General features: G+C 34.3%; 93 protein-coding genes and 2 tRNA genes (2 of these 95 only partly in view). 43 read left to right on the forward strand and 52 right to left on the reverse strand.

Going from position 1 to position 115,343, the window contains the following annotated elements; genetic code table 11:
- On the forward strand, positions 1–364 hold the final stretch of the coding sequence (locus tag AC1EU5_RS07145; RefSeq protein ID WP_480191684.1) for an energy transducer TonB. The gene continues 1,739 nt to the left of window position 1, outside the view; 364 of the gene's 2,103 nt are visible here — the last part of the coding sequence; its start codon lies beyond the left edge, outside the window; its stop codon occupies positions 362–364.
- Positions 365–659: 295 nt separating this feature from the next.
- Here the strand turns inward: AC1EU5_RS07145 and AC1EU5_RS07150 are convergent, their stop codons facing one another.
- The gene (locus AC1EU5_RS07150) at positions 660–3,158 is read right to left on the reverse strand and encodes a DUF5686 and carboxypeptidase-like regulatory domain-containing protein (protein WP_480191685.1); all 2,499 of its coding nucleotides are present in this window, start codon (positions 3,156–3,158) and stop codon (positions 660–662) included.
- A gap of 75 nt (positions 3,159–3,233) precedes the next feature.
- Positions 3,234–4,214: a pyruvate dehydrogenase complex E1 component subunit beta gene (locus AC1EU5_RS07155; protein WP_480191686.1), complete on the reverse strand. Its 981-nt coding sequence runs from the start codon at positions 4,212–4,214 to the stop codon at positions 3,234–3,236.
- A gap of 163 nt (positions 4,215–4,377) precedes the next feature.
- Here AC1EU5_RS07155 and AC1EU5_RS07160 point away from each other — a divergent pair, with 163 nt between their 5' ends.
- The 5 genes from AC1EU5_RS07160 (at position 4,378) to AC1EU5_RS07180 (ending at position 9,859) form a co-directional block, all read left to right on the forward strand.
- Positions 4,378–5,118 (forward strand): electron transfer flavoprotein subunit beta/FixA family protein, encoded by a 741-nt coding sequence (locus AC1EU5_RS07160; protein WP_480191687.1) that lies wholly within the window; start codon positions 4,378–4,380, stop codon positions 5,116–5,118.
- Positions 5,119–5,195: 77 nt separating this feature from the next.
- Positions 5,196–6,149 carry an electron transfer flavoprotein subunit alpha/FixB family protein gene (locus AC1EU5_RS07165; RefSeq protein WP_480191688.1) on the forward strand — a complete coding sequence of 318 codons (954 nt, stop codon included), beginning with the start codon at positions 5,196–5,198 and terminating at the stop codon, positions 6,147–6,149.
- A gap of 96 nt (positions 6,150–6,245) precedes the next feature.
- Complete coding sequence (locus AC1EU5_RS07170; protein WP_480191689.1) at positions 6,246–6,851, forward strand: bifunctional nuclease family protein; 606 nt, start codon at positions 6,246–6,248, stop codon at positions 6,849–6,851.
- A 725-nt stretch (positions 6,852–7,576) separates the two neighbouring features.
- Complete coding sequence (locus AC1EU5_RS07175) at positions 7,577–8,890, forward strand: NupC/NupG family nucleoside CNT transporter (protein ID WP_480191834.1); 1,314 nt, start codon at positions 7,577–7,579, stop codon at positions 8,888–8,890.
- A gap of 144 nt (positions 8,891–9,034) precedes the next feature.
- On the forward strand, positions 9,035–9,859 hold the full coding sequence (locus AC1EU5_RS07180; RefSeq protein ID WP_480191690.1) for a thymidylate synthase: 825 nt from the start codon (positions 9,035–9,037) through the stop codon (positions 9,857–9,859).
- Positions 9,860–9,916: 57 nt separating this feature from the next.
- On the opposite strand, the gene AC1EU5_RS07185 is transcribed toward AC1EU5_RS07180, so the two are convergent.
- Complete coding sequence (locus AC1EU5_RS07185; RefSeq protein WP_480191691.1) at positions 9,917–10,213, reverse strand: isoamylase early set domain-containing protein; 297 nt, start codon at positions 10,211–10,213, stop codon at positions 9,917–9,919.
- Positions 10,214–10,520: 307 nt separating this feature from the next.
- Between AC1EU5_RS07185 and AC1EU5_RS07190 the strand changes: the two genes are divergently transcribed.
- Genes AC1EU5_RS07190 through AC1EU5_RS07200 form a run of 3 tightly spaced genes read left to right on the forward strand, consistent with a single transcriptional unit; the run spans position 10,521 to position 11,640 of the window.
- Positions 10,521–10,721 carry a hypothetical protein gene (locus AC1EU5_RS07190; RefSeq protein ID WP_480191692.1) on the forward strand — a complete coding sequence of 67 codons (201 nt, stop codon included), beginning with the start codon at positions 10,521–10,523 and terminating at the stop codon, positions 10,719–10,721.
- A 53-nt stretch (positions 10,722–10,774) separates the two neighbouring features.
- A complete protein-coding gene (locus AC1EU5_RS07195) occupies positions 10,775–11,161 on the forward strand; it encodes a 2TM domain-containing protein (RefSeq protein WP_480191693.1) in 387 nt (128 codons plus the stop codon).
- Positions 11,158–11,640: a dihydrofolate reductase gene (locus tag AC1EU5_RS07200; protein WP_480191694.1), complete on the forward strand. Its 483-nt coding sequence runs from the start codon at positions 11,158–11,160 to the stop codon at positions 11,638–11,640. The genes AC1EU5_RS07195 and AC1EU5_RS07200 overlap by 4 nt, the downstream gene beginning before the upstream one ends.
- A gap of 78 nt (positions 11,641–11,718) precedes the next feature.
- On the opposite strand, the gene AC1EU5_RS07205 is transcribed toward AC1EU5_RS07200, so the two are convergent.
- The gene (locus tag AC1EU5_RS07205; RefSeq protein WP_480191695.1) at positions 11,719–12,312 is read right to left on the reverse strand and encodes a hypothetical protein; all 594 of its coding nucleotides are present in this window, start codon (positions 12,310–12,312) and stop codon (positions 11,719–11,721) included.
- Between the two features lie 201 nt (positions 12,313–12,513).
- On the opposite strand from AC1EU5_RS07205, the gene AC1EU5_RS07210 reads away from it, so the two are divergent.
- Positions 12,514–13,386, forward strand: a complete 873-nt coding sequence (locus tag AC1EU5_RS07210) for an AraC family transcriptional regulator (RefSeq protein ID WP_480191696.1) — start codon at positions 12,514–12,516, stop codon at positions 13,384–13,386.
- 5 nt (positions 13,387–13,391) lie between these two features.
- Here the strand turns inward: AC1EU5_RS07210 and sppA are convergent, their stop codons facing one another.
- Positions 13,392–15,164, reverse strand: coding sequence for a signal peptide peptidase SppA (gene sppA / locus AC1EU5_RS07215; protein ID WP_480191697.1), 1,773 nt, complete (start codon positions 15,162–15,164; stop codon positions 13,392–13,394).
- A 130-nt stretch (positions 15,165–15,294) separates the two neighbouring features.
- Here sppA and folK point away from each other — a divergent pair, with 130 nt between their 5' ends.
- Entirely contained in the window at positions 15,295–16,428 is a 1,134-nt protein-coding gene (gene folK, locus AC1EU5_RS07220) for a 2-amino-4-hydroxy-6-hydroxymethyldihydropteridine diphosphokinase (RefSeq protein ID WP_480191698.1), read from the forward strand.
- On the opposite strand, the gene AC1EU5_RS07225 is transcribed toward folK, so the two are convergent.
- The 3 genes from AC1EU5_RS07225 to gldB all read right to left on the reverse strand — a co-directional run bounded on the left by AC1EU5_RS07225 (position 16,420) and on the right by gldB (position 18,230).
- A complete protein-coding gene (locus AC1EU5_RS07225; protein ID WP_480191699.1) occupies positions 16,420–16,830 on the reverse strand; it encodes a DUF3995 domain-containing protein in 411 nt (136 codons plus the stop codon). The genes folK and AC1EU5_RS07225 overlap by 9 nt on opposite strands.
- A gap of 8 nt (positions 16,831–16,838) precedes the next feature.
- A complete protein-coding gene (gldC, locus tag AC1EU5_RS07230) occupies positions 16,839–17,198 on the reverse strand; it encodes a gliding motility protein GldC (RefSeq protein WP_480191700.1) in 360 nt (119 codons plus the stop codon).
- Positions 17,199–17,309: 111 nt separating this feature from the next.
- Complete coding sequence (gldB, locus tag AC1EU5_RS07235; RefSeq protein ID WP_480191701.1) at positions 17,310–18,230, reverse strand: gliding motility lipoprotein GldB; 921 nt, start codon at positions 18,228–18,230, stop codon at positions 17,310–17,312.
- A 107-nt stretch (positions 18,231–18,337) separates the two neighbouring features.
- Between gldB and nadE the strand changes: the two genes are divergently transcribed.
- Complete coding sequence (gene nadE, locus AC1EU5_RS07240) at positions 18,338–19,126, forward strand: NAD(+) synthase (RefSeq protein ID WP_480191702.1); 789 nt, start codon at positions 18,338–18,340, stop codon at positions 19,124–19,126.
- Here nadE and dnaG read toward each other — a convergent pair.
- The 7 genes from dnaG to AC1EU5_RS07275 all read right to left on the reverse strand — a co-directional run bounded on the left by dnaG (position 19,123) and on the right by AC1EU5_RS07275 (position 26,528).
- Entirely contained in the window at positions 19,123–21,087 is a 1,965-nt protein-coding gene (gene dnaG / locus AC1EU5_RS07245; RefSeq protein ID WP_480191703.1) for a DNA primase, read from the reverse strand. The genes nadE and dnaG overlap by 4 nt on opposite strands.
- A 6-nt stretch (positions 21,088–21,093) precedes the next feature.
- Positions 21,094–22,335, reverse strand: coding sequence for an ATP-dependent Clp protease ATP-binding subunit ClpX (clpX, locus tag AC1EU5_RS07250; RefSeq protein WP_480191704.1), 1,242 nt, complete (start codon positions 22,333–22,335; stop codon positions 21,094–21,096).
- Positions 22,336–22,382: 47 nt separating this feature from the next.
- Complete coding sequence (clpP, locus tag AC1EU5_RS07255) at positions 22,383–23,060, reverse strand: ATP-dependent Clp endopeptidase proteolytic subunit ClpP (RefSeq protein WP_480191705.1); 678 nt, start codon at positions 23,058–23,060, stop codon at positions 22,383–22,385.
- 163 nt (positions 23,061–23,223) lie between these two features.
- On the reverse strand, positions 23,224–24,546 hold the full coding sequence (gene tig, locus AC1EU5_RS07260) for a trigger factor (protein WP_480191706.1): 1,323 nt from the start codon (positions 24,544–24,546) through the stop codon (positions 23,224–23,226).
- Positions 24,547–24,632: 86 nt separating this feature from the next.
- Positions 24,633–24,983 carry a phage holin family protein gene (locus tag AC1EU5_RS07265; RefSeq protein ID WP_480191707.1) on the reverse strand — a complete coding sequence of 117 codons (351 nt, stop codon included), beginning with the start codon at positions 24,981–24,983 and terminating at the stop codon, positions 24,633–24,635.
- A 49-nt stretch (positions 24,984–25,032) separates the two neighbouring features.
- Positions 25,033–25,803, reverse strand: a complete 771-nt coding sequence (locus tag AC1EU5_RS07270; RefSeq protein ID WP_480191708.1) for an alpha/beta fold hydrolase — start codon at positions 25,801–25,803, stop codon at positions 25,033–25,035.
- Positions 25,803–26,528 carry a pyridoxine 5'-phosphate synthase gene (locus AC1EU5_RS07275; protein ID WP_480191709.1) on the reverse strand — a complete coding sequence of 242 codons (726 nt, stop codon included), beginning with the start codon at positions 26,526–26,528 and terminating at the stop codon, positions 25,803–25,805. The genes AC1EU5_RS07270 and AC1EU5_RS07275 overlap by 1 nt, the downstream gene beginning before the upstream one ends.
- A 68-nt stretch (positions 26,529–26,596) precedes the next feature.
- On the opposite strand from AC1EU5_RS07275, the gene AC1EU5_RS07280 reads away from it, so the two are divergent.
- From AC1EU5_RS07280 to murI, 8 genes are all read left to right on the forward strand, one after another.
- Positions 26,597–27,256, forward strand: coding sequence for a CBS domain-containing protein (locus AC1EU5_RS07280; protein ID WP_480191710.1), 660 nt, complete (start codon positions 26,597–26,599; stop codon positions 27,254–27,256).
- Positions 27,257–27,259: 3 nt separating this feature from the next.
- A complete protein-coding gene (locus AC1EU5_RS07285; protein ID WP_480191711.1) occupies positions 27,260–28,132 on the forward strand; it encodes an NAD kinase in 873 nt (290 codons plus the stop codon).
- 123 nt (positions 28,133–28,255) lie between these two features.
- A complete protein-coding gene (porG, locus tag AC1EU5_RS07290; protein WP_480191712.1) occupies positions 28,256–28,924 on the forward strand; it encodes a type IX secretion system protein PorG in 669 nt (222 codons plus the stop codon).
- Between the two features lie 5 nt (positions 28,925–28,929).
- On the forward strand, positions 28,930–29,694 hold the full coding sequence (locus tag AC1EU5_RS07295) for an isoprenyl transferase (RefSeq protein ID WP_480191713.1): 765 nt from the start codon (positions 28,930–28,932) through the stop codon (positions 29,692–29,694).
- Complete coding sequence (bamA, locus tag AC1EU5_RS07300; protein WP_480191714.1) at positions 29,675–32,269, forward strand: outer membrane protein assembly factor BamA; 2,595 nt, start codon at positions 29,675–29,677, stop codon at positions 32,267–32,269. The genes AC1EU5_RS07295 and bamA overlap by 20 nt, the downstream gene beginning before the upstream one ends.
- Before the next feature lie 65 nt (positions 32,270–32,334).
- Positions 32,335–33,138 carry an OmpH/Skp family outer membrane protein gene (locus AC1EU5_RS07305; RefSeq protein ID WP_480191715.1) on the forward strand — a complete coding sequence of 268 codons (804 nt, stop codon included), beginning with the start codon at positions 32,335–32,337 and terminating at the stop codon, positions 33,136–33,138.
- A gap of 35 nt (positions 33,139–33,173) precedes the next feature.
- Entirely contained in the window at positions 33,174–33,680 is a 507-nt protein-coding gene (locus tag AC1EU5_RS07310; RefSeq protein ID WP_480191716.1) for an OmpH/Skp family outer membrane protein, read from the forward strand.
- 63 nt (positions 33,681–33,743) lie between these two features.
- Positions 33,744–34,535 carry a glutamate racemase gene (murI, locus tag AC1EU5_RS07315; protein WP_480191717.1) on the forward strand — a complete coding sequence of 264 codons (792 nt, stop codon included), beginning with the start codon at positions 33,744–33,746 and terminating at the stop codon, positions 34,533–34,535.
- Positions 34,536–34,554: 19 nt separating this feature from the next.
- On the opposite strand, the gene AC1EU5_RS07320 is transcribed toward murI, so the two are convergent.
- From AC1EU5_RS07320 to AC1EU5_RS07340, 5 genes are all read right to left on the reverse strand, one after another.
- Entirely contained in the window at positions 34,555–37,797 is a 3,243-nt protein-coding gene (locus AC1EU5_RS07320) for a WD40/YVTN/BNR-like repeat-containing protein (protein WP_480191718.1), read from the reverse strand.
- A gap of 71 nt (positions 37,798–37,868) precedes the next feature.
- A complete protein-coding gene (locus AC1EU5_RS07325) occupies positions 37,869–38,933 on the reverse strand; it encodes an esterase-like activity of phytase family protein (protein WP_480191719.1) in 1,065 nt (354 codons plus the stop codon).
- A 32-nt stretch (positions 38,934–38,965) separates the two neighbouring features.
- Entirely contained in the window at positions 38,966–39,475 is a 510-nt protein-coding gene (locus tag AC1EU5_RS07330) for a gamma carbonic anhydrase family protein (RefSeq protein WP_480191720.1), read from the reverse strand.
- 44 nt (positions 39,476–39,519) lie between these two features.
- Positions 39,520–40,254: a LytR/AlgR family response regulator transcription factor gene (locus tag AC1EU5_RS07335; protein WP_480191721.1), complete on the reverse strand. Its 735-nt coding sequence runs from the start codon at positions 40,252–40,254 to the stop codon at positions 39,520–39,522.
- Positions 40,254–42,494, reverse strand: coding sequence for a histidine kinase (locus AC1EU5_RS07340; protein WP_480191722.1), 2,241 nt, complete (start codon positions 42,492–42,494; stop codon positions 40,254–40,256). The genes AC1EU5_RS07335 and AC1EU5_RS07340 overlap by 1 nt, the downstream gene beginning before the upstream one ends.
- A gap of 193 nt (positions 42,495–42,687) precedes the next feature.
- On the opposite strand from AC1EU5_RS07340, the gene AC1EU5_RS07345 reads away from it, so the two are divergent.
- The 7 genes from AC1EU5_RS07345 to AC1EU5_RS07375 all read left to right on the forward strand — a co-directional run bounded on the left by AC1EU5_RS07345 (position 42,688) and on the right by AC1EU5_RS07375 (position 48,757).
- Positions 42,688–43,800 (forward strand): vWA domain-containing protein, encoded by a 1,113-nt coding sequence (locus AC1EU5_RS07345; RefSeq protein ID WP_480191723.1) that lies wholly within the window; start codon positions 42,688–42,690, stop codon positions 43,798–43,800.
- Positions 43,790–44,203 carry a hypothetical protein gene (locus AC1EU5_RS07350; RefSeq protein WP_480191724.1) on the forward strand — a complete coding sequence of 138 codons (414 nt, stop codon included), beginning with the start codon at positions 43,790–43,792 and terminating at the stop codon, positions 44,201–44,203. The genes AC1EU5_RS07345 and AC1EU5_RS07350 overlap by 11 nt, the downstream gene beginning before the upstream one ends.
- 2 nt (positions 44,204–44,205) lie before the next feature.
- A complete protein-coding gene (locus AC1EU5_RS07355) occupies positions 44,206–45,123 on the forward strand; it encodes a NifU family protein (protein ID WP_480191725.1) in 918 nt (305 codons plus the stop codon).
- Between the two features lie 52 nt (positions 45,124–45,175).
- The gene (locus tag AC1EU5_RS07360; protein ID WP_480191726.1) at positions 45,176–45,376 is read left to right on the forward strand and encodes a dodecin family protein; all 201 of its coding nucleotides are present in this window, start codon (positions 45,176–45,178) and stop codon (positions 45,374–45,376) included.
- A gap of 152 nt (positions 45,377–45,528) precedes the next feature.
- The gene (locus AC1EU5_RS07365; protein WP_480191727.1) at positions 45,529–47,574 is read left to right on the forward strand and encodes a thioredoxin domain-containing protein; all 2,046 of its coding nucleotides are present in this window, start codon (positions 45,529–45,531) and stop codon (positions 47,572–47,574) included.
- The gene (locus AC1EU5_RS07370; protein WP_480191728.1) at positions 47,574–47,942 is read left to right on the forward strand and encodes a DUF1304 domain-containing protein; all 369 of its coding nucleotides are present in this window, start codon (positions 47,574–47,576) and stop codon (positions 47,940–47,942) included. The genes AC1EU5_RS07365 and AC1EU5_RS07370 overlap by 1 nt, the downstream gene beginning before the upstream one ends.
- 2 nt (positions 47,943–47,944) lie before the next feature.
- The gene (locus AC1EU5_RS07375) at positions 47,945–48,757 is read left to right on the forward strand and encodes a mechanosensitive ion channel family protein (RefSeq protein ID WP_480191729.1); all 813 of its coding nucleotides are present in this window, start codon (positions 47,945–47,947) and stop codon (positions 48,755–48,757) included.
- Here the strand turns inward: AC1EU5_RS07375 and tsaB are convergent.
- From tsaB to cyoE, 10 genes are all read right to left on the reverse strand, one after another.
- Positions 48,754–49,428 (reverse strand): tRNA (adenosine(37)-N6)-threonylcarbamoyltransferase complex dimerization subunit type 1 TsaB, encoded by a 675-nt coding sequence (tsaB, locus tag AC1EU5_RS07380; protein WP_480191835.1) that lies wholly within the window; start codon positions 49,426–49,428, stop codon positions 48,754–48,756. The two genes, AC1EU5_RS07375 and tsaB, sit on opposite strands and share 4 nt — an antisense overlap.
- Positions 49,429–49,507: 79 nt before the next feature.
- Positions 49,508–50,890: a TolC family protein gene (locus tag AC1EU5_RS07385; protein ID WP_480191730.1), complete on the reverse strand. Its 1,383-nt coding sequence runs from the start codon at positions 50,888–50,890 to the stop codon at positions 49,508–49,510.
- A gap of 137 nt (positions 50,891–51,027) precedes the next feature.
- Complete coding sequence (locus AC1EU5_RS07390) at positions 51,028–51,237, reverse strand: hypothetical protein (protein WP_480191731.1); 210 nt, start codon at positions 51,235–51,237, stop codon at positions 51,028–51,030.
- Between the two features lie 25 nt (positions 51,238–51,262).
- A complete protein-coding gene (locus AC1EU5_RS07395; RefSeq protein ID WP_480191732.1) occupies positions 51,263–51,793 on the reverse strand; it encodes a DUF420 domain-containing protein in 531 nt (176 codons plus the stop codon).
- Positions 51,794–52,483 (reverse strand): SCO family protein, encoded by a 690-nt coding sequence (locus AC1EU5_RS07400; RefSeq protein ID WP_480191733.1) that lies wholly within the window; start codon positions 52,481–52,483, stop codon positions 51,794–51,796.
- Positions 52,483–53,139, reverse strand: coding sequence for a hypothetical protein (locus tag AC1EU5_RS07405; RefSeq protein ID WP_480191734.1), 657 nt, complete (start codon positions 53,137–53,139; stop codon positions 52,483–52,485). The genes AC1EU5_RS07400 and AC1EU5_RS07405 overlap by 1 nt, the downstream gene beginning before the upstream one ends.
- 42 nt (positions 53,140–53,181) lie before the next feature.
- Positions 53,182–53,541 (reverse strand): cytochrome C oxidase subunit IV family protein, encoded by a 360-nt coding sequence (locus tag AC1EU5_RS07410; RefSeq protein WP_480191735.1) that lies wholly within the window; start codon positions 53,539–53,541, stop codon positions 53,182–53,184.
- Between the two features lie 12 nt (positions 53,542–53,553).
- Positions 53,554–54,534 (reverse strand): cytochrome c oxidase subunit 3, encoded by a 981-nt coding sequence (locus AC1EU5_RS07415; RefSeq protein ID WP_480191736.1) that lies wholly within the window; start codon positions 54,532–54,534, stop codon positions 53,554–53,556.
- A 140-nt stretch (positions 54,535–54,674) separates the two neighbouring features.
- The gene (locus AC1EU5_RS07420; protein WP_480191737.1) at positions 54,675–55,235 is read right to left on the reverse strand and encodes a cytochrome c oxidase subunit 3; all 561 of its coding nucleotides are present in this window, start codon (positions 55,233–55,235) and stop codon (positions 54,675–54,677) included.
- Between the two features lie 2 nt (positions 55,236–55,237).
- On the reverse strand, positions 55,238–56,143 hold the full coding sequence (gene cyoE / locus AC1EU5_RS07425) for a heme o synthase (RefSeq protein WP_480191738.1): 906 nt from the start codon (positions 56,141–56,143) through the stop codon (positions 55,238–55,240).
- A 411-nt stretch (positions 56,144–56,554) separates the two neighbouring features.
- On the opposite strand from cyoE, the gene AC1EU5_RS07430 reads away from it, so the two are divergent.
- Together AC1EU5_RS07430 and AC1EU5_RS07435 are read left to right on the forward strand one after the other, a co-directional pair.
- Positions 56,555–56,627, forward strand: a tRNA-Gly gene (locus tag AC1EU5_RS07430).
- A 16-nt stretch (positions 56,628–56,643) separates the two neighbouring features.
- Positions 56,644–56,729: transfer RNA gene (locus AC1EU5_RS07435), tRNA-Leu, on the forward strand.
- Positions 56,730–57,288: 559 nt separating this feature from the next.
- On the opposite strand, the gene AC1EU5_RS07440 is transcribed toward AC1EU5_RS07435, so the two are convergent.
- The 5 genes from AC1EU5_RS07440 to AC1EU5_RS07460 are packed head-to-tail and all read right to left on the reverse strand — an operon-like array spanning position 57,289 to position 64,981.
- Complete coding sequence (locus AC1EU5_RS07440; RefSeq protein WP_480191739.1) at positions 57,289–58,392, reverse strand: hypothetical protein; 1,104 nt, start codon at positions 58,390–58,392, stop codon at positions 57,289–57,291.
- A gap of 38 nt (positions 58,393–58,430) precedes the next feature.
- Positions 58,431–59,597: a hypothetical protein gene (locus AC1EU5_RS07445; RefSeq protein WP_480191740.1), complete on the reverse strand. Its 1,167-nt coding sequence runs from the start codon at positions 59,595–59,597 to the stop codon at positions 58,431–58,433.
- 32 nt (positions 59,598–59,629) lie between these two features.
- Positions 59,630–60,301 carry a hypothetical protein gene (locus tag AC1EU5_RS07450; RefSeq protein WP_480191741.1) on the reverse strand — a complete coding sequence of 224 codons (672 nt, stop codon included), beginning with the start codon at positions 60,299–60,301 and terminating at the stop codon, positions 59,630–59,632.
- Positions 60,302–60,304: 3 nt separating this feature from the next.
- Positions 60,305–63,277, reverse strand: a complete 2,973-nt coding sequence (locus tag AC1EU5_RS07455) for a patatin-like phospholipase family protein (protein ID WP_480191742.1) — start codon at positions 63,275–63,277, stop codon at positions 60,305–60,307.
- A 21-nt stretch (positions 63,278–63,298) separates the two neighbouring features.
- Positions 63,299–64,981: a hypothetical protein gene (locus AC1EU5_RS07460; RefSeq protein WP_480191743.1), complete on the reverse strand. Its 1,683-nt coding sequence runs from the start codon at positions 64,979–64,981 to the stop codon at positions 63,299–63,301.
- 271 nt (positions 64,982–65,252) lie between these two features.
- Here AC1EU5_RS07460 and AC1EU5_RS07465 point away from each other — a divergent pair, with 271 nt between their 5' ends.
- The 13 genes from AC1EU5_RS07465 to AC1EU5_RS07525 all read left to right on the forward strand — a co-directional run bounded on the left by AC1EU5_RS07465 (position 65,253) and on the right by AC1EU5_RS07525 (position 79,760).
- The gene (locus tag AC1EU5_RS07465) at positions 65,253–66,227 is read left to right on the forward strand and encodes an extracellular catalytic domain type 1 short-chain-length polyhydroxyalkanoate depolymerase (protein WP_480191744.1); all 975 of its coding nucleotides are present in this window, start codon (positions 65,253–65,255) and stop codon (positions 66,225–66,227) included.
- Between the two features lie 195 nt (positions 66,228–66,422).
- The gene (ppk2, locus tag AC1EU5_RS07470) at positions 66,423–67,223 is read left to right on the forward strand and encodes a polyphosphate kinase 2 (RefSeq protein WP_480191745.1); all 801 of its coding nucleotides are present in this window, start codon (positions 66,423–66,425) and stop codon (positions 67,221–67,223) included.
- Positions 67,224–67,355: 132 nt separating this feature from the next.
- A complete protein-coding gene (locus AC1EU5_RS07475) occupies positions 67,356–71,324 on the forward strand; it encodes a two-component regulator propeller domain-containing protein (protein ID WP_480191746.1) in 3,969 nt (1,322 codons plus the stop codon).
- A 107-nt stretch (positions 71,325–71,431) separates the two neighbouring features.
- Entirely contained in the window at positions 71,432–72,730 is a 1,299-nt protein-coding gene (locus AC1EU5_RS07480) for an OmpA family protein (RefSeq protein ID WP_480191747.1), read from the forward strand.
- Between the two features lie 46 nt (positions 72,731–72,776).
- Entirely contained in the window at positions 72,777–73,622 is an 846-nt protein-coding gene (locus AC1EU5_RS07485; protein ID WP_480191748.1) for a hypothetical protein, read from the forward strand.
- An 8-nt stretch (positions 73,623–73,630) separates the two neighbouring features.
- Complete coding sequence (locus AC1EU5_RS07490; RefSeq protein ID WP_480191749.1) at positions 73,631–75,304, forward strand: M12 family metallopeptidase; 1,674 nt, start codon at positions 73,631–73,633, stop codon at positions 75,302–75,304.
- A gap of 4 nt (positions 75,305–75,308) precedes the next feature.
- On the forward strand, positions 75,309–75,965 hold the full coding sequence (locus tag AC1EU5_RS07495) for a hypothetical protein (RefSeq protein WP_480191750.1): 657 nt from the start codon (positions 75,309–75,311) through the stop codon (positions 75,963–75,965).
- Positions 75,966–75,980: 15 nt separating this feature from the next.
- Positions 75,981–76,760, forward strand: coding sequence for a hypothetical protein (locus AC1EU5_RS07500; protein WP_480191751.1), 780 nt, complete (start codon positions 75,981–75,983; stop codon positions 76,758–76,760).
- A 9-nt stretch (positions 76,761–76,769) separates the two neighbouring features.
- The gene (locus AC1EU5_RS07505; RefSeq protein WP_480191752.1) at positions 76,770–77,225 is read left to right on the forward strand and encodes a hypothetical protein; all 456 of its coding nucleotides are present in this window, start codon (positions 76,770–76,772) and stop codon (positions 77,223–77,225) included.
- A 1-nt stretch (position 77,226) separates the two neighbouring features.
- Positions 77,227–77,646, forward strand: a complete 420-nt coding sequence (locus AC1EU5_RS07510; RefSeq protein ID WP_480191753.1) for a hypothetical protein — start codon at positions 77,227–77,229, stop codon at positions 77,644–77,646.
- 11 nt (positions 77,647–77,657) lie between these two features.
- Entirely contained in the window at positions 77,658–78,653 is a 996-nt protein-coding gene (locus tag AC1EU5_RS07515; protein ID WP_480191754.1) for a hypothetical protein, read from the forward strand.
- A 20-nt stretch (positions 78,654–78,673) separates the two neighbouring features.
- Positions 78,674–79,405: a hypothetical protein gene (locus AC1EU5_RS07520; protein ID WP_480191755.1), complete on the forward strand. Its 732-nt coding sequence runs from the start codon at positions 78,674–78,676 to the stop codon at positions 79,403–79,405.
- A 10-nt stretch (positions 79,406–79,415) separates the two neighbouring features.
- Positions 79,416–79,760 carry a DUF4870 domain-containing protein gene (locus AC1EU5_RS07525; RefSeq protein WP_480191756.1) on the forward strand — a complete coding sequence of 115 codons (345 nt, stop codon included), beginning with the start codon at positions 79,416–79,418 and terminating at the stop codon, positions 79,758–79,760.
- A 111-nt stretch (positions 79,761–79,871) separates the two neighbouring features.
- Here the strand turns inward: AC1EU5_RS07525 and AC1EU5_RS07530 are convergent, their stop codons facing one another.
- The 17 genes from AC1EU5_RS07530 to AC1EU5_RS07610 all read right to left on the reverse strand — a co-directional run bounded on the left by AC1EU5_RS07530 (position 79,872) and on the right by AC1EU5_RS07610 (position 113,640).
- Positions 79,872–85,805 carry an endonuclease gene (locus AC1EU5_RS07530; protein WP_480191757.1) on the reverse strand — a complete coding sequence of 1,978 codons (5,934 nt, stop codon included), beginning with the start codon at positions 85,803–85,805 and terminating at the stop codon, positions 79,872–79,874.
- Positions 85,806–86,049: 244 nt separating this feature from the next.
- Positions 86,050–86,496: a thioredoxin family protein gene (locus AC1EU5_RS07535; protein ID WP_480191758.1), complete on the reverse strand. Its 447-nt coding sequence runs from the start codon at positions 86,494–86,496 to the stop codon at positions 86,050–86,052.
- An 81-nt stretch (positions 86,497–86,577) separates the two neighbouring features.
- Entirely contained in the window at positions 86,578–87,468 is an 891-nt protein-coding gene (locus AC1EU5_RS07540) for a glycoside hydrolase family 17 protein (protein ID WP_480191759.1), read from the reverse strand.
- Positions 87,469–87,487: 19 nt separating this feature from the next.
- The gene (locus tag AC1EU5_RS07545; RefSeq protein ID WP_480191760.1) at positions 87,488–88,906 is read right to left on the reverse strand and encodes an MFS transporter; all 1,419 of its coding nucleotides are present in this window, start codon (positions 88,904–88,906) and stop codon (positions 87,488–87,490) included.
- A gap of 60 nt (positions 88,907–88,966) precedes the next feature.
- Complete coding sequence (locus AC1EU5_RS07550) at positions 88,967–89,602, reverse strand: hypothetical protein (protein WP_480191761.1); 636 nt, start codon at positions 89,600–89,602, stop codon at positions 88,967–88,969.
- Positions 89,603–89,648: 46 nt separating this feature from the next.
- Entirely contained in the window at positions 89,649–91,079 is a 1,431-nt protein-coding gene (locus AC1EU5_RS07555) for an MFS transporter (protein WP_480191762.1), read from the reverse strand.
- 35 nt (positions 91,080–91,114) lie between these two features.
- A complete protein-coding gene (locus AC1EU5_RS07560) occupies positions 91,115–92,578 on the reverse strand; it encodes a glycoside hydrolase family 30 protein (RefSeq protein ID WP_480191763.1) in 1,464 nt (487 codons plus the stop codon).
- Between the two features lie 72 nt (positions 92,579–92,650).
- Positions 92,651–93,955, reverse strand: coding sequence for a glycosyl hydrolase family 17 protein (locus AC1EU5_RS07565; RefSeq protein WP_480191764.1), 1,305 nt, complete (start codon positions 93,953–93,955; stop codon positions 92,651–92,653).
- A 2-nt stretch (positions 93,956–93,957) separates the two neighbouring features.
- Positions 93,958–95,145 carry a glycoside hydrolase family 17 protein gene (locus tag AC1EU5_RS07570; protein ID WP_480191765.1) on the reverse strand — a complete coding sequence of 396 codons (1,188 nt, stop codon included), beginning with the start codon at positions 95,143–95,145 and terminating at the stop codon, positions 93,958–93,960.
- 139 nt (positions 95,146–95,284) lie between these two features.
- Positions 95,285–96,997: a glycoside hydrolase family 3 protein gene (locus tag AC1EU5_RS07575; RefSeq protein WP_480191766.1), complete on the reverse strand. Its 1,713-nt coding sequence runs from the start codon at positions 96,995–96,997 to the stop codon at positions 95,285–95,287.
- 44 nt (positions 96,998–97,041) lie between these two features.
- Positions 97,042–100,503, reverse strand: a complete 3,462-nt coding sequence (locus AC1EU5_RS07580; protein WP_480191767.1) for a hypothetical protein — start codon at positions 100,501–100,503, stop codon at positions 97,042–97,044.
- A 158-nt stretch (positions 100,504–100,661) separates the two neighbouring features.
- Positions 100,662–103,679, reverse strand: a complete 3,018-nt coding sequence (locus AC1EU5_RS07585) for an immunoglobulin-like domain-containing protein (protein WP_480191768.1) — start codon at positions 103,677–103,679, stop codon at positions 100,662–100,664.
- Between the two features lie 35 nt (positions 103,680–103,714).
- Positions 103,715–104,566, reverse strand: coding sequence for a glycoside hydrolase family 16 protein (locus AC1EU5_RS07590; RefSeq protein WP_480191769.1), 852 nt, complete (start codon positions 104,564–104,566; stop codon positions 103,715–103,717).
- 30 nt (positions 104,567–104,596) lie between these two features.
- Positions 104,597–106,036 carry a glycosyl hydrolase family 16 gene (locus tag AC1EU5_RS07595; RefSeq protein WP_480191770.1) on the reverse strand — a complete coding sequence of 480 codons (1,440 nt, stop codon included), beginning with the start codon at positions 106,034–106,036 and terminating at the stop codon, positions 104,597–104,599.
- A gap of 11 nt (positions 106,037–106,047) precedes the next feature.
- The gene (locus tag AC1EU5_RS07600; protein WP_480191771.1) at positions 106,048–109,251 is read right to left on the reverse strand and encodes a glycoside hydrolase family 2 TIM barrel-domain containing protein; all 3,204 of its coding nucleotides are present in this window, start codon (positions 109,249–109,251) and stop codon (positions 106,048–106,050) included.
- A 366-nt stretch (positions 109,252–109,617) separates the two neighbouring features.
- Positions 109,618–112,419, reverse strand: a complete 2,802-nt coding sequence (locus tag AC1EU5_RS07605) for a helix-turn-helix and ligand-binding sensor domain-containing protein (RefSeq protein WP_480191772.1) — start codon at positions 112,417–112,419, stop codon at positions 109,618–109,620.
- Between the two features lie 6 nt (positions 112,420–112,425).
- Positions 112,426–113,640: a 3-phosphoshikimate 1-carboxyvinyltransferase gene (locus tag AC1EU5_RS07610; RefSeq protein WP_480191773.1), complete on the reverse strand. Its 1,215-nt coding sequence runs from the start codon at positions 113,638–113,640 to the stop codon at positions 112,426–112,428.
- Between the two features lie 55 nt (positions 113,641–113,695).
- Here AC1EU5_RS07610 and AC1EU5_RS07615 point away from each other — a divergent pair, with 55 nt between their 5' ends.
- Positions 113,696–115,343, forward strand: the 5' portion of a protein-coding gene (locus tag AC1EU5_RS07615; RefSeq protein WP_480191774.1) for a VPS10 domain-containing protein. Its footprint extends 1,478 nt past the window's final position; 1,648 of the gene's 3,126 nt are visible here — the first part of the coding sequence; it begins with the start codon at positions 113,696–113,698; the stop codon falls past the right edge of the window.

Genomic DNA, 115,343 nt, shown 5'->3' on the forward strand with positions numbered 1-115,343 from the left:
TATTGGTATAGCACGTTATCAAAAAGGAAGATGGTTCGGTAATGCTAAATTTGTGCTGGGTGAAAAAGGTTTTGATGTACCTAATTCAATTATAAGCTATGGTGGAGACATTTATAGATCAAATGAATTTAGACCAGGTGATACAGGTAATGAAATTGGTCAAGGTAATAAAACTTCAATTTTTATAGGAGACCTTCAAGCTGGGTACTTGGTAAACCCCACAACCAATCTAAAGGTTTTTGCCGGTTTTACCTTTAGGAATTTTGATCAGAATTTACCCCCTTCTAATGCTCCAAATGAAAACACAACTTGGTTTACTGTTGGTTTAAAAACAGATCTATTTAATTGGTATTTTGATTTTTAATGAATTGGGATAAAAAAAACGTATTTCTCCCTTTTCTTTTATGTTGTCTATACTCTTTTTGTCAGGATAAAAATCATTTCTCATTACAAAGTGAATTCCTTTACGGGAATATCATACAGCAGAAGAGCAAAATTGGATCCTTAGTCGCTCGTCATCCAATAGGATTTTGTTTAAGTTTTAACAAGAAAATTGACTTAAGAAATTAGAGGTGCCAGAAATGTAATTTCTGTCCGACAACCATTAGAAATAATTATTGAAGAAATTTTATAACGGCAGATTTACTCTTGAATAAATTCTAGAAATAGAATCCTACACCCCCTTTAACAGCAAACTTAGTTGCGCCGGGTATATCTTTATAATTTCCCCTAAATACAAAATCAATACGGATTAACTTTAAGATATTCCCTACCCCAACGTGGTACTCCCAATAGGGTTTTGTGGGAGTTCTATAGTCCGGAAAACTAAATGATCTATTGATATCTCTATTTTCCTGAGAAACATTTCCTACAACTGTTCTCACCCCTGCAATAGCTCTTAAATCTAATTTTCTCAATAATGGTAGTCTAGAGAATATTCTTCCGTTAAAATTATGCTCTAAGTGCAGTGCAGCATACTCATCAGTAACGAAATCATAATAATCTAAGAGGTCAAACGTATTTTTCTCTATGAATAACGTTTGGTTACCAGGTACAACATCCATTAAGGTAATAGGAACCGGATCAAAAGTTTTTCCTACCTCAATAGTAGAAACCAATCTACCAAAACCTCCTAATAGATATGGTTGCTGATAGAAAAACTGTAACTTTTTGTATTCAAGATCATTATCAGTAACTCCGTTAAAACCATGGGTATAACTTAAATAAAACGTAGGAAATTTACCTGCATTGATCTCCCCACGTTCCACACCAAAGCCATAAGGTTTCCTATAAGGTGTGTATTTAATTGCAAAATCTACTTCGGTTTGTTGTACTTCAGATTTGACAATACCAGTGTCAGTATCTAAATAATCAACACTAAATTTATCAGGCGCAGCTGATTTTAATGTTTTATAAGTACCACTAACTTTAAAGTTTAAGTTTTTTATGGGCTCTATGGACAAACCAAGATTCGTAAGATTCTTAGAAGTAAGATTAAAATTATTTCCTCTGGTAAAAAAGGCAGCAGATGCAAAACTTCTTTCTAAAAGATCATTAGATGTAGTCAAGCTTACCCCAGTCTGTTCTACGTCTCTTTTATTACCTCCTGACAAAATCAAACGACTACGTTTATCTAACATGATTTTACCAGCAATGCCATATTTAAATTGTCGATCTTTAAATCCATATGCCCCAAATACTTGCAGACGCCATTTGTCTTGTCTACTTTTATATGTCCTTAACCCTCCTCGTATTCTTGTTCCTTCTACATCATTATTACCAAAGGATTGAAATATAGGTCCATATTCAATACCTCCGCCAAGTTCAATATATCCTGAGGCCAACGTACCTGCAAGATCATACAACTGTTTGAAACGTTTTACCGTTTTAAGGGTATCAAGCATTTTATAGATTCCTACCTCGTCTTCATTAAGCTTCTCCATTCTGTTTTCTTTCCAGAAGTCATCAGATCTAGTGTAGATCTCTTCTTTATAAGTATCTACGCGCTTCGCATAAAACTTATCCTCTTTTTTTTCTAGGTCAAATTGATAATTATCATAAAGTGTAGTTCTTCGTCCGTAAATCCCTTTAGACTTATCCTTTTTATTCATGGCAAAGTCAGACATCATATGATCTCGCTTCAATAGGAAAACCGAATCACTCAAAACGGTGAATTCCTGCTCTATATGAATCTCTTTCACCCAGTTAATGTTGGCACTTTTAGTGGCTGACATTTCTATTTCCTTAACCGCAAAAGTGGAATCATTTACCCAAAAATCGCCCTTGAAGGTAAGCTCGTTCTTCCTTCTAGGGTAAAATAAAATATTATAACACCATTTATTATCAATAAAAGCACTATCGGTTAAAACATAGTTATAAACAGATACTCCTGTTCTAGAAAGCGGACTTGTAAAACTTTTGTCAAAAAACTTCAGGTAATTATCATAAACATTAAAATCTACATATAGATCTTTAATAAAGGCAATGATACTCTGACTGTTATCAAAACCAGAATTTTTATTACCAATTAAGTCTTCTCGCTTTTTTCTTGTAGGCTCATTCTGTCCATAAGTTTTGTACGCAGCTTCATTAATAAACATAGGTAAATAAGCTTTACCCGTAACTTTTGAGGTATCTATCTTGTCAAAAACGAACTCCATTCCTTTAAAAATACGCTTGTTTTTGAATTTTTCATCAATATTATTAAGATCAAACTCTATCTTTTCGTACTTATCATATTGATACTGCCTATACAAATAGATACCATTTCTACGTTTCTTTTCCCAAATTTTCCTGAGAATTGCAATGGCAGGATTTCCTTTTTTCCGCTGCTTTCCTGAATATACTTTTACTTCGTCTAATACCGCACCCTCTTGCAATACAATTTTTACATCAAAATTCCTTGCCTTAAGGGGAATAGTTTTCGTTTCATAGCCTAAAAAAGATACCTCAAGTATTTTATAGGTTTTTTCTGATTCTAAATAAAACTTACCATTTTCATTGGACACAGTACCTTCAGTAGATCCTTTAAAGATAATATTAGCAAATGGTAATGGGTCTCCATTTTCATCAACTATAATACCACCTACTTTTACCTGTGCCAGTAAAATTGAGGCATAAAAAAATAACACAAATGTTATTATATATCTAATCTTCATCATTAGTTCTCAAAAAATAAGATTCCTTTCAGAGCTGAACTCGAAAGGAATCTATATAACAATTTTAATGCCAATTTATTTTACGTACATCACTGACTTTACAGCTTTCACCACATCACTAGCATTTGGTAACCATTGCTCTAGTAACACTGGCGAATATGGTGCAGGTGCATCGGCAGTAGTAATTCGTTGTATAGGTGCATCTAAATAATCAAATGCTTGTTCTTGTACTTGATAAGTTATTTCTGAAGCTACGCTACCAAATGGCCATGCCTCTTCTAGAATGACCAATCGGTTTGTTTTTTTAACAGAATTTAAAATAGCGTCATGATCCATAGGACGTACTGTTCTTAAATCTATAACTTCAGCCGAAATATTCTCTTTAGCCAATTCATTAGCTGCTTTATAAGCTTCTTTGATGATTTTACCAAAAGAAACGATAGTTACATCTGTTCCTTCTCTTTTAATATCTGCAACTCCAATTGGTAAGATATATTCACCGTCTGGTACTTCACCTTTATCACCATACATCTGTTCAGACTCCATAAAAATTACTGGGTCGTCATCACGAATGGCTGCTTTTAATAAGCCTTTTGCATCGTAAGGATTTGATGGCACTATTACTTTCAAGCCTGGGCAATTGGCATACCAGCTTTCAAAAGCTTGCGAATGCGTTGCTGCAAGTTGACCTGCAGAAGCTGTAGGACCTCTGAAAACAATAGGAATATTGAATTGCCCACCAGACATATGTCGCATCTTGGCAGCATTATTAATAATCTGATCAATACCAACCAACGAGAAGTTAAACGTCATAAACTCAACAATGGGTCTATTACCATTCATTGCAGAACCAACAGCAATGCCAGCAAAACCCAATTCAGAAATGGGAGTGTCTATTACACGCTTCTCACCAAATTCATCAAGCATACCTTTTGAAGCTTTATATGCCCCATTATATTCGGCTACTTCCTCACCCATTAAATAAATGCTTTCATCTCTACGCATCTCTTCACTCATAGCTTCACAAACCGCTTCTCTAAATTGAATTGTTCTCATTTGGGTAAATTAAAATGAATAGCAAAAATAGAAAATACTAATGTTTAATCACGTGGTCTTGAAGAATATTTTTATTATGCATGCATAATAAATTAAGAAAATGTATTATCTTCGCTCACACAAATTTTAAGTATATATTTTTATACCTATAAATAAATTAAAAATGAAGATATTAGTTTGTATAAGTCACGTTCCTGACACCACTTCTAAGATCAATTTTATCGATAATGATACGAAATTTGATACGAATGGTGTTCAGTTTGTAATCAATCCATATGATGAATTTTCATTAACACGCGCTATGTGGTTTAAAGAAAAGCAGGGTGCATCAATTACCGTAGTAAATGTAGGTAATGCTTCTACAGAACCTACCTTAAGAAAAGCTTTAGCAATTGGTGCAGATGAAGCTATTAGGGTAAATACTGAGCCCACAGATGGGTTTTTAGTAGCTAAAGAGTTAGCTGAAGTAGCCAAAAATGGAGAGTATGACTTAATTTTAACGGGAAAAGAGTCTGCCGATTACAACGGTCAAATGGTACCAGGTATGTTGGCCGCGCTACTAGATTACAACTTTGTAAATGGTAGTGTAGGTATTGAAGTGGAAGGAAATTCAGTTACTTTAGAAAGAGAGATTGATGGCGGTGAAGAAAAAGTAAGTTCTACATTACCTATGGTGGTTGCAGGACAAAAAGGAATAGTTGAAGAAAAAGACCTACGTATACCTAACATGCGCGGAATTATGATGGCGCGTAAAAAACCGTTAAATGTAGTTGAACCAACTGGAGCTGTAATAACGACGGCTACTCAAAATTTTGAAAAACCTGCTCCTAAAGGTGCTGTAAAATTGGTAGATAATGTTGATGATCTTATTAACTTATTACATAATGAAGCCAAAGCAATTTAAAATATTCAAATAACAAAAAAACAAATCCCAAAATTTGATTTTAAAATTTTGAGATTTGATATTTAAAACTTAAAAATATGTCTGTATTAGTTTTTGCCGATGCATCGGAAGGAAAATTTAAAAAAACTGCTTTTGAAGTAGTTTCATACGGAAAGAAGGTAGCTGAGCAATTAGGAAGTAACATGACTGCACTAACTATAAACGGAGGCGATGCTTCTGAATTATATGCATATGGAGCAGAAAAAGTTTTAGAAGTATCTGAAAGTAATTTAACCTCTTTCAACGCTAGAGCATATGCTTCCATTATAAAGCAAGCTGTTGATGCTGAAGGTGCTGATGTTGTAATTATAGATTCAAGTGTAGATGGATTCACTGTTGCTCCTCTTGTGGCAGTAGCTATAGAAGCAGGCTATGCTTCTAATGTGGTTGCGCTACCCAACAGTACTGATCCTTTTGTAGTAAAAAGAAAAGCATTTTCAAATAAAGGATTTAATAACACTGTTATTTCAACGGCAAAAAAAGTAATTGGTGTTGCCAAGAACTCGTATGGCGCACATGAGAATCCTATATCTGGATCTTCTGAGAGTTTCAGTGTAAGCTTACCTGAATTAGGAATAAAATCAGAAAGTTTAAATAAAGCTAGTGGTAAAGTAACAATTGCTGATGCTGATGTTGTTGTTTCTGCAGGAAGAGGATTAAAAGGTCCTGAAAATTGGGGGATGATAGAAGAGTTAGCAGATGTTTTAGGAGCGGCTACAGCATGTTCTAAACCCGTTTCTGATCTTGGTTGGAGACCACATTCTGAGCATGTAGGACAAACAGGAAAACCTGTTGCTTCTAACTTATATATAGCTATAGGTATTTCTGGTGCTATTCAACATTTAGCAGGTGTAAATGCCTCAAAAGTGAAAGTGGTTATCAATACAGATCCTGAAGCTCCTTTCTTTAAAGCTGCTGATTATGGCATTGTTGGAGATGCTTTTGAAGTAGTACCTCAACTGATTGAAAAATTAAAAGCGTTTAAAGCGTAGAACGCATAATTTTTTATAAATTGTGCCTCTAAAGGCTGTCTAATTTAGGGCAACAAAGTCCTTAGTTAGACAGCCTTTTTAATTTAGAACTTATAAATGAGTTTAGTACGACTTAATATAAAGGGCATTTCATATAGCCAAACCCAAAGTGGTGCCTATGCATTGGTACTTAGTGAAGTTGAAGGAGAACGTACCTTACCTATTATCATCGGGGCTTTTGAAGCCCAATCTATTGCCATAGCATTAGAAAAAGAAATCAAGCCACCAAGACCACTTACACATGATCTTTTCAAAACATTTTCAGACCGTTTTCAAATTGTTGTAAAACAAGTTATTATTCATAAATTGGTAGATGGTGTGTTTTATTCAAGTTTGATTTGTGAGCGCGATCGGATTGAAGAGATTATTGATGCAAGAACTTCAGATGCCATAGCTTTGGCTACACGCTTTAATGCACCTATATTCACATATGAAAATATTCTTGACAAGGCAGGTATCTACCTAAAATCTAAAGAAGAACCCGATATAGAACCTTCAAAAGTAGAAGTTGAAGAATTAATTACTGATACCTCTAAAGAAGTTTCATATAAGGATATTTCACTAGACGAACTCAATAATAAATTAGACGAAGCAGTTACCAATGAAGATTATGAATTGGCGGCAAAACTTCGTGACGAAATCTCAAAACGTCAGCAAAAATAAGCCCTACAGATATGATGCGAAAATTATTTTTTGCCCTTTTCTACGTTTTCATTTTACAATTTTCTTTTGGCCAAAATATCGAGAAAGAGTGGCTGTTCAATTCTATTGAAAATTCTGATGGTCAATCATTATTCGAAATTTTAGACACGGATTCACTCCACTTAAAAGATGGTAAATTTAATTATCAACTAGAAGCTAAAAATAACCTAAAGGCTTCTGGGAAATATGTGCATCATAATGATGAACTTGTTTTTTATTACGATACCCCTAAAGACACTACAAGAACATATCAAATAGTTGAACTTACTGATTCAACGTTAGTCTTTAAAGGAGAAGGTATTAGCTATAAGTTCAAAAAAAATGAAGTAAACAATATAGCCGATTTAAAAGTTAACGATTGGCAGTTAAATAAACATTTAGTCTATGAAAGTTATCCCGATAGTATAGATGACAAATTAAAATTTGAAAAGGGAAAAGAATTTTTATCTCTTAATGTAAATGGTGAGTATACATCTATAAACAAAAACTTGTTTAATAGTGGTTATTGGCTCCAGAATAATAATTTACTGGTATTTAAACAAAAAGTTCCTCAAGCAATCGATATATATTTCGAGATTATTGAATCTTCTAAAAATCAGCTAATATTAAAAAATGGAAATGAGGTAATTGTATACGTTTCAGATTCACACCCCAATTTCTTTGTAAAGGAAACCTCAGACGATAAAATAATTGCTAGTAAAGGGTTTTCTTTTGAAAGTTTATGGAGAGGGCTATTAGGTATGCTTGTTTTAATATTCATTGCATTTTTATTTAGCAGTAACCGAAATGGAATTAATTGGAAAACAGTTGGAATAGGTTTATCCTTGCAACTATTGATAGCTATTGGTGTTTTGAAAGTGTCTTTCATAAAAAAGGGTTTTGACTATGTTGGTCAGATATTTGTGAGTATCTTAGAATTTACACGGTCTGGTAGCGAGTTTTTATTTAGCGGAGTTATGGATGTAAATTCCTTCGGGTTTATTTTTGCTTTTCAAGTTCTACCAACAATCATATTCTTTTCAGCTTTAACTTCTGTATTGTTTTATTTAGGTATTATCCAAAAGGTGGTAAAATTCATGGCTATGATATTGACAAAAGCTTTAGGTATTTCGGGTGCTGAAAGTCTATCAGTAGCAGGTAATATTTTCTTAGGTCAGACAGAAGCTCCATTATTGATTAAGGCCTACTTAGAAAAAATGAACAAGTCTGAAATTTTATTGGTGATGATTGGTGGTATGGCCACAGTTGCAGGGGCCGTATTGGCGGCTTATATTGGATTTTTAGGTGGAGATGATCCCTCCTTACGTTTGGTGTATGCTAAGCATTTATTAGCTGCATCTGTCATGGCAGCTCCCGGAGCCATTGTCATTTCAAAAATTTTATATCCACAAACAGAAAGTGTAAATACTGATGTACATGTGTCTTCTGAAAAAATAGGTGCTAATATTTTAGATGCTATTGCTAATGGTACGACAGAAGGTTTACGTTTAGCAGTAAATGTGGGAGCTATGTTACTTGTATTTGTGGCTTTTATTGCTATGATCAATGGTATTTTTGGATGGATAGGAGATATTACAAATTTAAATTCTTGGATGGTCGCAAATACGCCTTATCAGCAATTTTCATTAGAAGCAATTTTAGGCACCATTTTCGCCCCTTTAATGTGGTTGATAGGTGTGGCAAGGGAAGATATGATGTTGATGGGACAATTGCTAGGCATCAAGCTTGCCGCCAGTGAATTTGTGGGATATATTCAATTAGCCGATTTAAAAAATGCTGCAAATGTAACACACCTTACCTATAGTAAGTCCATTATTATGGCTACATATATGTTATGCGGTTTTGCCAATTTTGCCTCCATAGGTATTCAGATTGGCGGTATAGGGTCCTTGGCTCCAGGCCAACGAAAAACCTTATCTGAATTTGGTATGAAAGCACTCATAGGTGGATCTATTGCTTCTTTGATTTCAGCCACTATAGCCGGAATGATCATAGGATAAGCCTCTCTCCCAAGGAAAGAGGACTTCGTTAATAAACTCTTTATAATTGTTGAAATTAAAATGTAAAAGCCTTTTCTTTTCCGTAAATTTATATGGACTTTTACCATGTAATTTTTTTCTCTTTGGGGAAATCAAAAGGGACTTATGAAACAGTATTTAGATTTAGTAAAACACGTTTTAGAAAACGGAAATGAAAAAAGTGATAGAACAGGAACGGGCACTAAGAGCGTGTTTGGTTACCAAATGCGATTTGATCTCAGCAAAGGTTTCCCAATGGTTACTACCAAAAAATTACATTTAAAATCTATTATTTACGAGTTACTCTGGTTTATTAAGGGTGATACTAATGTAAAATATTTACAAGAAAACGGGGTACGTATTTGGAATGAGTGGGCTGATGAAAATGGCAATTTAGGACCAGTGTACGGCCACCAATGGCGTAATTGGAATAGCGATGATATAGACCAATTAAAAGAAGTTGTAAATACTTTAAAGAACAATCCTGATAGCAGGCGTATGCTCATTTCTGCTTGGAACCCGAGTGTATTACCCGATACTTCTATTTCTTTTTCAGATAATGTAGCCAACGGCAAAGCAGCACTGCCTCCCTGCCATGCGTTCTTTCAATTTTATGTAGCAGATGGAAAATTATCCTGTCAATTATATCAACGTAGTGCAGATATCTTTTTAGGAGTCCCTTTTAATATTGCAAGCTATGCTTTATTTACCATGATGATGGCTCAGGTATGTGGTTATGAAGCTGGAGAATTTGTTCATACATTTGGTGATGCCCATATTTACAGCAATCATTTAGAACAATTAGAATTGCAATTATCTCGTGATCCTAGACCACTCCCAAAAATGATCTTAAATCCAGAAATAAAAGGTCTTGAAGATTTTACTTTTGAAGATTTTACATTGGTAGATTACAATCCTCACCCTCATATAAAAGGGGCTGTAGCGGTATAAAACAAAAAAGGCTTTCAAAAATTTTGAAAGCCTTTGTGTTTCTAACTTAATTTAATCTTATAGATTTAATACACCATTTTCAGCGGCAGCATAATCATTCCAAGCATAACCATCAGCCTGCTCTTCATTTTGCCAATTACCATCAACAACATATCTAAACTCATAAGAATTTCCTGTTTCAAGATCTAAAGTACCTTTAAATGTACCATTCTTTAATTTTCTTAAGCTAGCCTTCTTTTCATTCCAGTTATTAAAAGAACCTGCTACAGCTACTTTTTTAGCATCTTTTGCCGGTACCGTAAAAGTTACTTTACATACTGGCTTACTTTTTAGGTATTGCTTTTTAATCGCCATTTTTTCTTTGATTTAAAGTTTAAAATTATGGTACAAAGGTAGTTAAGTATTGAAATTAACATAAAAAATATTCACTTTAAGGTGTATTTTTATGAATGTATAATTTTTTGACATTCAAAAAAGTAAGAATAAAAAAATTGCTACCTTAAAATTATGAATTTTTCTTTTTTTTAACAGGCATTTTGAGGTAATTAATAATAGTTTTGTGATCAAATTATTGGTTTACTGCTATTTAATTATTAACATAAATTTTCAATTAATTAACTTTGATATACGCGTGTAAGATTATAACTTAGCAAAATAACACATGGAAAAAATGGAAAGAGAAGAATTAAAAAAAAATATTATTGAGCGCATCGGCAAAATTGAAGATATAAATAGGCTAAATGCCATTCAATCTATACTTAACACTTTAGACAATGAGCACCTGAGTATGGATGAAGTAAGTGATGCTTTAGAAACTGAAGATTTTTCAGGCTACATCAAAGAATGGCTCAAAAGCATGTAATATATCCCCCACAGTTTGGCTATATTTGTTGTTACTTCGATAAATAATATTTTTTGGAACACAAAGAACAACACGAAATCTACGAGAAAGCGCGCAAGCGTACGCAGCAAAAAAAACGATTATACTACCATTTTATCCTATTTCTAGTAGGATCAGTCTTTTTGATTGTGCTTAATATCATTTTTAAGGTAGGCGAACAATTTGGTGAGTGGTTTAAATATGCCATAGCTCTTTGGTTTTTTGTATGGATACTTCATTTTATTAATGTTTTTATTACCAAAAAATTCTTCAGTAAAGATTGGGAACGCATAGAAACCGAAAAACTGATTGCCAAACACGAAAGAAAGTTAGAAAAATTAGAAAAAAACCTTATTAAAAATAAGGTAATTACTCCTGAGAATGCCTTACCAAATTCAGAAAAAAAAAGCCTAAACCAATGATCACCATCATTGCTGCCATTGGTAAAAATGGGGAATTAGGCAAGAATAATGATTTGCTATGGCATTTACCTAATGACTTAAAAAGATTCAAAAGAGTAACCGCCGGACACCATGTAATTATGGGCAGAAAAACATTTGATTCCTTAGGTAAACCCCTACCCAACAGAACCAATATCATAATTACAAAGAATACAAATTTTAAAGCTGAAGGCTGTGTTATAGCAAACTCGCTTCAGGATGCTTTGGCTGTTGCTAAAGTAGATGACAATCCTTATATTTTAGGTGGTGGTCAAATCTATGCACAAGCTATGGAAATAGCTGATGTATTAGACCTCACTTTGGTAGATACAACCCTAGAAGCCGACACATTTTTTCCTAAAATAGATACTTCTATTTGGAAAGAAGTATCAAGAGAAGATCATAAGGCAGATGAAAAACATAAATACAACTACAGCTTTGTGACCTTACATAGAAAATAAAAAAGCGGGCTATTTACCCGCTTCAACCAATTAACTAAACTTATGAATCAAAATTCTACTTTCTGTCTATAAAATTTTCTAGATTTCTATTTCATTTACAAATTCCCTGCCATTTGACTTAATAACAACAGTATAAGAACCTGCCGTTGAAGTTGAGAAATCATATACTTTACCAAATGTGTTCCCTTCTTTCTCAATTGTGTCAGCAAAAGCTAAATCATACCCATTAAAGTACATTTTTACCTCCATGGTTTCATTAGTTTGTGCCATTTTAGAAACGTGTAGTTTATCTCCGTTTACAAATACAACTGGTTTGAAGATTTTTTCTTCAGCAGTTTTGTTAAACGTTACAACATTTTCAGTTACTTTAAAAGGAATCACTCTTATTTCAACATTACCATTTAATTCAAAATAGTAATCGCCATTTGGTAAAGCTGTTAAATCAAACCCTTTTGAGTAATTACCCTCATTTTCAATTCTCTCCTTATATAAAGTTAAGCCATTATTATCTTTAATAATCAATAACGCACCTTGCTTTACATTTTTAAAAGTTACATTTGTTGCAACTCCTTTTCTAGCGTTTTCAGTAATAGAAATCTCATTTCCATAACTTACCATTACCGTAGCAACCAATGCTACCGTAACTAAACTTTTCTTAATTAACCCTTTCATAATTTTTGTTTTAAGTTATTAAACGCTGCAAAATTAGATCTGATTTGCACCTAAAAAAACAACAGGTTTGGCTAATTTATATACTATATTAACCTCAATGGTTATTTAACATTTAATATATGTTAATATAGCATACAAATGAGTTAAAAATGCATATGTCCTACCCCAAGAATGCTTTATCTTTGTAAAAATTGTTAGATGATGATCGTAAAGAAGCCAGCATTTGAAAAGATAAGTCCGGAGTTTGGCAGCTCCGTATCAGTACTACATCATACAGAATCGCATCATACCAAAACACCTTTTTGGCATTTTCATCCTGAAATAGAACTAGTCTACGTCAACAAAGGGCAAGGAAAACGTCATATAGGAAACCATTTGTCATATTTTAATAACAGTCAGTTAATTTTAATAGGTTCTAATTTACCTCACAATGGTTTTACTGATAGGTTAACTATGAAGGGAACGGAAACCATTGTTCAATTTAAACCTGATTTTCTTGGTCAATCTTTTTTTAATATCCCAGAAATGAATGCTATTAGTAACCTTTTTGAAAAAGCTAAAAAGGGAATTCTCTATAAGCCAGATACCAAAAAAGTTGTAGGACCAAAAATAGAAGAGCTTGTTGCCCTTAAAGGTTTCGACAGGATTACACAATTATTAGAAATCTTGCAGCTAATGGCTTTAGCAGAGGACTATACTTTATTAAATGTAGACGGTTTTGCTTTTGAAACTCAACCTCAGGATAGTGAAAAGATCGACACTATCTTTAAGCACGTTAATGAGAACTTTCAGCGAACAATTCCGTTAGAAGAAATTGCAGATGAAGTGAGTATGACTGTACCTGCTTTCTGTAGGTATTTTAAAAAAGCGACTGGAAAGACTTTTACTAAACTGGTGAATGAATACAGAGTAGTTCATGCTACCAAACTATTATCTGAAAGTCAAAAAAGTATTACTGATGTTTGTTATGAATGTGGATTCAATAACTTTTCACACTTTAACAAACTATTCAAGGAATTTACAGGAAAAAGCGCTTCAAAATACCGAAGTGAAATGAAACGCTTTATCCAATAAACATATTATTTAATTGTAATCTCAAAAGGCATTCTAGCTTGTATACCTTTAAATTCAGAAAGTTGTTTAATATTCTTGTAGATAGAATAATTCTGCAGGCCCAATTCTTCTTTTAAGATCTTATCTTTCAGCTTAGCACTAAACGAAAATGGATTCAACGCATCTTCAAAATCTACTTTATATCTTGGGTATTTAGTAGTTCTATACTCATCTATCTCCGCCATATCTGCGGCAATCTTAATAGCATCATTTAGGCTTCCCAATGTATCAACCAAACCTAATTCTAAAGCTTCTATACCTGTCCAAACTCTACCTTGTGCTATACTATCAACTTGTGCAGACTCCATATCGCGACCCTTAGCTACTCTATTCACAAACGTAGTATAAATTTGCTCTACACCTTCTTTGGTAACTTTTCTAAAACTTTCATCCATTGGTTCAAACGGACTATATCCTAATGATTGTTCATTTGTACCCACCTGTTCTGCATTAATACCAATATTATCAGCTAGCTTACTAAAATTGGGTATCATACCAAACACGCCAATAGAACCAGTTATAGTTGTTGGCTCAGCAACAATGGTATCTGCATTACAAGCAATATAATATCCTCCAGAAGCTGCATAGTTACCCATAGACACTACCAAAGGTTTCTCTTTCTTAGTCAACTCAAGTTCTCTCCAAATCAATTCAGACGCTAACGCACTACCTCCAGGGGAATTTACACGTAAAACAATAGCCTTTACATTTTTATCTTTTCTCAGTTTCTTGAGTGATCCTATTATTTTTTCCTGCCCAATATAATTCTGATCTCCTTCTCCATACATAATATTACCAAGAGCATAGACTATACCAATCTTATTGGTAGATGTACTCTTAATTCTTCCCTTTCCTGTGCTAATATAATCTTCTAAAGAAACCGAGTTCAATTTATCGTCTTCTTCAACTCCTGTTAATGACTTCAATTTAGCATCGTATTCATCTTGATACAATTGCCCATCCATCATATTATGTTGCATGGCCAATTCAGGACTTCTTACCCAAAGGCTATCAGCAATCAAATTAATTTCATCTGTGGTTTTATTTCTACTCGTAGCAATATCATTCACTATTTCATCCCAAATGGAATGTAAAAATGAAGAGATTTGCTCGCGGTTTGCTTCGCTCATCTTATTATCTAGATAAGGTTCAACGGCACTTTTATATTTTCCATGACGAATCACTTCCATTTTTACACCCGTTTTATCCTCCAAATCTTTATAATACAATACTTCGCTTGCTAATCCTTTAAAGTCTGTTGCTCCTACTGGGTTGATAAAAACAGAATCAGCTACAGAACTCAGATAATAACCCTTCTGTGTATAAAAATCGGCGTAAGCAGTAATAAACTTACCTGATTCTTTGAATTCCAATAATTTATCACGAATGGCTTGTGTTTGGGCAATACCTGCATTTACAAAAAGCGTATTAATACTAATGCCTTTTATATTCTCATCTGTCTTTGCATTTTCAATAGCACTTATGATTTCATGCATTTCAAGCATTTCACCATCGCCAAAGCCAAAAGCATCAGAAAACGGGTCAGTAACATTATAATCGTCACGTATGTTTTTCTCTAAATTCAGTTCTAAAACAGAGTTATTCTTTACTACTACCTCTCCATCATCACCAAACGCTTTAGCTGAGGCAGTGATCATTGCCATAAAGACAAAAAACATAATACCGCCGGCAATAAAGACTCCTAATATAACTGCTAATAATTCTCTTAAAAATTTCATGTAAAGTTGTTTTGCTCATCAGTCTAATTTATACTTAAAAAGTTACACATCAACCTCTTAAAATGTTCATAAATTAGAAGTGCAAATATAAACTTTTATCGGTTGATTTTAGTTTCTTTGTAAGCCTCTCATGAAGGTGCAGCATACCACATATTTATCACTAGGAAGTAATCAAGGAAACAAGCTTGAAAACTTACAAAATGCCATCAATAAAATTGCTGAAACCATCGGTGTTGTTTTACAAATTTCTTCAGTTTATAGAACTTCCGCATGGGGATTTAAAGGTGATGATTTTCTAAATGTTTGTATTGAAATTTCCACTAGTAAAACTCCTGAAAAACTAATAAAAAACGTCTTAGCAATTGAGTCTTCTTTAGGTAGGGAAAGAAATATATTAGGTAAATATGATAATAGACTGATTGATATAGATATTTTGTTAGTTGAAGATGAAATCAGTTCCCATAAAGATTTACAAATACCGCATCCTAGGATGCTTTATCGCCGTTTTGTCTTAGCTCCGTTAGCGGAAATTGCACCAAACGTGCCGCATCCAACAGCAAAAAAAACAATTTTTGAATGTCTGCAAAATTGTAAGGATACAACTTACATAGAAAAAACCGATCTTGTTTTAAAGCGACCTATTTCTTTAGTTGAAAAGTACAACTATATTGCTATTGAAGGAAATATAGGTGCCGGAAAAACAACCTTTGCTAATATGTTAGGTGATGACTTTAATGCCAAACTGGTTTTAGAACGCTTTGCCGATAATCCTTTTTTACCTAAGTTTTATAATGATAATGAGCGCTATGCTTTCCCTCTGGAAATGAGTTTTTTAGCTGATAGATATTCTCAGTTATCAGATGATTTAGCGCAATTTGATTTGTTTAAAAACTTTATTGTTTCGGATTACTATATTTTTAAGTCGCTCATTTTTGCTCAGATAACCTTAGCTCAAGAAGAATACCTGCTTTATAGACGCATGTTTGATATTATGTATAAGGAAATTACGAAACCTGACCTCTACATTTATCTTTATCAAAACACAGAGCGATTGCTTGAAAACATAAAAAAACGTGGGCGTGATTATGAGCAAAATATTCAACCTGCTTACTTAGAAAAAATACATCAGGGCTATTCCGGATTTATAAAGACAGAACAAAATTTGAATACTTTAGTTATTGATGTATCTGATATTGATTTTGTAAATAAACCTGCAGATTATCAACTTCTTATTCAGAAGATCAATGATTTTGAGTTAAAGTAACTCAACTGCAAAAGCCATTAATGCCAGTAGAAGGCATAAAGGTGAAAAATAGTTGGTATCTGCTTTGGCAAATCTAGTGTCCTTGATTTTTTTAAAAAATCCCACATACTTAAAATCACCAATAGCTCTTAATAAAAATATAATTCCAATAACAAAACTTGAATACCTAATCATCCAAGTTGGTAAATCAAAGGATAAAAAGTTGCCTCTAATTAAAAAGAAAAGGCAAAAGATGAAAAGTCCTAAACCAACTATAAAGCTATCTCGGCTTGTAGGATTCAAAATCCTATTTCCATTTTTGTCGGTTGGTAATGCTGTATCAAATCCCCATTTTCCTCCTATGACCCAATAAAAATGAATGAAAGCTAACAAGAAAAATACTGCAGCTAAAATAACTGACAAGACTATAATCACTTATTTAACAATTCTAATTTCTCTGCAAAATAATCGCAAAAATCACGCATGGTAGCAGTCATTTTCTCATCATTGGTTGCTCTATAAAATGTATCTGACATTGAGAGTAATGTCTGGTGAAAAAAATGTTTCATTTCCTCTAAGGGCATGTCTTTGGTCCAAAGGTCCATTTTCAGAGTCTCTTTATTTTTCGGGTCCCAAACAGAAATTAAAATGGCCTTGGTTTCTTCATTATCTATACCACCATCCTGGGCATCCCAAGCCAGTTTTTCAGGCACTTTATTTTCATCTAGTTCAACTGTAAATTTTATTTCGGATTTGTGAATCGACATGTTTTCTATTGTTCTTAATGTCATATTGAACGCAGTGAAATATCTAAAAGAGATTCTTCGCTATGCTCAGAATGACATGATTTATTTTAGGTTTTTGATTTTAGGTTGCAGAAACTCTGAACTCTAAACTCTTCACTACTTAGTAGGTTTATATTTTGATTTTTTAAAGATCTCTTCATTATCAGTTCTAAGCATTTCTTGTAAAGTCATATCATTATTTTTCATAAATGCTTTTACAATTTGCCATCCGTACCACACACCTATTTTTCCAGGTGACTCGGCATCATTTTCACTATAGAATTTAGAAAAAGGTGCATTTTCTATAAAACGTCTGGTCAATTCCTGATCTGTGCTAAACAATAATTCATTCTGAACAAAATACTTCCAAACATTTACGTCATTAAAATCAGCCCACTCCAACTGATCTTTAGTATAACCAATTTTTGTGGCGTCATGAATTTCTGGTAAAAAAGCATCAATCATATATAATCGTTTACCTTCCTGAATCATTCTTGATACAAAGGTTCTACTTTTTGCCCTAGGGATGTCTCTCAATGCAATGACTTCAGCCACTCTCACAGGAATATGGTCTTTGGTAAATGCAGTTCTTAAATACTCAGGAAAATCCTGATAAATCTTACTATCAGAACCTAAAAAATTATCTAATGACACAAATAATAAGCTATCAGCGTAGACTACACTACTTTCATAATCCACATTATTCAATAATGTAATGACTTTAGGTTCATTAAAAGTTGGATAATAGTATTTCACATGTTTAAATAACTCATTGAGTTTTGATTTTGTATCACCAATATCTTTAAATACTTTTTCTGTTTCTGCAAACAATTCTTGTTCGTCTTTATCCTGCATCTTTGCCACCCATGTACTATCTGGTGTTTGAACCGGGAATAAATACGGAAATTTATTTTTTAAAGTGAGTAATTTTGATGGTGACGTTGTATAAAATTCCTGATCAAAACGTGCTATTTGGGTATCAGCTTCAATACCGGAAACATCTACTTGAATCTTGGTATCTTTTTTACAAGAAAACATAAAAAAAACTAGTAGAAAACAAATTAAGAGTTTATACATTCATTGGGATTTTTTGTATTTTCGTTATCCTTAAAAAACAAAGTACAAAACTACTAAATTGTTTCACAATGCAGACTGAAAAAGTAACAAAACACATCGTAAATTGGTTAAAGGACTATGCTACCAATGCCAAAGTAAAAGGATTCGTGGTTGGGGTTTCCGGTGGTATTGACTCGGCCGTTACATCTTCACTATGTGCCGAAACCGGATTTGATGTTTTGTGTTTAGAAATGCCCATACACCAAGGTATCAACCAGGTGAACAGAGCGCAAGAGCATATTGCACAATTAAAAGAGCACTATTCAAAAGTAAGCTCATTGAATATTGACCTTACAGATACTTTTGAGCAAATGAAAGCGGCTTTCCCGCAATCCTATTCTGAAAACGTTGAGATCTCATTAGCAAATACAAGATCACGATTACGGATGACCACCTTGTATTATTTAGCAGGTGTGCACGGCTATTTAGTATGTGGTACCGGTAATAAAGTAGAAGATTTTGGTGTAGGCTTTTATACCAAATATGGTGATGGCGGCGTAGATCTAAGCCCTATTGCTGATCTAATGAAATCTGAAGTATATGAAGTAGGCAAATACCTTAAGGTGTCTCAATCTATTTTGATTGCCAAACCCACTGATGGACTGTTTGGTGATAGTAGAACGGACGAGGATCAGATTGGTGCTTCATATGATGAATTAGAATGGGCTATGGCACAAGCTGATAAAGGTAAAACTGCTGATGATTTTGAAGGCAGGGAAAAACGAGTGCTAGAAATATATACCTGGCGACATAATGCCAACAAACATAAAATGGTACCTATACCGGTGTGTGAGATACCTGAGGAATTGAAAAACTAAACTACCCTATACAATTTCTCATATAATAATTTCTTTAGCGAAGTATAATTAACCACCATCTCTAGCATCGCCTGGCGCTCTTCTAGCTCTTCCGTTTCTGTTAAGAGTTCTTTGATCTTAAGTTCTATCAAAATCCTTCTGAGGTTTAAAATAGCATCCATCACCAATTTAGAAAGTCTAGCTTCTTTACCTGGAACAAAAATTCCTTTACGTTGCCAGTCACTGGTAGTATACCTCTCATCATCCATTAAAATATCAGATACCACCTGGCCTACTTCCGGGCTTTCATGATTGACAAATGTATCTAAATTAATAGCTTCATTTTGGTTTAATTGATGAATGGCTTCGTAATATATTTTCTTAAAAATAGCATTACTGAACTCTATTTCATCATCTTGTAAATGCAAATAAATTTCACTGGCTACTTTATTGGTATATTGTTCTTTTTGAATTTTGGTATGGCCTTCCTCGTCTTCTATTTCAACATAATCTACAAATTCCACTTCATGATTTCCGTAGAGCAATAAAATTTCAATGAGCTTTTTCTCTAACCGATTCAATTGATCAACCTTTTCAAGTTCCTTTTGTTGTTCAATTGTGGTCTTTACCACTTTAAAAGAAGAGCTTTGTTGTGCAGGTCTTTTAGAAGCTTCACGCAGTTCTTTTTTAGCTAACTGTGCTAGCTCACTAAATAGTACTTTTTCAGAAATATCCATAATACGTGAGCATTCCTGAATATAGATCTCACGTTGTATATTATTAGGAATCTTAGCGATGCTTTGCACAATATCTCGTATCAATCCGGCCTTTTTTACAGGATCGTTTTGTACCTCTTGCATCAATAATGAAACCTTAAACTGAATAAAGTCTTGTGCATTTTCTTTAAGGTAGTCTTGTAATTCCTGTAATGAATGTGCTTTGGCAAAACTATCGGGATCCTCGCCTTCTGGAAAAGCTACCACTTTTACATTCATGCCCTGCTCCAAAATAAGATCAATACCTCTTAAAGAAGCTCTAATACCAGCCGCATCGCCATCAAACAATACCGTAATATTTTGTGTTAAACGGCTTACCAATCGAATCTGCTCAGGAGTCAATGCTGTGCCAGAGGACGCCACTACATTCTTCACACCTTTTTGATAGAAGGAAATGACATCTGTATAACCCTCTACCAAGTAGCAATTATCTTCTTTAGCAATGGATTGTTTTGCAAAATAGATACCGTAGAGGATCTTACTTTTATGGTAAATATCACTTTCCGGAGAATTGAGATACTTTGCTGCCTTTTTTTCTGATGACAAGATTCTTCCTCCAAAACCCAGCACTCGACCACTCATAGAATGAATAGGAAACAGTACGCGTCCTTTAAAACGATCAAATTGCTTTCCTTCTTTTACTATTGTAAGACCTGTCTTTTCTAAAAATTCTAATTGATATCCTTTAGCAATAGCCTTATTGGTAAAAGCATCCCATTCATCTAAGGCATAGCCCAATTGAAATTCTTCAATAGTATCATCTGTAAAGCCGCGCTCTTTAAAATAGCTTAAACCAATGGCTTTTCCTTTTTGGGATTTTAATAAGATCTTGTGAAAGCAATCACGGGCATATTCAGAGACCAAATACATGCTTTCGCGCTCATTAGCCTGCTGTTTTTGCTCATCAGACTGTTCTGTCTCTTCTATTTCAATATTGTACTTTTTAGCCAGATATCGTATAGCCTCCGGATATGTATAATGCTCATGTTCCATTAAAAAGGAAATAACATTCCCTCCCTTACCAGAACTAAAATCTTTCCATATCTGCTTGACAGGGGATACCATAAAAGATGGTGTTTTCTCATCAGAAAAAGGGCTTAAGCCTTTAAAGTTGCTACCCGCTTTTTTGAGTTGTACAAAATCACCAATAACTTCTTCAACACGTGATGTTTCAAAGACTTTATCTATGGTATTCTTGGTAATCATGAAGAACTATGATACCGCTTTCAACTTGCTTAATGTAGATTTGGTAAGTTTACTTTCAGCGTACTTTTGAGTTACTTTCAATGTTTTTTCATCTGACCCTGGCAATTCAAACATAGCATCTGTTAAGATAGCCTCGCATAGTGAACGTAAGCCACGAGCTCCTAACTTGTACTCTACGGCCTTGTCAACAATATATTGTAAAGCTTTTTCATCAATATTAAATTTAATACCATCCATATCAAACAATTTTTCATACTGCTTGATAATGGCGTTCTTAGGTTCAGTAAGAATGGCTCTTAAGGTTCCAGCATCCAATGGGTTCATATAAGTCAAAACCGGAAGTCTACCTATGATCTCCGGAATCAAGCCAAAATCTTTTAAATCTTTAGGAACAATATATTGCAATAAATTATCCTCATCAACACGCTCTTCCTTTTTTGATGCACTATAGCCAACAGCTTGCATATTGAGTCTTTTACCAATAATTTTTTCAATACCATCAAAAGCACCTCCAGCAACAAATAAAATATTGCGAGTATCAACTTCTACAAATTTTTGATCAGGATGCTTTCTACCACCCTTTGGTGGCACATTTACAGTAGTACCTTCTAACAATTTTAATAGCGCCTGCTGAACTCCTTCACCGGAAACATCTCTGGTTATAGAAGGGTTATCACTTTTACGAGCTATTTTGTCAATCTCATCAATAAACACAATTCCTTTTTGTGCCTTTTGTACATTATAATCAGCTGCCTGCAACAAGCGTGTTAAAATAGTCTCTACATCTTCACCAACATAACCTGCTTCCGTCAATACAGTGGCGTCAACAATAGCAAAAGGAACATTCAACATTTTGGCAATGGTGCGCGCTAGTAATGTTTTACCCGTACCAGTTTCACCAACTAAAATGATGTTACTCTTTTCTATTTCAATTTCATCTTTTGTGGTAGATGGTTTTTGCAATAATCTTTTGTAGTGATTATATACAGCTACAGACATCACTTTCTTGGCCTCATGCTGACCTATGATATACTCATCTAAGAAATTTTTTATCTCAAGAGGTTTCTTTAAGATCAATTCTCCTGATAGCCCTGTGGCATCAGTCTCGGTAATCTCTTCTAATACTATACCATGTGCTTGCTCAATGCAACGATCGCAAATATGCGCATCTAACCCAGCAATGAGTAGGTTGGTTTCTGCCTTTTTTCTTCCACAAAATGAGCATTCTAGCTCTTCCTTCTTTGCCATTATCTATGGTTTATAGGTCTTTATAAAACTGTTGGTATTGATTTTTATTATTTATCGCGACTTAAAACTTCGTCTACCATACCATATTCTTTGGCTTCTTCAGCTTTCATCCAGTAATCTCTATCTGAATCATCATGTACCTTCTTTACTGATTGACCTGAATGTTTTGCAATGATTTGATAAAGTTCATCTTTTAGTTTTAAGATCTCGCGCGCGGTAATCTCTATATCAGATGCCTGGCCTTGTGCTCCACCTAATGGTTGGTGAATCATAATACGTGAATGTGGTAAAGCTGAACGTTTTCCTTTTTCTCCGGCACACATTAATACAGCAGCCATTGAAGCAGCCATACCCGTGCAGATAGTAGCTACATCAGGCTTTATGAATTGCATAGTATCATACATACCCAGGCCGGCATATACACTTCCTCCAGGTGAATTGATATATATAGAGATGTCTTTAGACGAGTCTACACTTTCTAAAAATAATAATTGTGCTTGTACAATATTAGCAACCTGATCATTAATGGCAGTGCCTAAAAAAATAATCCTATCCATCATTAAACGCGAGAACACATCAAAAATAGCAATGTTCATTTGGCGTTCTTCAATAATATTTGGGGTCAGGTTCATCGGGTACATAGCACTAATCATCTGATCATAATACAGACTATTGATTCCCTGGTGCTGTGTAGCATATTTTTTAAATTCTTCTGAGAAGTTCATTTAGTGTTTATGTATTTAAAGTTAAGACGGTAAATATACTAACTAAATTGCAATTAAAAGTAGTGGTTAACATCTACCATCTAGTTAAATATTTACCAATAAAAAAGCCTTAAATGTTGAATTCAAGGCCCTTTAAATTTTGTTTTATTCAGCGATAAAGCTTTTACTTATAAACCTCTTTCACAAAGTCATCAAAAGAAATTTCTTTTTCTTTCAGTTTTACATTTTCTTTAAAGAAATCTAATAATTTTTGACTCATTAACTGTTCTGATAATCGCTTAGCCTCATCTTGATTGCTTAAGACTCTACCTGCAATTTCATCAAGTTCTTTTTCTTCAGGGTTTGCATTACCAAACTGAGCCATTTGACTCTTTATAAAGCTTTTTGCGTACTCTTTCAAGTCTTCAAAAGACACTTGAATATTATGTTCTTTACTTAATTTATTTTCTATTAGTTGATAGCGCAAGCCTTTTTCAGAACGCTTAAACTCTTCAGCTGCTTCCTCTTCAGTCAATTGCTTTTCACCACCAACAGCTAACCATTTTTGTAAGAACTCACCTGGCAACTCAAATTTTGTATTTTCAATCAGGCTTTCTGTAACAGCATTCAACAACTGCTGGTCAGACTGTTGCTCAAACTGCTTTTCAGCATCCTCTTTTAGTTTGTCTCTGAACTCTTTTTCAGTCTTTACCAAATCCTTACCAAACAACTTATCAAATAATTCCTGATCTAACTTTGCTGGTTCTGTAGTTGAAGTTTCTTCTAAATTAAATTCAACTTCAATATCTAGACCATGAGCATCATCATGAGAAACTCCTAAATGCGTTTGTAACTTATGATCATCATCAAATAAACCTTTTGTCTTCAACTTGATTGCATCTCCTGCCTTAGCACCCAAGAATTTCTTTTGGTTTGACTTGCCTTTAACAACATCTAGTTTAAAGGTAGATTTCTTTTCTATCTCTTTTTCTTCATTTACAAAAGTACCTGTAATACTTGCTCCTTCAACAACTTCACTTTGCGAAATAATCTTACCATAACGCTCTTGGATGTTTTTGGTTTGATCATCAATCATTTTCTTATCAGCAACTATTTTATAACGCGTAATTGCTTTTTTAGGCTGTAAGTTAACTTTAAAATCAGGTGCTAAACCTAATTCAAACTCAAAAGAGAAAGTATCAGCTTCCCAAGAGAAGTCTTCTTGCATTTTAGGTAGTGGATTTCCAAGAATATCTAACTTCTCCTCCACTAAAAATTTACCTAAACTATCTTGCAATAATTTATTAACCTCATCAATCATTACTGGTTTTTCATATTGCTTTTTTACCAAGCTCATAGGAACTTTTCCTTTTCTAAAACCAGGAATATTAGCCTTCTTACGATAATCTTGCAAGATTTCACTTACCTTATCTTGATAATCGTCTTGAGTTATATCAATCTTTACAACTGCATTTAATTCGTCTATGTTCTCTTTTGTAATATTCATCTCTTCTTTATTTCTCTTCTTGAACTATTCTGTTATGCTTAAAGCGGGCGCAAAATTAGTAAAATTCTGTCATAAAACAACTTAGCTTAGCTCTGTTTTTTATCCTTTAACAGGGAATACAAAACCGATTGTAAAAATGACAATAACAGACTAAACAAAAGCGCATACCAAAACCCTGATACGTAAAAGCCATCTAAAATATAGCCAGCCAATAAAATAATACTAGCATTAACAACAAACAAAAACAATCCTAATGTCAAGATTGTTAAGGGTAGCGTGAACAAAATGATTAACGGTTTTACAAAAATCCTTAAAAAACCTAATGTAATCGCTACAAAAACAGCCGATAGATATCCATCTACTGTAATACCTGGCAATACCTGCGCTAAAATTACTACTGCTATAGCGGTGAGTAATATTCGTAATAAAATTTTCATTCTTAATTGATTAATTCAATAAACAGCACTCTATAAGCATGCCAAATTGCTATTTTTCGAGAAAGCTGACAACTTCGTTATAAAAGTCGCTTGGATTTTCAGCGTGTAACCAATGTCCTGCATTTTTGACAGTTACAATCTTTGAATTTGGAAAGTGCACTTGAATAAGATTTCTATCATTATCATCTATATACCCTGAATTTTCACCTCTTAAGAATAGTGTCTTCCCTTCAAATGAGGTAAAAGATGGTAAAGCAACACCTATTTCATCATAATTTTTGGTTAATGATTTTAGATTAAATCGATATCCAAATTCATCTTTAGAAACCCTGTAGACATTTTTCATCAAGAATTGACGTACTCCTATTTCTGACACATAATCACTTAATATATTTTCTATATCATTTCTAGAATTTACCTCAGAAAAATTCACTGCATTTAGTCCGTCTAAAATATCCTGATGATGTGCTGAGTAGTATCTTGGACCAATATCTGCTATCAATAATTTCTCTACTTTTTCAGGATATGCTACCGCAAAAAACATGGCTGCTTTTCCACCCATTGAATGACCAATAAGGTTTATATTTTCTAAGTTATGGTGTTCTAGGTAATGCAATAAATCTTCCACCAAAACATCATAGTTAAACTCTTCTTTATGAAAACTTCTTCCATGATTACGTTGATCTATCAAATGTACTTCATAGCCATTTTCAGCAAATTGGTTTCCTAAAGTTTTCCAATTGTCGCCCATACCCAAAAAGCCATGCAAGATTAGCAAAGGACTTCCTTCTCCCAATATCTTTGAATGTAAAACTTCCATTAATTGTGCTTAATTTCTAACTTATGCAGATACATGTTTACTACATTCTGCAATCCATAATATAAAGATTCAGAAATTAAAGCATGACCAATAGAAACTTCCAAAAGGTTTGGAATCTCTTTAGCAAAAAACTGAATATTATCTAAACTTAAATCATGGCCTGCATTTATTCCTAAACCTAGTTCTGATGCCAATTTTGCACTATCTATATATGAATTTATAGCATCATTATTTCCCAAGCCATATTGGGTAGCAAATTCTTCAGTATATAATTCTATGCGATCTGCACCTACTTTTTTAGCGCCTTCAATAAAAGCAGGAACATTCTCCATAAAAATCGATGTTCTTATCCCACTTCTTTTAAATTCTTGAATTACCTCTGTCAAAAATGCTTCATTCTTAACAGTATCCCATCCGGCATTTGAAGTGATAGCATCTATAGCATCTGGTACTAAGGTAACCTGAGTGGGTTTTATCTCTAAAACGAGATCAATAAATTTTTTTATGGGATTTCCTTCTATATTGAATTCGGTTGTGACTATTGGTTTCAAATCATAAGCATCTTGATATTTGATATGTCGCTCATCGGGTCTTGGGTGAATTGTAATACCCTGTGCTCCAAATTCCTGTAAGTCAATAGCGCATAGCATCAAATTAGGCACATCACCACCTCTAGAATTTCTTAACGTGGCTATCTTATTTATATTTACACTTAATTTTGTCATTCAATAGTTATTTCAAGTCACAAAAATAGTGCTTTTGTATCTTTATTTTAATTATTTTGCAGCCCCTTATGCAAACATCAGATTACATAGCTAAAGACGTTAATGCCCTCTCTTTAAATGATACTATAGAAAAAGCTCAAAAGCTTTTTGAACACCTTACGTTCACACACTTGCCTGTTGTAGAAAACAATGTTTATTTAGGTGCCATAGCCGAAGAAGATGTACAATTTATAGAGGATGTAGATTCTAAAATTGATGCATATAAGTATTTGTTTCATTCTTTTTTTGCACAAAAAAGCACCAACTGGTTTGAATTATTAAAAGATTTTGCTGTGAATGAAACAAATATCATTCCTGTTCTTGATGAAAAAAAACAATATGCTGGGTATTTTGAACTTCCTGACATCTTGAATATATTTAATAACACTCCTTTTTTGAATGAATCTGGAGCTATTTTAGTGGTTTCAAAACCCATTCGAGATTATTCCTTTAGCGAAATCTCTCAAATTGTTGAATCTAATAATGGCAAACTGCTGGGGGCGTTTATATCATCAGTTGAAAGTGAAGTTGCAGAAATTACCTTAAAATTAAATGATGTTGATCTCAATAATACGATACAATCATTTAGAAGATACGAATACACTATCATTACTGGTATTCATGAAGATGAATATTTGAATAATCTAAAGGAACGTTCAGAATATCTTCAAAAATATTTAAACATATAGATCATGAAAGTTGCAATTTATGGTCAATCTTATAGAAGTGAAGCTTTAGAATACATAAATGTACTTTTAAATAATCTCACTAAGCATAATATAAAAATATTTGTAGAAAAAAAATTCTCTGAATTTATTGAATCAAGTACCTCTTTTAATACATATTCTACTTATTCAGATTTAGACTCTTCGTTTGATTTGATGCTTACTATTGGAGGTGACGGTACTTTTTTACGCGCCGTTACTTATGTAAGAGATTTAAACATTCCTATTTTAGGAATTAATACTGGTAGACTTGGTTTTTTGGCAACTATTCAGAAAGAAGATATTGGCAGTTCATTAGAGATGATCCTTTCAAAACAGTATTCTATAAAGGAAAGGGCTCTGCTTGAAGTTAATACCACTGCTAAAATTGATGAGTTAAACGAGATAAATTTTGCGCTCAATGAAGTTACGGTAGCTAGAAGAAATACTACGTCTATGGTAACAATTGAAACTTCTTTAGATGATGAATATCTAACATCTTACTGGGCAGATGGACTAATTGTTTCAACCCCTACTGGCTCAACAGGATATTCTTTGAGTTGCGGTGGACCTGTAATTGCACCACAGGCCAAGAGTTTAGTCTTAACACCTATTGCACCACATAATTTAAACGCGCGTCCATTAGTTATTCAAGATGAAACTATTATTAAATTAAGAATTTCTGGAAGAGAGAAGCAAGTATTACTTTCGTTGGATTCAAGAATAGCGGTCATAGATAATGATACTGAAGTAACCATCAAAAAAGCACCTTTTACTATAAAAACCATTCAATTAAAAAATCAAACTTTTTTGAAGACCTTACGTGAGAAATTATTATGGGGTGAAGATAGGCGTAATTGAATAATCTTAACAACTTAACAGCTTTTTTTACAATAAATTACTATAAATTCTGTTTATCAAAAAAGACCCTCTAAAACTACCCAAACTAACAGATTTATTTATATTTGCAAACCCATTTTTAAAATGAGAAAACTTTTTTTTGCCATATCTTTTTTGATCTGTATCAGCACTTCATACGCGCAATTGTATGAAGGAGGACTGTTTATTGGTGGTAGTAATTACATAGGAGATATAGGATCTACCAATTATATAAACCCTAACAGGTTGGCAATTGGTGGAGTCGCCAAATGGAATTGGACACCTAGAATTGCCGTTAGAGGAACGTTTATGTACAGTAGAATATTTGCAGACGATAGTAAATCTAATAGTACTTTTAGACAAAATAGAGGTAGAAGCTTTGCTAATAATTTAGTAGAAGGCGCTTTGGGTATAGAATTTAGCTTTTTTAAATATAATCTTGCAAAAACAGGTTATACCCACACTCCTTATATCATTGCCCAAGTGGGTATGGCAAACTATACTATTGTATCTCCGACCATAAGTGACAGTAAACGCTTTTCCACTCTAGTATTACCATTTGGTTTAGGGTATAAATTTAAACTTGCCGAAAATATAGGAATGGCAATTGAATCATCTGTTAGATATACATTTAATGATAATTTAGATTATAATAACGAGTTCATTACTGGCCTTTCATTTGGTAATCCTAACAGCGATGATTGGTATGTATTTACCGGAATTTCCATTGTGTATGCATTCGGTCGGCCAGGTTGCTATACTGGTGTCTTTTAATTTTCATGGATTTAAAATCAAAAATACATACAAGCCACTTACCTAAACATGTTGCCGTTATTATGGATGGTAATGGGCGATGGGCTAAGAAAAAGGGCATGGCACGTGTTTTTGGACATAAAAATGGGGTGAAAGCTGTACGTGAAACTGTAGAAGCAGCGGCGGAAATTAACATTAAGGCACTAACACTGTATGCATTTTCAACTGAAAATTGGAATCGTCCTAAAATAGAGGTTGAAACTCTAATGAGTTTATTGGTTAGTTCTTTAAGAAAAGAGCTGAAAACGCTTCAAGATAATAATATCAAATTACAAGCAATTGGAAGGATAGAAAACCTTCCAAAAAAAGCTCAAAAGGAGCTTCAGGAAGTCATAGATATTACTAAGAATAATGATCATATGACCCTAAATCTAGCATTAAGTTATGGTTCACGTGAAGAAATTGTTAATGCTATCAAAAAAATATCTAAAAAAGTTGTTAATAACCAACTTTTGACGGAAGAAATTAATGAAAAAATTATAAATAATCATTTATATACATTTACTTTGCCCGACGTTGATTTTTTGATACGTACCAGCGGCGAAAAGCGCATAAGTAACTTCCTTTTATGGCAGATTGCATATGCTGAATTATACTTTACTGAAGTACTTTGGCCCGATTTTAGAAAAGAGCATTTTTTTGAAGCAATCATAGACTATCAAAATAGAGAAAGACGTTTCGGAAAAACGAGTGAACAATTACAAAGTAAGCATGAACAAACTAAAAATTAGCCTATTATTTTTAAGTTTTACTTTAGCCCTACATCCTGCTAAAGCTCAAGAAACAACCATACAAAAAGATACTATCTCCTCTACTCCAAAAGACACGATAGCTCCTATTTTAAAAGACACTATTCCACCAAAAGTTGATCTTCTTACTAAAGATCAATTCAAGGGTACTAAAACCTATATTTTAGGTGGTATTTCTGTAAAAGGCAATCAACAATTCAGTGAACAATCCATAACTGTTTTTTCTGAACTGACCGTAGGACAGCCTATTAAAATTCCTGGTGATAAGTTGACTTCCGCTATAAAAAAGTTATGGAATTCTAAGCTTTTCAGTAATGTAGATGCTTACGCAACTAAAATTGATGGAGAAACCATTTATTTAGAGTTTGAAGTGAAGGAATTATCAAAATTAAGTTCTGTTACAATTCAAGGAATAAAAAAGAATAAAGCAGAAGATATACAAAAAGAAACAGAATTTAAGCAAGGTGCAAGACTTACTGAAAACCTTTTAACCACTACTAAAAATTATATTGCAAAAAAATATATAGATAAAGGGTTTTTAAAAGCCAAAGTTACCATTGACACCAAAATTGACACTACAGCTAATAATTCAGAAAAAGCTTTGGTTGTTGTTGATAGAGGTAAGAAAATTAAAATCAAAAATTTACGTTTTCATGGCAATGAAGCTTTCAAAACTGGCAAACTAAAAAAATTGCTAAAAAAAACCAAGCAAAAAAATCTTTTACATGTATTTAAACCATCAAAGTATATTGAAGAAAAGTATACAGAGGATCTAGAAAATATGGTAAATAAGTACCGTGAAAAAGGGTACCGAGATGCACAAGTTTTAAAAGATTCTATTTCATGGAATGAAGACAATACAATTAACCTTGACATATTTTTGAATGAAGGTAACAGGTATTATTTTGGAGATATCCGATTTTTAGGAAATTCAGTTTATACTGATCAACAACTAAAAGACTTTTTATTACTTGAAAAAGGTGATATTTACGATAGTAAATTATTAAATGAACGAGTTAAAGGAGATGGTTCTCCAGATTCTCAAGATATTACTAATACATATTTAAATAATGGGTATTTATTCAGCAGCGTTACTCCTGTAGAAACTAATGTTGAGAATGATACAATAGACATTGAAATAAGAATTCGTGAAGATGATCCCGCCACTATTCGTAAAGTAACCCTTACAGGTAATGAAGTGACAAATGATCATGTGTTAATGCGTGAAATTAGAACACGCCCTGGACAATTATTTAGTAGACAAAATATTATTCGTACAATACGTGAAATTGGGCAATTACCATATATTGATCCTGAAAATATTGTGCCAGATGTACAACCAAACTATACAGATAAAACTGTTGATATAGCTTATTCCATTGCAGAAAAAGGGGCAAGTCAAATTGAATTACAAGGTGGTTTTGGTGGGGGTACTTTTGTAGGTACGCTAGGGCTGTCATTTAGTAATTTCTCTGTGAAAAATTTATTTAAAGGTTCTGAATATAGGCCTGTACCAAGAGGTGATGGTCAAACTGTTTCGCTAAGAGCACAAGCCAGCCGCTTTTCAAGCACCTATAGTTTATCATTTACTGAACCTTGGTTAGGTGGTAAAAAACCCAGAGCTTTATCTTTCTCAATATATAACTCAAGTCAATTTAATTTTAATCCTATCACAAGAGATGTTGACAGAGATCAAAGACTTAATATATTAGGCGCAAGTATTGGTATTAGTCAACGTTTAAGATGGCCTGACGATTATTTCACACTTTCCACATCGTTAAGCTATCAGAGGTTTAAATTAAAAAACTTCTTCTTAAGTACGTTAAACTTTGGTAATGGCACCTCAAATAACTTAAACTTGTCTGTCAATTTTGGTAGAAATTCTGCAGGTCCAAACCCAATTTTTCCAACAACTGGATCTCAGTTTAATATTGGTGTAAAATTGACTCCTCCTTATTCTTCTTTTAGTGATACCGATTATAGTGAGGCCACAGAAGAAGAAAGGTTAGAATTATTGGAGTTCTATAAATTTAATTTTTCAGGTAAATGGTACAATGCTATAGCTGGTCGCTCTGGTAGTCAGCTTGTGCTGTATTCTGGTGTTGAATTTGGATTTTTAGGAGATTATAACAACGGTAAAGGCCTATCACCCTTTGAGCGTTTTTATTTAGGAGGCGATGGTTTAGGGCAAGGACAATTTGATGGAAGACAAAATATTGCTTTAAGAGGGTATCAAAACTCTAGTTTGTCAATAGATGAAAATACTGGTACTGCTGTTGGTAGTGCGGTTTATAATAAGGTTGTTTTTGAACTTAGATACCCTTTAACATTAAAACCATCGGCATCAATATATGCACTAGGCTTTGCCGAAGCTGGTAATGCAGCTAATAGCATTAAGAATTTTGAACCTTTTAAACTCAGACGTTCTATCGGTGCTGGTGTACGTATCTTTATGCCTGCTTTTGGATTGTTGGGTATTGATTTTGCAAAAGGTTTTGACACAGATCAATTTGTACAAGGTCAATCTGTACATTTTATTATTGGGCAACAGTTCTAACGAAATTAGTACATTTGCAAACATTTAGCTTTTTGGCACGGTTTTTTCTAAATACTCATTATATCATGACACGTAAGATATTATTTTTGGTTGCTATGTTTTTCATTAACATGTTAGTAGCTCAAAAACCACAAAAGATTGCGTATATAGATATGGAGTATATTTTGGAAAATGTTCCCGAATATACAGAGGCTCAAAGTCGTTTAAATGAACGTGTGAAATCTTGGCAAAAACGTTTGGATAATTTGAAACGCGAGATTGAAGTAATGAAAACGGATTTAAGTAATGAAAAAGCATTGCTTACTGACGATTTAATTGAAGAGCGAGAAGAAGATATTGAAATTAAAGAATTGGATTTAACTAATATGCAAGCAGGTTATTTTGGTCCTAGCGGCGACTTGTATATGTTACGTAAGCAATTAGTACAACCAGTTCAAGATCAAATTTACAATGCTGTTCAAGAAATAGCAGTGCAAAAAAAGTATGATATGGTATTAGACAAATCAAGTGATTTGATCATGTTATATACCAATAAAAAATATGATGTAAGTGAGCTTGTATTAAATAAGATTGTTAAAGGAAGAAAGCAAAAAGCATTGGTTGAAAAGCGTATTGAAAAAACAGAAGCTGTTAAAGCTAAAGAAGAACAATTAAAAATAAAGGCTGATGAAAAAGCAACTAGAAATGCAGCTCTAAAACAACGCATAAAAGAACAGAATGAAGCAAGAGCTAAACGAAGAGAAGAACTAAAAAAGGCAGCAGAAGAAAAACGTAAAAAGCGTTTAGAAGAAATAGAAAGACGAAGAAAAGAACGCGAAGAGAGATTGAAAGCTGCTACAGAGAAAAAGAAAGACACAATAAATAATTAAACAATAACAGAAATTAATATTAACATTTAAGACAGATGAAATTTTTTACAAAACTACTATTAGCAAGTGTACTATTTTTAGGATTTATGTCGGTGGATGCACAGACAAAAGTAGGACATATAAACACTCAGGAGTTAATTGCGGCAATGCCTGAAACTAAGCAAATGCAGGAGGAACTGAAAAAAGTTGCTCAAGCTTACGATACTGAATACAAGTCACAAACAAGTTCTTTACAGGCTAAGTTGCAAAAATATGATGCAGAAGCAGCAACACAAACTGATACTGAAAATCAAAAGCGAGCTTCTGAAGTACAAGAATTACAAAAGAAATTGCAAGTTTATGCGCAAACAGCTCAACAAGAGTTGGCAAAAAAGGAGATAGACTTATACAAGCCTATTAGTGAAAAAGCTGAAACAGCAATCAAAACAGTTGCAAAAGAAAAAGGATTGCAATATGTATTTGATTCTTCACCGGGTAAAGGCTTGATTGTTTTTGATGGCGAAGACCTATTAGCTTCAGTGAAAGCCAAGTTAGGTATCTAAAAAACTGAAACAATAGTTGAAGATAAAATCCCACATGTAGTGGGATTTTTTATTTTTGTAAAAATGACCAAAGATCAACCCATAGGTGTATTTGATTCAGGCGTAGGTGGTATTTCTATTTGGAAAGAAATTACAGTGCTTTTGTCTAACGAGAGTACAATTTACCTTGCAGATAGCAAAAATGCTCCTTATGGACAAAAATCTAAAGAAAAAATTATTGAGTTCAGCGCAAAGAATACTGAGCTTCTGCTATCTAAAGGTGCTAAAATAATTGTTGTAGCATGTAACACTGCTACTACCAATGCTATTTCTTACTTACGCAAAAAATATCAAGTACCCTTTATAGGTATAGAACCCGCAATTAAACCAGCAGCACTTCAAACCAAAACAAATGCTATTGGTATTTTAGCTACCAAAGGTACGTTAGCAAGTGATCTTTTTCATACAACCTCAACAAAATTTGCCTCCCATATCAAAGTCATCGAGCAGATAGGAGAAGGATTGGTACCTCTAATTGAATCTGGTAAGATAAACTCTGGTGAAATGGAGGATTTATTGCGGACATATTTACAACCTATGCTGGAGCAGCATATAGACTATCTGGTGTTAGGCTGCAGTCATTACCCGTTTTTGATACCAAAAATCAAAGAAATAGTGGGAAATAATGTGACTATTATAGATTCAGGACAAGCTGTTGCTAAACAAACTAAAAATATTCTTCAAAAATCAGATTTACTCAATAATTCAAATATTCAACCAAATCATGAATTATTTAGTAATGTTGATATAAGTATTTTAAGTAATATTCTCAAAGATGTAAAATCTAACTATTCTATCGAAAATTTAGATTTTTAAATATTTAATATTCTCACAACTAATTCTTTAGCAGCCCTTGTCCTTCAATATATGGTGCTCCAACAGCTTTTAATTGTTTTTCTAGATCAGGAATCTTAGTCTCAACAATTCCTTTTAAATCAGATGTAATTTTATATAAAATCTTATTCGCTTTCCCTAGTGTAGTTTTATGCATTTCTGTTGGCCCATAAGTCGATGATGCCAATGCTGCTTTTAATATAAAAATCACATCCTTAGGGCTTGGATTGTTCTTCTCTCCTATCTCATTTTTAGCTTTATTACCATTAAGCGCATTATCCAATTTTGAAAGCGCTTTACCTTGTTCATAAATTTGTTTAGCCAGTTCAGGTGAAGAGTTTTTGGATTTTTGCAGGGCCCGTTGCATGGCATCTACTTTTAAAAGTGATCTGGATAGTGTTTGACTTGTAGCATTTAAATTTTGTTCAAATTCATGATAACTATCTACGAAATTATTAATCTCATCATAAGAAGTTCCTTTTAGATGTCCTTCCCTTAGCGGCACTACCTTAAACGGTTTTGCCGGTGACAATTCAATCAATTTCCCATCCACTAATTTTAAAAGCGTCACTGTATAATCACCAGGTGTTGCCATAATATTAAAATTAAAATATTCATCAACCGGTTTAGGGGGCTCAAGCTTTTCTCCTATTCGTTCAGCCACATCTAACTTCCAATTCACCCGGTTGAATCCCTTTTTATTGGTTCCCTTAACTGTATTGACTGTTTCACCCTTCTTGTCTTTGATAATTAATAAAATCTCTGGTTTTTGTTGTCTTTTTTCTGCATCTAAGGCATCCCAACCCGGAAAATTTGTTGTACCCGTTTTCTTTTCGCCTTCCTTACGCAGTTCTTCTAAAGACATCACTTTATCTGATAAATAATAGGTAAACACAGATCCAAAAGGAGGATTAGGGGCTAAATATTTATCATTACCCTGTCCATAAATCTCTGGTTTTTCAACATACCAATAGGCGGGTTTTACATCAAATAGAGTTGCTTCAGCTTTTGCTTCATTTATACCAAAATTCCTAATAGCCGACATATCATCTAATACAAAAAACCCTCTTCCAAAGGACGCTGCTATTAGGTCATTTTCTCTACGTTGAATGGTAATATCCCGTATTGCTATTGGTGGTATCCCTCCTTTTAACTTTATCCACTTTCTACCTCCATCATTAGTGAAATACACTCCAAATTCTGTAGCCGCAAATAGTAAATCCTTTTTAATATGATCTTGAACCAAGCGCCAAGTCAATAGGCGCTTAGGTAGATTACCATTTATGGATGACCAAGTTTTTCCTTTGTCATTGCTTTTAATCAGGTACGGTTTAAAATCACCATACTTGTGGTTATCAAGAGCAGCATACACCACATTAGCATCAAAAAGATCTGCTCGTATATCATTTATAAAAGCCCTGGCAGGGACTCCTTTTATACTTCCTGTTTCGATTTTACGCCAATTCTGCCCTCCATTTTCCGTAACCTGAATAATACCGTCGTCCGTCCCTGCATAGATCAATCCTTCTTGCTTTGGTGATTCAGCCAATGAAGTAATCGTATTATAATTAGACATTGCAAGTACGTCCCATGCATTGTCATAACTTTGCTGTTTCCCCATAATTGGTAATGCCAAACGTGTTTCGTTTCTAGTAAGATCGTTAGAAACAGCCGTCCAAGAATCACCTCGGTTTTCAGATTTCCAGACCCGTTGTGAAGCAAAATATAAGCGTTCAGATTTATGCGGACTTACCAGAATAGGCGCATCCCAATTATAGCGCTCATAGGGATCATTTTCATTGGGTTGTGGTTGAATAAATACTGTTTCTCCTGTTGTTTGGTCTATGCGCCATAACCAGCCTTCTTGAAATTCACCATAAGTAATATTCGGATTACCGGGTTCTGTAGCTGACTGATGTCCATCTGCAGAAAGTGTAATCCACCAATCTTCATTGGCAATTCCTGAAGCTTTTGTTGTTCTAGATGGCCCACCGTGTGAGCCATTATCTTGTGTGCCACCATAGATTTTGTAAAATGGTGCTGAATCATCTACAGCTACCTTGTAATATTGAGTTACAGGAAGATTATCAATATATTTCCATGACTTAGTGAGGTCAAATGTTTCATAAAGTCCTCCATCAGTTCCAAATAACAAATAATTAGGGTCAGATTTTTTAAAGGCAAGTGCATGACTATCAACATGTTTTTTCTTTTCATTCATTGGATAAAACCTCTTACCATGATTGTCAGAAACCTGTACCGTGTTGCTCATTAAAAATAACTTGCCTTCATGATGTGGAGACGCATAGAGTTCCTGATAATAATGTGGACCTGTTCCACCAGAAATTGCATCTGATTGCTTAACCCAAGAGGCGCCACCATTGCTTGACATATACAAACCTCCTTTTCTCCTATCTAGTTCTAATGCTGCATATATCACTTCATTATTAAAAGGAGATATGGCCAATCCCGTTTTACCAAGGTTCGATTTCGGAATACCTGTTGTTAACTTTGTCCAGGTTTCACCTCCATCGGTACTTTTGTGTAATGCAGACTCTGGACCACCGCCCATATACGCAGCTACAGTTCTATGACGTTGCCAAGTTGCCGCATATAAAATATCTGGATTTGTATAATCTATAACAACATCTGTAACTCCCGTCCATTGATCATCACCCAAAGTCTTCTTCCAAGTTTGACCGCCATCTATAGATTTATATAAGCCACGTTCTCCACCTTTACTCCAAAGTGGTCCTTGTACAGCTACCCAAATAATATTTGAATCTTGTGGATGAACAATAATTTTTGAAATATGCTCTGAGTTTTTCAGCCCCATATTTTTCCATGTTTGGCCATCATCATAACTCACATAAATGCCATCACCAAAGCCTACATGACGCCCACCAACATTTTCACCTGTTCCTACCCAAATAGTATGAGAATTATTAGGATCAATTGTGATGCAGCCAATAGAATAACTTGTCTGTTCATCAAAAATGGGATTCCAAGTTGTACCTGAGTTAGTAGTTTTCCAAACGCCTCCTGAACCCACGGCCACATACCATATATTTTCATTTTTAGGATGAATGGCAATATCAGCTATACGTCCAGATGTTAACGCCGGCCCAAGACTTCTGAACTTAAGACCTTTAAAAGTATCTTCATTAATTTGTTGTGCCTGAACTGAAACTACAATACTTGATAAAACCATACCAAGCATTAGTATTTTGGATAGAATTTTCATTTGAATTAAAGGGGTTATTGCTTCCTGAGGAAGTTAAGTTAATTGCTAAGCAATTTACGGAAATTTAAACACTATTTTTCGATCAATTCCATTAAAATGAATTGATTCAATCGATTACCTTGCTTATTAAAATCATTATCAACTATTAATACCAGTGATTGGTTTCCACTTGGTAACTGAGGGCCAAAAGTAATGCCCTCAACATTATCTATCATTTCATTTGTCAACTGATCTCTTACCAATTCAAAATCAAAAAGTAGTTCTTTCTCAACCGGAATATAATTCGCATCTCTTAGATTTTCAAAATCTAGCGTATTTGTTGCCCTACTAATATCAATAGCATAAATCTTAATATCGTTACCATTCGTTCCATGGCCCGATGAAAAACTACGTTCTATAACTAGAAATTTATTGGGCTCATAAGCGAGCAAATCAGTAACACCATTTACAGCAAAATTACCCAATGGAACTTTTGAAATTTTATCTAGTTGATAGATAACTTGTTTCTCAGCTTTACCAGATTCCTTATTGATATAAGTCATACGAACAGGAGAATCAGCTTCAGTTGATGTTGGTGCAATTCCATCAGCTTCTAAAGGCAACTCAGTAATGACCCAATAGCCCTTTTGATCATAACTTCTGGTTAAACCTTCAAAAACTCCATTATTTCTAGGCTTTTGAGAACTTGTTGCCTCGAAATAGCTAGGCAACTCAAAGTGATTTAAGGATTCTCCTTTGAGATTTACAGAAAATACAGTTGGATCTTTATTTTCTCTTATCAATCCCTCAGAGCTAAGTACTATTAAATTGTCATTTTCAAAAAGAATAGACTCAAGATCAAAATACCAAGTGCTGTCCTTAACAGTTACTACTTTTTTAAAAGTAACATGCTGTATTTTGTTGCTTTTAATATTAATATTAGCTTCATAAAATCTGGGGTTCTTAGCATCATCACACACAATGTAATAGGTGTCATTTTTATAGTCAATCCCTGACAATCCTCCCACAAGAGTATCGTCAATCAATAAACTATCTGACAAAATATATTCATCGAGAAATCTGAGTTGAACTGTTTGTTGTTGCCTTTGGCAACTATTAAAAAATAATATTGAAAGTAAAATTAATACATTCTTCATTACATCCCTAAACTCCCCTCAAGGGGACAATTTTATTCTTTATACCAACTTGAGTATTTTACATAATTATTAGCAATTCTATCAATCTCGCCAGACACTAATTCGGGAGAAATATCTTTAATTCTTTTTGCTGGCATTCCAGCATATATGGTTCCAGATGCAACTATCGTTCCTTTGGTTACAACAGCTCCAGCAGCAATTATAGAATTACTTTCAATTACACAATCATCCATGACTATAGCACCCATACCGATCAATACATTATCATGAATGGTACATCCATGTACAATAGCATTATGGCCAATGGACACATTATTACCGATAGTTGTGGGGCTTTTTTGATAGGTACAATGAATAGTGGCATTATCTTGTACATTAACCTTATTACCCATCTTTATATAATGTACGTCACCACGAATAACTGCACTGTACCAAATACTACATTGATCACCCATTTTAACATCACCAACAATCACGGCCGTTTCTGCTATAAAGCAATCTTGGCCAATTTGAGGTTCTTTACCATTAAGTTCTTTTATCATTAATTCAACTATAATGAGATTCCTAACTTCGCAGGAATGACAAGTTATTTAAAATAAGACAATAATTCTGCTTTTTTGGAAGCCGACACACTCAATTCTTTTCCGTTATTCAAAAAAACTGTTCCGCCTTTTCCTTTTTTATAGGAAGTAATATAGGATACATTTACCAAATATGATTTATGAATTCTAGCAAAACCTTTTTCCTTTAAAATGCCTTCAAAATACTTAAGTGTTTTGCTAACCAACTTTTTAAATCCGTTTTCAAGATAGATTTCTGTATAGTTGTCATCAGCCTTACAATAGATAATATCTTTCATTTCTAATACCTCAAATCCATCCTGTGTTGGAATTGTAATCTTTTGATTGGTCACACTAACTTTTGGAGTTAAAACTGAATGCTGTAATTCATTTTCCTTTTCTCTTAACTCGGTCACGTAATCAACCGCCTTGATTAAATCATCAATGGAGATTGGCTTTAATAAATAATAGGATGCATGCTTGTTTAAAGCTTCAATAGCATATTGATTGTAAGCTGTAACAAAGACCACTTCAAAATCTGTAGTACCAAGTTTATCTAGCAGATCAAAACCAGAACCATATGGCATTTCTACATCTAAAAATACCAGATCAAGTTCGTTATTACGAATCAAAACCAATGCTTCATCAATATTTCTGGCTTCACCAACCACCTCAACTGTAGGGCAATATTTTGCCAAGTAATTCTTTAGAATTTCCCTACTGGTTTGCTCATCTTCAACTATAATCGTTTTGAGGTTCATTAGTCCTTCTTAAGCGTTAAACTTACTTTAGTTCCTGTTTGGTCATCATACAAATCTTCAATAAACACATCTACTTTATCCTTATACATCTCATTCAAAATCTGAATGCGCTGCTTGATATTTTGCATGCCTTTTGACTGCTGTTTTTTTTGATGCTCTGTTTTTAACTCCTTTGATTTTTTCCTACCAATGCCATTATCAGAAATCTCAATAGTGATAGTTTCCTCATCCTTTTTAGATAATTCAACTTTTAAAAAACCTTTTTCTTCTTTATAACGTAAACCATGCCACACTGCATTTTCAACGTAAGGTTGTAACAACATTGGCGGAATCTGGAATTGTTCTTGTTCAATTTCTTTATCAACTATTAATTCATAGTCAAACTTATCCTCAAAACGAGAATGCTCTAGTTTGAGATACAATTCTAATAGCTCAATTTCTTTTTCTAAGTCAATAAAATCTTCTTCTGAATTTATAAGAACACTACGCATTAATGTAGAAAACTCCGTTAGATAACGATTTGCACTTCGCTCATCATTTTGAGCGATAAAGCTGTTTACAGAGTTGAGTGCATTAAAAATAAAATGCGGATTCATCTGTGTTCTTAAAGATTTCAAGGCCAATAAATTATTGGCTAATTTGCGTTGTCTATTACTTCTAATCATCCAAAACAAAGAAAATAATAACAGGACTAGACCAGCTAAAAGTCCATAAATAGTCAATCTTTGTCGGCGATCATTTTCAACTGTTAATTGATTTTCAGTTTGATATAACTGCAATTTACTTTCTGATAACTCTCTATCTTTTTCTAGACTGGTGATCCTGTTTTGTTTTTCAGACAGTGTTCTATTCAAATTAATAGCATCACTAATTTCTCTTTCTTTTTCTTTATACAAAACATCTACTAAAGAGACATATTTTTTGTAATTGGTTAATGCCTTATTCTCATCACCCAAGCTTACATAAGCTTCTGATAATTTTTGAACAGCGTCTTTTTGAGTTTCTAAATCTTCGCTTGCTTCAGCATCTGCTACACTTTCTTCTAATAAAGGAATAGCTTCATTCAATTTATTTTGTTTTAAATAAGCATTTCCTAAATCTAATTTAGCACGTGATTTTGTAATTTTGGGCTTCTTGGCTATAGGTGAAGCTTCCTCTTCTTCTACTACAATTTCATCTAAGGCTTCATTTTCAATCGTTTCAAGTGTCTTTTTACGCAACGCTACTTCCTTATCTAAACTGTTATTCTTACTATAAAATTCTGCCGCCTTTTGACTTTGAATTGCTGCCTTTTGAGGACTTTCATTCGCAGCTGATTCAATAGAGCGATTCAAATAAGTCTCGGCCTCCCCTGCTCTATTCAAAGCACTGAGCGTAGAAGCAATTTTTGAATTTAAACTTGTTCTTTTTGAAATATTAGAGGTACGATCATTCAAATTCAGCGCTGTTCTGAATTCAGCCAGAGCCTTTTCATAGTTCTTTTTCTTATAAAACAAGTCACCTAGACCTTCATAAACCTCAATTTTTTGAAAAGTAAGTATTGACGGATTTTTCAGTAAGCTATTATATTCACGTTCACTTAAATCATATTGTCTACTTAAAGAATATGCCTTTGCCAGTTTTAACTGAATTGAAGTACTAGGTCCATTCTCATTTGCAATTTTATAATTATCGGAAGCCAAATCAAATTGCTGCAAGTTCATATAGATATCACCAAGCACATCATATGATTGTGCTAACTGTGTGCTATTACCTTCTGCAAAATTTAAGGCCGAACCTATAAGGTCAATACTTTTAGTAGGGTTTACTCTACTTAGTAGTATGGCAGAATCCAACTTAACTTTAAAGTCATTTTGGTTTCTTGAAGAAACTTTTGACAACTTTTTTGATCTAGAAGTAGTGTTATCTTCGGTAGCATTCAGTACATTTTTCTCATCTTTTACTTCATAATTCAAGCTACCATCATAGCGATAGGTATCAATGGTTTTTCCATTTTTACTTAGAATAATCACATCGCCCAGATTAGCTTTAATGGTAAATTCTCCATTTGAATTTGTGACGGTAGTGACTCCTTTACCTCGAACACGCACTCTTATACCAGAAAGTGGACTTCCATTAGTATCTGTTATCCTATCTGTGTAATATCCTTTTTCTTTAGCTCTGTCTTGTTGAACTTGAGCATTAGAGACAAAAACGATCGAGAAAATTAATAAGATTATTATGTAAAATCTTTGTTTCATTGTGGTAAAACTACATACTTTAAACGACACCATAAAATCACATTTCTTAAAAACAACAGTACTTTATATCTAATTTTAGAACCTTACTCAATCGGGTTTCCACTTTACTCATTAAAAGTGCTATTTCCCTCATTTTAGATTTTTTATGGAACTAGTTGATGATACTTTTACTCAAAAATTAAACAAAAACACCATGAAGAATTTAAGAATCACATTCGTTTTTCTACTAACCTTGACCTCAGCTTTTCTATTTGCTAATAATGACAATCCGAAAAAGAATACCATTAAAGTAGCATTATTATTAGACACCAGTAATTCTATGGACGGGTTGATCAATCAAGCAAAAACTCAATTATGGGAAATTGTGAATGAACTTTCGTATGCCAAATGCGAACATGAAGATCCAGATCTACAAATCGCATTATATGAATATGGAAATAGCACCTTACCAGAGAGTGAAGGTTATATCCGTCAAGTGATTGGTTTCAGTTCAGATTTGGATGAAATTTCTGAGAAATTATTTGCACTTAGAACCAACGGAGGAAATGAATTTTGTGGTGAAGTGATACAAACTTCATTAAAAGAGCTGAATTGGGGAGCCAGTAAAAAAGACTTGAAATTGATCTTTATTGCAGGTAATGAACCCTTTACTCAAGGAAAAATACATTACAAAGATGCCGCAGCCTTAGCGAATGAAGAAGATGTAGTGGTAAACACTATTTTTTGTGGTAACTATCAAACTGGTATACATACCAAATGGCAAGATGGTGCTCGTTTAACGAATGGTGACTATATGGCTATTGACCACAATGAAGCCATAGTACATATTACTTCTCCATATGACCAAGACATTATCATCTTAAATAAAAAGTTAAACGACACTTATATCTATTATGGTGCACAAGGAAGAAGTAAAATGTCATTACAAGCTGAACAAGATACTAATGCCGAAACCTTGGATGAAGTGGTAGCCGTAAAACGTGCGGTTAGTAAAAGCTCACGCGTTTACAAAAATTCTTCCTGGGATTTAGTAGATGCTGAAGATCAAAAAGGGTTTAGTTATGATAAGATCAATAGAAAGAGTTTACCAAAAGAGTTGCAAGGAAAATCAACTAATGAAATCAAAAAGTATGTAACTCAGCAACGTATAAAGCGTAAAGAGATTCAAGCAAAAATTAATACATTGAATAAAAAGCGCGCTTCTTACGTGGCTAAAAAACAACAAGAAACTAATAGTAAAAGCTTAGATAAAGCCATGATTGAAGCTATTAAAAAACAAGCTAATAAGAAAAACTATGTTTGGTAAACATATACTTTTTAAAAGCTTGGCAATATTAAGTGTACTAACATTAAGTTGGTACACTTATTATTTTCATTATGATACAAACAATTGGAATAATATAAAAGAAATAGGAATAGAAAGCTATAATTACCTAGATGGGGAAATCGACACTACTTACCTAAGAATTAATAGACAAAAAGCACTAGAGTTTCTGAATAAAACCCATGTAAGTATTAACTATAACATAGCAAAGAGTAGAACAATCTTAATAGCAACCTTAAAAAATAGCAAAGTGATTCGCTTAAGTGTATGCAATCAATGCAACGAAATAAATGATATTACAAATAGTAAAAGGTACATAATCGAAAAAGGTTTTCATAAAGAATGGATGGCCTTTTTACATGAGAGTAAGCAAAATACTCCGTAAATTTGCACAAATTAATTTGTGCAATGCAGCAGACTACTATTTCCATAGAAAATACCCCCAACGAATCCATCATAAAACTTGTAGCCAACAAAATATTAACCGATGGCAGCTTTGAATATCATAATGTAGATGAAGCCAAAAATTCTACATTGGTGCAGCAACTATTTCATTTACCATTTGTAAAAAAAGTATTTGTTACCGCTAATTTCATGGCAATAGAACGCTATAATATTGTTGAATGGCCGGAGGTTCAAGATGAATTAAAAGCGGTTATTGAGAATTATCTTAACAAGCATGAAAGCCTTTTTGGTACTCAGGAAAACAAACCTAATCTCGTAGAAGTGTATGCTGAAAGCACCCCAAATCCGGGTGTTATGAAATTTGTAACCAACAAGCTATTGACCACACAAAATATTGAAGTACTTAGTACTGAAGATGCTATTGATGTACCATTAGCAAAAGCATTTTTTGATTTTCCCTTTATCAAAGAGATCTTCATCTCAGATAATTATATTTCACTAACCAAAAATGATACTGTTGAGTGGTTTGAGATTACCACTGCTTTACGTGATTTTATCAAAGAATATATTCGTGGAGGCAAACCGGTCATTTCAGAAAATTATGAGCCAAAAAAAACAGCTACTCCAGAATTTGACCCAGTTCACACGGAAGATCTTGATGACATTTCGCAGGAAATTGTAGCTATTTTAGATGAATACATTAAACCTGCTGTAACATCTGACGGCGGTAATATTATGTTTCAATCTTACAATACAGGTAGTAAAACGGTAAATGTAATATTACAAGGAGCATGTAGTGGCTGCCCTTCATCAACGGTTACACTTAAAAATGGCATTGAAGCTACATTAAAGCAGTTACTGCCCAATAAGGTTGAAGAGGTTATTGCTATTAATGGTTAATTTTTGTAGCTTTACGTTTCACTTAATTTTTTAATCTTAAAACTAAATAGTTATGGCAGTAATGAAAGTTATTGAAGTAATGGCAAATTCTGACAAAAGTTGGGAAGAGGCTACCAAAAAAGCAGTAAAGCATGCTTCAAAAAGTGTAAAACACATTAAATCAGTATTTGTTCAATCTCAGAGTGCTGTTGTTGATGGTGATGATGTGACTGAATTTCGTGTAAATGTTAAGATTACTTTTGAAGTAAAATAACCAAAAACTACTACAAAATATGAGAGCGTTTTGATTCATTCAGAGCGCTTTTTTATTATGTATCTTTGAGCAAAATATTTCTTTTTATGAGGTATCTCTTCATAGCTATTCTCTTTACTATACTTGTTGGATGCAACAAAAAAACATCTCAAATGTCTGATCATTTATACACCAATAAACTCATTAATGAATCAAGCCCATACCTATTACAACATGCTCATAATCCTGTAGACTGGTATCCTTGGGGAGAGGAAGCACTTGAAAAGGCAAAGAAAGAAAACAAAATGCTTTTGATTTCTATAGGGTATGCTGCTTGTCATTGGTGCCATGTTATGGAGCGAGAAAGTTTTGAAGACACTGCGGTGGCTAAAATCATGAATCAAAACTTCATCAACATTAAAATTGATCGTGAAGAACGTCCTGACATTGATCAAATCTACATGAACGCGGTTCAATTGATGACTGGCCGTGGCGGATGGCCTCTCAATTGTATAGCCTTACCCGATGGAAGACCAGTTTGGGGTGGTACGTATTTTCCAAAAGAGAATTGGTTACAAGCCCTAAACCAACTAACAAAAGCCTACCAGGAAAGTCCTGAAAAAGTGGAAGAATATGCAGTAAAATTAACTGAAGGTGTTCAAAACTCTGATCTGGTTAAGCTCAATACTTCAGAAAAACTATTCTCAAAAACTGAACTTGACTCAGTAGTTAGCAGGTGGCAGAAATACATGGACTTTGACTTAGGCGGTAATGTTGGCGCTCCGAAATTCCCATTACCCAACAATTTAGAATTTTTGTTACGGTATGGCTTTAGAAGTTCCAATGACAGTATACTAAATCATGTTAATAATTCACTCATGAAAATGGCTATGGGTGGTATTTATGATCAAATAGGTGGCGGATTTGCCCGTTATTCTGTAGATGCTAAGTGGCATATCCCTCATTTTGAAAAAATGCTTTATGACAATGGGCAACTCGTTAGTCTATATGCCAATGCTTACCAGACCACAAAAAACCCTTTTTATAAAACAATAGTATATGAGACTACTCAATTCATTGAACGAGAATTGTTAGATGAAACAGGAGGGTTTTATTCTTCGCTTGACGCGGATAGTGCCAATGAGAAAGGTGAACTAGAAGAAGGTGTTTTTTATGTTTGGAGCGAACAAGAGTTGAAAGACCTTTTAAAAGACGACTTTGATCTTTTTAGTGACTACTATAATATTTTAAGTGAATGGAAATGGGAACATGAAAATTACAATTTACATCGTACGAAATCAGATGCGGAAATAGCAAATAACCATTCCATTTCAGTTGATGAGTTACTGACTAAGGTACAAAAGTGGAAAGCTTCACTTTTAGAACACCGCGAAAAGAGAAGTCGCCCAAGATTAGATGATAAAATTCTAACCTCCTGGAATTCCTTAATGCTTAAAGGGTATGCAAATGCGTATAGTATCTTTAATGATGATCACTTTTTGAAAATGGCCTTAAAGAATGCCAATTTCATTGTAAAAAATCAACTACGAAAAGACGGCGGACTCAATAGAAATTATAAAGATGGAAAAAGTTCTATCAATGGGTATTTAGAAGATTATGCCACTACAATAGATGCCTTTTTAAACTTATATCAAGTTACACTAGATGAGCAATGGCTTCAAAAAGCCAGAGAATTAACTGACTATTGCTTTCAACATTTTTATGATAAAAAAAGTCAGATGTTTTTCTTCACTTCTGATGAGGATGAGGCTTTAATTGCAAGAAAAATTGATACAGATGATAATGTTATTTCATCATCTAATTCTATCATGGCAAATAACCTCTTTTTATTAGGTCATTATTTTTATAATCTAGATTATACTTCGGCTGCAAGACAAATGCTACATAATATAAAAGATCGTGCTTTAAAATATGGTTCTGGTGCTTCTAATTGGCTGTCTTTGTATTTAAACCTTACCGGTGATTTTTATGAAGTAGCTATATCTGGAAGAGAAGCAAAGGAAAAAATACAAGAACTGAATACGCATTTCATCCCTAATAAGCTCATTGTGGGCGCAACAGAAGATAGCGATATTCCTTTACTTGAAAATAAATTTAATGAAAATCAAACTACTATTTATGTATGTGTAGATGGTGCTTGTCAGTTACCGGTTACTGAAACCCAGGAAGCTTTAAAACAACTAAACACTAAATTATAATGAAAGCAATACAAATTATTATAATCGCATTTGTGGCTCTACTCCATTTTTATTTTATGATTCTTGAAATGTTTTACTGGACCAAACCAAAAGGTATGAAAGCCTTTGGACTTACAAAAGAACTGGCTGAACAATCAAAAGTATTAGCAGCCAATCAAGGGTTATATAATGGATTTTTAGCAGCTGGTCTTGTCTGGGCAATTCTTAACAAAAGTTTTACGGATCAAATTGCCATTTTTTTTCTAGTTTGTGTGACTTTTGCAGGTATTTACGGGTCTTATTCAACAAAGAAGATCAGAATCTTCTATGTACAAGCTGTTCCAGCTATTTTAGGACTAATATTCACACTTATTAAAATGTATAACTAATTATGGATTTAGAAAAAATTATTGACCAACTAACTGTTTATGTAACGGAGTACGGGCTAAAAATTATTGGAGCTATTGTCATTTGGATCATTGGTTCTTGGATCATTAACAAAATAATGAATGTTGCCAGGAAGTCAATGACCCGAAGTAACTATGAAGAGAGTTTACAAAAATTCTTATTAAATCTTATCTCCTGGGGTCTAAAGATCTTGTTAATATTAGCAATTTTAGGACAACTAGGAGTGAAAACAACTTCTTTTGCCGCCGTTATAGCGGCTGCAGGTTTGGCCGTAGGTATGGCTTTACAAGGCTCACTTGCTAATTTTGCTGGTGGTGTTCTGATCATGATTTTTAAGCCTTTTAAAGTTGGAGATTATATTTCTGCACAAGGTGAAGAAGGCATTGTAAAGGAAATTGAAATATTTACTACCAAACTAAACTCCCTAGATAATAAAGAAGTTATTATTCCAAATGGAATTTTATCAAATGGAAACATTATTAACTATTCTAGTGAAGATGTTAGAAGGGTAGATTTACCTGTAGGTGTTTCATATGATGCAGATATTAAGCAAACCAAAGAAACTTTGGAAAAAATTTTCAACTCGCATCCTAAAATATTAAAGGATCCTCCTCCTGCTGTTGTAATGACTGGCTTAGGGGAAAGTTCTGTAGATTACTCTGTACGAACATGGGTAAAACCAGAAGATTATTGGGCAGTTTATTCTTCTAACTTAGAAAATATTAAAACCGAATTAGACAACGCAGGTATTGAAATACCATACCCACATTCGGTAGAAATTCAAAAGGAAGGTTAAGATTTCTTTTGAGTTATCAAAAAATCCTTTAAATAAAAAGGTTCAAAATAGGCGACATCTTTGGTGTCGCTTTTTTTATACTCCTCATAAGACAACTTTACCATCTCCTTTGCTGAAGGAAAATAACCTTCTAGAAAAACAGCATTCTTATGCTGAATGACTTCTTTACATTTTTCAGCACCATCACCCAAAAAATAGACCTTATTTTTATTTAGAAATTCTGAAAAAGAATGTGCATCAATAATTTCTGCTTGTGTTTCTCGTATTTGATGATGAGCGCTATTAAATACAGCGCTAAACACTTCCATTCTACGCGCATCTAACATTGGAACTATAAATGTGTCTTTCTCAACTTCAATGGCATTTGCTAAAGCTTCTAAAGTGGGTATTGCAATAAGTGGTTTATCTAAACTAAAACACAATCCTTTAGCCGTAGAAACACCAATACGCAAACCTGTATAGGAGCCCGGACCTTTGCTCACAGCTATTGCGTCTAGATCATTAATAACTATACTCGCTTTTTCAACAACCTCTTCTATAAAAACATGTAGGTTTTCTCCATGGGAATAATTGCCATCATTAAGTTCTTTGAGAGCTATCAGTTCTCCATCTTTCGCTAAGCTTACAGAGCAATTTTTCGTTGCTGTTTCTATGTTGAGTATAAAAGCCAATCTTAAAAAAATATGTGCAAATATAAAAAGACCTGCCAAGCTATTATCTTGACAGGCCTTTTTAGTTAACTAATTTAACTTATTCTGTTATAATCGGAATTCCGTAATAGAACTCTAAAACTTTGGTTCTAAATACAAAATTATACTTTGCTCTATTTAAAGAAGCTTGTGCATTTACTAAGCGGTTTCGTACCTGTTCAAAATCAAATGAATTGGTAGCACCAAGATCATAACGCTGCTTAGCATAATCAAATGACAATTGCTGCGCTTCGACTGATTTGGTGGCTGCCTCATACTCCTTAAGCGTAGCTTTTGCATTGATATAAGCTCTTTCAATAGCTTCGCGCAAGGCTAATTTTTGATCAGAAAGCGTAACCTCAGCTATTTTCTGATTTACCTTGGCACGGTTTACATTGGCTTTTACCTGACCTCTATTAAAAATAGGAATACTTAAATTCAATCCAACAAACTGACCAAAATTATTATCCAGTTGATCCCAAAAACCATTTTCAATCAATACCAATGGACTTGTTGGGTCTCTAGGATCTTCTCTTACAAAAAAATCATCACTTGATCCCTGTAAATGATTGTAAACCGTACTCAAGCCAGCACTCACAGATAAATCTGGCAAGTAGTCTGCTTTAGCTATTTGTATTTGTGTTTCAGCATTTTGCAAACCTAATTCAGCACTTTTTATTTCCGGTTGATTGGCTACCGCTTTTTCAAATATTTCATTTGTGTTATTATATAACAACGCAACTGAATTAATACTTATAGGAATATCTTCAACATCAAATCCTTGGTTAGGTATCTGTAATAATTGAGATAGCTCTAATAGAGCAAGTGCTACATTGTTCTCTGCAGTTACTATGGCATTTTCATCATTGATCTTGGTAGCCTCAACTTCTAATAAATTACCTCTTGGCTGTACACCTTCATCAACTAATCCTTTAGTTTGTTCAACCTGCTGCTTGCTAATCTCTAATTGAGCTTCCGCAATTTTCAGATTCTCTTTATTGAATAATACGTTTAAATACGAGTTCACAATATTTAAAGAAATATCGTTCTTCATTTTTTCCAAATCCAGTAAGCTAGCTTCATAAGCTACTTTAGATTGTTTATGACTGTTTTTAATACTAAATCCATCAAACAACGTCATTCCTGCATTCACACCAAAATTATTAGAACGTCTATCGGCAGAAACCCTGGTATTAGTAGTAGCATCAAAACCAGAACCAAAACTAAAGTTCTGAGACGCTGATGCAGAAACTCCTGGTAATTTATTGCCTCTAGCTGTAGCTATATCCTCTTTTCTAAGGTCAGTAGTATATTTTGCACGTTGCACTGATAAGTTATTTTCTAAAGCATGGTCTACACACTCTTTGAGTGACCATTTTTTATCTTGTGCAAATGTAAATGTGATTAAACAGAAGGCAAGTAGTACACTTAATTTCGTTTTCATAAAATAGATTTTAGTATACAAAACCAAGCATAAAATATCGATGTATTTGAGTTAGGCTTGATAATAACAGATTTTTGATTTTTTAATATGACGACTAAAATTAAAACTTGTTACACTTTTGTGTTCTTATTGAAATGTTAAAGTTTTAACTTTTTATAATACCTATATAGAAAATAAACTCCAATGCCTACCAAAATATAAGGGAAAGCCATCAGGTAAATAATCCCTGAATTTACAGACTCCGCAATTTCAGCATCACCAGATTCTACCACAGCCTTACACATAGCACATTGCCCCAAGGTAATTTGTGACACTAATAACATCAAGATGAAAAGCACTTTTTTCATATGCCTAAAAAAGTTTATACACATTTCATGTGTAATAAGGTGAAATCATTAAGTAAACTATGACACCACTTACAGCAACATACAACCATAAAGGAAATGTGACACGTGCTATTTTTTTATGCCGTTCAAAATCATTGGTAATAGCTCTTACATACGTAATCAGCACAAAAGGAATAATTACAATTGATAGTAATATATGCGTCAATAAAATAAAGAAATATATGTATCTAATTGTTCCTTCACCTCCAAAAGGAGTGGAGTCAGAGGTCATATGATAAGCTACATACATAGCTAAAAAGGCAACCGAACATACAATGGCTGTTTTCATAAGCCGCTCATGTAGCAGTCTTTTACCGTTCTTAATAGCCCAAAAAGCAATAACAAGTAGTAGTGCTGTTAATCCGTTAATAGATGCGTAGATAGGTGGTAAAAAAGATAGGGGCTCAACATTAGGTATTTTAATACCAAACAAAGCAGCAACAACTAATGGAATGGTAATGGATAAAACAATAATCCATTTATTGTATTTCTTTGCTGACGTTACTTCCTCGCTCATTTATTCCTCCAATAATTTTTGAATATCCTCTTTTAATAATTCGATCTGATCATCTTCAATCCCCAGATAATACACAATAGGATTGCCATGTTCATCCCTTCGTGAGCGGATAAATCCTTTTTTATCAATGAGTGCAAAATAGCCTTGATGCTCAAAACCACCAGCCACTTCGGGATTGATCTCGGCAAAAATATTCAAGCCTTTATTAGACAGTTCATAGACTTTATCCTTATTATCAGTAGTAAGCATATGCCAATTCATAGAAGACACACCATACTCTTCAGCATACTCTTTTAAAACCATTGGTCTGTCATGTTCAGGATTGATAGTAAAAGAAGCAATTCCAAAATCATCACGCTTACCAAATTTTTTGTCTAGCTTTACCATGTTCTTATTCATGATAGGACAAATGGTTGGACAGGTAGTAAAGAAGAATTCCACTACGTAAACTTTGTTCTTATAATCAGCATTGGTAATGAGCAAACTGTCCTGATTTATAAATGCAAAATCAGGCATTTTTTTCTCTTCATCATTTATTTTTAAATAAGATAAGCTACCACCCTTTACTTTATTCATTCGGGTAGCTTCACTAACGTCCTTTTTGGTAACCCGATCTACAATTTTTGGAATGGCATAAATACCAAATACCAAAATGATAAAGGAAATACCTATATAAGATTTACTCTTCATTAAATCTCTCTTCTATTGTTATTCTTTTTTAACTCAAACCGATACTCAGCTACCAATACTTTTACATCATCCACCATTTTATCATGAATAGGTGCTACCGTCTCAGCACTGTAGCCATAGAGCATACCACTGTCAATATCATCATCATCGGTTCTACCTCTAAGATTCATATCTCGATCAATAATAAATGCATATTGAGAATAGCCATTATCTGCCAGTGTATAACTGGTTTCTAAACTATTAAATAAGCTTGCTATCTCTTCTTGCTTACCAAAGGCAAAATAGAACTTATCCATATTGGTGGCAAAAGCTACTTTTTCCTTAATTTTTCGTGCTTGCTCCTCCATCCCGTAAGGTAAGACAACCACAAACTGAAAGTCTTTGAACATATGAAAACGCTTGTAGATCTTCTCTGTTAAAGTCAATGCATTGGACTGGCTTTTTTCAAGATCATCTCCTAAAAAAGAAAGAATGGTAATCTTATTATCTAGTGTAAGCGTACTATCTACGTCAGCAGTAAACTGTTTGATATCACTAACTTTTTCAGTAATTACTGGAAGTTTTGCAAAATTATTGGTGCCTGTAAGTAGTAAAAGATAAAACACCAGTGGGATTATAAACAGGCTAAACAGCACCCAAAATTTCTTACTCTTCATATTCATACAGCTAAAAAAAGCGGTTCAAAACCGCTTCATATATTATTTAAGGTATGTCCACTCTATGTATGGCAGCATCTCTTCATATATATAGTCTCCTTCAATCAAAACCAAGGCAGTCAAATAACAAATCAAGAAAACGCATGTCCATACAATAGCCCTTCGTAAGCTGGCTTTTTCATCTCTTAAGTGCATAAAATACCAGGCTATGCCATAGGCCTTTATCAGTGTTAAAATGATAAAGATCCAATTTAACAAACTAGTACCTAAAAACTGCTGTAAGTGTAATGAAGCCGGTTTATAAATACCTAATACTACCTCAACAACGGTTACTAAAGATAGAAAACCAAATACTTTCCAGATTAATCCTACATGTGATTCGTGCGCTTCTGCGTGTGCCATTATAATTTTATTTTAAACCAGATAGAAGAATGTAAATACAAATACCCATACTAAATCTACAAAGTGCCAGTACAACCCAACCTTTTCAACCATTTCATAATGGCCTCGTTTTTCATAAGTACCTATAATCACATTAAAGAAAATAATGATATTGATCACAATTCCTGAAAAAACGTGAAATCCGTGAAAACCTGTAATAAAGAAAAAGAAATTGGCAAATAAAGTTTTACCATATTCATTTCTAATAAGATTAGCACCTGTTACCACACCTGTAGCTTCTTTTAATAATGCTGCAGCTTCTTCCTTTGAAACAATTGTTTTTTGCTTGGTAGCCAAGTCTATTTTTTCAGTACGTAAGTTTACATTAGGGTTTGCCTTAAAACTCTCTACCACCTCAGCAACAGTAAATGGTGGAACTGATGCTCCTGACATATACCAAAGCGCATCATGTCTTTCTAATTGTTCTCGTTCACCATGTTTACTGTTTACAAAATCAGCTAGTGGTATCTGATGACCAGTATCATCTACAAACTGTACAATTTTACCATCCGCTAACTCAACTGCTCCATAGGAGCCATTGATAAATGTTTTCCATTCCCAAGCCTGAGAACCTACGAAAATTAAACCTCCAATAATGGTAAGGAGCATATAAAATATCACCTTATTCTTTTTCATCTGATGCCCTGCATCTACCGCCAGTACCATGGTTACTGATGAAAAAATAAGGATAAAGGTCATGAATGCTACATAGATCATTGGGTAGCTACCATGCGAAAACGGAATGTGCGTAAACACCTCATCTGCAATTGGCCAACTATCTAAGAACCTAAAACGCATCATACCATAAGCTACCAGAAACCCTGAAAAGGTTAATGCATCAGACATGATGAAGAACCACATCATCATTTTTCCATAACTAGCTCCTAAAGGCCTTTTACCTCCACCATTCCAAGCGCCTTCGTTTGAAGTATCGGTAGCTACTGTTGCGTCCATATAATTTGAAGTTATTTTTTGGTTTACTTGACTTAACTAGGTTTTTACCTCTTTGTTTTAACAAGAGCAAAAGTAAAAAACTTATACGATATATACTAAGGTCTTTTGGCTGTTTTTTTATGCGTATTTTTCCTTATTTCTTATCGGATGAAATAGAAGAAAACAAACAGCAACACCCAGAGTATATCTACAAAATGCCAGAAAATACCTCCCAGCTCTAAGCCAAGTGCATCCTTAGAATTATATCGTTGTTTAAAATGATTATAAATTACTACTAAAAGCACTATTAAACCAGCTAACACATGCAACATATGCAAGAAAGAGATCACCACCAATAAGGCACCTGAAACCACACTCTCTTTTCCGGCAGCGTAAAACCCTGCCGCCCTTAACTGATAAAAGCCTTCTATCTGAAAATAAACAAAACCAAGGCCTAATACTAAGGTAAGGATTAAAAACAGGCTGGTTTGCTGCCTATTATCTTCGGCTATACTCCGTTTAGCAATAATAAATGCTATACTGCTAAGTACAATCAAAACCGTACTTATATACAACGCTTGTGGCAGTTCAAAAGACACCCAGTCTTCACGCTTTCTACTAATGATATAGGCACTGGTTAACCCGGCAAAAGTCATTACCATGCTTACCATTGAAAAGTAAAGCATTTGTTTTGATGTTCTCCTCTTTACTGCTGTTTCCATAATCAATGTAAAAATTTATCTACCACATATACTACCTGTATCATTGTAATGTACAGCACACTTGACAACATTAATTGCCTGGCTATTTTATCGGTTTGTTTTTTATGTAGCTGTATAGCAAAGTACATCATAAAAGCTCCTAATGCTAAAATGACTAACGCTGCAACCGGAGACAAGTATAGACTACCTGTTACTTTAAAAACAGGGAAAATAGAAACAATGATCATCCAAAATGTGTAGAGGATAATCTGAGCCGTGGCTTTGCTGTTCTTTTCACCTGTGGGCATCATATTAAAGCCTGCCTTTTTGTATTCGTCATAACCCAACCATCCGATAGCCCAAAAATGTGGGAACTGCCAAAAGAACTGAATCATAAATAACATACCCGGTTCAATATCAAAATGATTGGTAGCTGCTACCCATCCCAGCATAAACGGAATAGCACCCGGTATGGCACCCACAAAAACAGATAGTGGCGTTACCGATTTTAATGGTGTATAGGCACAAGCATATAAAAACACTGAGATGGCACTAAACATAGCCGTCTTTGGGTTGATGCTATATAAAATAGCAATGCCTGTTAAGGTTAATACTATACCCAATAGGAGGGCCACATTTACAGACACCCTACCAGTGGGCAGTGGCCTGTTTTGCGTACGCTTCATGAGTTTATCAGTATCTTTTTCTATAATCTGGTTAAAGGTGTTGGAAGCACCTACCATACAATAGCCCCCAATAATCAATTTTAGTAGTGTAGGAATGTGAATAACATCTACTGCTAAAAGATAGCCAGCTACAGAAGAAAATACTACACTGATGGACAAACCAAACTTGGTGAGTTGTTTTAAATCATCAATAACTCCTGGGAAAGAAATTCTATGTGAAGTTGAATCAACCGTGGTTTGCATCTAGTTTTTGAAAATCGGATGCAAATATACCCAATAATTACGGTTTAACCATGTTAAAATTAGTGCTCTTCATCCAGAATAATCTATAGAATAAAAAATCTCGTCAGTTCGAGGGTTTTTGCTTTAGTAAAAACGTATCGAGAACAAGAGATTTTCTTATTTACTATTCTATTTCAACGGAATTCCTAACCCATTTCATTGATATGTGGCCAAGAATTCTTGAAACTTCATGCACTTCTCGATACATCCGCCTTTGGCGAACACTCGAAGTGACGACTCTCATTTTTAACAAAAAGGATTGGAAAATATTAAGATATGCAAAAACTTAAAAAAAGGCTTTGAGATTGCCAGAAATGTCTTAAATTTGCCCTCGCATTTGAAATAAATGTCTGTTCTTTTAAAGAAAAACAGGCGAAAATAGCTCAGTTGGTAGAGCGCAACCTTGCCAAGGTTGAGGTCGCGGGTTCGAATCCCGTTTTTCGCTCAGTAAATTAAGTCCTGCTGAAGTGGTGGAATTGGTAGACACGTTGGACTTAAAATCCAATGGACAGTAATGTCCGTGCGGGTTCAAGTCCCGCCTTCAGTACAGATGAGAAAAAACCAGAACACATGTTCTGGTTTTTTTGTTTTAAGACATCCGATAAAATTTATTTTTGATGGATGGCGAGAAACAAAAAACTAGAAAGGCTTACAGCATTTCTAGTTTTTTCTCTTAAAATGACGTGGCGGGACTCGCCGCCAGGCAATTCTCGTTTCCAAATCAGATTTGAAAATATTCCTAAAACCAATTTAATTTTAATTAATTGATAATTAGGTGATTATTTTTTTAGCTTAACATAAGAATAATTATAGACAAAATGCATCTAGACGTATTTGGGAGCTCTCTAAGTAATTCACAGATGGCACCATCTATAATATAGTATACTGTATAGTAATGATTCTTGGTGGTATTTGGCATAAAATTTATTTTTTACATTACACTTACTCAAGGTACTAATAATGGCATATCCTTTTAATCGTGGTGAAGAATTTGATTAGAAAAAGTAAAAATATCTTATCTCATACTAGACTAACCTCGTTGAACCCTAGATTTGATGTGCTACGAAAAAAATCTATTCATAGATGCAAAAAACAAAAGAATTATTTTAATAATTGTTGAAATTAGTTTTATTCAATTTTTCAACATCTTGTAACTCCAAAGACAATTTTTCTAATTTATCCTTTTCCATTAGAGTTAGTAATATATATGAATGAATCCATTTTTTATTGAGCATTGTATATATAAAAAATAAAAAAACTAGCTTTCCCCAAAATGTAATCAGAAATACTATGGCTTTTATTACTGCAGTCTGGCCTAAATCGAATAAATTAAAAAGAGAATAAAGTGGTTGAACAACTACATAAAGAGGAAGCCAAATTGTCACTCCATAAAAATAGAACATTCGTTCAAAAGACTTACTGGAACTCTGGAAGTAATATTCCATAGATATAAACCTGCTAAAGAGCAGTGCCATTGCTATTCCATTATAAAGACCACCAAGTAAACGAACAATGGTTGCAGATTCTTCAAGTTTTAGACCAGGTATTCCCTTGGCTAGAATTAAAATATTTAAAATGGTTATACCTACTGCAATGGCGATAGGTATTTGATTATTAATTTTTGATGTTCTATTGTCATCTTCTAATGTGACACCAAAAAGAACAAGGAATGCCGTAAATAAAAAAGTTGCACTAAATAAGTTAGTTGCATTAGTTAAAATTTCTATCGCCAAATATTGTGCTGCACTTTTCTTTTCAGAATTGTTATTTATTATTAAATCTAAGTATTCTTCACCTGTTTTAAGAGCACTTTTAAATGAATCATAATCAAAATAGCTATCAACATAAAATTGCAATAAATAAAATCCTAAAAGAATAATAATAAACCAACGAATAGACTTGTAAAGTTGTCCAATTAATGAATTTGTTCTCATTAATTTATTGAATAAATCTTCTTTACTTATATTAAACCTCTTACACAATCGAAGACTTTCGTCATCACTAATAACAAGAATTGTTTTTTTAATAAAGTACAAACCCATAAACAATACAATTAAATTTAATCCATCCGTAAATAGATTAATATTATTAATGTATTGGAAAGAGGTAACTTTAATTGCATTTAAAATAACACCAATAGACCCTACCAATGCAATTATACTAGCAAGAAACTCATCATTTTCTTTAATAAATTCTTTTACTTTCTTCATTTTTTAATCAATATTAACTTCAAACCCTGTTATGCTCATTAATTATCGGCGATTTTTAATTCGAAAAGGTGCCTTACCAAATTATCCCAGGTGTTTCTGGGGTGATTTAAGCTAGGAATATAACTTAGTGTAATTTGGTACAAATAAGAGTCATTCATCGCATATAGTCGATAGTAATCATAGTAGACTTCTTTTTCAGGTTTTTCGTCAATGATTACATTGTTGAATTTTCTTTGTCCATAGAATCCCCATACTTTATTATTTTCGCTTACAGAAACTTGTTCAACAGAGTGAACATCAAAGTAGGGTAATGCCCCGCCTGCTGATAGCATAAAGGATAATGGTGAAGCCTTAATTATTCGTCCTTGATTAGTGCCCATCATGTATTTTTCAAATCCCTCAAGATCTATTATCATTATAGCTAGTTCATTATATAAGTTTACTTGCTGTTGACTCATATCTGCAATAAGTTCATCAAGATTAGCAATAAAAGAATCAAAACTAAATTCATCATTTTCTTCTACCTCTGCATCTTCCTCTGTTTCATCTTCCTTCATTAATTCAGAGAGTCCACCATACGCATACTTTTTTGCTTCTTGTATTTCCTTTTTGGAAGCTCTCTCACCTACATAACTTAATCGGGTAGTTCTCAAATTATAAGGTTCTGGTCGATAAATCCTAAAAACCTTTGCATCTCGCAAAAAAGGGATACTGGTTAAAAAATCATTAAAGAAATCTTCATCCTCCTCCTCATCTATAATTTTGGTTGCAAGTTTTCTAGAGTATTCCTCCAGCGAAATAAGTTCATACTCCATCTCACTTGAATAGCTTGGCTTAGGAATTTGGAACAAATACTTTTGACTGGGGAATATATCTTTGGACTCAACGAAATCAAGTTTTGATGACTTTTCGAGTAGATTTTTACTGTTAAGTAATATTTGATTTTCTCCGAATGGGTTTTTTAGAGTCACATTTTCGGGAGACTTTATAAGAGGGATATGAATCAATATGCTTATTAAAAAAATAATTGGCCCCCATATTTTGAGACTTGATTTTACTTTTTTTTCGAAATCTGGAACATTAAAAATTCCAAAATCAGCTCCCGCCAAGTATGGGCTTAGACTAAGTATTAAGGAAAAAACTAGGAGTATTTGACCAAATGTCTCTGGTAACCCTGAGATTTCTATGATGCTAATGTTTTTCATTCTTCAATTGAGTATAATGGCTTATGCTAATCTTACTCTGGAATTCTATCTCTTAATTTAATTGCCCTTTCTTTCGTTTTAGGACCATTTACCTCAGAAACCCTACTAAATTCAATAATGGAATCTTTATTATAAGAAAGGGCATTTTTATCTAAATGAGATAGAGCCACCAATGCATTATATACCCCATCTTCGTTTGTTAAGTTTTTTCTTCCATATTTTGTGATATCAATGGCAATTTGCGAGTCGTTCTTCCATCCGGAAATAATTTCTTGATACGATGCAAGTCGAACGGTTTTATCTTCATCAAATAATCCTTCTATTAATTGCTCTCTTTTATCATCCAAAGTTTTCGCAGCAAAGTCCTTAAGCTCATCTTCTTCATCAGATTCTGATACTATTTTTACCAATTCAGGTCCTTCATTTGGCATAGCAATTAAAATTGATCGAATTGCCAATTTTTTTCTCTTTGGGCTATCACTTAATAATGCATCAAAGAATGACGAAACCAAGCCTATTTGACTAACTTTTGAATTAGTGATAGAAACCTGTCGTTGATGTTCAAACTGATTTTCTTGAGTTTGAAGCTCCGTTTTATGCTGCATCAAAGCAAATAAGTGTCCGACGTACGCAATCGCTATTGGTATTAGAATACTTGAAACTATTCTAAATTTGTCCCAAAAATCTTTTTTTTCTGTTTCCATAATTTACTGATTTTGTGTATACTTAACTTTTTTATCTTCTAAAAAATCAAAATAAAACGCACTTGTATTTTCCTTAAAATACCACCCTTTTTCTCTATCATCTAAATTGAATTCTAGCATTGGATTCACATGATAATTCAGGTTTTTTAAGGAATAATGAAGGGTAGAATTTTTATCGTTAATCTCTTTTATAATATCACCCAGATCAGAATTATTATGTTGTATTTTTTTGATCTCTATGTCTTTTGAATTTTTCTCAAAAGCTGAGCGCCAAATTGAGTATTTAATATTATTGTCGATGCTAGGATTTAATATTCGATCTTCATTCGTTAATCCAACTTCTTCAACATGTTCTGGATTTATCTTGCTATAAATTGTGGATTCGTTTCTACTCTTTTGAGTCTCTAAATCTGGCTTGACATATTCCAGGTAATACAGTTGAAACAAATATTGATAAGAGTCTGGTCTGTCTCTATGTTCAACTCCTTTTAAATTTATAGGACGAACTTTTTTATTTAAAAAGGACAATTCCAGTTTATTTGATAATTTATTCGAGCTTATCAATGAAATTGTAACCGGGATTAGTTTCTTAAAGTTGATATTATTCGATTGAGATTTTAATTCACATTTCAACAAAGAATCTAAAGGTTTTAAGTAATTTAAATTCTTGCTAATAATTGGGTAAAAAATGCCCCCGACAGTGGCAGCAATAGGAAGCGGAAATTTTAAAGCAATAATTTTTTTAATCCAACCCCCTGGTTTCTTTGGAAACAATAAATTTTTAAATCGTCTCCTAAATAATTCATAAAGATTGAAATTGAGATCCGTGGCATATTTGTATTCGGGTTTGTAGAACTCTAAATCTAGAACTCTTTCTTTAAGTAGATCAAAAAGCTTAGGGATTGATTTATCATGAATAATGGGAGTCAAAGGAGCAGTTGAACTATCAAGATCATCTCTAAACCCTTCCTTTTGTGTGCTTAATGATACGACAGCACTCAATCGACCAAATTCAAATGAATATTCCCTGGATGGATAGGAAGCAAAACCGGCAAATGCCTGTACCTCATCCCCAGGTAATTCTATCGTATGTAAGTTCTCAGGGGAAATTGGTAATATAGCCATATATTCGGCCTTGTCATTTTTACCAACAGTTTTCAATGAGAAATCGGCCAAAATTCTAAATATAACTTGAGCAAATAGATTTTTACGTTTTTCAAAGTCTACCTCAGGAGTATCTTCATTTAATATTTCATAAACTTGGTCAATGCCTACATTGGAACCATCTTCCCTAAAAGAGTCTATCAATTTGTCCTCTCCAGATTTCTCAATTAGCTTTTTTATCTTAGACAACCGATCGACTTCGATATTATAGCAGGCCTCATATTTTTTGTACTCATTACAGATTTTTTCTAATTCATTTTTGAAATAAACAACTACATCTCGAGTACCCACAGGAATGGCTCCTTGATTTAGGTTAATTAAAATTTTAGTAAAAACGGTCCTGATTAAATCAACCGTAATCTTATCATGAATTAAATTATTGTGCTGAATATAATCATATAAAACACCTCTTAGATTAAGACTTTCTTGTGCATCTTTAATTCTGTGGTCTTCCTTAATACTTCCTTGATTCGCCAAAACTGAGATCGTACTTGAAATGTTCTTGCCAAGTTTTGTAATTTCGTTTAAACTCTCGGTTTTTCCTTTAGAGTTTGAATAAATAGCCTGGAACGAATCGATGTTAAATGAATTGTATTTTTCTTGCCGCACTGCTGGATCAACGAATAATACCAATCGATCATAATCACTAACATCTCCAAAATCTTGAAAACTCCCAATGCGAAAAGCTTCTCTTATTGGTTCATTATTAAACGTACCTCCATCGATATAAGGAAAATTAAAGGAGTCGTAATCAATGTTATTTAGTTGCCCTTCATTAAAAAAACTTCTTTTTTTAAAACTTGAATTTATTTCATTTTTAATCGCTGAAAATGCTTGTGGCCAATTATCATTGTCGCCACCATATTCTTGTTTGTACCTTTTCAGTAAGACCGGTTCAAAGGCAAATGGAAACGCACCACATGCAAGTGCAGTTGAAGAAAGTATGGCCCATGATTTTTTGTCAAATAAGCTTAAATCCATATTTGGATTTCGATTCTCCGAACCAGGAGCTAAGCCTGTAGAGTCGTTAGCAACCCTAAACCAGCGACTGTCGGAAGGCAACAAATCTTTTGGATTGGACTCGAATATAAAATCTATAATTCTGAGCTCAGAATGATTCTGAGATCCTGTAGACTTAAGAACATTTTGTTTTAACTTAGGAATCTTTTTTCCACCATTAAACTCAATTTCAATCGGCACTAGATTAGTCAAAGAGCTGGCAAAAATGACTCTTTTGCGGTCGAGTACCTGTAAGTTTTGAAGATCAAAACTCACATCATCGATCAAATAGTGTTGGGCTGATTCAATTAAAATTTTTCTATCCAGTAAACCAAATGAATCATGCAGGTCTAAACGATAATTCTTACCTATTTTATCCCCTAATAAAACGTCGGTGGTTAATAATTTTGTCCAAATTTGATTCTGAATTTTTTGAGCTAGTTGAAGTGCCTTTAAAGCTTCAATGGAACCATGTTTTTTAGTCTTCTCAAGATCATTGTCAAAATAATCCTTGGCTAGCTCATTCACAAGAATGTTTTCATCGATGATATCCGAATCATCTTTAACTTTCTCATTATATTTTTTGATCATTGATTTGTAATCAATAAGACTTTTAAGCATAATCGTTAAAGCTATGGCGCCAGCACTGGCACCACTCATTCCATCGAGAACAACTTGGTCGTATTTATTTCCTTCCTTATCCTTTCCGTAAAGAATAAGTAATTTTAATGCTTCGGTTAAGGCGGATCCTGAAAAGCTCCCGAGAGAAACTCCTCCTCCCATTGCTAAACAAACTTTTAAAATTTTTCCCATTCTTTTTAATTGAAGTTCAACTTAATTATTAGTAATTGTTGGTATTGAATCAGAATTTGTTTTAGGTTTAAACCGATTCACAAAAGAGGTTAGATTTGTAGCATACCCAACCATTAACTGAGGGTGAATACTTGAATTTTCGGTATTGTATATACCTCCTAGTCTAGCATAAACACCTCCTTTTGATTTTCCGGGATTCGTTAACCAATAAAAGTCAGCTTTTACATTTATTAAGTTGTGCTTTACAACAAAATGATTTCTACCAGTATCTGATAATAAATCATTTATCTGTTGACCTGCAACAGTTTCTGGGCCATTATAGGTGAAATAATTTAACCCCACACTTAAATCTGCTCCGAAATTTGTTTGTGGTCTTACTTCAAGGTTTAAAATTGGTCCGTGAGAAATTGAAAATAGTTGACCTGTTTCTTCCAAATCTGTGGTATTTGTATCTCCTGTCTCTCCATTAGCAGGTTGTGTAAGAACCGACTTAAACCTTGTTCTATAAAATGAAGCATTGTAACCAACAGAAATATGTGAGAAGAAACCTTTGGCTTCATGTGTTATTACATCTAAATTTATATTCCCATTTAAATTATTCTTACGAAACACATCAAATAAGCTAAATTGAGCATTATCTACGCTTTTAATTAGTCTAATTTCATCACTGGAGTTATTATAAAGTGCTACATTAACCTCAGTAGTTAATTGGCGAAAGAATGACCATTTACCAATGTATTTTCCTAAATTTTCAGCTCCTTTTGGGTTTAAATTTCGTTGATTAAATGGTAATAATAGTTTAGCCTGAGCTATTACTAAGCTATTAGTATTATTTCCATCAAAGCCTAACAAATCAGTAAATAAAGTTCCTGTAAAGAAGTCAATAAATCGCCTTTGTTCCACCCTTTTCTCTCTAGATTCCGCTGTTAAAATGATCTCACTATTGGCGACCGAATAGTTGAAATGTTGATCAGATTTATAATCTAAAACATCATTTATTTCAATTACATATGTTTCGCTATTATGATGGAATATTAATCTATTGCCATTATTATTAAAGTATCTAATTGGTATACTAAAATTATTATTGCTTACAGTAACCGAATCACCATTTATGCTTCCTTCTATAACAATAGTAGAAACTTTATTGTTGAAAAAATTTAAATATATTTTATCAACATCTAGTTCTTCCGTTGCAGGGCATTCTTTATTTATTTGTCTATTGGTAATCCCTAAGAATTTTTTTTTCTCTTTTGGAGTAAAAAGTTTTATTTTTTTATTCATTACTAATCGACCCGAGTATTCCTTATCGGGATTATCAATAGCTTCGGTAATGCGTAGCATTTCTGACTTCAAGGACTCTCTTCTCTTTTTAACCTTTACTTTCAATTGGATTATTCTTTTTCTCTCTTCATCATCGATAGAAGATATATTTAACGCATTATTAAAATTCGATTTAACCAAACTCAAAACATCTTTGACAAACATAGATTCTGAAATATCTAAAGAATAAATTATGGATTCATGGCAAGTTTTATTCCTATCGCAAAAGTTTAATTGAAAGGCATTTTTTGGAAATTTTACTTCTACCGTGTAAAGTTTAGATTCAACTGAGATATTGTCTAAAAAAGTAAAATCCGAAGTTGTTTGACATACTAAATAGGTAGAGAATAAACACAGGAATAAGGTCAGGTTTTTGTTCATGGCTTTAAGGGGTAGGTATATTTGCCATTGAAGTTACTCAAGATAATTTTTGTTGTCAACAGGGTTTTTCCCCTTTTTTACAGGGGGTTTTCCCTAAAAATTTTTAAAGATTTTCACCCTTTTTATTCACAAAAAAGAGAACTAAAAAAGAGAAATAGTTAACTTGAAAGTTTGTCTTTATTGGAAACAATAATTTTTATCAATGCTTATACAGGTGGAAAACAATTTTATAGTACTAAAATGCGTTCTTTAGTATACTGATACCCAGAAGATGACACTATTGAAACTATTCCTCAACCGAATTATATATACCTTACTTGTCTTAACACTGTTTCAAAGCTGCACTAATGACGACTCTGAAGATTCAGAACCAACATATAAAGCCGGTCTGCAACTCTATGAAATGACCTGGGAAGAACGAACCAGAACCTACCAAATATATTTTCCTTCTGAAACATTTACGCAAAGTTCTTTACCCATCTTATTTGCACTGCATGGCGGTGGAGGGAATGCCACCGAATTGCAAGAGAGTACGTTTCATCGTTTTAATGAGCTGGCAGATACGCATGGCTTTATTGTAGTATATCCTGAAGGATTTGAAAAGCAATGGAATGACGGTAGAAATGTGCCAGGTATTGTAACCGCATGGGATGAAAATATAGATGATGTTGGGTTTATCTCTGAGATTGCCAATCAGCTTATTACTGATTTTAATATTGATACCAATCGAATTTTCACGTCGGGTATTTCTAATGGTGGGTTCATGTCATCAAGACTGTTGTGTGACCGATCTGACCTTTTTAAAGGTGGCGCTATCATCACAGCAACTATTTCCAATCATTATTTAAATAGTTGTAACCCTGCCAATCCAAATTCTGTTCTGGTAATGAATGGAACTGAAGATCCTTTAGTACCTTATGAAGGTGGGCAAGTTGTTGTATTAGGTCAAGAAAGAGGGTTGGTTATTTCTACAGATGCTTATATGCAATTTTGGGCCAATGCCAATAATTGTGAAACCACTCCTGAACTTATTGACACCCTAGACAGTCAAGATGATGGTACTGAAGTAGCTATTTACAATTACAGCTCATGCACAAATCAATCTAAAGTGCAGTTATATCAAATTGAAGGTGGCGGGCATACCTGGCCCGGTGCTAGAGAACTTTTGCCAGAATTTTTAGTAGGGCGTACCAGTAAAGAGTTTGTTGCCTGCGATGTTATTTGGGAGTTTTTTACTTCACTTTAAAAGTATCAAAAGGTCACCAGTCTCATTTAATTCCTTCTCCTAAAAATAAAAAATCTCATTCTTCAATAAGGTTACAAAGGTTATGGCATATCATAAAGTATCTAGTTTATACATTTACTTGATTACTGGAATTTAAAATAACCTATTCACAGTATTAGCTCTTAAAAAAACAACTATTTTTAGTAGCTTTGTTTAATGAAAAAATCATCAGATAAATCATCTTCCCTTAGCACTTTAGAATACGAAAAAGAACTCAATGTTTTGCATCATGAATTGGTAAACCTTCAGGAATGGGTGCGTACACATGGGCTGAAAGTGGTCATTATTTTTGAAGGACGTGATGCCTCTGGAAAAGGAGGTACTATCAAGAGATTTACTGAGCCATTAAACCCTCGCGTTTGCCGGGTTGTAGCATTAGGCGTTCCTACCGAAAAAGAAAAATCACAATGGTATTTTCAACGCTACGTAGCTCATTTACCGGCTGCAGGTGAAATAGTTGTTTTTGATAGAAGTTGGTATAATAGAGCCGGTGTAGAAAAAGTAATGGGTTTTTGTACTGATGAAGAATATGAAGAGTTTTTACGCTCTTGCCCTGATTTTGAACGTATGTTGGTACGTTCAGGTATTATCATGTTAAAATATTGGTTTTCTGTAAGTGATGAAGAGCAGGAAAAACGTTTTAAAAGCCGTATTAAAGACCCTTTAAAAAGATGGAAGTTCAGTCCTATGGATTTAGAGTCACGCTCCAGATGGTTAGAATACTCAAAAGCCAAAGATGATATGTTTGCGCATACTGACACCAAACAAGTACCCTGGTATGTGGTTAATGCCGATAACAAGAAAAAGGCACGACTGAATTGCATCAGCCATATCTTGAGTCAAATTCCATATGATAAAATAGAATATAAGACTATTAAATTACCCCCATTACCCAAACATGCAGGTTATGTGCGACCGCCTATGCAGTATCAGACTTTTATACCTGAAAAATATTAATTGATTCAACTGGACTTCTGCCAAGACTTGGTATGATTCAAATTAAGTGGCCAGTAACCATAAGATTTAAGGCTTTTTTCATTTCATAGATTTACTTTTCTTAAATTTAGAGGAAACAAATATGTTGGTAATTTGAAGAATAGCTACCATTACATACTAACTATTGTCCTCCTGATTTTTCACTTGGGACTCTATGGTCAAGATCAAATAAGCTTTAGACAGTTATCAGTTAAAGAAGGTTTGTCTCAAAACAGTGTGGTCTCAGTTGCACAAGATAGTACCGGCTATTTATGGATGGCCACCCAAAACGGATTAAATAAGTATGACGGTATTCAATTCACCAATTATAAGTTTGACTTTGTTGATATCACCAGACCTACCTACAGTCACTTAGGGAAAATCTATGTTGATAGAAAAGGTAATGTTCTAATTATTCCTTTAGACAGAAAACTTTACACATACAATGTTCTTGATGATACCTTCAATGAAATACCAGAGATTTCCGATGCCAGCTCTATTTTTCAAGATAATACGGGCAATTATTGGATAGGGACCTATAGCAATGGCTTGCAACTCTTTGATGAAAATTTACAAAAAATTAAAACGGTTGTTGATTCCAATCAATTACCAACTACAATCTATAACATTTCAGCAATTGATGAGAATACCATTCTGGTTTCATCAGATAAGTTATTGATTGAAGTCAATATAGAAACTCACACCTTTACAAAAATTCAACCTAAAACAATTCTGGGAGATCCTATAGAACAAAATTTTAGTACTGCCCTAAAAAAAGAGAAATTATGGGTGGGTACATTTGGTGACGGACTCTATTATAAAGAAAAAGGCAGTACTGTTTTTTATCGGTTTTCTGATGCCGCGTTTACAGACCCCTTACCCAATAACCTCAATATTTTAGATCTACACAGTGATACCTCTGGAAACTTATGGATTGCAACCTATGGAAGTGGATTATATAGAATCGGCTTTAAGTCAAAACGGATTTCCCATTTTACTGCAGAAAAATACAATCCTAAAGCCATTCATTATAATGATGTTTTGTGTATTTATGAAGACTATACAGGCACGCTTTGGTTTGGTACAGATGGCGCCGGGTTGAGTTTCTATGATGCTTCATTAGAGAAATTCAATTCATTTACCAACCTGCAAACTCCTGAAAATATAAATATAGATGTGGTGAGAGCCATTACCGTTGACCAAAATCAAAATGTGTGGTTAGGGACTTCAGGCAAAGGACTCACTGAATATGAACCCTCAACAAATAGTTGGAGTACCTTTACCACACTTAATTCTGATACTCCCTCAAATAGAATTATGAGCCTGTTTCTTGATGATGAACAAGACCTATGGATAGGAACACAAGGAGCCGGGTTGGTTTTTTATAGTAAAGCAACTGGATTTACCAGAGCTAAGGATCTTACCGCTAAAACCATTTGGAATATTTTTAAAGATCACCAAGGAAATATATGGTTGGGCACCCAAAATCAAGGGCTTATTCAATATGACAAGAAAAAAGGAACCCTTGATAATTATACAGTCAGTAAAAATGGATTGACCAGTAATAATATTCGCGTTATCACTGACGATGCAAAAAATAACTTATGGATAGGTACTGATGACAGCGGTATTGTAAAATTTAATACCGCTACTGAAGAATTCACTTCTTATAAAAAAGAGACTACCAAGAATTCCATTTCTGGCAATGGCATTAAGTCATTGTATTATGATGAAAATGATGTGCTATGGATAGGTACCAACGGTAACGGGTTAAATGCATTTGACATTCAAAAAGAAAAATTCTATCATTTTACCGAAGAAGATGGTTTGGCCAATGATGTGATCTATGCCATTTTACCAGATGCACAAAATAATCTATGGTTGAGTTCTAATAAAGGAATTACAGAATTTTCACTAGATGCTACATTCAGTAACCCTGATATTAAAAATTATGATAATTATGCCGGATTGGCAACGGAGTTTAACACCGGCGCTTACTATAAACATGTAAACGGCGAATTGTATTATGGTGGATTAGAGGGTTTCTATTGGTTTAATCCGAATAGCATTCAAGAAAATTCGGTTTTACCAAAGACCACTATTACGAGTGTAGAGGTACTGAACCAACAAAAGTCTCTTGAGCAAAATTCAAAACTAAATCATAAGGAGAATACACTAACATTTTCATTTTCAAGTTTACAATTTGCCTTACCCGAAAAGAATCAGTACCAATATAAATTGTTAAACTATGATGATGACTGGATTCAGGCTACCACCAATTCGGTGCGCTATTCTAGGTTATCGCCCGGTTCCTATGAATTTCAGGTTAAATCAAGTAATTATGATGGTGTTTGGAATGAAACACCAGCCTCTTTAGCTTTTACCATTAAAGCCCCCTGGTATTTTAACTTCTATTCAAAAATACTATATGCTTTCTTGCTGCTTTTGGTTTTATACAGTATCTACAGGTACTTTAAATGGCGCTGGCAAATGAAACTAAACTTGCAGTTGCAAGAACAAGAAGCAAAGCGTTTAAAGCAATTAAATGACTATAAATCCAAGTTATATACAGATGTAGCTCATGAATTTAGAACACCATTAACTTTAATTTCAGCACCTATTGATGCTAAGCTCACAGAAGGAAAATTATCAGATTATGACCATGCTAATTTTTCTATTATAAAAAGAAATACAAGTAGACTTACATCATTAGTCGATCAACTCTTAGAATTGGCAAAACTAGAAAAAGGAAAGTTGCAATTAAAACCCTCAAAAGGTAATTTAGGATTATTCTTACATGCCATTATTGAGCCATTTCAATACCAGGCGACTACCAAAAACATAGATTTTCAAACTGATATTACTTCCATTGAAAATGCATGGTATGATGAGGATGCCATTGAAAAAATTGTAAGTAATTTATTATCTAATGCTATTAAATATACTCCGGAAAATGGGCACTGTCATATTTCGGCAAAATCAGAAAATGAAAAAATTCTTATTAAAGTCTTAAATACTATTACAGATGAATCAGCAATTGAAACCGAAAAATTATTTGACCGTTTCTATCAAAAAAATGAATATGCTGATGGTGTAGGTGTGGGCTTATCGCTAGTAAAAGAATTGGTGAATTTATATAATGGAAGAATAACAGTTAAAACAGATAATAATACCATCATCTTTAAGTGTACACTCCCAATTGCTAAAAAAGTTTTTGATATTAATAAAACTACTATTTCAAAAGAAACGAAAGATAACAATGGCAATGTACTGGCAATGAATATAGATCTAAAACATCAATCAGACATTGCTTCAAAAAGTGACAAGCCGATACTTTTAATAGTAGAAGATAATGACGAAGTACTAACTTTTATTAGCAGGTCATTAAAGCATAAATACCTGACTTTAGAAGCATCAGACGGTCAAGAAGGTATTCAAAAAGCCTTAGAGCATATACCCGATATTATTTTATCCGATGTTAGAATGCCTGTTAAAAATGGTATTGATCTCTGTAACACCTTAAAAACTGATGAAAAAACAAGTCATATTCCTATTATTTTATTGACTGCAGATACCGGTGAAGAAAATGAGTTAAAAGGCTTAGAATCTGGCGCTGATGATTTTGTAACCAAACCTTTTAAATTACGTATACTTCAAAAGCGGTTAGACAATCTTATTGAGTTACGAAGGGCCCTGCGTAATCGGTATAGTCAAGAATATGTGCTAAAGCCTACAGATATTTCTTTAACATCTACAGATGAGGCTTTTTTAAATAAATTGCAGGAGATTATCGATACCAATTTTTCAAATCCCGATTTTAATGCTACCAGTTTCTGCAAAAAAGTAGGCATGAGCCGAATGCAACTACACAGAAAATTATTGGCTTATACCGGATTATCTACCTCGGCATTTATCCGTTCTCAGCGACTAAAACAGGCTGTACATATTTTAAAAACTTCGGATGCCACCATTAATGAAGTGGCCTATACCGTTGGTTTTAATACTCCTTCTTATTTTATAAAGTGTTTTAAAGAAGCCTATAAAAAAACACCTTCTGAATATTTGCAATCAATTGATAAATAGATAGTTAAATTAATTGTTACATATGTTGCATACTTCGTTACATATGTAGAATGCACTACGCTCCTTCCCTACTACTTTTGATCTCACAAACATCAAAATAAACTGTTATGAGGTTAAAAATAATACTTGCGTTAATTGCAGGCTTACTTCTAAGCACCACATCAGAAGCACAATTACTTAAGAAATTAAAAAAGCGCGCAAAAGATGCTGCCGAAGAAGCGATTATTAGAAAAACAGAAGAAAAAGCAGCTGAAAAAACAGAAAAAGCTATTGATACCTTATTTAGTAAAGGAGAAAAAGTAAAGATTGGGAAAAGCAAGAAAAAGAAAAAAGAAAAGAACAACAATTCACAAAATCCAAGTAATGAAGAAAATGAAACCATAGAAAGTGAGTCTTCAAATGAAGACTTGCGCGTATGGTCAAAATACAATTTCGTACCTGGCGATGAGATCATCTTTTATGATGATCTCTCGGGAGAAGAAAACGGCGAGTTCCCTTCACGATGGGATATCATAAAAGGAAACGCTGAAAATGCTTCGTTCAGTGGCGAAAATATTATAGGAATTAAGCATTCTTCGCTCATCATGCCCCTCATGGATACACATGATTATCTACCTGATGTATTTACACTAGAATTTGATATTTATTTTGATGTTAAGAAATTTTCATATCGATCGAGTTATTCTTTGCATTTTGGTCCTAAAAGTGGTTCTCATTATTTTGGAGAAGGTAATAAAGATTGGATAACCGCCATTAAAATCAAGAAAAATGCAGTTCAATTCACCACCGATATTAATGGCATTAGAAAGAATTTCTCTGATTCAAAAAGTGAACTTGAAGAACTTGGCTCAGGAGCATGGCGTCATATAGCAATAGCGTTCAACAAGAGATCATTTAAAATATTTATTGACCAACATCGTGTAACAAATATTCCGAATCTTGGGTTTAAACCCGAAATGTTCTCTATTGGATTTTGGAACAATTATGCAGATGATAACGAGATCATTGCCATCAAAAATATCCGGTTGGCCAAAGGCGGCAAAAAATTGTACGATCGGGTGATTGCTGAGGGTAAATTTGTGACCAGAGGTATTTTATTTGATGTCAATCAAGCTACTTTAAAGCCAGAGTCTATGGGAGTGATCAGTAAAGTGGCAAAAATGATGCAAGAACATCAAGATCTGCAATTTAATATAGAAGGTCATACAGATAGTGACGGTGACGATGCATACAATCTAGATTTATCTGCGCAACGTGCCGAAGCCGTAAAACAAGCTTTAATAGAGTTAGGTATAGATGAAAGCCGACTTACCACCGAAGGCAAAGGAGAAAGTGTTCCCGTTGCAGATAATACTACTCCTGAAGGGAAGGCCAATAACCGAAGGGTAGAGTTTATCAAACTGTAAACTCAACGCCAACCAAGCCAATTTTTAAAACTTTAAAAAAATTGTTATGAAAAAGATTGTTATTCTATTAGTTGTTCTACTTGTTAGCTCAGTAACAACCAATGCACAGAAAAGTCCAAAAGATCTATTTGACAACACGTTAAACACAGATGCAGTTCGCCCTATTCAGCCTGATTTTGGTGATTTATTTGCCTCAGGTCCTGTTAAATTAAATCAATATTTTAAGGCTGATGATGGTTCCATAATATGTATCCGTCAAATAAAAGACAAGATATATGCCATTACAGATAGAATGGATCGTCGATTTTCATCGGTATGGATTGGAAACATTGAGGGCAATACAGTAAAAATAAAATATTTCTATATACCTAAAGGAAAAGCGAAAGGTAAAGGTAGCTTAGAATTTAAAGTTAGTGGTAAAGGAAGAGGTCAAACACTTACTTTGAATACTTCAGGTTCAAATAAACTCAAAAGTGCCAACTTCAATTTTAAAAGCCTAAGAACCATTACGCAATTACCCACCCGACTTCCGGTCGATGAACGTGCTTGGTATAGAGGGAATACCTTAGATAATTTAACAGGTAGATGGTCTATTAAAAACGTTGGTGAGGAGTATTATTTAGATTTAGGGAAACAGGTTTTGATCTACACAGTAGGCGGCCGTAAAGCACCAAATGCGAGACCCCAATTCGCTAGCTTATTTGTTGGTGACCGAAAGGGCAATACGCTAGAAGGGTTTTATGTAGACTTACCGCTAGGCCATTCGCATTGTTTTGGAAACACCAAATTTCAAATAATAGGTCCTCATTTTGTTAGAGCAAGCTATGACCATTTCTATTATGGAGTGAATCGTGAGCGTATTAAGGGAGATAAAAATGAAATCATTCAATAAAATATGCCATGAAAACACAACTTTTATACACTCTAAGTTTATTGGCTTTTATGACAATTTCTAATGCTCAAATTGGTATAAAAAAAAATACTGGTAACGTTAAAAATTCTCTTCTTCAGAATAGTGACCCCATACAAATGTGTTTGACCAACGATTTTGAAGAAGTGAGTCTTCCAAATGCAGTAGTCTCTCTTAAAAATAAAACCTGGCCCGTTGGGTCTAGAATTACGGTTTCCTTCCTAGATAATCCTTCAAGGAATTTAAAACAAAAGATTTTAAACTATGCACAAGAATGGGAGAAGTATGCTAATATAAACTTTGCTTTTATAGCCGGAAAAAATGGTGATATTAGAATAGGTTTTAAAGAAGGAGGATCATGGTCAAAGATTGGTATCATGGCAAAATACGTGCCTAGCTCTAAAAGCACTATGAACTTTGGGTGGTTTGACAATGAAACTTCTGATGCCGAAATCAAAAGAGTGGTATTGCATGAATTTGGGCATGCACTAGGGCTAAAACATGAACACCAATCTCCTGCAGCTGATATTTGCTGGGACTGGGATGAGGTAATAAAATATTATAAAGACAAAAATGATTGGAGCGAACGCAGGATACGTAGAAATTTGGAAAAATTATCAGATGAAGATGTAGGTAATTATACCAAATATGATCCTAAATCTATTATGCATTACCGCATTCCCAATAAAATTACTTCATGTGATTTTGAAGTAAAAGGTAATAAAGAATTGTCCTCGCTTGATAAATCAGGAATAAAACGTATGTACCCAAAAGGAAATTCAAGATCGGCAATTGGATCAGCGGAATTTAGCTATAATTGGTCAAAAGGGTGGGACTACTTAGACATGTACGAACAAGGCTACCATAAATTCCTTTTGCTTCTAAAATCTTCGACCGGAGATGTACACATTCATAAAATGAATAAAAATGGTTCGGTTGGCAGCAAAGTATACGATAAGAAATGGGGCCGCGGATGGACGAATCCAATTATTTATGAAAGGGATAGAAAAAAATACATTTTTCTGATTAGAGAAAAAAGCGGCGATGTTCACATAAGTGAAATTAAAAATGACGGCACCATCGGAGGAAAAACATTTGGAGCCAAATGGACTTCAGGTTGGACAAACGCAAGAATATTTAAGGCCGAGAATAGAAATCAGTATCTATTCTTATTAAAAGAGCAAACGGGAGATGTGCATATAAACAGAGTAGGGATTAATGGTAAAATTGGTCAGAAAGTTTTTGATAAAAAATGGACATCGGGTTGGACAACATCAGAGTTCTTCAATATTGGTAAAAAAAAATTTCTGTTTCTTTTAAAGGAAAATACAGGTGATGTACATATTCATAAAATAGGATATACTGGACAAATTGGATCTAAAATTTATGACCAAAAATGGAACAAGGGATGGACAACAGCCAAATTTTTTGATCGTGAAGGACAAAAAGTACTACTACTGCTCAATAAATATACCGGAGCTAAAGAAGAGCGATATATAACTGCCAGTGGTACTGTAGGTGAAAGAACCAACTTCAAAGGTTGGCAACCGGGGTGGTCTAGTGCCCTCTTCTATAAAGTAGCTCCTCCATATAAACATTTGTTATTCTTATTAAGCGAGTGGAGCGGAAAAGCAAAGATTACCGAAGTTTCACATGAAAATTAAAATTATGAAGACTAAATTCTATTTAATAGTATTTACAATAGTTCTAGGCTTAAACATGGAAGCACAGAAAATACAAGAGATTTCGCGCAACAAAATATTAAATAATAAAAACAACTTAAAACTCCCTGTTTTTAACGCAAATAATTTAGATAAGAGTGAAGTAAATTCTAGAAACCTAACTAAAATTTATCCTGAAAATAAAACCACAACAATTGTCAAAGCTTATTCTACATCAAGTACTGCGTTAAACCTTGAATTAAGACCAGGAAAACTATTTGATACCAATTATGGATATATACAATTTTCAGGAATGTATATGGGAGCCAGGAGTGCCATAAAAATCTCAAAAGGAGGATTTTTAAATGTAGCATTTAGAGCCAAAAGGTGGACTTCTTACCATGCTGAATTACATTTTAGAACCAAAATAAGTATTTCTAAATGTAAAAAACCAATGCTTGCCATGACAATAGGAGGACGGTCGAGAGATATAGAGATTTTAAGAAATAAACAGTATGTAGAGTTTATTATAACCTCAGAATATGACGGTTGGGTAAAATTTAGAGCGCTTTCACAATCAAATTTGAAATGTGATGGTAGATACTATAATGGTAATTTTTTATTTGAGTTCATAAAATTGAAAATAAAAGAAATACAAGATTAATAAGTAAAACTAACTATGAAAAAGGTACTAGTAATATTAGCTGTAGTAGTCGTAATAATTTCCTGTAAAGACAAAGAATTAAAACCTGGTTTTATAGGCAACAGCTCTGACGGAAATTCTAATAGCACAACTAATGCTGAGATACAACAAACTCTAGAAAGTTTAGAAATTGATGAGAATACCACCACAGAACAATTTAAAGAGATTATTGAGAACGATGCATTTGTTTGGCCAGAGCGGCCAAAAACAGGTATAAAAACAACGCTTCGTAGCGACGGCCCTATAGTTGTATTGACTTATGATCATACCAATAAAGATATTGAGGTACAAGCTCAAGGAGCAACCACATTTTTGAATGACGAAGGTTATGTAGTTGTTTTTAACCCAAAAAAACAAAGATGGCAAAAGGCAAAAGTAGGTGGCTTTATGGAATCTAAAATCATGAAAGATTTCACGAATTCTTTTGGAATCCTCCCTAATACAGTAGATGAAAACTTAGATAGTATTTTAAAGTCAGAATCGGCAATGCACAATATAGTGAATTGGGCGAAGCGTATGACGCCAAAGAAGCTGGCAAACAACCCAGATTTTGATAAAGAAATTAAAGGTTGTCAAGAAAACAGTAGAGACATCTGTATTGTTTTTACAGGAATTGAAGGTGAAGCTAAAGGTGTTACCATCTTTTTTGATATTGATTTTCGTTTACAGCATATTGATTTTAGAAACCAAGGCACCGTTAGTTATGAATATGGTCAATACAATGTTCATATACCCTTAGCAGAAAGAATATTTTAATTGAAGGCTATGAAAAAACTAAATATACTTATCAGCACTATATCAATACTTTTCTTATTTGCATGCAGCCACACAAAAAATGATGTGTCTCAAAAAGTGATAACCAAAAAATCTAAAATAGAGAAGGAAAAAAAGAAATCGTCAGGTTCAAATAGCCGAGTAATAGTTACCCTAAATGGTATGGATTATAGTTCTGAGGTTTCTTGCACCTATTTTGAGTATGACTACTTCTATTTTAAATCAGATAAGCTAGAAACTACAGACACTAATGGTGATGGCTTAGTTATTACGGGACATCAGCAGGATAGTAAAATGATCCTAACCTTAATTGTAAATGGTAAAACCTATAGCGCCGCCAATTTAGGTATTCAGAAAAAGGGAAAAATAGCCATGGGCTCCGGTAAACTATTCTCAGATAAACCAGAAAAAAATTTTAACGCTACCTATAAAGTAACATGTAATTAAAATGAAGCGGTACATTTTTTATATAGGCATATTAGTATTCTTAGTAAGTATACAAAGTATATATGCTCAAACTAAAACTACCAAAGAAACAAAAGTAATTGCAGTGGTAAATGATACTAAAATTACCGCACTTGAACTTTTTGAAAATGGCGAGGGCTATAAAGAAGCACTTTTAAAGAAGTATCCTAAAAGTAAATTCTATATAGGGCTTTTAAAAGGGCGCTATGAACTAAAAGGCAGTGTTGTTAGCCCCAAAAATGAAGCTACCATCACATTATTTACTGAAAAGCAAATCTTTACTTCAGGTGAACTATTTAAAGACAAAAAATTAGCGCAGGGAGAACAAATTACAATAGGAAAAACGAAAGCTAAAGTTATTGCTACTAAGAAAGGTGAACTGATCATTAAAACAAACAACTAAAAATAAATATCATGAAAAAGTCAAAATTAAGTATAATGATCTTATTGGTTTGCTCCATATGTTTTGCTCAAACACCAGAAGAAAAAAAGCAAATAGAAAAAGCCAAACGTATGCAAGATAGCATTATGAATTTGCCGGCGTTTAAAGAAGCCATGAAGCGTGCTAAAAATGCGGAAAGTATGATACCCGGCTCCATAATGCAGATGGGAGAGGAGGAAAAGAAAAAAAAGAATGCTAAAAAAGCAGAAGAAGAAAAACGAAGAAAGATAGAAAGTGAAAAAGCATTTAAATCGTCAATAAGCGAAGTTAAAACTAAAGAGAATGAAGATACTTATTACTGGAATAGTGTTATTGCCAGCAATACACAAGGAAAGTTTAGTAATTGGTCTTTTGGCAAAGCGGATATTAAAATCAAAATATACAATCAAAAAAGTAAAACCCGTACATATTTAAAAATTGGCGAAATCTCAGATAAAGGACAAGTCTCTATTTGGTTACCAGAAATTGATTTTAGAAATTGGGAAAGGATTCCAATAACCCAAGCATATAGTGAAGGAGATGATTTATTTGCTGATTTCAACAAAACACTTGAGTATTCAAATGAAAATACAACCTACTTCGCCACTCGCTATGGTGTAAGAGTTCTACAAGGAGATAATGACTTAGGTAGTTTAAGCGTTGCTAATTCAGTAGTAACACTTGGTAATCTTAATGCCCCATGCTGCAGTTATAAAGGAGGTGATGGTTATATAGCATATTGGGTATATATGAGCCAGGCAAATACCGTAAAAGAAAAAGCTGACAACCCTAATGAAGCTGTTGATACAAATCTACAATTTAAAAAAGGATGGAATATTGTAATTACCCGAGTAGAAGGAAAGAAAGAACCAAATGAGGGAGCATTTAGTTTAGGGTCATGGAAAAATAAATACCATACAGCCACAACCACAATGCCTGAGGATGCAAAATTTTATTTTAGATCTGAATTGGTCGAAGATAAGTATTGATGTTTTCAAGAAAAATTGCTATGAAAAAGATATTGCTAACAGTATTTGTACTCTCTTCTATCTATATATCAGCTCAAGAAGTAGAATTGGTTGATTTGAGACTTTATAAAAAGATTAAACAGGGTCAATCATCGTTAGAAAGAATGGAAATTGGTTTGCTACTTAAAGATACATTGCAGATAGTTTCTCTGTCTCCTAAAAGTAATATTGAGCTACTTGAAGATAATAAAGGAAAGAATTTAAAAATACCTAGCTCTAAAAATCAAATGATCAACTTCCAACAATCACAACTCTTTGATGAAGGTCTGGGCATCCTTATTCAAACAGCAGCAATACCTGGTAAAAAAACAAAAGATATTCACATTGCTGGAAAACTTACATATAACATAGTAGATGAAGATAATGAGAAATCAATTCTGTTAGAAGGCATTGATTTTAATGATTGGCAGCAGATTTTGGTAGAAGAAGTATCGATTCCAATAAGAAAAGGACGCTATACAGATAGTAGAAAAGGAAATATGATTTCTTTTCGATTTAGTAACAATAACTCACCCTATTATATAAGAGATATAAAGGTGATTAAGAACGGTGAAGAAGTTGAGGGTATCATAGAATTTAATCGCTATACTAATGAGATTTTATTGGCAATTCCTGAGAAATTAACAACCACAAAATATGCATTGCGTGCTACTTACAATAAATTTAAAACCAAAACAATAGCACTAAACAAACAGTTTGGCTTAGGCCTTTAAATAAAAAATTATGGAAGAAAATATAAAAACAGCTACTTCAAATAATGAAGGTAAAACCATTGCTATTATTGGGTATTTAACCATTATAGGATTGATCATTGCTTTTATGATGAATAGTGACAAGAAGAATGATTTTGCTAGCTATCATATTAGGCAGTCGTTGGGTTTGGGACTTACGGGACTGGCTCTATCGATGATCAACATTATCCCTATTTTGGGCTGGCTTATTAGTATCTTAGGATTCTTCGTAATCTTGTATATGTGGATCATAGGCTTGCTAAATGCCTTCAACGAAAAAGAAAAACCAGTACCTCTTTTAGGTGAAAAATATGCAGAATGGTTTCAAAATCTTTGAATAGAACACAATGTAAAAGCCCAAAATCAAAAGGTTTTGGGCTTTTAGTTTAATAGGTTTCGACTTTAGTTTATCCTGAGCAAAGCCGAAGGACTCAACCTGACAAAAGCATTAGTATTTCACTAACACTCGTATTTTTTTAAGCTCATCGCCTACAAAAATCTTTAGGTAATATACACCATGTCCTAAATGACCTAAATTATAATTCAAGACAGTTTCTCCTTCTAATAATTGCTCTTGCGATTCAAAAACCTGATTTCCATATAAGCTAAAAATCTTAATTCTTGCATCAGTATCTTTATTAGTAGTCAAACGTACGTTCAAATTCTCTCTAAAAGGATTTGGATAAACACGAACTCGTGTAATAAACACCTCATCACTTAAGTCACAAGACCCTAATGAAGCTCCATATCTTAAATATCTTTGAACTGCCCATTCAGGCACACAAATCCTTCTACCATTAAAGCACATTTCTACTTTAGGTCTGTATGGATTATTACCACAGCTTACATCAATTACTTCTACCTCTATAGAAACCTCAGTTGAACAACCATTGCCATCCGTTATAGTTACAGTGTACGCTGTTGTTTCTTCAGGGCAAACTTCAATAGTTTCTGAAGTCTCACCTGTACTCCATTCATAACTATAAGGTGCTGTACCTCCTTCAACACTTAAGATTTCTAAAACTGTACATGATTCAGCGGTATAGCCTTTATATACTACTGTATTTTCAGAAGTGGAAACTGCTAACGCTTCTGGTTCTTCTATGGTAAATACTTCCGTTATACCATTTCCGATAGCATCCATAACAATAACAGTATAAGTACCTGCAGCTAAACTAGAAGCAGTAGCTGATGTCTGACCATCACTCCACTCATACGAATACGGGTGAATACCACCAGTTACAGAAACGGTAGCCGTGCCATCAGCATCTCCATTACATGTAACATTGGTAAACGATGTGTCTGCTAATTCTAATTGCTTTAACTGAAAACGTGCTGAAACCGGGAAATGGTCAGAAGTAGTCCTTGTATAATCATTGTCATAGAACTCATAGTGCACTCTTACTGTCTCATCAATATAATTATCATTTAATTCATTAGATACTGCAATATGATCGATCATATTTTCACGAGACACGAACGAACGGAATCCAGCATCGCTTAAAGCTTTTGAAACGATGTTATAACTGGTCATATCCATAACGTAATCATCGTAAGAAGTCAAGGTAGATGTAATATCAGCCACGGTTACATCAACATCATCATTATAGTCACCTAATAGAATGAAATTGGCATCAGGAAACTGAACATCTAAACTATCTTTCAACACTTCAACATCATATTTACGCATATCATATCTATTCTGAGGGTCAGAACTACTATTTGCTCTGGCATGCAAGGCTATAAAATTATATTCTTCGGTTTCACCACCAACAGTTACATCGGCAGTCATTAAAAATGGTAAACGTCCACTTGCATAGAAACGATCTGTCGTACTTGGATAATTCACCAAGGCTGAATCATCACCACCATTGTACAATGGATGAATAGATTCTAACAATACTTTGGTACTCGTTACATTTATAGTTGAAGTATTATAGATAAACCCAACTTTTTGCTTCACACCCGGATCATTTGGCCTAGATACAGCTGGGGAAAGTATGTAGTCATACCCTGGTAATTCGCTTACCAATTGTGCAAATAAGGCATCGTCAGCTATTTCTTGGACCGTATATACATCAGCATTTAGTCTTGTAATCACTGATTTTACACTGTCTTTTTGGATGGTATCAGACATAGGATCTCCTGCAGCAGGTGAATTTGCTTCATCACCAAACCACTCAATATTCCAAGTTACTACATCTAAGGTTTTGTCATTAGATATGTCAAATGATGGTGAAGGTGGTACATATGTACCTGCACAAGCAATATCTGCTGCTTGTCTAGGTAAAAGTTGATAGGTTTCAAAAAATCTACCCACTACTCCAATAACCTCACCACAGCTTTCTGGTTGACCCAAACCAACAATGGCACTTACATCATTGTCTATGCGCAGCTCTCCGTTTCCACTCGCGTCTGATAATACGTAATTCGCGTTTCCAAATAAGATATCTCCCGGAGTTGGGAATGCTGGATCAACAATACGTACCAATTCAGCAGGATGATTTGCCAATTCACTTAAAGTAATTGTTAATGGCTCAATGCTTTGATTAGGCAAACCATTATTTTCAACTACTGTAACCGAACCTATTTGAATTTGATCATTAAAAGCACTTCGCGTACCTGATACCGTAATTGAGTCACCAATCATAAAGTTACCATCACCATGTACCTGTTCATCAAAAATAGCAATACCTCCTGTGCTATCTTGAATATATGCTGAACCAGAAAATTGATCAGAAACAGTCAAGACTCCGCTTACTGTAACCACTTCACCATTAGCTGTATTTCTCGCTTCCAAAATTGTAATTGGAGCTGGTGGAGGTACAATTGCCCCATTTTCCGTACCTGGAGAAGGTACTAATTGGCTATACGTACTTGTATTTCTAAGTCCACCTGCTCCATTAGGAATTCTTTGATTTGAATGGCCATCCTTGTCTCCTGCTCCTCCTTCATTAACCTGTGCCTCTCCGGCATTTAACAATACCAATAAACCAGTATCATCGCCATCATTGGTATCATACACCAAGGCGTCTAATAAATTAGTAGTAGTAACCGGTGTACTATTTGGAAAACTTGTAGCATCATCTTGATACAAAGCTACTGCATCTGCACCATTCTGAATACCATTGGTAGTAAACTCAACTAAATCTACATTCGGTACTGTTGCACTACCAATCACAAAATAACCCTCAGCATTCGTACTCTGACCATCTAAATCTATAGCATCATAACTAGAATCATTACTACCATTATATAGAACTACTACCAAGCCATCTAAAGAAGTATTACCAGCACCTCCATCATATAATTCTATAAACTCTGTTGCATCTGTACCTGTCTGATCTGCATCAACTTCATTAATCACCACTTCTGCAGGACCTGCAACTGTATAACTTCCTATTGGAAATGGTGTAGGTGAACTAGCATTGGTGGTTTGACCATCAAAAACATTAATACCACTAAAACTCCATGAACCTAATACAAAAGTACTACCATCTGGACCTGTATTCTCATTTCTATATGCCCAGCCATCTAAATGATCCCATGGCTGACCTGAACCATCTACATTAATATCTCCAAAAATATCTACTACAACGCCTCCTTGAAATAATTCTACTGCATCATCTCCATTAATAGCCATAGCTCCTGATGTATAATTTGGTGCAAAACCAAAAAAGGAAGTAAAATTTGGTATTTCTGTAGCCACATAAATAAAACTTCCTGCCGTGGCAGCTTCCGCCGGAAAGGTAAATTCCTCTCCATCAGTACCACCACCATTGTTTGCTGAGCCTAAACCATAAACACTCAAATCAGTAATATCTTCTGTAACATATAACTCTACTCCTTTTGGAGTACCTCCCGTTAAGGGGCCATCAAAAACACCTGTAATGATTAAAGCACTTCCTGAACCGCTTCCAGTTAGTGTGGTAACATCTACTACTAAACTTGCCTCAGAAGCGTTACCCGCATCGTCAAGTGCTACTACTGTAAAAGTATAATCAGTATTAGGCGTAAGTCCAGTTAATGTAATTGTGGTATCTGAGGTTGTTCCTACCTGAGTAGTGCCATTAAAAATCTGATACTCAGTAACACCTACATTATCTGTTGAAGCCTCCCAGTTTAATGTTACCCCAGTATCTGTAATATCAGAAGCTATCACATTTATCGGTATAGAAGGAGCTTCAGTATCTACAATACCTGCCACATTTTCCGCACCTGGTGTAGGTGCAAGCTGACTATACGTACTTGTATTTCTAAGTCCACCTGCTCCATTAGGAATTCTTTGATTTGAATGGCCATCCTTGTCTCCTGCTCCTCCTTCATTAACCTGTGCCTCTCCGGCATTTAACAATACCAATAAACCAGTATCATCGCCATCATTGGTATCATACACCAAGGCGTCTAATAAATTAGTAGTAGTAACCGGTGTACTATTTGGAAAACTTGTAGCATCATCTTGATACAAAGCTACTGCATCTGCACCATTCTGAATACCATTGGTAGTAAACTCAACTAAATCTACATTCGGTACTGTTGCACTACCAATCACAAAATAACCCTCAGCATTCGTACTCTGACCATCTAAATCTATAGCATCATAACTAGAATCATTACTACCATTATATAGAACTACTACCAAGCCATCTAAAGAAGTATTACCAGCACCTCCATCATATAATTCTATAAACTCTGTTGCATCTGTACCTGTCTGATCTGCATCAACTTCATTAATCACCACTTCTGCAGGACCTGCAACTGTATAACTTCCTATTGGAAATGGTGTAGGTGAACTAGCATTGGTGGTTTGACCATCAAAAACATTAATACCACTAAAACTCCATGAACCTAATACAAAAGTACTACCATCTGGACCTGTATTCTCATTTCTATATGCCCAGCCATCTAAATGATCCCATGGCTGACCTGAACCATCTACATTAATATCTCCAAAAATATCTACTACAACGCCTCCTTGAAATAATTCTACTGCATCATCTCCATTAATAGCCATAGCTCCTGATGTATAATTTGGTGCAAAACCAAAAAAGGAAGTAAAATTTGGTATTTCTGTAGCCACATAAATAAAACTTCCTGCCGTGGCAGCTTCCGCCGGAAAGGTAAATTCCTCTCCATCAGTACCACCACCATTGTTTGCTGAGCCTAAACCATAAACACTCAAATCAGTAATATCTTCTGTAACATATAACTCTACTCCTTTTGGAGTACCTCCCGTTAAGGGGCCATCAAAAACACCTGTAATGATTAAAGCATTATCAGTTACTGGTGGAGTGATATTTTCTAATGTTGTTATACTTGCAGAATTACTATCTGCTGAGCTATTACTAGCAGCATCTAGAGCTCTTACGGTAAACGTATATGTAGTATTTGGCACTAACTCTGTTACCGTATAAGTTGTGGCAGAAGTTGAGGTTACTAAATTAGTTCCTTCAAAAATTTGATACGCAATAACACCTACATTATCTGTTGAAGCCTCCCAGGTTAACGTAGTTTCTGTTTGTGTTGTATTTGAAGCGACCAAATTTGCAGGTACTGTTGGCGCTTCATTATCTGCGGTTCCATTGTTAAATCTATCTTCAGCTTGTGGCCCTCCCCAGATTGAGGTAGCAAAAGCAGGATTATCAATAAACGGATTTCTATTACCTTGAATGCCTTCTAATAAAACATTTCTGTTAATTTCATATTGCGAAACGGGGTCTTCAGCATTCCATTCTAAAAAGATATCTGGCATTTCCGGGCTAAAAGTTGTTGCGCCAGTACCAACTACATTTGGTAAACACCTATCGCCATAGCGTAAATACATATACATCATCATTCGTGCTACATCACCTTTCCACTCATCACCAGGATAGAAAGTACTGCCGCCCAATGCTCTTGCATTACCGTCAGCATCGGCATAGGCAAAATTATTACGCGTAGAGTTAAATTGAACATCTGATGCACGCAAATGATGTACATCAGAACCAGGACCTGAACTTTCTAAATTCGGATTCCCCAAAGAACGTGGGTAGGTATGCTCACGATTCCAATCGCCAACATTTCCTCCATTCATGTCTTTATTACGTGTTCTATCATTAATAATACTTGCATCAGTATCATCATAACCATAAATCAATAAAACATTATTTGGGTTTGTAGGGTCTAAATCGGTTTGCTTTAAAGCATCCCAAACACCTGGTGTATAACCTACATCAACGGTATTAGAACTAATTAAAGTTGTTAAATTGGTTTTTAATTGCTCACCTGTTTGGGTGATGTCAGTTCCAGTATAGTACGACGGAACTTGACTAAAGCCAAACGAGAAAAAAAGAATAAAAAAGGAGCACCAAAGCCCTTTCAAAAAAGCGTAGTTTTGTTTCATTTAGTTTAATTTATTTCGTTAAGAAGGAAAGCTAGAATACAATATATCACTAAAAATCAATGATATATAGAAAATTCCATTTCATAGCTTCATTTGAATTAATCGCCTATAAAGTTAAACTTTTTTTCTATGCTTTTAAAATGTTGTTAAAATAAAGAAGTTGTTATGGATTTCCATAAAAAACCTTAATGTTCCATAACTTTCATAACAAACGAGGTTTCTATGTTATTTGTTAGAGTCCTGCTTATTGTTCCTCAGTAAAGTAATTTAACAGCTCAATATACTTATAAGGTTCTACGGGTTTATAACCGGTAGTTCCCAGCAGCTCACCCTGTTCATTTAAAACGGCGACTAATGGAAAAACACGATCACGATTATAGGTGTCTGCTAATTTCTTGTTTTTCTCTTGTTGTTCTTTAGATAATAAATTTTCTCGCCTTTTAGGGAAGTCTGCTTTTAATAAAACATAGTTTTCTTTAGCATAGGCCACGAACTCAGAATTCGTCCACATTTCTTTTTGTAAACGTTTGCAAAGTCCGTTCCAATCAGAACCTTGAAATACTAAAATAATAGGTTGGTTTTTCTGTTGTGCGGTCTTTTTTGCTTCTTCAAAATCAGTCAACCATTCTTGAGCTTGAATGGTAAAACTTATGCATAGCAAGAAGCAACATAAAAATATAGTCCTTTTCATGTTGAGTTAGAGTTTAAGTACTAATTATAACGAAAAATACAATCGTTTTAGTACTTAAACACTAACCCTAAAACTATACTTTTAACTATATTTTAACTGTTCGTCTTTATCCCAAATTCCCCAATATGCTCCTACATCACCTTCAGCGCCTACTTTCCAAGACTCATCAAATGAAGAGAAATAGAAAATTTCTATATTTTCTTCTTCAGACCATTTTTGGGTATTGATAAAATACTTCATGGCATTTTCATACGAAGGAAAAGCTCCATGTAGATTTGTACCTTGACTTGGCCAACCAGTTTCAGAAATAATTACCTTTTTGCCGTTGCTCACTCTTTGCACCATATTGTACATATTCTTCATATACAACAAAGAATAATCTTGATCACAACCTTCCCAAAACGGGTAACAATTAGCTAAAATCACATCACAAGCTTCTGTAATTCTAGGGTGATCTGAAAACTCATAATAGGCATCAACATAGCCTACCGGCACATCATTAATTGCTTCTTTAGCACGGTAAATAAAACCTAGTAATTCTTCTTCATTTAAATCACCTCTATATAACACCTCATTACCAACAGCGGCTATATCAACATAACCTTGGTTACATAAATCAATTAGGCTTTGAAGCTCCTGCTCATTTTTATCCGCTTCATTACCTAACCAGGCACCTACCATTGTTTTAATACCATATTCTTTAGCTATTTTGGGAATCATTTCATTACCTTCAATACATGAAAATGAACGAATCCATTTGGTATAAGGCTGGATGATTTCCATACGTCTACGTATCTGAGCTTCTGTAAGCTGATCTCCTGGATCCTGCCCTTCTACATAAGCACTAAAACCCAAACCGTGCATACCATTTTCTAACACTTCTTTAAACAGACTTTTTAATTCATCTGTTGTTTTACCTGCATAGTCTATTGACGCTAAAGCCAAAAACTTTTCACCTCTAAATGATGACATACTATTCTTTTTTTAATTATTAAATTTTATCTTTTCTACTATCTAATACTTGCCTAATTTCATTTGCACGCTCTTCGGTAACATCATAATTCCTCATTACATACATAGCTATTAATGTACCTACCATAGGGAAGAAACAAAAGAAAGCATGCAACCCGTCAACTGCAGACTGTTGATCTGTAGTTGCCAAGTCTGGATTAAACCCTACTATAGCAATAATAACTCCACTCAGTGCCCCAGCTATAGCGAATCCTACTTTCACCATCCACCAATAAATAGCGCCAAAAATTCCTTCTCGTCGTTTCCCTGAGTTCAACTCATCAATATCAATAACATCAGCTGTCATTGACATCATTATAGTAAACAAACTTCCTATTCCAAAAGAAAATAATGGTAAGGCTAAGATATACATCCAAGGCTTACCCGGGATAAATAAAAAATATAGCATAATGTAACCTATAACAGAAATACCTTGCGCTAACAAAAATGCTTTTTTCTTTCCAAAAACCTTAGACATCCAAGTTACAACAGGAATAACGATAAACGTTGTTCCCAGTGCACCTAAACATCCAAACAAAGCTACCCAAATTCCACTAGCATCCGGATCACCATTAAAAAGTTTATAAACAATCACAAAAAAAGTGAGTGCTGCAACCGTATTAAATGCATTATAGATTAAAAAAGTAGCTGCGCATAATTTTCTAAACTCTCTGATCTTAAATGCCTCAGTAAAACTCTTAAAAATATTTTTTAAACTATTACCAATGTTTGCCATATTCAATGGCGCATAATCTTTATGAAGTGTTGATTCACTTTTAATAAACAATGCTGGCACGATGGCACAAATCGCACATGGAATTGCAACCCATATGGCAAGCTCTCTAGCAGCTACATCAGCCGACGGAAACCAATCTGGATCATACATAATAACCCAAAACCAAGGCGCAATAACCCACGCCCATTGGCCAATCCATTGGGCAACTGCCATAATATTTGTACGTTCATGAAAATCATCACTCATCTCATAGCCCATGGCAACATAGGGTACACTAAAAATTGTGAGTCCCAAATAAAATACAATAGACCACAAGAAGAAATACCAGAAATTATATTGTAGCGAATTCTCCTTAAAAAGTTGCCACATAAAAACATAAGCTACTCCCATGAGCAATCCTCCAATCAGAACGTATTGTCTCCTCCTTCCCCATTTGGATTTAGTATTATCTGAAATATAACCCATAATGGGATCTGTAATGGCATCAAATATTCTTGGGAAAAAGTATATAAGAGACCACATCCAACCTGGAAATCCTAAATCTTGTACTAAAACAACCATAAATATACCAAGAATGGCCGGAAACATTTGATTGGCCAACATACCTACTCCAAAAGCAACTTTTTGGCCAAACGGAACTCTATCCTTATATACTGTATGCATTATGACATATTAGTGTATTAAATTTAACGTCTTAACAGGTTTATTTTTAAGTGCTATAAATTAGAAAACTCCTCTACAGTTTTTTCTGGTGTAAATTTTAAGGCGATCTACTTCTTTAGCTCCGGAAGGCATCTCTTCAAGTTTTAACCCTGGATAATCATCAGCTTCTTTCCATTTTTCAATAGTGGTGCTAAAAAATGATGATGCTTCCTTATTTGTTTCATAAATGATCAAATCATATGCTTCACCCTTATCTCCTCCGAAACGAGTAACAACCTGCCACTCACCATCTCGTTTATAAGAAGTATTTGTATGATCAGATTGCGGATAATATCTATCATCAGTAGGTCTAATGATTACCCAAATATCTTTATCATGAGATTCTGGATATACACCCATGGTTAAAATACGACAGTCTACAGAATCTTTATCTATTGGTGATACAACTTTTATCGTATTTATAGGTCCATCTATCTTTAATCTCTTTCCTATTGAAACTTGTTCAGCCTGACTATTATAGTTCACTAAATCTGACGAATAGCTACCATAAATCACCATTAAAACACCAATGATTCCTAAAGGCACACTAAGTTTGGTGCTAAGAAAACTATTACCTGAACTTCCTTTTTTACCGCCAAGTAATGCTATTACTATAACTAAAAGTCCTATTGTTAGGATTATTATTTTTGTTGACATCTTACTATTTTTTTACTTCTATAATCTAATAAACAATTGCAAAAAACTACAATACACCTCTTCTTTCTTCGAGTTGAGCTTTAATATCTTTCGCTCTTTCTTCAGATAGACTGTATTTCCACATTACCCAAATAGCTAAACCTGCTGTTAAAACTGGAATAACTATATCGGCTATTCTTAATTTTGTAAGAGTCTCAGCGCTTTGCGTAGCAGCATTACCATCAAAGCCTATCATTTTTAATACTAAACCACCTAAAACCAGTGCCAATCCTTGCCCAAGTTTTACAACCCACCAATATAATGCTCCAAAAGTACCCTCTTTTCTAGGCATTCCATTCTCTAATTCATCTAAATCACAAACATCTGCAGTCATACTCATCATCAAGGTGAATAGACTTCCCAAACCAAATGACATTAACGGTATTGGAACAAAAGATAACCAAACATTATCAGGAGTAAAAGCCCACCATTTCATAGCATAGCCTACAATTGATAGGGCTGTAGAAATTAGAAAAGCATTCTTTTTTCCCCACTTTGTAGCCATCCATGATACTATAGGAATTACTAAAAATGCCGAAACCAATGCCCCAACTGAACTAAACCATGCTGGCCAAGTAGCTGTAGCTTCATAGCTACCATTAAAAATGTAAAAAACGAAAATAAAGAAACTAAAAGACGCTACAATTTGGTACCCATTAAATACTAAAAAAGTAGCACCACATAATTTCATAAAAGGTTTATTTTTTACAGCTTCTCCTATACTTTTAAACAAATCTTTCAAGTTGCTAAATATAGTCTTAAAGGTTAATTTTTTTCTATCTCCCATATGAGATGCATCTATACCTCTACAAAATATAGCCGGTAATAAACCAAGTAGTAAACAAGCTACCCCTACATAAATTGCCATAGTTCGTACCCCTTCAGCTTGATTGCTAAAAATATCTGGGTCAGCAATAATTACCCAAAACCAGGGTACAATTACCCAAGCAATGAGACCTACAGTTTGTGAAAATGCCATTAAACGTGTCCGCTCATTGTAGTCAGAGGTCATTTCATAACCTAAACCTACCAGTGGAGTAGCAAACATGGTGTTTCCGATAAGGAAAACCATAGACATAATTAAAAAGTACCAGAAGTTATAGGTTGAAGAGTTGGTTTCGTCTAATTGCCAGAGAAGAACGAATGTAATAGCACTTAGTATACCTCCTACAAAAATATAAGGTCTTCTCCTACCCCATTTTGAACTTGTATTATCTGAAACAAATCCCATAATTGGGTCGGTAATTGCATCAAAAAATCGAGGCAATCCACCTAAAAGACCTGCTAAAAACGGATCCATTCCAAAAGCAGTTAATAAGAAGAACATAAAGAAACCTAAGGCTCCTGGATATAGGTTCAAAACCAAATGCCCTGCTCCGAAAGCAGCTTTCTGCCCCAATGGGACTCTATCTTTTGCCGCCGTAACTTGTTGTGACATATTTTTCTATTTAAGTTAGTTAATTGTTTGTTAGTTTATGCGCCAGCAGGAATCACAATAGTTTGTAATGCCTTAGCGCTTATTTGTATATCAACTGCTCTTTTCTCTAAAGACAATTTTACATCTTTAGCTTCAGAACCTTGATTTAATAACACCACAGCAATAGAGCCATCAGGGTTTTTTGCTGCTGTTATTAAGAGCGAATCGTCCGAATTTTCAAATCCTATACGGGTAGCATCGGGACGTATATATTTACTAAAATGACTTAACGTATAATACAAAGGTGTAAAATACACTTCATCCTTTTCGGGATCTACAATAACAGGAGCCACACACCAGTTCTTGAACCAATTAGGGCCTCCTTTAGTATCTAACACCATATTCCAATCAATCCAACCGTCAACCCAATTATTTAAACAACCAATAATATCTCTGGCATATCTATAAACCGGCACATATTTAGGATGCATAGGTTTGTCTTTTTCCGGTGCCCAATCCCACCCCCAGTCAGTTGCCTCTTTTGACCAATACCAAGCATCATCTTGCCATTTAGGCACCTCTGCATCTACACAAGCTTCAGACTGAATTAAATGTTTATTCGGCGCCTTTTTATGTGCATACTGTAATTCTTCAGGGAATACTTCAAAAGTACTGGCATACCAATGAATGGCAGTACCATCAAAATACTTAGATGTTTCCTCATTTTTATATTGAGAATCTATCCACTCTTTTAAATGCTCTCTGTTTTGGTCATAACCTAAAATCTTCACATTTGACTTTCCATCTGCTTCCAATTTTGGGCCTAAGTGATTTTGAACAAAATTGGTCATCTCATCAGGAGTATAGTGCATACTCTCCCAATTATTACCATTTCCTAAAGGTTCATTTTCAATTGTAACTCCCCAAATATCAATTCCTTCAGCTTTATAGGCATCAATATACTTTGAGAAAAACAACGCCCAGGTGTCATAATATTCAGGTAACAATTTTCCTCCTACCCATTTCTTATTGTCTTTCATCCATGGCGGGGCTGTCCATGGTGATGATAATATCTTAAACCCGTCTTTTGAAGCGGCCATGGCTTCTTTAATAAAGGGGATGATATCATCCTTATCCTCTTCTATAGAGAAGTCCTTTAATTCTTTATCTTCAGTGGGGGTATATGAGTATTGACTTAAAGAGAAATCACAAGAGTTTATATGCGTACGCGTTAATGAATATTTAGCGCCTTCCGGCCCAAAGTAAGCATCAATTACTTTTTTACGATTGACCGCTCCTAACTTGTTTAACAGATACGCTGAAGATTCTGTAAATGATCCTCCAAAACCGGTAATCTTCTGAAATTCATCATTTGGCAATAACTTTACTTCAACGGCATTTTCAACATTAGTAAATTCACTAATTTTAGTTAATTTATTGCCTGAAGCTGAAGTTTCATAAACTTCAACGATTAATTTATCATCCGTTTCTGTACGACAAGCATGCAGTATTAGGGTCATAATAAGTATTAAGTATATTGTATTTGTTTTCATTTTGTTTGGTTTAAGCTAGTGTTTAGGCAACCACATTTCTTAATGCGGTGACAATTGCTCTTGCTTTACTGGTGGTACTAACACATCTTTCATTAAAGCTTCTTTATCTCCATTATATGTTTTGGTTATAGAATTTCCATTTCTGGTCAATCCTTCAAAAGTTCCTTTATCTACTTCATCCCATAGTACATACTTCGCCTTTCCGTCTACCGTGAATAGCCCGAAGTGCTTTTCAGAATCTCCTGGGTTGTCACCTCCTTTCCAGGGCTCATTAAACGCTTCAAAGTAAAAACACGATAGCCCTTCTTTATTCGTCCAATCTCTCATATGTTTGTAATAGAGTGCCTCTTTATACTCATCTGTTGCTTTAGAACCAGTAGTGCCATAATGCCCACCTGAAAAACTTGCCCAACCCGTTTCGCCTATGTGAATGGGTTTGTCAACTCCTAGACTTTCCATGTATTTCTTTACATTTTCATATTGCATCATAGCATACTTCTTTGATCTCAACATAGAAATATCAATTTTTTCCGCATCCGTTTTTCCTTCTAACCCCTCAGGATCTAACCAGAATTCAGGCTGATAATGTGTGTCATGCATTGGATACGTATGCATTGAAATAAAGTCTACTGCTTTAATCAAACTGTTCAAATCTTCAACGTGGTATTCATCTCCACCACCTCCCCAGGAAGCAAAATTATCTGAGCTAGTAATCCACAAGTCTTTAGGAAGTTTTCCTTCTTTCTTCAAATCTTGTAAGTGATTTACCCATTTCAAAATAATCCATGGTTCAACATAATAACTAGCTGCCCATTTTACCATGGCTTCGTTACCTACAGCAATTACTTTTACAATATCTGGATATTGGTTTGCCAATGCTACGGCTCTAGCTATTTCAGCAGGATTTTCTTCATTTTCTTCATTATGAACAGGTTCGCCTTTTTCCGGATTAAATGCATTTTTACAATCAACCCATGCTCCTAACATTACATACATCTCAAAATTAGGATCTTCTTTTTTCATCTCGCTAATAACTTTTACCAAATTAGCAGCCTGAGGTTTAAGCAGTTTATACGTACGAAGCATTTTTATACCCAGAGCAGACAAAATTTTCATATCTTCTTTAAGCTCATCTAATGTAGGCTCGATACTATGATCTGCATGTCGATAACCACCATAAGACATTGCCAAATACTCAGGATTTCCTAAAATATCCTTCGCTGAAACTTCTTTTGTTGAATCTTCTTCTTTCACTTCATTCTTTTTAACTTCGCCACAAGACGATAAGAAACCGATTAAAAAAATCAGCCCGCAAATTCTAACGATTGTCAAATAATTTTTCATAATTAATAATTTGAAGTAATTTCTTGTTTTCTAGGGGGAGCATGAACATCTAATAGTAAATCTTCTTCTTTACCATTATATGTTTTTGTAATTGCCCTAGCATCTCTGGTTAGACCTTTAAAAATACCTTTATCAACTAAATCCCAAATAGCATATTTAGCCTGACCTTTTAGGTTAATCAATCCAAAATGGTTTTCAGAACCCAACGGATTGTTTGCGTCTTTCCATTGTTCATCAAAGGCTTCAAAATAGAAGCATGAAATCTTTTCTTTTCTACTCCATTCTCTTATAAGTTGGTAATACTTTCCTGACTTATACTCATCTGCAGCTTTTGAACCATCAGCTCCATAATGCTGATTTGAAACAGTTGCCCATCCCGTTTCCCCAATATGTATAGGCTTGTTTACTCCTAAGCTTTTCATGTAGTTAGAAACGCTATCATAATGGTCTACCGCAAATTCTAATGCCCGCTGCATTCCCGATTCAATTTTTTCTAAATCTGACCATTCATATTCATTTTCAGGTACTACCCAAAAAGCAGGGTTGTAGTGGGAGTTGTGCATTGGGTAGGTATGCATTGATATATAGTCTACTGCTTTAATAAGGTTATTTAAATCCTCATTATGATAAACAGGATCGCCACCACCCCAAGATGAAAAGTCATCAGAGCTCGTTATCCACAAATCTTTGGGAAGCTTACCTTCTTCTTTTAAATTCTGTAAATGATTTACCCATTTTAAAATAACCCATGGTTGCACATAATAACTGGTAGCCCATTTTACCATAGCTTCGTTACCTACAGCTATTATTTTTACTATATCAGGATATTGATTCGCTAAAGCTACTGCTCTGGCTATTTCTCCTTCATTTTGATCACTTTCTACGTTATGGTCGGGTTCTAAACCTGTCCAGGCATTCTTACAGTCAATCCAAGCACCAAGCATGACATACATTTCAAAGCTTGGGTCTTCTTTCTTTAACTCGTTGATTGCTTTTAATAGATTAGAGGCATGTGGGAGTTTTTCTTGAACATTATAGGTTCTTAAAATTTTAATGCCCATTGCTGAAAGAATCTTCATATCTTCTTTCAATTCAGCAATAGTGGGTTGAACTTCCCTAGTATTTTCTCTGTAGCCACCATATGAAATGGCTAGATAATCAGTATTCCCTAAAATATCTTTAGCAGTCACTTATTGTTTTGTTTTAGTTTATTTTTTTCTTTTTCGATTTTTGTTTCTTTATATCAGTAGTTTCCTATAAAAACCACTACAACACTAATTAATTTAAGTAGTCCCGTTGGCTATCGGGATTATCTGTTTTTATTTTATGTCATTCATATTGTAATCCATATCCATAAGGAAATAAAGGCGTTAGGCTATCGTCCCAAAAATTGGGACCATATTTATCTTTATAATCTCCCAGTGATTTTGGCCACGAGTGTGGTAATTTTCCTTTAAAATTATAATCTCCAAACAGAACTTCCGCAATACCGTCACCCTCAGAACCGGGTAGCCATGCTGCTATAAAAGCATCAGATTCTTCTATTTGATCTGTAACAACAAGTGGTCTTCCTGAAATCAGAATGGTCACTACTTTCACTCCTTTATTGGTATAATTTTCAATATATTTTTGATGTTCTTTGGTTAACTCTAAGGTCAGATTGTTTGATTCATGACCAATATCTCCAAAAAATTCAGCGTAAGGCTTCTCTCCTATCACTAAAATTGCTGCATCTACGTTTGTATGATTTCCAGTAGCATCCTTATCATAAATAACTTCACCATCTGCCATTTTTTGTATACCCTCTAAAATAGTGGTTGCGTCTTTATAATTTTCAGTAGTACCTTGCCAGTTGATGGTCCATCCTCCAGATTGTAAACCTGAACTATTAGCATGCTCACCAACCACTACAATTTTGGAATTTTTTGACAAGGGTAGCACATTGTTTTCATTTTTAAGTAGCACCAAAGATTCTCTAACTGCTTGTTTTGCAACTTCTCTATGCCTTTGATCTCCTATTTTTTCAATTAACTCGGCATTTGGAAAAGGATTCTCAAACAGCCCTAACCTGAACTTTTGCCTTAATATCCTTCTAACAGCATCGTCGATTCTTTCTAGAGAAACTTCACCACTATCTACTGCTTTTTTAAGGCCTTTCTGGAAATCATCCAAATCACCATCAACCGCCATCACTACATCAATACCGGCATTTATAATATCATTCTCACCAAACCTTGAATAAGCTTTCCAATCAGACACCATAATGCCATCAAAACCAATAGACTCTTTCAGAATATCTGTAATCATTTCCTTATGCGCATGCATTGGTTTTTCACCAAGCGTATTAAAAGAGGCCATAATAGAACCAACATCATTCTCTACAGCAACTCTATATGGTGATAATAAACGCCTCCTAATTTGTTCGATACTGAGCGATGTTCTTCCTCCTTCAATACCATAATCAGTTGCACCATCTCCTACAAAATGCTTTGCTGTTGCCATCACTGTATGTGTATCAGAGAGATTGCCTTGGTGACCAATAATAGAAGATTTGGTTAGGGTTTCAGTCAATTCAGTATTTTCAGAAAATGCCTCATATACTCTACCCCATCTTTCATTATAAGGAATAGCAACACAGGGTGAGAATACCCAGTTAAATCCTGTTGCTTGTGTTTCTAACGCAGTTACTGAAGCCACTTGTTCAACTAACTTTGCATTTCTGGTAGCACCTAAACCTATGTTATGAGGAAAAATAGTAGCTCCTTCATAGGTGTTTTGACCGTGAACTGCATCTACTGCAAAAAGTAACGGAATCTCTAATCTGGTAGAAAGCGCTTTCTTTTGTAAGCGTATAAATTTTGCCTGCCATTCAGCAGCGTCTTTGCCAGGAAGTGGTCCTTGTGTATGAATAACAGACCCTATAAACTTAGTAGCAATGTCTTCTTCGGTAATATCGTCAAAATGACGCACCTGAGACATCTGACCAATTTTTTCATCTAAGGTCATTGAAGCCAATATAGTGTCTATTTTCTGTTCTATCATACGTGTGTTTTAATTACGCACTCTTATTAGTTCCTATTTTACAGTTACTTCAGTCGCTTATCTTTGCTTAAAAGCACTTCAATTAAGGAAACCTTTCCTGTTCTTTTAAATATTTCAGAACTTGTTTCTTTATCTAACGTTAGTGAATCAAGCGTAACTATATTTCCATTTTCGCGGGATATTTTTACACCATCTTTATCACTTAACTTATAAATTATAGGTATTTGACAATGTGTAAAAGCTAGTTCGTCTTTAGAAACCTTTAATTCTTTTTTAGTTCCATTGATATCAATATAAGAGAAGAAACTTTCAGTATTCAAAAACTCATTCTTACGTAATAAACATGGATTAAACTGCAAGCATCCGTCTTTTACAAAAACTCCTAATTCGCCAATTCTTGATAAAATATCTTCTTTTACCTGACCAGTCATACCGGGTTGTTGTGCTCCTTTTCCTGCTGGAGTATGAGAATAAGGATCTGTTGGAAAGGCACCATATAGAGTTGGTGATTTATGAACACCAATACCCTCATTAATTTCATAAAAATGCTCTAACAACCTGCCAACTAATTCATCACTTTCATTTTCTTCTATAGCTTTCAAACAGCATTCTTGAACCGCTAATAAAAGCTTTGAAACCATGTGCCAGTATATAGAACCAAGACCTTCATAGCCAAAAAATGTTCCTGATCTACCTGTGAATGCTTTATGGTTGAATACTTCTTCAAATATACCTAATACTAATTGCCTTTCTGAATTTGCCAGATCGGCATACTTAGTATCCGTAAGTGCATCCAAAGCATTTTGAAGACTCTCTGCGTTGTTGAAACCTCCATTAAAATGGAAATTATTCTTAATATCTTTTACAATAATTGATGCATTACCATCTTTTAATAATTGTTGAAGTAAGGATGACTTCGATACCAGGTTCTCTGGAATATTATTCTTTTCAGTGAATTTTGGTAATTCTTTATTTGGGTACAGCAGATAGCTGTATTGGTCTGGCCTAAAAAGCTTACTAACTTTCATAGCGTCTAATAACTCTAACACTTCTTGAGCTGATAGATAACCTGAACTTAAGGCAGCCACCTGACCTTCTAACATTTCACTTAAATACGAAACTGAAACTTCAGTCTCACTTTCAACAGTCATTAAATTATAAGCATGATACAAATTATCACTTCTCTTATTTGCGTTTATTGAGTGCTCAAGAAAATCTAAACTTGTTGTTGTAAAATGCTTTAATTCTTTCAACGTAATTTTTTCTTTACGTCCAGAAAAAGCATCATTATAAATTTTCTCACGATAGTCGCTACCGGCCTGTCCAAGGGCATCTAACACCTGCTTACGTTGCTGATCATTAATACTCCCTGATATTAGATAGTGATTTTTATCAAAGGCGTTGGCTACAGCTTTAAAAAAGTCAACCAGTTCTTTTGAAATAGCAACTGAGTCAACAGAAGCATCGTCAAAAACTCCTCTAAAGAAATGCAAGAAGCGACGTAAGTAATACAATGTAACCATTGATACACCATTACCTACTAATGCATTGTTGGCATCATTCCATTCTGGTCTTTGGGTGTTTAGCCATATACCCGCTTCAGGAATGAAATTTGACAGCTTGGCCAGAACTGTTGCTAAAATTTTCTCTACAAAATTCACTTTATGGATGAACATATTTTCATCTCTAAGCAAAGCTCCATCTGCTCCCAATTCAATACGCTTTTGGCGTATAACATTGTCAGATTCATAATCAAAATCAATCGTGTCTTTTGGATCTTTTAAAGTTTCTTTATAAGTCTTAATCTTATAAGGTACATTAGCATATACAAAAAGGTCTTTGTTAAAATATCCTACCAATCTGCTCGGGTAATGGTCTTGAATAAATTCTAAGAATTTCAACAAGTAAATAATCTGATGATCACCCCAGTAACCTATATATGACCAAGGATCATGTTCTTCAATTACTTCCCAGTCAAAACCACCCTTGGTAACTCTGTAAGGGTTATATCCATCAAAAGTAGTAGCATTTAAAAATTTGAAGATCATGGCCTCAATATACTCGGGGTACGCATGTGCCAAGGCTTCCCAATTTTGAAAAATATCTCTCCAGTTACCTTCGTAGTCTAAAATTTTAGAGCCATCAATTTCATTTCTGGTATTAATAGAAAACTTATTCCAAGGTCTACTTGGGTCACCATGCCTTCTACTGAACTTCAATGGCATATATTCTAAGGCAAGTCTTCTAAAATTCTTATCGTCACTTTCATAGGCTAGCTTTCTAATGTCACTTAACGAAAAAACATCAGGTAACTCGGCTAGTAATTGCTCGTGTTTTCTATATACTTTTTTATTAGCTTTTGACAGATAAGCATCAAAATCCCATTTTTCTATTTGGTATCCATCATCAAAAATACCACCTCGCATAATATTGAAAAGCACATTTGAGTAATGCCTGGTATTTCGTTGCATGTCAGAAGTCAACTGCAAGCCATCAGAAGCAGCAGTCAACTCAGTTAGTTTTTCAGTTCCTTTAGCAATGTTTTGATTAATTTTAGAACGAATGTCAGGATCATTTTTTATACGTTCAGAAGCTTGAGCAATGTCATTGGTACTTTGATTTACATTTGCTATAAGCATCCATTCTTTGTCAGATTCAGCTTTAAGCTCTATTTCAGATGAAACAAAATACGCTCCTTTTTCAGCTTTTACATCTTGCTCTTGTTCTATAAAATCTTCGTTTCTAAAACTATCTAGTTGTAATGACGACAGTAAATATTTAGGATTTTCTAATCCTAAAGACCAAACGGTGTTTGCTTTCAAAGCCTCGCTAGGCTCTGCTCTGTCAACTATAATAGCACTCAATGCAAAAATACCAAGACCAACTTCTGGAATCAATTCGCTGCGCTTATAGGCATCTACCAGATTACTACGTATGCCTTGTATATCAGCACCAACTCCATATGGCATAATATTTTGAATACCATCCAATAATTTTACATTGACTGAAGCAGTGTTATGATTTATCAATTTACTCTTACGTATAAAACCAAACTTATTACTTGAATTCCATTGGTATTGGTAAGTCAAATTCAAATCATGATTTACTTCTTCAAAGAGGATCTTATTCCCAAAAGTATTTTTATACAAATTCCTTGATATAGCATATTTGCCTGTGTATCGATCTGAAAAAGGTTCCCAAATACTATCATTCACGATGAAAATAGATTTGCTACCAGTAGTTTCATAAGATTCTGTAATCTTATCATCTGTATAGTAAGGAAATAAGGCATTATCAGCATCTTTTCTGCCAGCGGTTACCCCACCATTGCTTGAAATGAACATCCAATGATTTGAATCACTCACAATGCTCATAAAAAATGGTCGCATTGCGTCTACATTTGATATTTTGTAAAAGCCTTCATTTTCTATTTGAACATAGTTGAGTTCTACTTTCTTATCACTATTTACTTTAGCATCATGCATTAATGTACTTTCACTAACCATTGCAGGAATTCTATTTTAAAAAATTGGTTGTTAATTCTTTTTGAGTTTAAAAAGGCCGAGTATTTATATCTCGACCTTTTTGACTAACTACTAATTCAAATATAATTTTATTAATCTCTTATTATAATATGTAATATTAATTTGATTTAGAATTACATCTAATTTACTTTTTCGATATCATCTACATAATATGTTTCATCAGAATCTGTAAATGTACCGTCTGAATCAGCTGGGTTATCAGGTTTAATAACAAGTAAATCAAAAAGATTTAATACCCCTTGTGCATTATCTGGAATATTAAATGTAAACTCTATTTCTGTCCATTCATTAGCATTGGTAACAGTAGCGAATTGAGCAGCTGGATTACCAACAGCCGGAGTAGGTTGTTGAGTTATAATCAATTCAGCTCGAATTGTCACATTTGCTTTAGAAGAATACACTTTCATTCGATAGGTTTGGGTATTATTAGTAACCAAGAGGTTTTGTGGGAAAACATTTTGAACTCCTGCCCAGCGGTTTGCACCTGTACCTTTATCAATTCTAAGCGCATAGTCTGAAGCGTTTCCTGTCATATTAGGATTTGCAGCATTAGTTACACTAATTGAACCTTCATTAGTAAATGTCCCTAAGAAAGATTCACATCCTTCAAATGTAACTGGTAATGTAGTTGCATCTACAAGTTCAGCGGTACATCCACCACTACCGGTTCCACCAGAAGTGTCACAAGTTGCATTAAAAGGTACTGAAAGCAAGTCTGCTCCTGGTCCTCCAAATTGCCAATTCCCAGCATTAGAAACTTTACTCCATAAGAAATATAATTGTGCATTTTCCGGAGCTCCTTCAGGATAGATAAATTCTGCAGCCCAAACGCCATCACCTACATCTTCAGGTGCTAATGAAATTCCTGGCACTGGGTTAAAATCTCCAGCAGGTAATACAAGTAAATCAACTGGATCATCATTAGCAGAAACAATTTCAATTCTCATTGTAGTTTCATTAACATTAAATATAGATACATTAACTGCTGAGGCAGTTTCTGCCGGAATGTTAAGATGCGTAACTTCGGTATTACAATAAGGTGATTCTGCACCACCACTGGCGGCATTCACATTCACAGTTCTTGTAACTTGTGCTGCTGGATTTCCTGCGGCATCGCTTACATTATAGGTAATAACATAAGTACCTTCAGTATTAGTATCAACTGTATCACCACCTACAGCAATACTTCCTGAAATATCACCATCAACATCATCAGATGCTGTTGCTCCTGGATCGGTAAAGCTATCTCCAACTGTAAGATTTACAACAGCATCTCCATTCAATGTAATTACAGGCGCAACTGTATCACCTCCTGAACCACCATCATCAAGTACTAAGGACACATTATCAATCACTACTGTACCTACTTCTGCTGCCATATCAAATAGTACTCTACTATTAGCCAAACCAAAGTCAGTGGCTGTAAGGTTTAATGTAAATGTTTGTGTATCTGTTGTTAAATTAATTACTTCGGTTACGTTACTAAAAGGAGCTTCGTTTAATCCTATACCGGCAAGAATGGTTCGTGCACGATCGGATGAAGCATCAAATGATAATATATAGCTCGAACCTTGAACAATCTCAACAACTTGACTCAGATTTACCTGGAAAGGCTCATTTGGTACCGCAGTTTCAACATTAGCTAGATTAAAGCTGTTACCACCTTCTGTAACCACATTAACTGCATTTCCAATCCAAGCTTCTGCTCCATTTTCAAAATCACCATTGGTTAATAAACCATCATCAAAGGTATTTCCAGGATCATCACCTTCTAGCGTAAGATCATCTAAATAATAGGTTCCTCCATTTGTGATAGCACTATCAGACTGATCATTATCAGGTTTTATTACCAATTGATTATATGCCATTGGTCCAGCGGGTAAGCCCGTAAATGTAAATTCTACTTCTACCCATTCATTTGCCGTTGGAATTGTTACAAATACTGGAGCTGGATTCCCTATACTTCCGTCATTAGGGTTTGCTAATAACTCAAATCTAAAAACAACATCTGCTTTTGTAGAAAATACTTTTAACTTAAATGTATCTGTAGTAGAAAGATCAAAATTCTGGGCAAATGTATTTTGAATACCCGCAAAGAAATCTGAATCGGTAGGTTTATCAACCTTTAGTACAAAGTCAGAGGTATTTATACCTGTTTTAGATGGATTTGCGGCTAACTCTGAAGTCAAACCTGCTCCAAAATTACTATCTGAAGGGAAGGTAGCACATCCTTCAAAATCTAATGGAAGTGATGTAGCTGCAACTGGCACATCATTACACCCGTTTGTAGCTACTACTTCAACAAATGTTACATCATCAACATAAAAAGTATTCGTTACGCCTCCAATAGCAAAACCAACAAATAAATCAAGTGTTTGATATTGTCCGTCTGGCGCAAAAGGTTGTCCATTTTCCGGATCTCCGTCAATAAAGCTTTTTACTCCATCTGTAGCAAAATTAAAATCTATTTGTTCCCAACCTGTTCCTCCATGTGCAGCCTTCACTTCTACATCACGTGCTCCATTAAGACCACCAGAAAATTTAACTAAGATATCTGTAGCAACAGTGGAATATAGTTTTAATTGAATTGTATTATTAGCTCCGCTAAAGTCTACACCAGCACCTAAAGGTACTTTAATACCTTGAAAATCTGCTCCAGTTGGTACAATTTCACCAACATTTGAGGCTACATCATTTGCACCTGACACTTCTGGATTTGCAATTACTTGGAATTGCGTATCAAATCCTTCAATTGAACCATAGTTTACACCTGCATCATCAAATGTAATAGGAATATTAACAGGCAACGGTATGTCTATAACTATAGTATCTTCAAAAGTAGCTGAAGCTCCTGCGACATTCTCTGCAGTTAAGGTTACAGTATATGTTCCTGATCCATAAACTTTTGTAGGATTAATTTCATTAGAAGTTGTGTCATCGCCAAAATCCCAAGTATAGCTATCAGCATTTTCTGATAAGTTTATAAAGGATACCACGCCAGTATCTTCATTAATAGTCTGAGCAAAACTCGCCACTACTTCAGGTAAATTGGCATCGTCATCATCTTCACAGCCAAAAAAGGATACAGCAACAATAAGTAGCCATAGTATTCTAGTTCTTTTGATCAATTCTTTCATGATTATTCTTATTAGTTAAATTAGTTTATTTGTTATTATTGATAGACACGCACATAATCTACAACCATCGTTTGAGGAAAGACAGTTTCTGCATTGGGTGCTCCTGCTAAGTTGCCACCAACAGCTAGATTTAAAACAATATAAAATGATCTGTCGTTAAATACCCATTCTCCCTCACCATTAGTTTCTTCGGCTACATCTTCAGGAGTTATCTGATTATACAATTTATCATCTATATAAAAATTGATATAGTCTGGTCCCCACTCTACTCCATATACATGAAACTCGGTATCTACCCTGCTATCTTCTAGGATAAATTCTTTTGAAATGGATTCTCCACCGGAATACCCAGGCCCATGGATAGTTCCAAAAAGTTCGGTTGGCTTATCACCAGTATTTTCCATAATGTCTATCTCACCAATTTGTGGCCAGATGGCACCATCGCTATCATCACCTAATAACCAAAAAGCAGGAAACATACCTTTACCATAAGGCAATCTAATTCGGGCTTCAAAACGGCCATACTGCTGTTGGACTTTTCCTTTAGTCTGTAACCTTGCAGAAGTATACTGCGCACCATTAAATGCTTCTTCACGGACAGTGATCAATAAGAACCCGTTCTCTACAGTGACATTTTCTGACCTATCTGTATAGTATTGTAGTTCATTATTCCCCCATCCAGGAATACCTTGAGCTGTGCCATCGCCAATTTCAAGATTCCAAAAAGAGCTGTCAACTTGGCCATCAACATCAAAATTATCTTCTGCCACTAAATTATTTAAGGCGGCCACTGTTTGAGTTTCATCAGTTTCACAACCCGTTAAAAGTATGCAGGAAATGGAAAAAAAGCCAAGTATTTTATATATATGTTTATTCAAATTGTTCATCTTCTTTTTTTTAAATTTCATTTATCAAACCTATTCTTTATAGAAGTAAATATTATCTAATATGAAATCTGGGCCTCCAACCAATATGAAAGCTCCCAAATTATTCTTCTGAGCTGCAATATCACCTCCTAATGGAATTTCAAAAGAAGTCCATTGCCCAACTTGTAAACCGTCAGCAGTAAATCTAAAGTCTTTATCGTCACCATCAGGGAAGCCATTAAAAACATTCGTCTCTAACTCTCCATTTGCACCAACATCTCTTATTTGAATTTCTACACTAGTACCAGGTGCTTGCGTGAACACATCAATATGTAGATGCGTCATTTCTGATCCATCAACCGTATTATCAAACAAAATACCTGTAAAGTTATTATTGGCATAAATCTGTACATTATTTCCATTTAAACTAGCTTCAGTAGTTTGTGTTGTTGATCCTCCAAAACCAGGGTTGAAATTACTACTGGTAACCGAAGTATAAGAATCGCTATAAATAGATCTAACATCTTCTGCTGCTTGAGCAGGAGTCGGTGGTGCAGGTAATTCTCCACCTGAAGTTAATTCTAAAGAACCTTCTGCCAAAACATCATCAAGTTGAGCAGTAATAATTGTAGTTCCTTGACCAACAATTTGAATTTCCCCAAGTTCGTTAACAAAAGCAACACTAGGATCTGAAGAGGAAAAATTAAAATAACTTGGTGCAGGACCTACCGTAATATTTTCGCCAGCAGGACCATTAAAAGTTGCTCTTAAGCCATCTATTAATATTGATGACCCAATAAATGTCTGTTGTACTAAATCTTGTCCAGAAAAGATAGCTGGTCTTAATTGAGCTACCGTGCCTAAACTCTCAAATCGCATTTCGTCCATCCAAAATGTAAAACCAATTTCATTGCCATTAGGTATGTTATCGATTATATCTAAACCTCCTGCTGAGAAAACGAACATTCCTCTTTCCTGAATAAGTTTAGAAGGATCAGGTATTGGAATAATATACTTCTTCCAATCTGTAGATAATCTGATACTTGGACCTGCTACAGCAAATTTATTCTCTTCAAAGTCTGTTCCAAAACCGACTAATCCAACTGTAGCTGTGGTTGATCCTCTAGCCCAAAAGGTTAGCGCATCATATCCAGTTAAATCTCTTCCCACTCCCCTATCTAAAAATATCCCTCCAACAAAACTTCCGTTGGGATCATCTGAAGCCGGTACATCAATTCTTATAGAAGATGTACCTGAATAGGCAACATTATTATCAGTTCCGAAGGCTTCAGTATTGGCTCCTACTGCAGGATCAAATGATACAAAAAATTCATCAGTCAAACCCACTGGATTATCAATGAAAATATCAGGGGTATTTGGAAACGTTGCAAAAACAGCTTCGTCTGAAATATCTCTTTCACAGCTCACTAATACAAGTATCGCAGCAATTATACCGAGAAACTTGACTTTTATATTATTTACTATCTTCATTTGACTCGTTTTTATTTTCCTAGATTAATGTGTATATATGTTCTGATCTCCCATTCCTGACCATCGTCAAAACCTACCGGACTTACAATAGGTTCCTGACCAAAAGACCCCTCGGGAACTGCATTAGGTGCGTATCTCGGTGAAAATTCATTCAATGACCTCCAGGTACCACGAATACCAATTCTGGTATCCGGTAAAATAAACCAGTCTGGCTTACCAATAGTAGTCGAGATGTCTAAAGACATTTGTAAAGGATACGTCAGGTTAAAATCACGATGATAATCATAAGGCCCCCAGTCATCTACTCTAAACATTCCTTGAAATTGCCAATTTTTATAAATTGATTTAGCATCTATACCAAACCTTTCAATGGTGCGTTCATCACTACCATTTGCCTGCCCATTACCTCCATATAATTTAGCAATTATACTAAACTCAGGACTTATTCTTGATACAATACGTGAGTGCATCTCCCATAGATCCTTCTGTGGAGCAGAATTAGGAAAAATTAGAAAATTTCCTTCTGCATTAAAACCAATATGTGAATCTTGAGCAGTTGAAAAATGACGATATACGTAACCTAAATTAAAGGCAAACTTCGCATCTTCAGTACGATCATTGTCCCATGCATAAAACCATGAACCTGGCGTAGGATCAAAAGTCAATATGATCTCTCCTGCCGTGGTTTTACGATTTCCTCTTACAGCAAACGGATCATTAATGAAATTTCTTGGTGCTGCAGGGCCTGTAGCATCTAATGGTATTGGTTTTACTAAAGGCTCTTGCCATAAAAAGTTAGGAGCAATTTGTAAATTCCCGATAGTATAAGTAAAACCGGTCAAGAAACTATTTTGATTTCCACTTCCGTTATCTTTTAATTTCCATCCAGAAAAATTTTGTGTTTGATCTACGCCACCATTAGCAACCAACCCAGCAGTAGCACCTAAGGCATACCAGTTAAACTTACCTTTAGAATAGGTTATTTTTGCCTTGGCACCCCAGTTATCATCAGAGTTAATTTTATCTTGGTACACAATATAATTACCAGGCTCGCCCCTTACGTCCTGATAACCAATACCATTTAAAGGACTACCACCCCAAATACCTCCAACTGTCAAACCAAAATCACCAAACTCCTTTTCAACAACAACCGTAGCGCGCTCTATAGGCCATGCCGGAATCACACGGCTAAAAACTAAATTTGGGTCTAGTACCCGATTTCCGTTTATATCTAGTTCTATATCATTTTCAAAATCTCTATGATAGATACCGGTCACCTCAAAACCATGTATTTCTTTCTGGTATTTGAGTAAAGCTGTAGGATTTGCTCCCCACCATAATTGGCGACCAAATGCCGCAGCCAATCCTTTTAATTTACCTTTACCATGTATTTCGGTACCCTGTATTTCTCCTTTATAGAGGTCTAGGTTAGGCCCATAGTTGGCTTCAGGATACAATCCAAAGAAATCACCTTCATACCCCCAATGATAATGACCCGTTCTATAAAACCATTTAATATCTGCCAACTTGTTCTTCCATTCAAACTCAGCCTGGTATAATCTAATTCTATTTTGATCATTTGCTGTTATTGTTTCTCCGCTATTTGCTCCAGCGCCTTCCACAGTTACTGGCCTACCTACATCTTCATAGAAAATCTCATTAATAGGGTTCCTTGCAACGTTGCCTAAAATATTAAAGTTTACATTAGCTTTTACGCCAGGTGCTGGATTACCTTCAACACCTACATAGAAGGATTGCATATGATCAAAGCCTTGCTCAGCAGGAAAGACATTCTCATTGGGGTTTGCATTCTCTGGGGTAGTTAACAACTTCCCGCCAGTATAATAACCTGTCATTTCTGCTCTTAGTTGGCTCAAACGGATTACTGCACCACTTCCACTTTTTGCATCTAAGGCTGATTTATCACCTCTTGCCCTTAATACTGCATCCATTATATTAATGTCATCAAAATAATTATCAATATATTCTAAAGACATACCTTTGGCATATGGATTTAATTTATGGGCTTCCTTTAATGTATAATATGACGCCCGAGGATAGAGTTCATATAAACCGCGATTATCTGTTGGGCCTTTAGCACAGATACCAAACCATTCTTCGTTCATATTATTAGAACCATCCTTGGTATCATGATAGTAACCTCCATTGCTCCAAGAAGCTCCGGTTTCATGTGTATCTGCATCTTCACGCTTATCAAAACCTAACTTCCACCATCCATCACTAAACTGGAATGTAAAACCTCCAATTGAGTTACCAGCTTTACCTAAACCGGCAGCATTCTCGTAAATTTCTTCCCAATTCAATAAGTTATAATGGGCTTGCCAATACTGGTCTTCTTTATCCGCCAATGCGTTGTACGCATCTGCACCAAATTCAGTAAACATTACAGGCATGCCTAATTTATCTTTTACAACCTGAAAGAAATCACCAAAAGATTCTCCTCTATATGTATTGGCACCATATACATCAACATCTTTACATTCTTCAGCAATAATGTCAATGAACAAAACATCACCATTACATATAGCAACTGGATGATTTGCATCCATTGCTTTCATTTTTATAGCCACTTCATTCATCAACTTATACATCGGTCTTCCTCTATTCTCTCCTACGGCTCTTTTTTGTTCTTCACCTTCCGGAAAGTCTTCAGTTTCTGCACCTTGCCAAAAGAGTCCATAATTATTCTCATTACCCATCATATACATGATGATACCCGGAACATCTTTATAATCTTTTACAAGCTGAAGCATTTCAGAAACCAATAACTCTTGTGTTCTTGCATCTGAATAATCTGTAACCGGAGTCCATACACCGTCAATAGTCAGTCCGTAACGCCCAAATTGATGATTAAGCAAGGTGTAAATACCATACTCCTCATAAATGTACTGTACCCACTTTGCAGGCACACCCACGTATTGTCTTACTACGTTTACATTCATGTTTTTTAAGAGCCCCATTTCATGATCTAGACCTGCTTTAATAATATCATCCGGTTGTTCATAAAAATTCGCATTCGTAACATCTGTACCAATAGGGACATAATCCCAATTCACACCGTTCATCATGAAATCTTTACCATCAACAACTAGTTTCATTCCGTCTTCATTTTTTACAATCTTAACTTTATTTGCTTGCGCAAAAGCCATAATTGTAAATAACATGAAGAAAACTCTAAGAAGATTGTTTTTCATATTGTATTGCATTTTGAGTTCATCAGTTTAGTTTTTGCTTTGGGCGCCTAAAAGATGAATTGTTTGATCTTTAGAAAGATAGAAGAAGTCCAAACAGATTTAACTAGTAGGGGCCATTAATAATTTTGGACTACTAAAATTAGATAAAATTATTGTCAACTCTGTAATTATCACCCTTACAAAAAATATACATCGTAAAAAAAAGTGTTATTTTTTATCACATTAGGAAACGAAAACCCCTTTATTTATGAGGTTTGCTGTTTTTTTGAAAATTTTGTGAAAAAATTATAAAAAATTAATGATGTATAGGTATTGTTGAGGTATTTTAGGCTTGAAATGCAATTTTAAAGGCACTTGTTGAGTTATTTACAACCCTAAAATGTAGTTTACAAGGTTCTCTTTATGTGAAAGATTCAATTTTTTACGCAGTCTATAACGCTTAATCTCCACACTTCTATCAGATATATTGAATAAAGGAGCTATTTCTTTTGATGATAAGTTCAAGCGTAAATAAGCACACAATTTTATATCGTTGGGAGTTAAATTAGGATGTGTTCTTTTAAGATTTTCTAAGAATTTTCTATCAGCATTATTAAACGCTTCTTTAAACAATTTCCAATTATCATGATGATTTAAACTCTTATTAATTATTTCTATTACCGGCTCAACAGTATTTTTATCATTTACTTTTGTCAATTGTTTTTTAATTTTGGTTAATAAATCATTTTTTTTCACAATATTCATTGTTGAAGCTGCTAATTCTTTACTTTTATTTTGAACATCTTTTTCTAGCTGTTCATTTTTAAGTTTGATAATCTTTTTTTCATTCTGAACTTTAGTGAGTTCAAGCTCCTTTCTATTTCTTTCTAACAGTTTTTCTTGTTGTTTTTTATAATAATTCCTATATACATAATGCATAAAAACTGAAAAAGCAATGATTCCCAAGCCATAAACAATCAGCATAAGATTTGATATATACCAGGGTTTTGTAATATTAAAAGAATAAGAGGCTATATTATTAGAAACCGTATGACCTATTCTTGATCTCACATCAAATGTATAATCACCAAAAGGTAGGTTTTCAAAAAAGACATCTGACTTTTTAGACCAATCACTCCATTGATCATACATACCCGATAAACGGTATTGATAACTTGGCTTTAAAAATTTAGTATACTCAGGAGTATAATAAGAAATACTAAAATTATTTTCATGACTACTAAATTTTCCTTTCTCATTTAGATTCAACTGTTTGCTTTCTACTATTTTATTCCCTCTAGAGGTATTTAAAACATTTGCTATTTCAACGTTAAAGTTTCTAACTTGAGTTTCATCGCCATTAATGAGTATATATCCTGAATTAGACCCCAACAAATAATCATTTCGATCATATCTTATAATATTTTCATATTCATCAACATCATTACGTTCTCCTTTAGAAAGAGCTATAGTATTTATTTTTGGAATATTTGAAAGTTCTCCTGGAGTAATATAGACAAGATCAGACTTTGTGAATGCCCATAACTTATCATCCTCCTCTTGATAGATCAATCTACCTGAAATATATTCATCTTCAGAAAAAACCTTACTTAAAATACTATCCTTAAGAAACTTGTTTTGATTTTGATTATACTTCAAAATTCCTTTCTTATAAGCATAAAGTAGGTCATCCTTATATTTCACAAGACTAGAATTAGCCCCTTTTAGTACAGTATCAATTGCAACATTTTGTACTTTTGAAAAAGTACTATCTACGGTTATGTTAAAAATTCCTTTGTATTCATGATTCACAAAAATAGTATTACCTATTATCTCAAAGTAACGAGAAGAATTATCGAATCCTTCTATTTTATTCCTTAAACTCCAACCATCATACTTTTCAAGTACATATAAACCATCATAGTTACCTTGAATAAGAAGGTTGTCATTTAACTTATTTACAAGCCATGTTCCAGAAATGGGAGCAATTTTCTTAGCCCTATTATTATTTATAATGTAAGTCCCGGTATGATGTCCACAGAATAGCTCATTATCGATTACTTCTAAATTCCAAACTTGACCTTGGGTGCCTTGAATTAATTTAAAATCATCCTTATTATTAATTGGCTTATAAAAAAGCCCCTGGTTGGTACCCAAATACAAATTATTTTGATAAACCGCAGAAGTATATACACTTCCTAAAATTCCTTTTTTATCTTTAAATATTTTGAATGGAGATTCTATGTCAAAAAAGCTTATCCCATTATCAAGTCCTAACCAAATTGTTTGATCAACATCCTCAAAAACCGACAACACAGTATTGTTCAAAAGACCATTGCTTTGATTGATCTGATAACGAATATTACCCTCTTTATCAAGATAAAATAAGCCTTTTGATATTGATCCCAGTGCAAAACCACCATTCCTCAATTGAATAGCGTCATATATACTACTATTTGAAATTACTGCATTTGAATTAGAATTCCATGGTGTCAAAACCCCATTTTGAACATTAAAAAACCCTTTATTTCGTGTAAGAATAAGGATTCCTTGTTCTGTTGAAAACATATTTATTACCTCATTTTCTTTAACCATTTGATTATCTAAAAACAACTCATCATTGCCATTCTCTACTTTAAAAATACCTTGATTTAATACTTGAAAATATAGTTTTTCCCCTAGTTTATAAAGCTTGGTCAAAGTATTTGTCGTTTCAATTGTGCGTACACTTTCCGTTGAAACGTTATAAATGTAAAGGCGATTAAACGATTGAAAAATTACCCAATCATCAAAATCCACAATATTCCAAAATTCTTCGTCTTCAATATGTTCAATTCCTAAATTTTTAGACAACGAAGTATAGGTCAGAATATTTTCCTCATTTTTCTTCCAGAAACCAAACTCCATATAACACCCTGTATATATTCTATCTCCAATTACATTTACGGATCTTACTATAGTCTCATTAGGTGATGTGTATAAATACCAGTTAGCACCATTATATTCTAACAGTCCTTTATTATTGGCCACATAAATAAGATTATCTGAAGACTGAGATATTCCCCAATTTTGATTCTCAGCATGATAATCCTTAGGAGAAAAATTTTCAATAGGAGGAAGTTCTTGCGCAAATAGATTGGCGCAGCTGGCTATACTAATAAAAAATAAAAATATTTTGATTCTGATCATTTGGCTTTATCGTATGCAGGCTTCCAGATGTTCCCAAAAGCTAATATACGATTTTGTTACTACCTCTGCATCTTTAATAATAACAGGTGCTTTTAACGCTAAAGGAGCAAATGCCATAGCCATTCTATGATCATTGTAGGTCTCTACAGAAACGTTAGAATTCATTTTTGAAGATTCTTTAAGATGCAAACTATTATTGGTTACTTCTATACTTGCTCCAAACTTCTGCAATTCATTTTGCAATGCTACAAGTCGATCAGTTTCCTTAATTTTTAATGTATGCAACCCTGTTAAATCACAAGCGATACCTAATCCAAAACAGGTAACAGCAATAGTTTGGGCTATATCAGGAGCGTCTTGCAAGTTAAGCGTTACTAAAGTTGAGTTATGAGTAGTATTTTTAATTAGCGTAATTGAATTATTACTAAATTTTGTTTCAACACCGAACTCCTTATATATATTGGCTAAACTAGAGTCACCCTGCAGACTTTCTTTTTTATATGAGTACAACTTGATTTTAGTACCCACATCACTTAATGCAACCAGACTATAATAATAGGATGCCGAACTCCAATCAGATTCCACTACAATAGTCTTATCATCTATCTTTTCTTTAAGATATACTTTAATGACACTACCATTCCACTCAGTCTTAACTCCTATTTGACCCAAAAGTGATAAAGTCATTTCTAAATAAGGGCGTGATGTAATTTCACCTATTAGCTCAATTTCCAATCCGTTTATCAAGTTTGGAGCGATGAGCAGCAATGCCGAGATGTATTGACTACTCACGTTTCCCTGAATAGAAACTTTGGTCTTTGAAAGATTCTTTCCTTTTATTCTTAGTGGTGGATACCCTTTTTTTCCCTCATACTCAATATCCGCTTCTAGCATTCGCAAAGCATCTACCAGAATTTTTATTGGTCTATTTTGCATGCGTTCTGACCCAGTAAGTGTTACTTCACTGCCTTCAACAATAGAAAAATATGCCGTTAAAAAACGCATAGCCGTTCCTGCGTGACCTATATCTATTATAAAATCATCTGTGATTAAAGCGTGCTGCAAGTGCCTAGTATCATCAGAATCTGATAAATTGTCTAGTAGTAAATTCGGAAACCATCTTTGAAGGATCAATAAGCGGTTTGACTCGCTCTTTGAACCTGAAATATTTATTGTAAAATCCTGAACTTTCTTATGAGTATAGTCTAAATGTAGGTCCAAATATTAGGTAATTTTTAATTTGTAAATTTAGCTTCCTTTTCAACTAATTCAAATCATGAAAAAGCTTTCCTTATTATTCTTTGTCTTCTTTTTTATTGCTATTTATTCAAGCGAAGCCCAAAAGTACAAAAGAAAAAAACAACAAAACACGGTTCAATTTGATCAAAAGTTCTATGACGCAATGCAATGGAGAAATATAGGTCCATTCAGAGGAGGTCGTTCGGCGGCAGTTACTGGCGTATCTGGAAAAGCTAACCTTTTTTACTTTGGTGCCACCGGAGGTGGTGTTTGGCGTACAACTGATGCCGGAAATACCTGGGAAAATATCTCAGACGGTTTCTTTGGAGGATCGGTAGGATCTGTTGCTGTAAGCGAATGGGATAACAACGTTATTTATGTAGGTAATGGCGAAAAAACAGTTCGTGGCAATGTCTCAAGTGGTGATGGTATTTGGAAATCTGTAGATGCTGGCAAAACATGGAAGCACATAGGATTAAAAAATTCCAGGCATGTTCCCAGAATACGTATTCATCCTAAAAATCCTGATGTAGTATATGCAGCTGTTCTTGGTGATCTCTATAAATCTTCAGAAGAACGCGGTGTTTATAAATCTATAAATGGTGGCACAACTTGGAAGCGTGTTTTATTTGCGAATGAAGATGCTGGGGCTGTAGATTTGATCATTGACCCTAACAACCCAAGAATTTTATATGCCAGTACATGGAATGTAAGAAGAACCCCATATAGTCTGTCTAGCGGTGGTGAAGGTTCTGCCTTATGGAAAAGCACAGATGGTGGTGAAAACTGGAAAGATATTTCTAATAATGAAGGACTACCTAAAGGCATTTGGGGGATTTCAGGCGTTTCCGTTTCACCAGTAAATTCAGACATTGTATATGCCATTATTGAAAATAAAAATGGTGGCGTTTATAAATCTACCGATGCGGGAAAAACCTGGAAGCTTATTAATAAAGAGCGAAAATTACGTCAACGAGCGTGGTACTATACACGCATTTATGCCGATACACAAGATGAAAATATTGTATATGTATTAAATGTTCGTTATCACAAATCAACCGATGGAGGTAAAACATATAAAACCTATAATGCACCTCATGGTGATCATCACGATTTATGGATAGCACTAGAAAATAATCAAAGAATGATTATTGGTGATGATGGTGGTGCTCAAGTCAGTTTTGATGCCGGTAACAACTGGACAACCTATCACAACCAACCAACATCGCAGTTTTACAGAGTAACTACTGATAATCATTTCCCATATAGAATTTATGGTGCTCAGCAAGATAATTCAACTGTAAGAATAGCACATAGAACAAATGGCAGATTTATCACCGAACGCGACTGGGAGCCTACAGCGGGAGGGGAAAGTGCGCATATTGCTGTAGACCCTAATGACAGTGATATAATCTATGGTGGTAGTTACGGTGGATTTTTAACAAGGGTCAATCACAAAACGAAGGAAGTACGTGCTATCAATGTATGGCCCGATGATCCTATGGGGCATGGTGCCGAAGACTTTAAATATCGTTTTCAATGGAACTTCCCCATTTTCTTTTCACCAAACGATTCCAAAAAATTATATGCTGCCTCCAATCATTTACATGTTACTACAAATGAAGGACAGTCTTGGGAAATTATCAGTCCCGATCTAACAAGAAATGACCCTAAAACGTTAGGAC

The sequence above is a fragment of the Maritimimonas sp. 2405UD52-3 genome, from assembly GCF_056591715.1.

Coding starts and splice junctions, on each gene's coding strand:
- AC1EU5_RS07575 (WP_480191766.1), bottom strand. CDS start 96,997: ATGATAGAACAGAAAATAGACACTATATTGGCTTCAATGACCTTAGAT.
- AC1EU5_RS07200 (WP_480191694.1), top strand. CDS start 11,158: ATGATCACCATCATTGCTGCCATTGGTAAAAATGGGGAATTAGGCAAG.
- AC1EU5_RS07345 (WP_480191723.1), top strand. CDS start 42,688: ATGAAGAATTTAAGAATCACATTCGTTTTTCTACTAACCTTGACCTCA.
- AC1EU5_RS07525 (WP_480191756.1), top strand. CDS start 79,416: ATGGAAGAAAATATAAAAACAGCTACTTCAAATAATGAAGGTAAAACC.
- AC1EU5_RS07555 (WP_480191762.1), bottom strand. CDS start 91,079: ATGTCACAACAAGTTACGGCGGCAAAAGATAGAGTCCCATTGGGGCAG.
- AC1EU5_RS07550 (WP_480191761.1), bottom strand. CDS start 89,602: ATGTCAACAAAAATAATAATCCTAACAATAGGACTTTTAGTTATAGTA.
- AC1EU5_RS07385 (WP_480191730.1), bottom strand. CDS start 50,890: ATGAAAACGAAATTAAGTGTACTACTTGCCTTCTGTTTAATCACATTT.
- AC1EU5_RS07590 (WP_480191769.1), bottom strand. CDS start 104,566: ATGAACAATTTGAATAAACATATATATAAAATACTTGGCTTTTTTTCC.
- AC1EU5_RS07465 (WP_480191744.1), top strand. CDS start 65,253: ATGACACTATTGAAACTATTCCTCAACCGAATTATATATACCTTACTT.
- AC1EU5_RS07540 (WP_480191759.1), bottom strand. CDS start 87,468: ATGTCATCATTTAGAGGTGAAAAGTTTTTGGCTTTAGCGTCAATAGAC.
- AC1EU5_RS07440 (WP_480191739.1), bottom strand. CDS start 58,392: ATGAAGAAAGTAAAAGAATTTATTAAAGAAAATGATGAGTTTCTTGCT.
- AC1EU5_RS07565 (WP_480191764.1), bottom strand. CDS start 93,955: ATGAAAAATTATTTGACAATCGTTAGAATTTGCGGGCTGATTTTTTTA.
- AC1EU5_RS07510 (WP_480191753.1), top strand. CDS start 77,227: ATGAAGCGGTACATTTTTTATATAGGCATATTAGTATTCTTAGTAAGT.
- AC1EU5_RS07535 (WP_480191758.1), bottom strand. CDS start 86,496: ATGAAAAGGACTATATTTTTATGTTGCTTCTTGCTATGCATAAGTTTT.
- AC1EU5_RS07495 (WP_480191750.1), top strand. CDS start 75,309: ATGAAGACTAAATTCTATTTAATAGTATTTACAATAGTTCTAGGCTTA.
- AC1EU5_RS07210 (WP_480191696.1), top strand. CDS start 12,514: ATGATCGTAAAGAAGCCAGCATTTGAAAAGATAAGTCCGGAGTTTGGC.
- AC1EU5_RS07480 (WP_480191747.1), top strand. CDS start 71,432: ATGAGGTTAAAAATAATACTTGCGTTAATTGCAGGCTTACTTCTAAGC.
- AC1EU5_RS07285 (WP_480191711.1), top strand. CDS start 27,260: ATGAAAGTTGCAATTTATGGTCAATCTTATAGAAGTGAAGCTTTAGAA.
- AC1EU5_RS07310 (WP_480191716.1), top strand. CDS start 33,174: ATGAAATTTTTTACAAAACTACTATTAGCAAGTGTACTATTTTTAGGA.
- AC1EU5_RS07420 (WP_480191737.1), bottom strand. CDS start 55,235: ATGGAAACAGCAGTAAAGAGGAGAACATCAAAACAAATGCTTTACTTT.
- AC1EU5_RS07415 (WP_480191736.1), bottom strand. CDS start 54,534: ATGGACGCAACAGTAGCTACCGATACTTCAAACGAAGGCGCTTGGAAT.
- AC1EU5_RS07455 (WP_480191742.1), bottom strand. CDS start 63,277: ATGGGAAAAATTTTAAAAGTTTGTTTAGCAATGGGAGGAGGAGTTTCT.
- clpX (WP_480191704.1), bottom strand. CDS start 22,335: ATGGCAAAGAAGGAAGAGCTAGAATGCTCATTTTGTGGAAGAAAAAAG.
- gldC (WP_480191700.1), bottom strand. CDS start 17,198: ATGACATTAAGAACAATAGAAAACATGTCGATTCACAAATCCGAAATA.
- AC1EU5_RS07410 (WP_480191735.1), bottom strand. CDS start 53,541: ATGGCACACGCAGAAGCGCACGAATCACATGTAGGATTAATCTGGAAA.
- gldB (WP_480191701.1), bottom strand. CDS start 18,230: ATGTTTTCTTGTAAAAAAGATACCAAGATTCAAGTAGATGTTTCCGGT.
- AC1EU5_RS07580 (WP_480191767.1), bottom strand. CDS start 100,503: ATGGTTAGTGAAAGTACATTAATGCATGATGCTAAAGTAAATAGTGAT.
- AC1EU5_RS07270 (WP_480191708.1), bottom strand. CDS start 25,803: ATGGAAGTTTTACATTCAAAGATATTGGGAGAAGGAAGTCCTTTGCTA.
- AC1EU5_RS07190 (WP_480191692.1), top strand. CDS start 10,521: ATGGAAAAAATGGAAAGAGAAGAATTAAAAAAAAATATTATTGAGCGC.
- bamA (WP_480191714.1), top strand. CDS start 29,675: ATGAACAAACTAAAAATTAGCCTATTATTTTTAAGTTTTACTTTAGCC.
- folK (WP_480191698.1), top strand. CDS start 15,295: ATGAAGGTGCAGCATACCACATATTTATCACTAGGAAGTAATCAAGGA.
- AC1EU5_RS07450 (WP_480191741.1), bottom strand. CDS start 60,301: ATGGAAACAGAAAAAAAAGATTTTTGGGACAAATTTAGAATAGTTTCA.
- AC1EU5_RS07275 (WP_480191709.1), bottom strand. CDS start 26,528: ATGACAAAATTAAGTGTAAATATAAATAAGATAGCCACGTTAAGAAAT.
- AC1EU5_RS07390 (WP_480191731.1), bottom strand. CDS start 51,237: ATGAAAAAAGTGCTTTTCATCTTGATGTTATTAGTGTCACAAATTACC.
- AC1EU5_RS07515 (WP_480191754.1), top strand. CDS start 77,658: ATGAAAAAGTCAAAATTAAGTATAATGATCTTATTGGTTTGCTCCATA.
- nadE (WP_480191702.1), top strand. CDS start 18,338: ATGCAGACTGAAAAAGTAACAAAACACATCGTAAATTGGTTAAAGGAC.
- AC1EU5_RS07340 (WP_480191722.1), bottom strand. CDS start 42,494: ATGAAACAAAGATTTTACATAATAATCTTATTAATTTTCTCGATCGTT.
- AC1EU5_RS07520 (WP_480191755.1), top strand. CDS start 78,674: ATGAAAAAGATATTGCTAACAGTATTTGTACTCTCTTCTATCTATATA.
- AC1EU5_RS07320 (WP_480191718.1), bottom strand. CDS start 37,797: ATGAAAATTCTATCCAAAATACTAATGCTTGGTATGGTTTTATCAAGT.
- AC1EU5_RS07600 (WP_480191771.1), bottom strand. CDS start 109,251: ATGAAAAACAATCTTCTTAGAGTTTTCTTCATGTTATTTACAATTATG.
- AC1EU5_RS07360 (WP_480191726.1), top strand. CDS start 45,176: ATGGCAGTAATGAAAGTTATTGAAGTAATGGCAAATTCTGACAAAAGT.
- AC1EU5_RS07445 (WP_480191740.1), bottom strand. CDS start 59,597: ATGAAAAACATTAGCATCATAGAAATCTCAGGGTTACCAGAGACATTT.
- cyoE (WP_480191738.1), bottom strand. CDS start 56,143: ATGCAAACCACGGTTGATTCAACTTCACATAGAATTTCTTTCCCAGGA.
- AC1EU5_RS07585 (WP_480191768.1), bottom strand. CDS start 103,679: ATGAAAGAATTGATCAAAAGAACTAGAATACTATGGCTACTTATTGTT.
- AC1EU5_RS07375 (WP_480191729.1), top strand. CDS start 47,945: ATGGATTTAGAAAAAATTATTGACCAACTAACTGTTTATGTAACGGAG.
- ppk2 (WP_480191745.1), top strand. CDS start 66,423: ATGAAAAAATCATCAGATAAATCATCTTCCCTTAGCACTTTAGAATAC.
- AC1EU5_RS07150 (WP_480191685.1), bottom strand. CDS start 3,158: ATGAAGATTAGATATATAATAACATTTGTGTTATTTTTTTATGCCTCA.
- AC1EU5_RS07405 (WP_480191734.1), bottom strand. CDS start 53,139: ATGAAGAGTAAGAAATTTTGGGTGCTGTTTAGCCTGTTTATAATCCCA.
- AC1EU5_RS07155 (WP_480191686.1), bottom strand. CDS start 4,214: ATGAGAACAATTCAATTTAGAGAAGCGGTTTGTGAAGCTATGAGTGAA.
- AC1EU5_RS07180 (WP_480191690.1), top strand. CDS start 9,035: ATGAAACAGTATTTAGATTTAGTAAAACACGTTTTAGAAAACGGAAAT.
- AC1EU5_RS07545 (WP_480191760.1), bottom strand. CDS start 88,906: ATGCATACAGTATATAAGGATAGAGTTCCGTTTGGCCAAAAAGTTGCT.
- AC1EU5_RS07185 (WP_480191691.1), bottom strand. CDS start 10,213: ATGGCGATTAAAAAGCAATACCTAAAAAGTAAGCCAGTATGTAAAGTA.
- AC1EU5_RS07280 (WP_480191710.1), top strand. CDS start 26,597: ATGCAAACATCAGATTACATAGCTAAAGACGTTAATGCCCTCTCTTTA.
- murI (WP_480191717.1), top strand. CDS start 33,744: ATGACCAAAGATCAACCCATAGGTGTATTTGATTCAGGCGTAGGTGGT.
- AC1EU5_RS07165 (WP_480191688.1), top strand. CDS start 5,196: ATGTCTGTATTAGTTTTTGCCGATGCATCGGAAGGAAAATTTAAAAAA.
- AC1EU5_RS07485 (WP_480191748.1), top strand. CDS start 72,777: ATGAAAAAGATTGTTATTCTATTAGTTGTTCTACTTGTTAGCTCAGTA.
- AC1EU5_RS07295 (WP_480191713.1), top strand. CDS start 28,930: ATGGATTTAAAATCAAAAATACATACAAGCCACTTACCTAAACATGTT.
- clpP (WP_480191705.1), bottom strand. CDS start 23,060: ATGAACTTCTCAGAAGAATTTAAAAAATATGCTACACAGCACCAGGGA.
- AC1EU5_RS07365 (WP_480191727.1), top strand. CDS start 45,529: ATGTCTGATCATTTATACACCAATAAACTCATTAATGAATCAAGCCCA.
- porG (WP_480191712.1), top strand. CDS start 28,256: ATGAGAAAACTTTTTTTTGCCATATCTTTTTTGATCTGTATCAGCACT.
- AC1EU5_RS07595 (WP_480191770.1), bottom strand. CDS start 106,036: ATGAAGATAGTAAATAATATAAAAGTCAAGTTTCTCGGTATAATTGCT.
- AC1EU5_RS07605 (WP_480191772.1), bottom strand. CDS start 112,419: ATGATCAGAATCAAAATATTTTTATTTTTTATTAGTATAGCCAGCTGC.
- AC1EU5_RS07530 (WP_480191757.1), bottom strand. CDS start 85,805: ATGAAACAAAACTACGCTTTTTTGAAAGGGCTTTGGTGCTCCTTTTTT.
- AC1EU5_RS07460 (WP_480191743.1), bottom strand. CDS start 64,981: ATGAACAAAAACCTGACCTTATTCCTGTGTTTATTCTCTACCTATTTA.
- AC1EU5_RS07170 (WP_480191689.1), top strand. CDS start 6,246: ATGAGTTTAGTACGACTTAATATAAAGGGCATTTCATATAGCCAAACC.
- AC1EU5_RS07400 (WP_480191733.1), bottom strand. CDS start 52,483: ATGAAGAGTAAATCTTATATAGGTATTTCCTTTATCATTTTGGTATTT.
- dnaG (WP_480191703.1), bottom strand. CDS start 21,087: ATGATTACCAAGAATACCATAGATAAAGTCTTTGAAACATCACGTGTT.
- AC1EU5_RS07330 (WP_480191720.1), bottom strand. CDS start 39,475: ATGATAAAAGAACTTAATGGTAAAGAACCTCAAATTGGCCAAGATTGC.
- sppA (WP_480191697.1), bottom strand. CDS start 15,164: ATGAAATTTTTAAGAGAATTATTAGCAGTTATATTAGGAGTCTTTATT.
- AC1EU5_RS07205 (WP_480191695.1), bottom strand. CDS start 12,312: ATGAAAGGGTTAATTAAGAAAAGTTTAGTTACGGTAGCATTGGTTGCT.
- tig (WP_480191706.1), bottom strand. CDS start 24,546: ATGAATATTACAAAAGAGAACATAGACGAATTAAATGCAGTTGTAAAG.
- AC1EU5_RS07395 (WP_480191732.1), bottom strand. CDS start 51,793: ATGAGCGAGGAAGTAACGTCAGCAAAGAAATACAATAAATGGATTATT.
- AC1EU5_RS07335 (WP_480191721.1), bottom strand. CDS start 40,254: ATGAACCTCAAAACGATTATAGTTGAAGATGAGCAAACCAGTAGGGAA.
- AC1EU5_RS07305 (WP_480191715.1), top strand. CDS start 32,335: ATGACACGTAAGATATTATTTTTGGTTGCTATGTTTTTCATTAACATG.
- AC1EU5_RS07350 (WP_480191724.1), top strand. CDS start 43,790: ATGTTTGGTAAACATATACTTTTTAAAAGCTTGGCAATATTAAGTGTA.
- AC1EU5_RS07505 (WP_480191752.1), top strand. CDS start 76,770: ATGAAAAAACTAAATATACTTATCAGCACTATATCAATACTTTTCTTA.
- AC1EU5_RS07500 (WP_480191751.1), top strand. CDS start 75,981: ATGAAAAAGGTACTAGTAATATTAGCTGTAGTAGTCGTAATAATTTCC.
- AC1EU5_RS07560 (WP_480191763.1), bottom strand. CDS start 92,578: ATGACCCTAATACTGCATGCTTGTCGTACAGAAACGGATGATAAATTA.
- AC1EU5_RS07160 (WP_480191687.1), top strand. CDS start 4,378: ATGAAGATATTAGTTTGTATAAGTCACGTTCCTGACACCACTTCTAAG.
- AC1EU5_RS07490 (WP_480191749.1), top strand. CDS start 73,631: ATGAAAACACAACTTTTATACACTCTAAGTTTATTGGCTTTTATGACA.
- AC1EU5_RS07325 (WP_480191719.1), bottom strand. CDS start 38,933: ATGAAGAATGTATTAATTTTACTTTCAATATTATTTTTTAATAGTTGC.
- AC1EU5_RS07265 (WP_480191707.1), bottom strand. CDS start 24,983: ATGAAAATTTTATTACGAATATTACTCACCGCTATAGCAGTAGTAATT.
- AC1EU5_RS07370 (WP_480191728.1), top strand. CDS start 47,574: ATGAAAGCAATACAAATTATTATAATCGCATTTGTGGCTCTACTCCAT.